Source organism: Sphingobacterium psychroaquaticum (assembly GCF_900177625.1).
Taxonomy (GTDB): Bacteria; Bacteroidota; Bacteroidia; order Sphingobacteriales; family Sphingobacteriaceae; genus Sphingobacterium; species Sphingobacterium psychroaquaticum.
Genome location: NZ_FXAU01000001.1, coordinates 732315 through 847657, shown reverse-complemented (window position 1 = coordinate 847657; position 115343 = coordinate 732315). Strand labels below are relative to the sequence as shown.

General features: G+C 43.1%; 93 protein-coding genes (2 of these 93 cut by a window edge). 31 read left to right on the top strand and 62 right to left on the bottom strand.

Annotation, left to right across the window (positions count from 1 at the left end; all coding sequences use genetic code 11):
- The 5 genes from B9Y69_RS03310 to idi form a co-directional block, all read left to right on the top strand.
- A protein-coding gene (locus B9Y69_RS03310) for a phytoene/squalene synthase family protein (RefSeq protein WP_085471569.1) crosses the window boundary here: on the top strand, positions 1–186 show its 3' end. 651 nt of this gene lie to the left of the window's left edge; only the last 186 of its 837 coding nucleotides appear in the window; the start codon falls outside the window, past its left edge; it ends in the stop codon at positions 184–186.
- Positions 183–641, top strand: coding sequence for a hypothetical protein (locus B9Y69_RS03305; RefSeq protein ID WP_085471568.1), 459 nt, complete (start codon positions 183–185; stop codon positions 639–641). Before B9Y69_RS03310 ends, B9Y69_RS03305 begins: the two co-directional genes overlap by 4 nt.
- Positions 642–644: 3 nt before the next feature.
- Positions 645–1112, top strand: a complete 468-nt coding sequence (locus B9Y69_RS03300; protein WP_085471567.1) for an SRPBCC family protein — start codon at positions 645–647, stop codon at positions 1110–1112.
- 456 nt (positions 1113–1568) lie between these two features.
- Positions 1569–2300: a lycopene cyclase domain-containing protein gene (locus B9Y69_RS03290; RefSeq protein ID WP_085471565.1), complete on the top strand. Its 732-nt coding sequence runs from the start codon at positions 1569–1571 to the stop codon at positions 2298–2300.
- 44 nt (positions 2301–2344) lie between these two features.
- On the top strand, positions 2345–2863 hold the full coding sequence (gene idi, locus B9Y69_RS03285; protein WP_085471564.1) for an isopentenyl-diphosphate Delta-isomerase: 519 nt from the start codon (positions 2345–2347) through the stop codon (positions 2861–2863).
- Positions 2864–2909: 46 nt separating this feature from the next.
- On the opposite strand, the gene B9Y69_RS03280 is transcribed toward idi, so the two are convergent.
- Positions 2910–3593 carry an MBL fold metallo-hydrolase gene (locus B9Y69_RS03280; protein WP_085471563.1) on the bottom strand — a complete coding sequence of 228 codons (684 nt, stop codon included), beginning with the start codon at positions 3591–3593 and terminating at the stop codon, positions 2910–2912.
- Between the two features lie 55 nt (positions 3594–3648).
- Positions 3649–4236 carry a Crp/Fnr family transcriptional regulator gene (locus B9Y69_RS03275; protein ID WP_085471562.1) on the bottom strand — a complete coding sequence of 196 codons (588 nt, stop codon included), beginning with the start codon at positions 4234–4236 and terminating at the stop codon, positions 3649–3651.
- A gap of 236 nt (positions 4237–4472) precedes the next feature.
- On the opposite strand from B9Y69_RS03275, the gene B9Y69_RS03265 reads away from it, so the two are divergent.
- The gene (locus B9Y69_RS03265) at positions 4473–4877 is read left to right on the top strand and encodes a DUF5367 family protein (protein WP_085471560.1); all 405 of its coding nucleotides are present in this window, start codon (positions 4473–4475) and stop codon (positions 4875–4877) included.
- A gap of 69 nt (positions 4878–4946) precedes the next feature.
- Here the strand turns inward: B9Y69_RS03265 and B9Y69_RS03260 are convergent, their stop codons facing one another.
- Entirely contained in the window at positions 4947–5279 is a 333-nt protein-coding gene (locus tag B9Y69_RS03260) for a HopJ type III effector protein (protein ID WP_085471559.1), read from the bottom strand.
- A 124-nt stretch (positions 5280–5403) separates the two neighbouring features.
- Between B9Y69_RS03260 and B9Y69_RS03255 the strand changes: the two genes are divergently transcribed.
- Together B9Y69_RS03255 and B9Y69_RS03250 are read left to right on the top strand one after the other, a co-directional pair.
- Entirely contained in the window at positions 5404–6888 is a 1485-nt protein-coding gene (locus B9Y69_RS03255) for a hypothetical protein (protein WP_085471558.1), read from the top strand.
- Positions 6889–6966: 78 nt separating this feature from the next.
- Positions 6967–7539, top strand: coding sequence for a hypothetical protein (locus B9Y69_RS03250; protein WP_144036491.1), 573 nt, complete (start codon positions 6967–6969; stop codon positions 7537–7539).
- A 49-nt stretch (positions 7540–7588) separates the two neighbouring features.
- On the opposite strand, the gene B9Y69_RS03245 is transcribed toward B9Y69_RS03250, so the two are convergent.
- The 7 genes from B9Y69_RS03245 to B9Y69_RS03220 all read right to left on the bottom strand — a co-directional run bounded on the left by B9Y69_RS03245 (position 7589) and on the right by B9Y69_RS03220 (position 11907).
- A complete protein-coding gene (locus tag B9Y69_RS03245; RefSeq protein WP_085471557.1) occupies positions 7589–8599 on the bottom strand; it encodes an NAD-dependent epimerase/dehydratase family protein in 1011 nt (336 codons plus the stop codon).
- 63 nt (positions 8600–8662) lie between these two features.
- On the bottom strand, positions 8663–9238 hold the full coding sequence (locus B9Y69_RS03240; RefSeq protein WP_085471556.1) for a Crp/Fnr family transcriptional regulator: 576 nt from the start codon (positions 9236–9238) through the stop codon (positions 8663–8665).
- Positions 9223–9369, bottom strand: coding sequence for a hypothetical protein (locus B9Y69_RS19260; RefSeq protein WP_200811738.1), 147 nt, complete (start codon positions 9367–9369; stop codon positions 9223–9225). The genes B9Y69_RS03240 and B9Y69_RS19260 overlap by 16 nt, the downstream gene beginning before the upstream one ends.
- A 41-nt stretch (positions 9370–9410) precedes the next feature.
- Entirely contained in the window at positions 9411–9788 is a 378-nt protein-coding gene (locus B9Y69_RS03235) for a DinB family protein (RefSeq protein WP_200811737.1), read from the bottom strand.
- 55 nt (positions 9789–9843) lie between these two features.
- Entirely contained in the window at positions 9844–10350 is a 507-nt protein-coding gene (locus B9Y69_RS03230) for a Crp/Fnr family transcriptional regulator (protein WP_085471555.1), read from the bottom strand.
- 19 nt (positions 10351–10369) lie between these two features.
- Positions 10370–11575 (bottom strand): NAD(P)/FAD-dependent oxidoreductase, encoded by a 1206-nt coding sequence (locus B9Y69_RS03225; RefSeq protein WP_085471554.1) that lies wholly within the window; start codon positions 11573–11575, stop codon positions 10370–10372.
- Between the two features lie 77 nt (positions 11576–11652).
- Entirely contained in the window at positions 11653–11907 is a 255-nt protein-coding gene (locus B9Y69_RS03220) for a hypothetical protein (protein WP_144036490.1), read from the bottom strand.
- Positions 11908–11914: 7 nt separating this feature from the next.
- Here B9Y69_RS03220 and B9Y69_RS19175 point away from each other — a divergent pair, with 7 nt between their 5' ends.
- From B9Y69_RS19175 to B9Y69_RS03185, 8 genes are all read left to right on the top strand, one after another.
- A complete protein-coding gene (locus tag B9Y69_RS19175) occupies positions 11915–12076 on the top strand; it encodes a hypothetical protein (RefSeq protein ID WP_159451800.1) in 162 nt (53 codons plus the stop codon).
- Between the two features lie 230 nt (positions 12077–12306).
- Positions 12307–12918: a TetR/AcrR family transcriptional regulator gene (locus B9Y69_RS03215; RefSeq protein WP_085471552.1), complete on the top strand. Its 612-nt coding sequence runs from the start codon at positions 12307–12309 to the stop codon at positions 12916–12918.
- On the top strand, positions 12905–14200 hold the full coding sequence (locus B9Y69_RS03210) for a TolC family protein (protein WP_085471551.1): 1296 nt from the start codon (positions 12905–12907) through the stop codon (positions 14198–14200). The genes B9Y69_RS03215 and B9Y69_RS03210 overlap by 14 nt, the downstream gene beginning before the upstream one ends.
- Before the next feature lie 10 nt (positions 14201–14210).
- Positions 14211–15305, top strand: a complete 1095-nt coding sequence (locus B9Y69_RS03205) for an HlyD family secretion protein (protein ID WP_085471550.1) — start codon at positions 14211–14213, stop codon at positions 15303–15305.
- Positions 15306–15310: 5 nt separating this feature from the next.
- On the top strand, positions 15311–16894 hold the full coding sequence (locus tag B9Y69_RS03200; RefSeq protein WP_085471549.1) for a DHA2 family efflux MFS transporter permease subunit: 1584 nt from the start codon (positions 15311–15313) through the stop codon (positions 16892–16894).
- 800 nt (positions 16895–17694) lie between these two features.
- Positions 17695–19635, top strand: coding sequence for an oleate hydratase (locus tag B9Y69_RS03195; RefSeq protein ID WP_085471548.1), 1941 nt, complete (start codon positions 17695–17697; stop codon positions 19633–19635).
- Between the two features lie 116 nt (positions 19636–19751).
- On the top strand, positions 19752–20324 hold the full coding sequence (locus B9Y69_RS03190) for a lipocalin family protein (protein WP_085471547.1): 573 nt from the start codon (positions 19752–19754) through the stop codon (positions 20322–20324).
- A gap of 9 nt (positions 20325–20333) precedes the next feature.
- Positions 20334–21263 carry a TIGR01777 family oxidoreductase gene (locus tag B9Y69_RS03185; RefSeq protein ID WP_085471546.1) on the top strand — a complete coding sequence of 310 codons (930 nt, stop codon included), beginning with the start codon at positions 20334–20336 and terminating at the stop codon, positions 21261–21263.
- On the opposite strand, the gene B9Y69_RS03180 is transcribed toward B9Y69_RS03185, so the two are convergent.
- From B9Y69_RS03180 to B9Y69_RS03100, 17 genes are all read right to left on the bottom strand, one after another.
- Entirely contained in the window at positions 21225–21743 is a 519-nt protein-coding gene (locus B9Y69_RS03180; RefSeq protein WP_085471545.1) for an N-acetyltransferase, read from the bottom strand. The genes B9Y69_RS03185 and B9Y69_RS03180 overlap by 39 nt on opposite strands.
- Positions 21744–21826: 83 nt before the next feature.
- On the bottom strand, positions 21827–23233 hold the full coding sequence (locus B9Y69_RS03175; RefSeq protein ID WP_085471544.1) for an aminotransferase-like domain-containing protein: 1407 nt from the start codon (positions 23231–23233) through the stop codon (positions 21827–21829).
- A gap of 165 nt (positions 23234–23398) precedes the next feature.
- The gene (locus B9Y69_RS03170; protein ID WP_085471543.1) at positions 23399–25288 is read right to left on the bottom strand and encodes a RagB/SusD family nutrient uptake outer membrane protein; all 1890 of its coding nucleotides are present in this window, start codon (positions 25286–25288) and stop codon (positions 23399–23401) included.
- A 12-nt stretch (positions 25289–25300) separates the two neighbouring features.
- Positions 25301–28636 (bottom strand): TonB-dependent receptor, encoded by a 3336-nt coding sequence (locus B9Y69_RS03165; RefSeq protein WP_085471542.1) that lies wholly within the window; start codon positions 28634–28636, stop codon positions 25301–25303.
- A gap of 178 nt (positions 28637–28814) precedes the next feature.
- Positions 28815–29990, bottom strand: a complete 1176-nt coding sequence (locus B9Y69_RS03160) for a FecR family protein (RefSeq protein ID WP_085471541.1) — start codon at positions 29988–29990, stop codon at positions 28815–28817.
- 71 nt (positions 29991–30061) lie between these two features.
- On the bottom strand, positions 30062–30634 hold the full coding sequence (locus tag B9Y69_RS03155) for an RNA polymerase sigma factor (RefSeq protein ID WP_085471540.1): 573 nt from the start codon (positions 30632–30634) through the stop codon (positions 30062–30064).
- Between the two features lie 238 nt (positions 30635–30872).
- Positions 30873–31997 carry a TlpA disulfide reductase family protein gene (locus tag B9Y69_RS03150; protein WP_085471539.1) on the bottom strand — a complete coding sequence of 375 codons (1125 nt, stop codon included), beginning with the start codon at positions 31995–31997 and terminating at the stop codon, positions 30873–30875.
- Positions 31990–33327, bottom strand: coding sequence for a RagB/SusD family nutrient uptake outer membrane protein (locus B9Y69_RS03145; protein WP_085471538.1), 1338 nt, complete (start codon positions 33325–33327; stop codon positions 31990–31992). Before B9Y69_RS03145 ends, B9Y69_RS03150 begins: the two co-directional genes overlap by 8 nt.
- An 8-nt stretch (positions 33328–33335) precedes the next feature.
- Positions 33336–36629: a SusC/RagA family TonB-linked outer membrane protein gene (locus tag B9Y69_RS03140; protein ID WP_085471537.1), complete on the bottom strand. Its 3294-nt coding sequence runs from the start codon at positions 36627–36629 to the stop codon at positions 33336–33338.
- A 66-nt stretch (positions 36630–36695) separates the two neighbouring features.
- The gene (locus tag B9Y69_RS03135) at positions 36696–37913 is read right to left on the bottom strand and encodes a FecR family protein (RefSeq protein WP_085471536.1); all 1218 of its coding nucleotides are present in this window, start codon (positions 37911–37913) and stop codon (positions 36696–36698) included.
- A gap of 110 nt (positions 37914–38023) precedes the next feature.
- Positions 38024–38608, bottom strand: a complete 585-nt coding sequence (locus tag B9Y69_RS03130) for an RNA polymerase sigma factor (protein ID WP_085471535.1) — start codon at positions 38606–38608, stop codon at positions 38024–38026.
- Positions 38609–38762: 154 nt separating this feature from the next.
- Positions 38763–40244 carry a hypothetical protein gene (locus B9Y69_RS03125; protein ID WP_085471534.1) on the bottom strand — a complete coding sequence of 494 codons (1482 nt, stop codon included), beginning with the start codon at positions 40242–40244 and terminating at the stop codon, positions 38763–38765.
- Between the two features lie 228 nt (positions 40245–40472).
- Entirely contained in the window at positions 40473–42116 is a 1644-nt protein-coding gene (locus tag B9Y69_RS03120; RefSeq protein ID WP_085471533.1) for a RagB/SusD family nutrient uptake outer membrane protein, read from the bottom strand.
- Positions 42117–42133: 17 nt separating this feature from the next.
- The gene (locus B9Y69_RS03115) at positions 42134–45469 is read right to left on the bottom strand and encodes a SusC/RagA family TonB-linked outer membrane protein (RefSeq protein ID WP_085471532.1); all 3336 of its coding nucleotides are present in this window, start codon (positions 45467–45469) and stop codon (positions 42134–42136) included.
- A 139-nt stretch (positions 45470–45608) separates the two neighbouring features.
- Positions 45609–46664, bottom strand: a complete 1056-nt coding sequence (locus B9Y69_RS03110) for a FecR family protein (RefSeq protein WP_085471531.1) — start codon at positions 46662–46664, stop codon at positions 45609–45611.
- Positions 46665–46724: 60 nt separating this feature from the next.
- Positions 46725–47273 (bottom strand): sigma-70 family RNA polymerase sigma factor, encoded by a 549-nt coding sequence (locus B9Y69_RS03105; RefSeq protein ID WP_085471530.1) that lies wholly within the window; start codon positions 47271–47273, stop codon positions 46725–46727.
- Between the two features lie 87 nt (positions 47274–47360).
- Complete coding sequence (locus B9Y69_RS03100; RefSeq protein WP_085471529.1) at positions 47361–48164, bottom strand: DNA alkylation repair protein; 804 nt, start codon at positions 48162–48164, stop codon at positions 47361–47363.
- Between the two features lie 109 nt (positions 48165–48273).
- Between B9Y69_RS03100 and B9Y69_RS03095 the strand changes: the two genes are divergently transcribed.
- Positions 48274–48609, top strand: coding sequence for a winged helix-turn-helix transcriptional regulator (locus tag B9Y69_RS03095; RefSeq protein WP_085471528.1), 336 nt, complete (start codon positions 48274–48276; stop codon positions 48607–48609).
- A gap of 60 nt (positions 48610–48669) precedes the next feature.
- Here B9Y69_RS03095 and B9Y69_RS03090 read toward each other — a convergent pair whose 3' ends face one another.
- From B9Y69_RS03090 to B9Y69_RS03050, 9 genes are read right to left on the bottom strand one after another with little or no spacing between them, the layout of a single operon-like run.
- The gene (locus tag B9Y69_RS03090; RefSeq protein ID WP_085471527.1) at positions 48670–49545 is read right to left on the bottom strand and encodes a glycerophosphodiester phosphodiesterase family protein; all 876 of its coding nucleotides are present in this window, start codon (positions 49543–49545) and stop codon (positions 48670–48672) included.
- A gap of 24 nt (positions 49546–49569) precedes the next feature.
- Positions 49570–50166 carry a histidine phosphatase family protein gene (locus B9Y69_RS03085; RefSeq protein ID WP_085471526.1) on the bottom strand — a complete coding sequence of 199 codons (597 nt, stop codon included), beginning with the start codon at positions 50164–50166 and terminating at the stop codon, positions 49570–49572.
- A complete protein-coding gene (locus B9Y69_RS03080; protein WP_085471525.1) occupies positions 50167–51603 on the bottom strand; it encodes an FGGY-family carbohydrate kinase in 1437 nt (478 codons plus the stop codon). It lies immediately after the preceding gene.
- Positions 51603–53054: an FGGY-family carbohydrate kinase gene (locus B9Y69_RS03075; RefSeq protein ID WP_085471524.1), complete on the bottom strand. Its 1452-nt coding sequence runs from the start codon at positions 53052–53054 to the stop codon at positions 51603–51605. Before B9Y69_RS03075 ends, B9Y69_RS03080 begins: the two co-directional genes overlap by 1 nt.
- Before the next feature lie 2 nt (positions 53055–53056).
- Complete coding sequence (locus tag B9Y69_RS03070; RefSeq protein ID WP_085471523.1) at positions 53057–54067, bottom strand: NAD(P)-dependent oxidoreductase; 1011 nt, start codon at positions 54065–54067, stop codon at positions 53057–53059.
- A 28-nt stretch (positions 54068–54095) separates the two neighbouring features.
- Entirely contained in the window at positions 54096–55352 is a 1257-nt protein-coding gene (locus B9Y69_RS03065; RefSeq protein ID WP_085471522.1) for an MFS transporter, read from the bottom strand.
- A gap of 51 nt (positions 55353–55403) precedes the next feature.
- Positions 55404–56336: an endonuclease/exonuclease/phosphatase family protein gene (locus B9Y69_RS03060; protein ID WP_085471521.1), complete on the bottom strand. Its 933-nt coding sequence runs from the start codon at positions 56334–56336 to the stop codon at positions 55404–55406.
- Positions 56337–56346: 10 nt separating this feature from the next.
- Complete coding sequence (locus tag B9Y69_RS03055; protein ID WP_085471520.1) at positions 56347–57741, bottom strand: FAD-dependent oxidoreductase; 1395 nt, start codon at positions 57739–57741, stop codon at positions 56347–56349.
- 27 nt (positions 57742–57768) lie between these two features.
- The gene (locus tag B9Y69_RS03050) at positions 57769–59037 is read right to left on the bottom strand and encodes an MFS transporter (RefSeq protein ID WP_085471981.1); all 1269 of its coding nucleotides are present in this window, start codon (positions 59035–59037) and stop codon (positions 57769–57771) included.
- Between the two features lie 148 nt (positions 59038–59185).
- Between B9Y69_RS03050 and B9Y69_RS03045 the strand changes: the two genes are divergently transcribed.
- The 4 genes from B9Y69_RS03045 to B9Y69_RS03030 all read left to right on the top strand — a co-directional run bounded on the left by B9Y69_RS03045 (position 59186) and on the right by B9Y69_RS03030 (position 66225).
- Complete coding sequence (locus tag B9Y69_RS03045; RefSeq protein ID WP_200811736.1) at positions 59186–59950, top strand: DeoR/GlpR family DNA-binding transcription regulator; 765 nt, start codon at positions 59186–59188, stop codon at positions 59948–59950.
- 288 nt (positions 59951–60238) lie between these two features.
- Complete coding sequence (locus B9Y69_RS03040; protein WP_085471519.1) at positions 60239–63283, top strand: SusC/RagA family TonB-linked outer membrane protein; 3045 nt, start codon at positions 60239–60241, stop codon at positions 63281–63283.
- 6 nt (positions 63284–63289) lie between these two features.
- Positions 63290–65050: a RagB/SusD family nutrient uptake outer membrane protein gene (locus B9Y69_RS03035; RefSeq protein WP_085471518.1), complete on the top strand. Its 1761-nt coding sequence runs from the start codon at positions 63290–63292 to the stop codon at positions 65048–65050.
- Positions 65051–65133: 83 nt separating this feature from the next.
- The gene (locus B9Y69_RS03030) at positions 65134–66225 is read left to right on the top strand and encodes a metallophosphoesterase (RefSeq protein WP_085471517.1); all 1092 of its coding nucleotides are present in this window, start codon (positions 65134–65136) and stop codon (positions 66223–66225) included.
- Positions 66226–66321: 96 nt separating this feature from the next.
- On the opposite strand, the gene B9Y69_RS03025 is transcribed toward B9Y69_RS03030, so the two are convergent.
- The 10 genes from B9Y69_RS03025 to pheT form a co-directional block, all read right to left on the bottom strand.
- Complete coding sequence (locus tag B9Y69_RS03025; protein ID WP_234991064.1) at positions 66322–67170, bottom strand: glycerophosphodiester phosphodiesterase family protein; 849 nt, start codon at positions 67168–67170, stop codon at positions 66322–66324.
- A 1-nt stretch (position 67171) separates the two neighbouring features.
- Positions 67172–68365, bottom strand: coding sequence for a purple acid phosphatase family protein (locus B9Y69_RS03020; protein WP_085471515.1), 1194 nt, complete (start codon positions 68363–68365; stop codon positions 67172–67174).
- A 25-nt stretch (positions 68366–68390) separates the two neighbouring features.
- Complete coding sequence (locus B9Y69_RS03015) at positions 68391–70043, bottom strand: SusD/RagB family nutrient-binding outer membrane lipoprotein (protein ID WP_085471979.1); 1653 nt, start codon at positions 70041–70043, stop codon at positions 68391–68393.
- 16 nt (positions 70044–70059) lie between these two features.
- The gene (locus B9Y69_RS03010) at positions 70060–73707 is read right to left on the bottom strand and encodes a SusC/RagA family TonB-linked outer membrane protein (RefSeq protein ID WP_085471514.1); all 3648 of its coding nucleotides are present in this window, start codon (positions 73705–73707) and stop codon (positions 70060–70062) included.
- 124 nt (positions 73708–73831) lie between these two features.
- Positions 73832–74812 carry a FecR family protein gene (locus tag B9Y69_RS03005; RefSeq protein WP_085471513.1) on the bottom strand — a complete coding sequence of 327 codons (981 nt, stop codon included), beginning with the start codon at positions 74810–74812 and terminating at the stop codon, positions 73832–73834.
- A gap of 67 nt (positions 74813–74879) precedes the next feature.
- Positions 74880–75500: an RNA polymerase sigma factor gene (locus B9Y69_RS03000; protein WP_085471512.1), complete on the bottom strand. Its 621-nt coding sequence runs from the start codon at positions 75498–75500 to the stop codon at positions 74880–74882.
- Between the two features lie 114 nt (positions 75501–75614).
- Entirely contained in the window at positions 75615–77174 is a 1560-nt protein-coding gene (rny, locus tag B9Y69_RS02995) for a ribonuclease Y (RefSeq protein WP_085471511.1), read from the bottom strand.
- A gap of 338 nt (positions 77175–77512) precedes the next feature.
- On the bottom strand, positions 77513–77803 hold the full coding sequence (locus B9Y69_RS02990; protein WP_085471510.1) for a cell division protein ZapA: 291 nt from the start codon (positions 77801–77803) through the stop codon (positions 77513–77515).
- A gap of 48 nt (positions 77804–77851) precedes the next feature.
- Positions 77852–78160, bottom strand: coding sequence for a hypothetical protein (locus tag B9Y69_RS02985; RefSeq protein ID WP_085471509.1), 309 nt, complete (start codon positions 78158–78160; stop codon positions 77852–77854).
- A gap of 37 nt (positions 78161–78197) precedes the next feature.
- On the bottom strand, positions 78198–80591 hold the full coding sequence (pheT, locus tag B9Y69_RS02980; RefSeq protein WP_085471508.1) for a phenylalanine--tRNA ligase subunit beta: 2394 nt from the start codon (positions 80589–80591) through the stop codon (positions 78198–78200).
- Between the two features lie 179 nt (positions 80592–80770).
- Here pheT and purL point away from each other — a divergent pair, with 179 nt between their 5' ends.
- Positions 80771–84436, top strand: coding sequence for a phosphoribosylformylglycinamidine synthase (purL, locus tag B9Y69_RS02975; protein WP_085471507.1), 3666 nt, complete (start codon positions 80771–80773; stop codon positions 84434–84436).
- 49 nt (positions 84437–84485) lie between these two features.
- On the opposite strand, the gene B9Y69_RS02970 is transcribed toward purL, so the two are convergent.
- Positions 84486–84980 carry a hypothetical protein gene (locus B9Y69_RS02970; RefSeq protein ID WP_085471506.1) on the bottom strand — a complete coding sequence of 165 codons (495 nt, stop codon included), beginning with the start codon at positions 84978–84980 and terminating at the stop codon, positions 84486–84488.
- A 671-nt stretch (positions 84981–85651) separates the two neighbouring features.
- Between B9Y69_RS02970 and B9Y69_RS02965 the strand changes: the two genes are divergently transcribed.
- On the top strand, positions 85652–86080 hold the full coding sequence (locus B9Y69_RS02965; RefSeq protein WP_085471505.1) for a nuclear transport factor 2 family protein: 429 nt from the start codon (positions 85652–85654) through the stop codon (positions 86078–86080).
- A 180-nt stretch (positions 86081–86260) separates the two neighbouring features.
- On the opposite strand, the gene rpsU is transcribed toward B9Y69_RS02965, so the two are convergent.
- From rpsU to B9Y69_RS02940, 5 genes are all read right to left on the bottom strand, one after another.
- Complete coding sequence (gene rpsU, locus B9Y69_RS02960) at positions 86261–86452, bottom strand: 30S ribosomal protein S21 (protein WP_085471504.1); 192 nt, start codon at positions 86450–86452, stop codon at positions 86261–86263.
- Positions 86453–86548: 96 nt separating this feature from the next.
- A complete protein-coding gene (locus tag B9Y69_RS02955; RefSeq protein WP_085471503.1) occupies positions 86549–87115 on the bottom strand; it encodes a Crp/Fnr family transcriptional regulator in 567 nt (188 codons plus the stop codon).
- 54 nt (positions 87116–87169) lie between these two features.
- A complete protein-coding gene (locus B9Y69_RS02950) occupies positions 87170–87934 on the bottom strand; it encodes a siderophore-interacting protein (protein WP_085471502.1) in 765 nt (254 codons plus the stop codon).
- Between the two features lie 16 nt (positions 87935–87950).
- Positions 87951–88628, bottom strand: coding sequence for a 3,4-dihydroxy-2-butanone-4-phosphate synthase (gene ribB / locus B9Y69_RS02945; protein WP_085471501.1), 678 nt, complete (start codon positions 88626–88628; stop codon positions 87951–87953).
- 7 nt (positions 88629–88635) lie between these two features.
- On the bottom strand, positions 88636–89811 hold the full coding sequence (locus B9Y69_RS02940) for an MFS transporter (protein WP_085471500.1): 1176 nt from the start codon (positions 89809–89811) through the stop codon (positions 88636–88638).
- A gap of 266 nt (positions 89812–90077) precedes the next feature.
- Here B9Y69_RS02940 and B9Y69_RS02930 point away from each other — a divergent pair, with 266 nt between their 5' ends.
- Positions 90078–90533: a DUF6265 family protein gene (locus tag B9Y69_RS02930; RefSeq protein ID WP_085471498.1), complete on the top strand. Its 456-nt coding sequence runs from the start codon at positions 90078–90080 to the stop codon at positions 90531–90533.
- A gap of 88 nt (positions 90534–90621) precedes the next feature.
- Here B9Y69_RS02930 and B9Y69_RS02925 read toward each other — a convergent pair whose 3' ends face one another.
- The 10 genes from B9Y69_RS02925 to B9Y69_RS02880 form a co-directional block, all read right to left on the bottom strand.
- Positions 90622–91770, bottom strand: coding sequence for a TlpA disulfide reductase family protein (locus B9Y69_RS02925; RefSeq protein ID WP_085471497.1), 1149 nt, complete (start codon positions 91768–91770; stop codon positions 90622–90624).
- A gap of 42 nt (positions 91771–91812) precedes the next feature.
- Positions 91813–93381, bottom strand: a complete 1569-nt coding sequence (locus tag B9Y69_RS02920; protein WP_085471496.1) for a PKD-like family lipoprotein — start codon at positions 93379–93381, stop codon at positions 91813–91815.
- Between the two features lie 32 nt (positions 93382–93413).
- Positions 93414–94169 (bottom strand): DUF4843 domain-containing protein, encoded by a 756-nt coding sequence (locus B9Y69_RS02915; RefSeq protein WP_085471495.1) that lies wholly within the window; start codon positions 94167–94169, stop codon positions 93414–93416.
- A gap of 11 nt (positions 94170–94180) precedes the next feature.
- Positions 94181–95593, bottom strand: a complete 1413-nt coding sequence (locus B9Y69_RS02910; protein WP_159451799.1) for a RagB/SusD family nutrient uptake outer membrane protein — start codon at positions 95591–95593, stop codon at positions 94181–94183.
- A gap of 15 nt (positions 95594–95608) precedes the next feature.
- On the bottom strand, positions 95609–98707 hold the full coding sequence (locus B9Y69_RS02905; RefSeq protein ID WP_085471493.1) for a SusC/RagA family TonB-linked outer membrane protein: 3099 nt from the start codon (positions 98705–98707) through the stop codon (positions 95609–95611).
- Positions 98708–98809: 102 nt separating this feature from the next.
- On the bottom strand, positions 98810–99595 hold the full coding sequence (locus B9Y69_RS02900) for a hypothetical protein (RefSeq protein WP_085471492.1): 786 nt from the start codon (positions 99593–99595) through the stop codon (positions 98810–98812).
- Between the two features lie 52 nt (positions 99596–99647).
- Positions 99648–100214, bottom strand: a complete 567-nt coding sequence (locus B9Y69_RS02895) for an RNA polymerase sigma factor (RefSeq protein ID WP_085471491.1) — start codon at positions 100212–100214, stop codon at positions 99648–99650.
- 158 nt (positions 100215–100372) lie between these two features.
- Positions 100373–102928, bottom strand: a complete 2556-nt coding sequence (locus B9Y69_RS02890) for a M14 family zinc carboxypeptidase (RefSeq protein ID WP_159451798.1) — start codon at positions 102926–102928, stop codon at positions 100373–100375.
- A gap of 22 nt (positions 102929–102950) precedes the next feature.
- Positions 102951–104321: a RagB/SusD family nutrient uptake outer membrane protein gene (locus tag B9Y69_RS02885; RefSeq protein WP_085471489.1), complete on the bottom strand. Its 1371-nt coding sequence runs from the start codon at positions 104319–104321 to the stop codon at positions 102951–102953.
- Between the two features lie 12 nt (positions 104322–104333).
- A complete protein-coding gene (locus tag B9Y69_RS02880) occupies positions 104334–107468 on the bottom strand; it encodes a SusC/RagA family TonB-linked outer membrane protein (RefSeq protein WP_159451797.1) in 3135 nt (1044 codons plus the stop codon).
- Positions 107469–107922: 454 nt separating this feature from the next.
- On the opposite strand from B9Y69_RS02880, the gene B9Y69_RS02875 reads away from it, so the two are divergent.
- The 7 genes from B9Y69_RS02875 to B9Y69_RS02845 form a co-directional block, all read left to right on the top strand.
- Positions 107923–108294, top strand: coding sequence for a DUF1801 domain-containing protein (locus tag B9Y69_RS02875; protein ID WP_085471487.1), 372 nt, complete (start codon positions 107923–107925; stop codon positions 108292–108294).
- A gap of 13 nt (positions 108295–108307) precedes the next feature.
- Complete coding sequence (locus B9Y69_RS02870) at positions 108308–108901, top strand: GrpB family protein (RefSeq protein WP_085471486.1); 594 nt, start codon at positions 108308–108310, stop codon at positions 108899–108901.
- An 18-nt stretch (positions 108902–108919) separates the two neighbouring features.
- On the top strand, positions 108920–109756 hold the full coding sequence (locus B9Y69_RS02865) for a GNAT family N-acetyltransferase (protein ID WP_085471485.1): 837 nt from the start codon (positions 108920–108922) through the stop codon (positions 109754–109756).
- A gap of 130 nt (positions 109757–109886) precedes the next feature.
- Complete coding sequence (locus tag B9Y69_RS02860; RefSeq protein WP_085471484.1) at positions 109887–110519, top strand: TetR/AcrR family transcriptional regulator; 633 nt, start codon at positions 109887–109889, stop codon at positions 110517–110519.
- Between the two features lie 365 nt (positions 110520–110884).
- Entirely contained in the window at positions 110885–112021 is a 1137-nt protein-coding gene (locus B9Y69_RS02855; protein ID WP_085471483.1) for an efflux RND transporter periplasmic adaptor subunit, read from the top strand.
- A gap of 16 nt (positions 112022–112037) precedes the next feature.
- Positions 112038–115208 carry an efflux RND transporter permease subunit gene (locus B9Y69_RS02850; RefSeq protein ID WP_085471482.1) on the top strand — a complete coding sequence of 1057 codons (3171 nt, stop codon included), beginning with the start codon at positions 112038–112040 and terminating at the stop codon, positions 115206–115208.
- Positions 115209–115218: 10 nt separating this feature from the next.
- Positions 115219–115343: the beginning of an efflux transporter outer membrane subunit gene (locus tag B9Y69_RS02845; RefSeq protein ID WP_085471481.1), read on the top strand. Its footprint extends 1315 nt past the window's final position; the window shows 125 of its 1440 coding nt (coding positions 1–125); its start codon is at positions 115219–115221; its stop codon lies off the right edge, out of view.

Here is a 115343-nt window from a genome sequence, read left to right as displayed (position 1 = left end):
AAAATGCTACCCAATTCCGCAATGTTTGGGGTTTATTTAGCTTACAAGTACTATTTATTGTTGTTCCGGAAAATAAAAAGAAGATCTTCCAAAGAGATACTGAATAACAGAATTCGGGTTCCTAATTCTGAGAAGGCATTGGTGGCATTCAAAAGTTATGTAAGATATAAAACTGCTTTTTTATGATCAAATTTACTGGCTTACTAATATCAACGACATTCTTTTTTATGAGTTTTAACTCAACCGACTTGGATGAAGTAAGGACTAATTACAACAAGCTCGTATCAAACAAGGCGTTGTGCGAAAAAATGATTGCGGAATTGATGGAAACAAAAAACAATTCAGCTACACATTTGGCTTATTTAGGTGGTTCACAAACCATTTGGGCAAATCACGTCTTTAGCCCGATAAGTAAACTCCATACATTTAAAGAAGGGAAGAAAAACATTGAGCACGCACTAGAAAAAGAACCATACAATATAGAATTAAGGTTTATTCGGCTTTCAGTTCAAAAAAATGCACCTTCATTTTTAGGATATAAATCAAACATAAATGAGGACACCGAATTTATTAAGGAAAACCGCCACCAAATTGGATCGGCGATTTTGCAAAAGAACATTGAACCGTTTTTAAAAGACTAAACTATGAAACATCAGTTATACAGGGAGCAACAATTGTATTGCGATATCGAAACAGCCTGGGACTTTTTCTCTACTCCCATGAACCTTTCGAAGATCACCCCCAAAGATATGGGCTTTACAGTTCTGTCTGACTATTACTGCAAACAGATTGTTGAAGGAATGGTTATCGATTATACCGTTTCGCCATTGCTGAAAGTTCCCTTGAAGTGGAGAACGAGAATTACCCATGTGGCCCCCAATAAAAGCTTTACTGATTTTCAGGAGAAAGGGCCGTATAAATATTGGAGTCATTTTCACGAATTTATTCCCAACAAAGACGGAGTATTAATGAAAGACACGGTAGATTATGAATTGCCTTTCGGCTTTTTGGGGAAGATGGCACATTTACTTTTTGTAAAAAAGAAATTGAAGGACATCTTTGATTTCCGCTATGATGTTTTAGAGAAACTTTTTACCCCGATAAAGAACTGATATGGCTTTTTTAATCACATTGGTGACCTTTATACTAATGGAAGGGGCAACCTGGATTATCCACAAATATGTTATGCATGGTTTTCTTTGGTTTTTGCACAGAGATCATCACGACCACAGCAATGAGGGCATTCTTGAAAAAAACGACTACTTCTTTGTCATATTTGCTATACCAACCATCGCTTTGATGTATTTCGGTTCACTTGAAAACTTCAATTATCTGTTTTATATCGGGTTAGGAATTATGCTGTACGGTATGGCCTATTTTTTTGTGCACGATATATTTATTCATCAACGGATTAAATTTCTGTCACAAACTCGAAGTCCCTATTTTTTGGCGCTACGTAGGGCACACAAACAACATCACAGGCATATCGGAAAAGAAAATGGCGAGTGTTTTGGTTTTCTATATGTGCCTTTAAAGTATTTCAAAATGTATTTTAATTCCGCAAAAAAATGACGGCATATACTTATTCCTCCATATTGTTTCTTACGGTCATTATTTGTTTCATTGCATCTTACGATAGAAGAATTCGCTTTAACCGTTATTTTGGAGCGTTTATAAAGGCTGCGATTTTAGTTGCTATTCCATTTATTTTATGGGATATATGGTTTACGGCAAAAGGTGTCTGGTGGTTCAATACAGATTACACCCTTGGATTAGTGATAGCGGGATTGCCTCTTGAAGAATGGCTTTTCTTTATTTTCATTCCGTTTTCATGCGTGTTTACCTATTTCTGTTTTGAAAAGTTTTTCAAATTAGGATGGCTATCCGTATTTAATAACCTGATCGTTTTCGTTAGTGTGATTGTCTGTTCGGTTATTGCTTTGTTGCACTATGACAAAATCTATACATTGGTCACAGCCGTCGCTACCATAATTACTTTAATCTATCTACATTTTATTGTCCGGGCAGATTGGATTGGCAAGGCATCTCTGGTGTTTACTATCTTGATGTTAGGCTTTTTTCCTGTAAATGGCATGCTGACGGGCACAGGATTAGAAACACCCATAGTGAATTACAATCCGGGAGATTTTCTGGGTATACGGATACTAACGATACCAATTGAGGATGCCGTCTATGGATATACACAATTTCTTTTGGTGCTTTACTTTTTTAAAATATTTCAACATACGCCCGATGAAAGCAAAAAGTTACGCAAGATACAGCGCATTGAAAGTATATAGAGAAGCGTTGCTAAAAAACAACCCATAACCTTTAAATCAAAGCAATGGAGAGAAATAATGTAGTACTGGTCGATGAAAACGACAATGCAATTGCCGAAATGGAAAAATTGATTGCGCACGAACAAGGGTGCCTTCACCGTGCATTTTCGGTATTTATATTTAATGATAACGGAGAGCTTCTTTTACAGCAACGGGCAGGTCAAAAGTATCACGGAGCAGGGTTATGGACGAACACTTGTTGTTCACATCCGCAATGGGGAGAAGATGTTGGCTTAAGTGCAGAAGAGCGGTTAAATTATGAAATGGGACTGGAATGTAAACTAAAATTGGTCTATTCATTTATCTACAATGAGCGGGTGGAAAATAATTTGACGGAACACGAGCTGGATTATGTTTTTGTTGGTTATTCTAAACAAAATCCTGTTTTAAACAAAGATGAAGTGAGCGATTATAAATGGATGTGTATAGATGAAATTTTAGCTGATATGAAAAATAATCCATCGCATTACACGGTCTGGTTCAAACAGGCTTTTCCGGAGTTACTTTCAAAAATCAATCGATAAAATAGATGTTAATCTGACGGCACATGCCAGTCTATTCCGTTTGTTCTTACATCTTGGCGCTGCATTGCGCTACAAAATGCTCAAACCTACGATCTGTATTGCGCATAACAGGTCCATGACCAAAACAAATAATAGCCGGATTCAGTTCTGCTAGCTTCTGGAGCGATCTTATATTGCGCTGCTGATCCGTGGTAAATATAGGTGGAGGGAGCCGAAGCCCTGTCACTGTAGTGAGTACATTCATATTGGTTACCACATCGCCTATGATAAGGACCCCATCTTGCTCACGGAATAAAGAAATATGACCTGGCGAATGTCCCGGTGTCTCTACTACCGTAAAGTTCCCCACCTTATCGTTTTCAACGATTGTCCGTTCTACTTTATGGCCCTGCCCTGCCCAAAACTTTTGTTGAAGCTTTGCCAACCAATGGTGTGGTGTCGGGTAATCATGCGTTACCAGCCCAGTCTCGGTCCTAAAAACTTCATTGGGATGACAGTACAAAGGCACTTCAAACTCCGCGCAGATCCGATCACTACAACCTTGATGGTCTGCATGCGCATGAGTAAGCACATGTGTATGAATAGGTATCTTTTGAACAGCTTTCTTTATCTGCGCGTAGGAACTCCGTATTCCGGAATCCACCAATACATTTTCAATAATATAACAGTTTATGCCGTTGCGTGGCAGCAGTGAAATCTGGAAAACTTCGGAAGCAATTTGATGTAGCATAGTTTTTTTTTTACAAAACTACAGCACAGATCATGCTTCCCTAAGGACATTTGTCCTATAATGCGTTAGGTCTATGTATCTGTCCTTTTGCCCGTGTCAGCGAGCGTTGCGTAATCCCTAGGTACGAGGCCAAGTCCTGCGTCGCTGTTCGATGTACAAGCATCGGTTCATACAAAAGGACATGGCGATATTTATCTACGGCAGACCTATTGTTGTAGTTCAGCATATAGCACTCTTTTTGGTTATACTCCTGTTCCATCACTGACTTTACAACCGCAGTCCAAGCCGTCACCCTATCAAGCAGCAGCTGATAGTCTGGAAAACTTATTCTATAAATCACGCTATCTTCCATAGCCCTGAAACTCCTTTTAGATTTTCCCTGTGCCACAAATTCCGCAAACGAGGTAATAAATTCCTTTTCAAACTTGAAGCAGGTTATGTTTTCTTTTCCTACGTTGTCATTGGCATATCCTTTTACAGCCCCCTTAGCGATAAAACCAATATAACGACAGGGCTCATCCTCGCGAACAAAAAAATCACCTTTCTTTAAGTGTATAGGCTTAAAAAAAGGCATAGAAAAGCTGATTTCTTCGATCGATAATTTGCCATCTGAGGCTAGATAATGTTCTAATACGTCGTTCATTTTGCCGTTTGTCTATTTTTTCATCTCGTTTTTCTATGAATTACATCCCGTATGCAGCAGTCAAATCTACCAATTATTGTACATTCAAAAAATCGACAAGTGTCTTGGAATCGTCCAATAAAAGCAAGGACTTATCCTCGACAATGTGTAATTTTGTAGGCTATAAAAATCGCTACTACGGTACTAAAAGTGTGGCAGCGATGTTTAAAACTTACTAAACTATTTATCGATAAAGAATGAAAACACAAAAAGAGAATTACCCGTTGGTGAGCTTTATTGTAGGCTTTTTGGTATGGCTATCCGCCACCGTATTATTTAGAGTTGCCGGTCAACATTTTTTTATTGTCGACAATGAATTTGTATTAATCACATTGTATATCATTCTAATTCCAGCTCTCGGTCTCCTCGCTACAACCGTGTTTAATAAGTTCCAGTTAAACAACCTTGAAAGTGTGAAATCGGCCGCGATCATGGTATTGCCCGGAATGCTTCTTGACACGGTATGTGTGCAATTTTTTGAAAAGATATTCACCAATATGCCTGAAATATATAGCAAAACCTTTGCTTCTTGGCTGATGTTTGCCTATGCGACGGTCTTAGTCTTTGGCTTGTTGCGAAAAAAACAAGGGACAGAAAAATAATAGAGAGATCGTAATTAAAAAGAAAAAGCAACGTGTGTACCGTTGCTTTTTCTTTTTGTATCTCTTGGCTTATTTCGCTTGTAGTGCCGCTCCTTCAAATTGGATACCTGCCCAACCGTGCGTTATAAAATTGCGTATATTCTGATGATCAGTTCCGGTAGGATTTTTTAGCACGTCCTCCCGGTAGAAAGCACCAAAAAGTGCTAATACCGCTTCCTTTTCGAGTTGTTGAAGCTTTGCAAAGCTAAAAACTTTGCAAGAACCATTGTTTTGATTCGCTTCATTTACCGTATCACCGTTCGTAAACTTTGTTGGTGTAAAATCATAATGCGCATCGATATATGCAATAACATCATTAAATTCAATAGTCTGTGGGTCGTTTTTTAGTTGTTCTAAAAGCATTTTATAAGTATTAGGATGATACGCTTCCCTGAAGCGCAAAGCTCAAATATAGCTGATAATCGGGATTTTTTCATACCACAATTCTCCCTAATATTGTTCCATACGATGAACTAAGCTTCACAGCATGAAAACAGTACTATTAAGTGTCCTTTGTATATTAACGGCAATGACCGCTTGCACCGAGGAAAAAACAGACGGTTTACCGTTGTTGCTTTCACAATGGAATACGACATCGATCATTCCCTTTTTAACAAAGCAAAACAAGTATATCTACGTCGATAAAAGCACGTTAAAGCCGCGATCCGACCAACAGTTTCGAAGTGCCTCCCCATATACCAGTACCGGCTTCGCTGTCGTCGAAAATGAAAAGAATGAATCGGCAATCATTGACGGAAATGGAAAAATAGTAGTGGATTTTTCTCAACACGAGATTCGCTTACATACGATAAATGGATTAACACTCTACAAGAAGCAAAGTGAGTATGAAAAGAAAATGCCTTTTTGGCAATGGGAATGGAATATCTTAGGTGGCGCCATAAAAAAAGAGCAGACTTATCGTAAAATTGAAATAGGCGTTTTGGAAACCAAGCAGGTTCTCCTCCAAAAAGATCTGCCCTATCTCGATGAAAGTTATTATCTCAATTTTACACCTGTTGATGAAAATCATGTCTTTTGGAACGGGACACTATACAAAATAAAAAAGAACCGATTCCATAAAATGGAAGGTAACATCGTAGAGTTCCTAGAAAACAAACGCATGCTCAAAACTTCCAATGGATCTTTTTCCATGTACGGCATACATCAAAACAAAGCTTTACTCCACGGGTTAAAAGGTAGTGAGACGCTCTCCATAACATATAGGGGCACCAACCTCGTTCTACATGAAATCAATAAAGAACGTTATGAACCACAAGTCCCTAAGCTGTTGGTGGATAGTAAAAACAATAACGTCTACCCTTTTCCGCAGTATGAAAAGGCATTTCCAAAGGAAATCACTAAAGCAACGAGCACACAAATCGATTTTATCAAAAAAACATCATTGGTGTATTCCATTACGAACTCCCCTTACTTCTTGCTTGGTGTCTTTAATTACGATTCTGATGTGTGGGCCTTCGACTGGCGCTACATCGATACCCTGGGGCAGGTTGAGGATCATATCGACGTGTATAATTTCAAGGTTTTGGATCAGGTGGGTAATTTGGTTTGGCCAGATCGAAAAATGATTTTTCCTGACCAGTACAACGTTGAGGGGTGGAAATTTGGAAAAATAGCCGGGTATGAAGGGATGAATGATAGATTCCTGATCCCGATTGAGAACAAAGAGCAGCAGCGCACCATGGGCTTATGGAATAGTAAAAATCATACCTGGGAGATAGCGCCGGCATACCATAACATACTGCTTCTGGATTCCGAAAAGGATATTTATGCCCTTCAAAAGGAGAATGACGGACTGTATACCCTTTACGACAATAAACATAAAAGAGACATCGGTTCCACAGGATATCAATCCATAAATTCGGATGGTTTGGTGAGCTGCAAACTGGATGCGCAACACACGATTCATTATTATATCGATATACCTTCTGGACTGGAGTATCGCGAGAAGTAAGGTTTACCCGCCAAATGTGTCCCTGTTTCCTCTAACATATACTTGCAAGGCTGGGTCTCGTTTGATTAAATTTACAACATGAAAAAAACTTATTTGGCCATTTGTATATCCTTGGTTATGATGGCCTCGTGCAATCAAAGAAAGGATAGTATCCAGCACACGCAGAACAAACCAAAACAGGATACAACCGCGTTGGTCCATGCAGAATCAAGTGCTTCAGCAGTGACTCCGCAGGAGACTGCTGAACAGTGGTTAAAAAGTATATTCAAAACCAAAGATTCAGAGAAATACTTTCCCGACTATAATGTGGAGGAAAAGCTTTGTACCAAGCGTTATCAAGACTTTATAGCTGAATCTGGTGAGCTATATGGCCCCTCCAATTTAGATGATTCACAATTTCTAGCAGCCGAAAAAAAATATAAAGCCAAATGGTCTGGCATATACCCGATATCGGAGCAAGAAATGTGGCTTTTTGGTCGAGGAAATGGAGATATCGGCGAGTTAAAGGCGTTAACGATCAGCAAGGTTAAAGACTTGGTTTTTCGGGTGGTTATTGATTACGGCGCAGGTATCAAAACAGAAAATGAAGTAACCCTCGTTGCGGAGGATGGGACCTACAAAATCGATTATTGCAAAACGGAGTTTTTGTAACCAAGAGGATCCTATACCTCTTTGGCTACAAAAAACTTCTTAGATACGTCTAAAGCAACTGTTTATGCGTCATAAGATAAGCAAGCGCATCTTTAACCGCAGACTCGCTATCTTTCGGGTTAAACCCCAACTCATTTCTCGCCTTGGAAATATCGAAGTCTTGCTGTAAGCCCGAGAACATCGCTATCTCTTTTGTTGTAATGATAGGAGGCTTCCCTTTTAGTTTTGCCGAAAACTGCATTAATGCAGCGATAGCAAACAACATGCACTTTGGAACGGCAGCAGGAATTCGCAGTTGGAGCTCCGGATAAAACTTTTGCGCAAGCTTAGTGGTATGGGTAATGGTCATACATTTTTCATTCGCAAGAATATAACGCTCACCTGCACGCCCGTTCTGTGCCGCAAGAAAACAACCTTCGGCTATATCCTTTACATCGACCCAATTAAGTGCAATGTTCGTATCTACAGGAATCTGTTTATTGAGAATCAGTGCCAATACACCGTAAGAGACATTAAGCGGTAAAAATGCCTCACCACCAATCATGGCGCCTGGCATTACCGAGACCAATGCTATCCCCAATTCCTCTGCCAATCTAAAAGCGAGTTTCTCTCCATCATTCTTCGAGTTATAGTAGGCATCCCTTCGGTCGGGGTTGTATCCATTACTCTCTCGGGTGGGTACATGCGTATAGTCTAACGCAGCGATAGAACTGACATAGACAATTTTCTTCACCCCCTCCTCCGCTGCAGCCTCAATCGTGTTGCGCGTTCCCTGCATATTCACCTCGTAAATTTCCTGCTGTGGATCTTTCGCCCACAATTTGAAGGCTGCACCAACAGCGTAAAAGGTATCGACACCTTGTAACGCCTTTCTAAAGGATTCTTTATCTGTAATATCCGCCTGAACAACTTCACAGTCTAGTCCATCCAGCGCCGTACGATTTTTAAGGTTACGCACAGAGGCCCGAACCGCAAAGCCCTTTTGTATTAATAACCTAACGAGATTGGTTCCCAAATGTCCGTTAGCACCAGACACTAAAACTAATTTTTTATCTACCATGTTCTTGATTTTAAATAGTAAGACAAAGTTCAGCCTTACTCCTTCAAAACCACTTCACAAATGTTACCTAATGATTTGCTTTCGGATACGACTCAAGCTTTTCGGATTCATTCCCAAAAAAGAAGCGATATATTGCATCGGAACATGATGTAACACTTCTGGATACTCGTCCATCAACCTTAAATACCGTTGTTCAGCAGTAAGCGTCGCCAACTCTCTTGCTCGCTTTTCATTATAAGACAAGGACTGCTGAAACACATGGATACTAAAATCTTTAAAGGCAGAGCTTTGCTCAATTAATAGATCAAGACTTGCTTTGGAAACACGCAAAAGTTCACAGGCCGTCACACACTCTACATTCTCTTCTGCTCGAGTCTGGTTAGCAAAGTGCGTGTAGGACGTTATAAAGCCCGGCGGGCAGTTGATATGGGTGGTAACTTCGTCGCCTTTATCATTATAATGGAATAAACGAACAAAGCCCGATACCACAAAATAGAGATACATCGGAACTTTTCCTTCTTCTTCAATCACGCTATTTTTTGGACAGCTTATAGGCTCTAAATAACGTGTGCAGAGCGCCTTCTCCTGATCGGAAAGCGTTACATATTGGGTAATAACTTCAATTAACTTGGTATGCATGGTCTGTTGTTATTCGCTGCTAATATACCATCAATCTGATTCATGTGCCGCATCATATGATTGATATAGAACTGAAAGACATCCCCCAGCCTCAGCTTCAGGAACTTGGTAATGGACAATTCAATTTTCACTTTATTTAAACTGACGGTTCTTGCGCTATCTAGGAGCATAATCAATTATCCTGCTGCTCCAGAAATCGATCCAGAACCGCCCCATCGAGCTTACTGTTTAACGGGTTCTTATCCTTAAACGTTTTCATCTTATTTAGCTTTCCCTTTGGCAGCATACTCTTCGCAAAATACCCACCCAACATCCCGCTCTTAAATTCTGCTTCGCTCGAGGAAGATGAATGACGGATATCGCGCTCCATCACGGGTAAGTAGAAATCTCCATATAAGTTCAAATGCTCCAAACACTCCAGCACATTCCAGGAAGCGTCGCTCTCCCGCCAGCGTAACTGCGCCAGATCATAAGATTTCAACTGGTTCACCTGGCTGATGATCATCTCCGTCTCGGATAAAAGCTTTTGTATAAATTGTTCTGTCTGCATAACCTTTGTTTTATGCAAAAATGAAAATTGCAACGTTCATAAATCTTGATTGATATCAAGACTTTTTAAGTCGCGACAATGTTTCCGGGGTCATACGTAAATAATTTGCGATATGCCGGCTCGGAATTTCTTGAAACAGTTGCGGGCTCCGCTTTAACACGCGTTCATAACGCTCTCGGGGCGAACTGGTTAAAACATCAATCTCGCGTTCCAACTGCAAAACAATCAACTCCTCCAAAATCTTGATCCACAGCGTACGGTTCGCCTCTTCTTGCAAAAAATTGTTGATCTGCGCCTTTGGAATAATACGAACAACCGTCTTTTTGATTGCCTGAATATACAGGTCCGAAGGCTTGCCTGTCAAGAATGAATCCAACGAAACAACTAAATCATGCTTGTACCCCAACCGAACAATCTGTTCATTTTGATCGTCCAAAACAAAGACACGCAGGCTACCCCGCTCCACATAATATAAATTAGTATCGATGGTACCACTTACTGTCAAAAACTCGTTTCTCCCTACAACGACTACCTTCTCTGATAGTGCAATAATCTCTTCCATTATCTAGTTTTCCCTAAAACTACCGATTAAATCCAAAGCACCCTTCCAAAGGGTGCTTCTTCCCTTTAAGCCATCGGGCTACCATCTCCATGCCGGCAACAGAAAATGTAATGCCATTCCCACCGAATCCCAATACAAAATAGCTCTTTTCGAAATCATCATGTGTTCCCACATACGGCAGTCCATCTTTCGTCTGTCCGAAAGTACCGGCCCACGAAAAATCGCAGATAAAAGGAACGTGCGGCAAGTATTTCCTCACCGATGTCTCGAGCCTTTCTGTCTTCTTATCCAGTAAGCGATCCCGCCTTTCTGGATCACGGAACGGTTCATCCTCCCCACCGATCAGCATCCGCCCATCATCTGTCGTCCGCAAATAGATATAGGGATCTGCCGTATTCCAAACCAACAGGTTGTCGTATTTCTTTAACGGCACAGGAGTCACCTCCGAAACTATAGCGTAGGTACTGATCAGATCAACAAACTTTTCCCGTATCAGGTTAACGCTTTCATACCCTACACAATAAATAATCTTCTTTGTACTTATCTGTACGCCTGTATCTAGGGACACCGCATGTGTCGTCCTCTGGTATGTCGCCTTGGTGAGCTCCGTTTTATCGAATACCCGTAACCCTCTTCGACTATTAAACTCAAGCAACTCATGCACCAATTTAAAGGCATCCACGCTTGCCCCTTGTGTCGATAAAATCCCCCCATAGGTACCTACAATATCAAACGCCTTTTCTATTGCCTCCGCCTCCATCCACTGCACATCAAAACCAACGGATCTCCGTGCTTCCAGCTCCTTCTTTAATCCAGCAACATCTTTTTTAAAGGCCGCGAAATACAAGGACTGCTTACGTTTAAAACCTGCTTTAGACTTTATTTCCTGACATATCTTCTCCAATCGGTCGATACCATCCGAACAGGCCTTATAACTTGCAATTGCATCTTGTTCCCCAATATCTTCTATTAGCTTATGCAATGACGTATCGATCTCATACTGTAACATCGCCGTCGTTGCAGATGAACTACCGAACCCGATCTCCCGCTTATCGATTAAAACCGTGTCGTACCCATCCTCCATACATTGGTGCGCGATTAAGCTTCCCGTGATTCCACCACCGACGACCAGTACTTCGCAAGAAAGATTTTCCCTTAACGAAGGATACGATTGTATGATACCATTCTTAACCAACCAAAAGGGTTCATTCGACTTTAAGTCCATAGCAATTCAATTGATTCCAGAATGAAGATAACAAAATTATATGTATATCGCCCCTGCGCCTACTTTTATATATTTCTTTAAACCTTATTGCGTAAAAAACTAAAACAGCCATCCACATGATGGGTCACACCGACTAAAAAAGTCAACGTATCGCCGATACACTTTGTAGCATCGGCGTCTGCAATGATGGCAAACCCGAACGACATTGCTGCATAGTTATAACGGCGAAGACTACCAGACAACGACAATGCGTCGTCATGCATGGACATGTAAGCATCGACAACAGACCTGCGAACAAAGAAGATAGGAATCAACACAAACCTGACGTACATTAGCACGATGACGGAAGCCTTTAATCCAATGCCCTCCGTCGATCACCTTTCGTCCATCGACATCCCCGCATCGCACTCCTTCCATGCGAGCAAAACGTCGTCGGGAGGCATGCAAGTGACTTCCTTTACTGTTTCGCGTGTCGACTATAGCACAAAGCGTATAGGCTAGATGGCAAAGCTGACAGGAATTGCCACAAAGGCCGTTCGCGTTACTACGGAGAGGTCAGTGTTTATCGTACAAAATAGCCCGTACAGCCTTTAAACCTAGTATTTGAACATACCTCCTCCCAACCAAATCAATTATTCACATCCGAATGTAACTTTTTTTTACAAGCAAAACTAAACACTTGTTTAAATTAAACATTTGTTTAAATTTGCACACTATTTTTCAAAAAAGGCATGAATCAAAAGCAACTGGAAATACTAGAAATCGCTGAATCCTTATTTGCCAAAAATGGATTTGAAGGCACTTCGGTGCGCGATATCGCACAGGCGGCAGGCATCAATGTCGCGATGATCAACTACTATTTTGAGTCAAAGACCAACCTCTTGGAGCTGATTGTTAAGCGCGCGGCCGAATCGTATAAAATGAGACCTGAAGAATACAACGAGGAAGTGGACTCTTTTAAACGATTGGATAAAATGATTGAACATTATGTCAATTCTAAAATCAACAATAAAGACGTCTACCAGCTTCTTTTTACAGAGGCAACGATAAAAAAACGTATTATCAATTCCACGGTTTTCAAGGAGCTTCGTAAGCATAATATCCAACTGATCAAGGAAGTGATAGACTACGGTCATGCACGTGGCGACTTCCGTTACTACGACCCATTGCTGATCAACAGTACGATGATCGGCACCTTGATGAACTTTCGGATGAACCGTTCTCTTTATGAGGAGCTGCTGATCTTGAAGCCCGATGAGGACTTTGATGATATGCAAAAAGAACTACTGCGCACACATTTAAAATTTACCATAAAAGCAATCTTAACACATGAGAATAAATAATTGGAGCATGGCCATGTGCATGCTATTCTTTTCTGCCGGTAGTTTTGCCCAAGAAAAGAAACAGCTGAGTTTGGAAGAGGTTATGCAGCTGGCATACCATAATTCAAACGATGCGAAGGTGTTAGACTCCAAAGTCAAAACACGACAATTGGAGTACGAGGCTTCGAAAGACAGCCAACTGCCCGAAGCGAAACTATCTGGAACTTATCTGATGATGAACAGTCCAACCGTGGACTTAAAAATTCCGGTCGGAGGCGGAAGTGAAGCGCCCGATATAGCGACAAACAGGTTGTTCTTAGGCCAACTTGCTGTGAATATGCCACTCTACACAGGCGGTAAAATAAAAAACAGCATCAAATCGGCCGAAGACAGCTGGAAATCAAGCGAGCTGCAAGCCATTGCAGAAAAACAAAATCTCGCCATACAGGGAATGCACCTCTACATCGCCCTCTACAAAGCGCAACAAACGACCCACCTCATTGCGGAGAACATCAAAAAATCAGAACAACAGGTACTCGACTTCAAAGCCATGGAAACCAATGGTGTAATTGCGAGAAACGATCTCTTGAAAGCACAATTACAATTATCCAACTACAAGGTTTCCTACCAAGAAGCGGTTAAAAATGTCAAAATATTGAGCTATCAGCTGAGCACCCTTTTGGGGCTGGAAGAAAACACCGATTTTGAAGCGATTACATTGGCTAAAAATCCAGATGCTATCCTGCTCCCGGGGAACCCAAATGATCGCTACGAAATAAAATCATTGACCGCCCAGAAGGATGTGGCCCAAGACCAGCTGAATATCACAAAATCAGCGTACTACCCGACTGTATTTGCAACGGGTGGTTATGCTGCACTGCAGGTGCACAACATCGTGACGGTTACCAATGCCGCCAACATTGGGTTGGGGGTATCCTATGATATTGGTGCGCTTTACAAGAATAAAAAGAAGGTAAATGTGGCGAGACAACATATCGAGGAGGTCGACCAAAGCTTAGCGCAGACACAGGACCGCATCAAAACACAAATCCAAGAATCACAACAAGAGGTGGTATTGGCTAAAGAAAAGCAAAAGCTTTTCCAAGAAGCCTATGAGCAAGCAAAGGAAAACTACCGAATTGTACAAGATAAATACAATAACGGCGTCGCAGATACCGATGATCTGCTCGAGGCCGATGTACAGCAATTACAAAGTCAAATCAACCAAGCTATTGGGGATGCTACAATCGTGGAGAAATACTACGATTTATTGTTCGCCAGTGGTCAACTTAATCTAAAATAGCATAGAAATCATGGAAAATAATATAGAAAACAAAAAGTCATCCAATCCCAAATTTATTATTGTATTGGTGGCAGTTGTCCTTTTGGGTGGCGGATTCGGCGTATATAAATACCTACACAGTCAGCAGCACGAAACGACCGATGATGCACAAGTAGAACGAAACCTCAACCCTATTATACCGCGCGTAGGCGGTTACATCGACAAGATCTACGTGAAGGATAACCAAATGGTCAAAGCAGGCGATACGTTGTTCACGATTCAGCGAGCAGACTATGATGTGCGTGTGGAAGAGGCACGTGCCGCGGTATCGGTCGCCGAGAAATCATTTGAAGTATCCAAGGCTGATGTTTCGGCAACACAAGCAAATGTAGCAATCTCGGATGCCACCATCTTATCCAATACGGGTACGATAGAAGGTGCAGAAATTAAACTGCAACAGGCAAACAATGATTTCGAGCGTTATGCGAATCTGTATAAGAACCACTCCATTACTAAACAGCAATACGAGCAAGCACTTACCGCCAAGTTAGAAGCCGAAAAACAAGTTGATGTTCTAAAGCAGCAGCGTAATGCGAGCAGCTCACAGAAACAGGCTGTTATCAGTAAAACAAGCGTTGCCAATAAGCAAACATCGGTGGCAGAAGCTAACATCCAAAAAGCAAAGGCTGTTCTTAAAGCGGCGGAGCTGAATGTTGCCTACACCGTGGTAACGGCCGCTGTAGATGGTCAGGTTTCCAACATTAAACTACAAGAAGGACAGATGGTTAATCCGGGTCAATCATTGTTTTACATTATCAATACACAGGAAACATGGGTGGTTGCCAACTTTAAGGAGACACAGCTGAACAAGATTCGTGCTGGCCAAAAGGTAGAAATCAAAGTGGATGCTTTCCCCGATAATACTTTTGAGGGTGAGGTGGAGTCATTCTCTCCGGCTACTGGTTCAAAATTCTCGTTGTTGCCTCCAGATAATGCGACAGGTAACTTTGTAAAAACTGTACAACGTCTACCGGTAAAAATCATATTGGCCGCATCCAACAAACAAGAACTCATTCAGATGTTACGTCCTGGAATGAACGTAGATGTCGACGTTCATATTAAATAAACGCTATGCAAACATTGACTGGAAATGACAGTTTGGTCGAATATGGAGTCAAACGTGCATTAATAACATTTACCTGTATCCTATGTGCCTTGTTGGAAATTGTCGACACGACCATTGTCAACGTCGCACTCAATGATATGAAAGGTACCCTGGGCGCTACCCTTACCGATGTAGCCTGGGTGATTACCGCTTACGCAATCGCCAACGTTATCGTTATCCCGATGACCAGCTGGCTATCGCAACAATTTGGTCGCCGCAACTACTTTGCAGCTTCCATTATCATTTTTACCCTTGCCTCATTCCTCTGTGGTAACGCCACAAATATTTGGGAACTCGTAGCCTTTCGGTTTATCCAAGGGATGGGTGGTGGTGCGCTGCTGGTAACCGCGCAAACCATTCTCACGGAGACTTATCCGCCCGAAAAAAGAAGTATGGCGCAAGCGATCTATGGGATGGGAATTATCGTAGGCCCGACGTTGGGACCTCCCCTGGGTGGATATATTGTCGATAACTACTCTTGGCCGTATATCTTTTACATCAATGTGCCGCTGGGTATCTTAGCGACAATGATGGCTATTTCCTTGGTAAAGAGTCCAAAATATGGCAATAAGCAATCGGCTCGGGAAGTGGATTGGTGGGGCATGATTTTCTTGATTATGTTTATCGGATCCCTACAGTTTGTGCTGGAACATGGTCAACAGGATGATTGGTTTGAGGACTCGACCATTTTGGTGCTGTCGATCTTATCATTCTTCGGTTTGTTTTTCTTTATCTGGCGTGAGCTTACCTACGCGAAGCCGATCGTAAACCTCCGGGTGTTGAAGGATAAGAACCTGCAGGTGGGGACCGTGATGAGTTTTATCCTCGGTTTTGGGCTATTTGGATCCACCTTTATCATTCCGCTTTACACCCAGTCTATTTTGGGGTGGACAGCGACTGATGCAGGACTGTTGCTTATACCGAGCTCCATTATGACGGGGATCATGATGCCTTTTATCGGTAAGATGATACAATCGGGCGTCCCACAGAAATATATGGTGGCCGTCGGACTTTGCATCTTTTTTGGCTTTTCTTTCTTCATGTTCGGCCTAATCACGAACGATACCGGTGCGGAGCACATGTTCTGGCCACTCATCATCCGTGGCGTTGGATTGGGCTTGCTATTTGTACCTGTTATGACGTTGTCTTTATCGACACTTTCAGGGAAAGCAATTGGTGAAGGAGCTGCTTTTACCGGTATGAGCCGACAGCTGGGTGGCTCTTTTGGGATTGCCTTAATTACCACGTTTATCTCCAGAGATACACAGCACCATCGGGTGGACCTCATCTCGCACTTGGACCCTTCGCGGTTCGAGGTGCAACAGCGGATTGCCGGGATGCAATCAAATTTTGTAAGCAAAGGATTTAGTCCGAATGAGGCACTCGCGAAAGCACACCAACTGATCGAAGGCACCGTCATGAAGCAGGCGACCGTATTGTCTTACATGGATGTTTTCCTATACCTCGGGGTTCTGTTTTTAATCTGCGTACCTTTTGTACTGCTGATCAAGCAAGGCAAAAATAAAGTGGATATGTCGAATATGCATTAATAGGGTTAAGAGTTAAGGAGTTAAGAAGTGAGGTGGTGAAGTGGTGAGATTGGAGTTTATGGACTGTAGCAAAGCCGTAGGTATAAAACCACCCCACATAAAACAAACACGAGCCGCAGGCTCGCGCTAGCGAAGCGACAAGACCACTGCTAGCGCGAGCTTTTAGCTCGTGTCCGTAGATCAATCCATAACCAAACAAGCCACGCGCTGTTGCTTGCCAAGTATCACAAGCTCGCGCAACGTCATTCCGAACGAGATATATGGAGGAATTTATGACCTGTAGTTCGTTTACCTACATGCTTCGTAGATCCCTCCACTCTCGGGATGACGATTTGCCTACTGGAACAAGACTTACACTATATAGAGCACAAGAAACTTTCATTTTATACCCCTTACAAAGCTTCTGGCTATCCTTAACCACTCCATGTCGCCTGAGGAATATTTGCTCCTCTACAAACTTGTCTATGCACAGCCCATCCCTGCAAATATTCCTAGCGACGAGTTTTGCTTACTTTTTCGGCAAAAGTAAGATGCCTGGCCGGCATAGAGGCCGTAGTTGGGCTAACAAGTTAGAGAGTTAAGAAGTGAAGTGGTGAGGTTGGAGTCTATGACCTGTAGTTCGTTTACCTACATGCTTCGTAGATCCCTCCACTCTCGGGAGGATGAAACAGGATAAAATCAGAAAAAAAATTCTATATCATTATTAAGGTAGTGTTATATTTTTTCTATTTTAACCACCAAACTTTCATGTAGAGAAAAAATAGATTAAATTTAAGTTGTTAATAATAAAATATTTAACAATGAAAAAATCTACATCGAAATTCGACAAAGTCTTGAACAGTTCGAGACAATTCGGAAAGGTAAACCACGAACCTGACTCGAGCAAAGAAATCCAGATCAATACCCCCGAAAAAACAATGCCCTTTTCGGATCAGATCGGAAACTATCAGCGCAACAAAGGAATTCCCTCCAAATCCTTTGACAACAGCAAAATCTACATCGTTGGAAGTGGTATTGCAGGCATGGCTGCCGCCTATTATTTTATACGTGATGGACACATTCCGGGAAAAAATATCATTTTCCTAGATCAACTCCATGTGGAAGGTGGTTCCTTAGACGGCGCGGGAAATGCAAAAGAAGGTTATATTATTCGTGGTGGACGCGAAATGGACATGACCTATGAAAATCTATGGGATCTCTTCCAAGATATTCCAGCCCTCGAGCTGCCTGCACCATATAGTGTGTTGGACGAATACCGCCTCGTGAACGATAACGACCCCAATTATTCCAAATCCCGCTTGATACACAAACAAGGTCAAGTGCAGGATTTTAGCAAATTTGGAATCGAGAAGAAGGATCAACTCGCCATCATCAAATTACTGCTCAAGAAAAAAGAAGAACTAGATGATCTAACTATTGAAGATTATTTCAATGATTCCTTTCTGAACAGTAACTTTTGGTACTTCTGGCGTTCTATGTTCGCCTTTGAGAACTGGCACAGCTTGTTGGAACTCAAACTATATATGCATCGCTTTCTCCATGCTATTGATGGGATGAAAGACTTTTCTTGCCTTGTATTCCCTAAATATAACCAGTTTGATAGCTTTGTCACACCCTTAAAAAATTTCTTGGTCGACAAAGGCGTACAGATCCAATTCAACACACTCGTAGAAGACCTGGATATTCAAATTTCAGGAACAACGAAAGTTGTCCAGCATATCCTAACCAAACAAGACGGTAAGACCGTTAAAATCGCTGTTGGGCCCGAAGACTTTGTGATTGCGACAACGAGCTCCATGACAGAAAGCACCTTTTATGGCACAAATGATACAGCTCCGAATATTACCATCGATAATAAAAGTGGTAGCGAGAGCGATGGCTGGAAGCTATGGAAAAACTTGGCTACCAAATCAGACGTTTTTGGTCGGCCACACAAATTTTATAGCGATATTAAAAAATCATCTTGGGAGTCCGCAACCTTAACATGTCGACCTTCTGCGTTTGTCGAAAAGCTAAAAGAACTCTGTGTCAATGACCCCTACTCGGGCAACACGGCAACGGGCGGGATTATTACCATTACCGATTCCAATTGGTTGATGAGCTTTACCTGTAACAGACAGCCTCACTTTCCAACCCAGCCAGATGATATCCTTGTGATTTGGGTATATTCTCTCTTTATGGATAAAAAAGGTAATCATGTTCAAAAAACAATGCCCGAATGTACCGGAAATGAAATCCTGTCTGAGCTATGTTACCATCTAGGTATTAGCGATCAACTGGACAATGTCATTGAAAATACCATCGTACGCTCCTCTTTCATGCCTTATATCACTTCCATGTTTATGCCACGTGCCCAAGGTGATCGCCCGCGTGTTGTGCCCGAAGGATGCACCAACCTCGGTTTAGTGGGACAGTTTGTAGAAACAAACAATGATGTGGTATTTACGATGGAGAGTTCTGTGCGTACGGCAAGGATTGCTGTATACGAGTTGCTTAATCTAAACAAACAGGTTCCAGATATTAATCCGTTACAATACGATATCCGTCATCTCTTAAAAGCCACCCAGGCATTGAATGACTATAAACCGTTCCTAGGCGAAGGTTTCTTACGGAAAATCCTCAAAGGAACTTACTTCGAACATATACTGGTAGAACGGAAAGAGGAAAAAGAAGAACATGAATCATTCCTCACCGAACAGCTTTCAAAACTGAAGGACTGGATAGGCACCTTTAGAAACTAGGTTTCCTGAATATCAAAAAAACTCATTACTTTTAGGGAGAATAACGCAAATCATCACGAGGCAGGTTATTCTCTCTTTTGCTTTACCGGATTTTTTTACACTAAAAACAATCAGTAATGAAAAACGCACATAGAATCACAACATACCTCTTCCTTATTAGCACTGTACTAGCAGTTTTTGCCTCCTGTTCTTCATCCAAGCCTGAAAAAGCCATCCCTGTTACAAATTTTGACATCAATCGTTATTTAGGTACCTGGTATGAAATCGCTCGATTTGACTTCCGTTTTGAAAAGGATCTCGATAATACATCGGCGCAGTACAAGCTGGATGATGCCGGAAATGTAATCGTCCTGAACAGTGGTTACAATTACAAAAAGAACACCTGGGAGAAAGCCGATGGTCTCGCTAAATTCAGAGGCGATAAAAACACGGCCGCACTAAAGGTTAGTTTTTTCGGTCCTTTTTATTCGGGATACAATGTCATTTCGATGGACGATAATTACCAGTATGCTTTGATCGCGGGTAAAAATTTGGACTACCTCTGGATTCTTGCACGGGAAAAAACTATCCCAGACGATGTTAAAGCAAATTTCCTTAAGGTTGCACAGGAAATCGGCTATGACACGAACCGATTGATCTGGGTGAAACAGGATCGAACGAACAACCCGTACCTTCAAGACAGAAAATAAGAGGTATTTATGGCTAAGACTATACTGCTCGTTGGTGGCACCGGCTTTATTGGGAAGCATCTTATTACGCATTTGACCGTTTTAGGCTATTCCCTCCATGTCTTAAGCCGGAGCGAGCGCAGTAGCGACAACCAATTGGTGCGTTATTACACTTGGAATATGGAGACCGGTTATATAGATGCCCAAGCTTTTGACGGGGTATCTACGATTATCAATATGACTGGCGCCAATATCGGCGAAAAGCGTTGGACCGCCAAACGCAAAAGCGAGATTATAGAAAGTCGCGTCCAGTCTTTGAACGTACTCTATCAATATATTGAGAAATACAAACTACCTATCGACACGTTGATTTCCTCTTCTGCCGTAGGTTTTTATGGCGCTATTACGCGGGAAGATATATTTACAGAAGAGTCGCCCAGTGGAACCGATTTTCTGGCGACCACTTGCCGGCAATGGGAGAACGCAGCAGAGCGATTTGCTGACTTAGGGGTTAAAACCATCATTCTCCGCAAAGGCGTCGTTATCGGTCCAGATGGTGGGATGTACCACAAACTAGCGCCTCTTGCGAAGCTAGGTATTAACACCACCTTAGGCAGCGGCAAGCAGTATCTACCATGGATCGATGTTCGCGACCTGGTGCAGATATACAGCTTTCTATTGGTCCAAAATCCACCCTCAGGTGCTTTCAACGCAACCGCCTCTACGCACATTACCCTAAACGATTTCTCTAAAGCACTGCTCCGTGCTGTCGGCAAAAGGAGTATTCTACCGCATGCCCCCGCCTTCCTTATCAAACTGTTGTTGGGAGAAATGTCCATCATGTTGCTCGAAGGTTCCCGCGTCAGTAATGAAAAAATCAAAAGCGTAGGTTTTCAATTCAGCTATGATACACTCGAGAAATCACTCGATAGCCCTGCGCACCAGAAAAACAGAAGCTAGCGGCAAATCGCCTAAAACAGAACTTCCCTCCTGTTGGACAAAACCATGCTCCTCCAGGAGCTCCAATACGGGGTGGTCCACATACTCCTGAACCCAAATATTTTCATACGAACGACAAACAGAAAGGCACTTATCCAGCAAAGCCATATATACAGCTGAGGTATTGTATTTAGCTAAGATGCCAAAATCGGCAATACGTATGGAACGTCCCCCCTGAAGCGATGCAGGCCTTTGTCCTTTGGATGTAATCCGTGCATAGCCTGCTGCACGCCCATCAACATACACCACCAGCCATTGATTGGACATACTGTTGAGCTCCATGACAAGTTTTTCCTTGGTAAGCTCGTGGCGTATATGATTGTCCAATACGTCTGGCGCTAACAAAGGTCCCAGCTTTTCTACGGTGAGTGCTTGCGTAAGCTCCATTAATACGTCTACCCCTTGCTCGGTAGCTACTGTAAATTTGGTAATAATTTCCATCGCTATATGTGATCTAATGCTCCAAATCTAGCAAGCATCACACAGAAAGAAGCATACAGTTTAAGCACATTACAACGATACAGTTAGGCGCCCATAGCCTGCCCGACAGCCCGTATCGCTTCGATCTTCTGTGCGGAGAGACGGTCTGCAAAGACAATCCTAAAACAAGAATCATACTGGGTTGAGAACGAGAAAGTATATCCCGGTGTAAACTGTACCCTCCACTTTTCACATTGCCTATAGAAGAGATCCATATCCGTATCCTTAGGCAGCTTCACCCAGCCATTAAATCCGCCCGAGGGCGTAACAAAAGATGTCCCTTTGGGAAAGCTATCGGCCAAGATATGAGTAACCTGATACGCATTTTTCGCCAGCTGCATCTTAAACGCCCGAAGATGGCGATCGTAACTTGTTCCCGACAAAAGACGCTTCATCACTTCTTGATAGATAGGCGAAACAGTACTGCCTAGCGTAAATTTAATTTGTTCGGCACGCTCCGTAAATCGACCTGCCGCCAACCAGCCCAAGCGAATACCTGGGGACACGGTCTTGGCGTATGAGGAATAAGAAAGTACCAAACCGCGCTTATCCAACGCCTTTAACGGCAGGGGGCGCTGCCCGTGGAAGCCTAAGTCTCCATATACATCGTTTTCAATAATAGCCATGTCATAGCGGTCAGCCACAGCCAGCAAAGCCTCCCTCTGGGCGTGAGAAAGTATCGTTCCCGTAGGATTATGATAATTAGGCGTAACGATAACCGCCTTTATGGCATTCTTGTCGCAGGCTCTTTGCAGCATATCCACATCAAAGCCCTCCTGTGCATCAACAGGGATCTCGATGACTTTTAACCGCAGCACCCGTATCACTTCGAGCATCGAAAAGACGCACGGACTTTCTATGGCCACAAGGTCTCCTGCCTCACACACGCTTGCTAAAGCGATATGCAAAGCCTGCAGAGCACCATCGGTAATGATCAACTCTTCCATACGGATGGGTGTACGATACAGTGCCGCACGCTCCATGATCTTCGCTTTTAGTTCAGGGTCTCCGTCAAACGGATAATAGCGCAATAATCCAGCACCTTCCTCACGAACCACCTGCTGCATCGTGCGCAACAATAGTTTCTGGGGCATAACCACATCGCCCGGAGCAGCCACATGAAAGGCCGATTGATGACGTTGGTCTCGGCGAACTGTAGTCGCCTCTAAGTGATTCCTAAATACGGGATCATGAACCACGATTAAAGGGGACACACGATCCGTAGAAATAAGTGCTGGTCGGGTGCTAACGAAATAGCCGGACTGCGGTATACTCTCTACTAAACCTAAAAGAACCAGATGTTCATAGCCCTTTTGGATCGTACTCATACTCATCTGGTACCTTTCCTTCAACATACGGACTGACGGAAGCTTCTGCCCTGCCTTAAGAACACCTTCCCTAATATCTCTCTCGATCTCTGCCGTAAATATTTCGAACTTGTACCCGCGCATATCTGTACCCCTTGTTTATAAAAAATTAGACCCCTGTACTGCAAATCTAACTAAAATTAGAGACGATAAAAGCACCCCACCCTTTTCCATAAAAAATGGCACCTAAAGGAAATCACTATTGTGACCTCCCTAGGCACCACCTTTACGACTACCAAATTACTATATCTAGTATCCTGGGTTCTGTACCAGGTTGTAGTTGGTATTCAGCTGATCTAGCGGAATAGCCAACCAATAGGTCTTTGGACTTTCAAATACACGCACACCACCCTCTTTCATCGGTTTAACTTGATAGAAATCATTCTGCGTTTTACCGGCCAAATTCCAGGACTTCTGCTCGCGGGTCATCTCAATATGAGCAATCTTCCAACGGCGGATATCATGAAAGCGTCTCCCTTCCATAAAAAACTCGATCGAACGCTCCTGCTGCAGTACTTTACGCAATGATTCACCGCTAGGGATGCCGCCTACAATTGCCCAAGAAGCCTCAAAATTAGGAAGCCCAGCTCTGCGACGCACCTTATTAAGGTAGGTAAGGCTCTGCGCACTTAAACTCCCATTGTACTCGAAGTCCGCCTCCGCATAGTTAAGGTATAGCTCCGCCAAACGCAACAATGGAATCTGGTACTTATTGGAAGTAATGACATCGCTTGTTGCATTATACGAATCCACCTTAGAGATCCATTTTTGGCAATAATAGCCATTATCCGATTGGTATTCATTTTTAGGATCTCCATCATTCTGTTGCATCTCGCCCCGACGACTACGAATGGTAATGGTTCCACCATTGATTTGATAACTGCCGCGATCAAAACCCACCGATGCGTAGAACCGAGGTTCTCTATTACGGTTCAATAGGGCCGTACTATCGCCCGGCGCCACCGTGTATAAGTTGAGGTTCTTTGTCAAAGGATCTACATCCATCGGAAGTCCGTTCTTGGAATAATAACTATGGATACAATCCCAAGTTGGGAATACATAGCCCCGGAACCCTTTACTTGAATACGTCTTAAACCCAATCCGAGGTGCTATGTTACGGATCGTATAGGCAACAGAAGCTTGGTTTCCGAAGCCAAATAAGATCTCATCGGTATTCCAAAATGAGCCCGACCCTTCGCCAACAAATGTGGAGTGGTAGTTTTGAATACCGCGTTCCATATCGGGCTTATTCGTTGCACTCGGACTTTCGTACAGCTTGTAACCATTCGACTCACAGTAATCGATCGCTTCTTTGGCCGTAAGCATCGCCAAGCGCCATTTCTCTTTATCAAACTGTTGCGGAATGAGGTTCTGTCCATCTTCGTTCTTAAAGCCCGCATAGAAATCGGAATTGCCATTCACTAAGGGCGATGCAGCATAAAGCAGCAACCGTGCCTTTAGTCCCATGGCAGAAGCTATCGTTGCGCGGCCCAACTCATCGTTCCCCCAACTGTTCGGTAAATATTGTACCGCTTCATTATATTTCCCCACAATAAAGTCTACACACTCGTTGTACGGTCTTCTTTTCAAGTATACGTCTTCGTCTCCCGCATTCAAGGGGATCTCCCCCTGTACGAGAACTGTAGGGCCATAGTATTCCAATAAGATCTGGTGGTAATAAGCAATCAAGAAATACGCTTCTCCCTTCCAATGCTTTAGATTCTCTGGCGTAATATCGGGTACTTTATCAATATTGGCAATGAGGTTGTAACAGTTACGGATGGATTCGAAGATGTTATAGCGCCACGCACCTGTTGGAAAGGTCGAAACGGTAGACCATAAACCATAATAGGTACTGCTGGATGATTCTAACCCGTAAATCAAGCTTTTATACGTGAAATACCGAACAGAACCATAATAGCCTGAAATAAAATCACCTCCAGCAAACATATCAGGCATTACTTGAAGGTTAAAGCGATCTGGCATGCTACCATATAGGGTGTATACGAAACGTTGTGTTTGTAGTTGTGTACGGTAGATATCCTGAATGGTTGCCTTTCCTTCGGGCACCACATCTAAGTATTTATTGCAGGAGGTCAATAGCAATAGACCTGTAATAATAAGTTTTAACTTTTTCATCTTACGTATTCGTTAAAATTGACACTGTATACCCATTTTCGCCGTGCGCTGCAACGGATACTTCAACCCATTGCCATCTCCCATTTCTGGATCCCAGTATTTAAAAGAATGCAGGGATAGTAAGTTTGCTCCGGAGACATACATCCGGATCGTTTTATTGAACCGGAATCCCATCTCGGCATACTTTAACCTGATGTAGCTCGCATCTTTAACCCAGAAATCAGAACTTTGGATGTTGTTGACATTCCACGTAGAGCTCAGCCGTGGGTAAGCCGCGTCAATATTTTGGTTTTCTTCCGACCAGTGATCATCGGCGATATATTGTGTGATATTAAACCCAAATCGGCCGGCGTCAACAAATGGATGCATATTGTTCATCCGCAAGGAAACTCTATTTGCCCCTTGAATTAAGAAAGAAAGGTCAAATTTCTTGTAGGATAATGCGCCATTGAAGCCGTAAATGATCTCTGGAATGGTGGGATAGCCCAATGCAGTAATATCATTCCCGTTGATACGATTATCGCCATTCAGATCTTTATATTTAATATCACCGGGTTTATAGGTGGAGAACTCTTGTGTTGAACTGTTATCGATATCTTGTTGATTGGCAAAAAGTTTATCTGATACCAACCCATAAATGGTATTGATCGGCCGCCCGATTACGGATGTATACGGATATAATAAACGAGGTTCATCTTTTGCTACGACTTCATTATGCGCATATGTAAAGTTACCTGTTGCCGAGAAACTGAACTGGTTGGCATAACTGCGCTTATAGGAAACCGTAAAATCAACGCCATTGTTCTTGACCTTTCCGATATTGGCATAAGGCGTTGTGCCGGCAAGACCTACCGATGTTGGAAGGGACAAGCGTTGCATGAATATACCAGAACGGTTTTCATTAAAATAATCAATGGTGAGGCTGAATGCTTTTGCTATTTCTACATCCAAACCAATATTTGCTTTCTTTGCCTGCTCCCAGGTAGCGTCTTCGTTTCCGACAATAGACACCTTCGGTCCGCTGGTGGATGAAAAGTTAATACCCTTGTAAAAGTTCAACGCATTACTCATCGTTACCGTTGTCAGGTACGGAAACCGAGAACTTAAAGCATCGTTTCCGGACAAACCATACGAAGCTCTAATTTTCAGTAGGTTAATTATATTTTTAAGTCCTTTAAAATAGGGTTCATTGGAGATTAGATACCCCACCGCTGCCGATGGAAAAAAGCCATACCGTTTTCCGGATATAAAGTTCTCCGAGCCATTGTAGCCGAAGTTAACCTCTGTAAAGTATCGTGTATCGTAGTTATAGGTTAAACGGCCAGCCAATCCCTGTTGGCGAAATGGGAGGATATCGTTTTCTTCCGCTTCCGGCGTGTTCTTTACCTGTTCTTTGGCGTGCATAACCACCATACCATTGACTTCATGGCGTCCAAAAGTGCGATCGTAATTCACAGATCCTTGGACCGAGTATTCGCGATGCCCCGCACGGCCCACAGAGGATGTCAGATATGTACTTCCCGGAGTGCCGATACTTTCGGTCGTAAAATTGTACGTACCATCCGGATTTACCGTATAATTATCGTTTACCTTAAAGTAGAACGGCGTGAAGGTTCGATATGTCCCCGAATAGGTGTAATTGTAAAAGGATGTTAGAAATTTAGCGCTCAAACCTTTCACCAACGATCCAAGGTCTTGATCGACGTTAAGTACCGTGGTGAGGTAGGAATAATACCGGTTTCCATATCCTTTACTGAGCAATGCATATGGGTTCAGGTCAATCGGACCAACATCCCACGATGTATTATTTCCATACCGCACAAAGGTATCTCCCTCTTCGGCGGGCAATGTTGCCGGGAAACGGACGGGATTGGCGCGCATGGTGTAGTAAAATAAATCGGTCACATCTTCTTGCGGACGATCGTTGTACCACAGCTGTGTATTCATCTTAAGGCCAATACGTGTACTCTTAGTCACATCTGAAGACACATTACTCTGGAACAAGAACTTTCTGTTGTTGATCCCTGTATCGTAGTTTCCTTCCTTCGGTTCCTTGATTATACCATTCTCGTTAAAGATCGACGTATTCAAGAAATAGTCCACTTTCTTCGTTCCCCCCGTAAGATTGAAGTTAAAGTTTTGGTTCATGCTAAAGTCCTTAAATAGCATATCATACCAGTTATTATCTGGAAAGATATAGGGATTCAGCTTATTCCGCGTCCCGTCTATTTTCTCTTGTGAATAGAACGGAACATAGGTCTGATTGGCAGGGGTACTGTTCTTCACCGCTTCATTATAGTTCTCCATGTAGGTCACCCCGTCTGCAATCTTTTGGACAAAAGTAGGCATAGAAACCGTGTTATCTAAACGCACATTAATCAACATCTTCTCTGTGTTGCGTCCAGATTTGGTATTGATGATAATGACCCCGTTTGCTCCACGACTACCATAGAGTGCGGTTGCCGTTGCGTCCTTTAGGATGGAAAAGGACTCGATCGACTCGGGTGGTATGTTGTTTAACATGGTCGAGTTTATCTCGACACCATCCAAGACAATCAATGCCGTGCGGTTAGATCCAAAAGTAGAAATACCGCGGATGTAGAAATTTGCTTGGTCATACCCCGGTTCGCCCGAAGGCTGGCTTGCAATAATACCGGGAATATTTCCCGCGAAAGCCGTACTCAGGTTACTCGATGTTGTTTTCAGGTCGTCCGGCTTTACGGACTGCACCGCACCGACCACACTAATCTTCTTTTGTGTACCAAAACCGACCACGACCACTTCCTCTAAATCACTAACAGTCGATTTAAGCGTAATGCTGTGCTCCTTATCGCTATCGATGGCAACCTCTTGGCTTTCGAAACCAATAGCGGTAATCACCAAGACAGCCGAAGGTTTATTGTGCTTCAAGCTAAAATATCCCTGTGAGTTGGTTGTTGTGGCATCCGTGGCCTGCTTAATCTTTATACTAGCGCCACCGATTGGCGTGCCTTTATCAGACATGACCTTACCTTTGAACAGGTAAGATTGCATTTTTTTCAACTCCTCGGTATTTTGTTTTTTCACCACGAGTACGGTGGTTCTATCAATCTCAAAATCGAGTGCTAAACTTCGAAATAAATCTGTTAACACCACATCTAAGCTGCTGTTCTTGGCTTGTACCGTTACTTTACGATTTTTGTCTAAGAGATTGCTATTATACAAAAAGTCGAAGCCCGTTTGATTTTGAATTTCCGAAAACACAGCTTTTATAGGTTGGTTTTGAAAATTCAGCGTAACACGTTGTCCATATAGCTCGGCTTTTACCTGTGTGGTAAAAATGAGCAGAAAAATGACTGCAATCTTCATAATCACGATGCATTTAATCCAGGTTCTAGGCGGAAAGCTCCGCTTTTTATCAGTTATTTTATACATTTGTTCATATTGTTTGGTTAGTAATAGTCTTTAGCGAGTACTATTAGGATTTGACTGAATAATTCTTTGCGGAAGTGTTGGTAGCACTTCCGTTTTTTTGTAGGTTATATTTCTATTTCATAACAATCACCCTCCTATTCTCAATTTTAAATTTATACGATGATATTTTTTCGAGCTGCCGAAGCACATCTGATAACTTCTCGGTTCGCTTGATGGACCCCGAAAATCGATCGTTGGATTGGTAGCGAACATCCGAACCATCGATTTGGTACCAATCGTTCAGCTTGTCCAGCACTTGATGTATATTATCTTCCGCAAAGCTAAATCGGCCGTTTTTCCACGCTAACACCTCACTGTTATTGCTTTTTTGAACGGTGAAATTATTCTTTGCATGATCGTAAAGAGCTTGTTCTCCAGGACGTAACGCCGCGTGCTGATCCTGGTAATCGATCTGCACTTTTCCGGTTATAAGGCTCGTAATCACATAGTTTGGGGCATAGCAATTAACATTAAACTCCGTACCCAGGACCTGAATCTGTTGCCCACCTCCTGCTACGGTAAACGGACGGCTCTTATCATGCTTCACACTAAAATAGGCTTCCCCCTGAATATGGACATGCCGTTTTTGGGCTGCAAAAGTACTTGGGTAACGAATCGTACTGTTGGAATTAAGGTATACGATACTGCTATCGGAAAGGACCAGTTTGGCGGTGGCCCCTTTTGGATTGGAAAATGTTATTTCTTCTTGCTCCCTGCCTGGAACAGGTTTGCTCCGAAAGACAACTTCATTGTTTTCATCAACGCGTACTTCGAGCCCCAAGTCGTGATAGGTACGCGATTTATCGCTATGGATCTCCTCTTTTTTTCCGCCTGAAGAGGAAACTATGATACCAATATTTTGCGGTAATATCACATCGTTCACCACCAACTGATCGGACTGTAATTCTTTTTTATCCAAGGTAAAAGGGAAAAAGTAGAAGATCAATGCTACTGCAGCAGCTGCGGTTGCCAATGCGATCACCACTTTGCGCGTAATACGACGGTCAATAGGACGTACTTTACGTTCCTCCTCGAGCGCTACTTTTACGCGCTGAAAAATAAGTTTTTCCTTAAAGGCATATAGATCCAATGCTACAGCAGTATCTTCGGGTTGCACCTCTTCCATCAACAATAGAAAATCTTCTTCGCTAAGCTTATCCATAGCTTGGATCAGCGTATTCAGTTGATCTTTGGTTAGGGTATGGTCAAAATATTGCCTAAAGAGGTCGTGTATATGGTGCTCGTTCATAAATGGTTTCTGTTTTGGTATAAACAGAACACCATAAAAAAATAAATGGTCTAGTCCTTTTTACTTTTTTTCTAAAAATTACAGAATAACAGGAGAACGAGCAGATCTGCTTTTCGTATTTTGGACTTAATAACCTTGGAAGCTACGACTAAATGGTTCCTAACGGTGCTGTTCGAAATTCCTAATTTGTTTGCTATTTCCTCATACGAGAGCCCTTCGATTTTATTTAACAAGAATACTTCCTGCTGCTTGGGAGGCAAAATTTGAATAATCCGCTGCAGGTGGTCCAGACCATCTCGACATATAATTACTTTCTCCGAATCATAATGTGGGGTCGTGAAATGTGTCCAAAGTCGTTCGAAAGCTTCTTGCGATCTTTTTATTCCCCGTAGTTTATTATAGGCTTCCCGCCTGGTCAGCACCAAGATAAAATTCCATAAGTTACTTTCATCCAGAAGTTGATCGCGGTATTTCCATAATTTAATAAATACCTCTTGGACAATATCGTCGCTCCACCCGGTGTCTTTCATTAAGATGAGTGCATTTTTATAGACTCGCGAAGCATATTTCTCGAAAACAACCTGAAAAGCATGTTCATCATTACTTTTCAATAATTGGATTAACTTCAGATCCTCTGAACCCATATCAATCAAAAATCTAGGTGGTATAATTAATCCGAATATACAAACTATTTTGATTCAGCGGCACGGTATCCCCCAGAGTAAAAGAATATTTTTTGATTTAACCTAGTAATTAATAAAAAAAATCAAAAAAAAAGAGCACGTAAAATTTTTCATTTTTTTTCGGGAGAATAAAAAGCCCCACAACCGTTTAGCGGTGTGGGGCGTATTTGTTAGTTAATAAATTGGTAATTGTAGTCTTTTAATTGCTTCCCAACAGCTCGGCAAGCTTCTTTTCAAGCTCTTCACCGTGCAACCTTGCAGCAACGATCCGTCCTTCGGGATCAATCAGGTAATTTTGCGGTACAGCGCGGATTGCATACCGTAAAGCTGCCTTATTTTTGAAATAGTTCAGATCGGACAAGTTGGTCCAGGTCAGACCATCATTCGCTATCGCTTGTATCCAAGCCTCTTTTTTATGATCTAAGGAGACCCCGACAATTGTGAAATTTTTGTCCTTGTATTTTGCATACGCCTTGACCAGGTTTGGATTGTCCTGTCGGCACGGCTTACACCACGATGCCCAAAAGTCCAACAACACATACCGGCCTCTAAAGTCCGACAACCGAACCGTCTTGCCCGTTGCGTCTGTCTGCTCAAAATCTGGTGCCATCGAGCCGACTTTAATCTCCTTAGCTGCCTCAATCTGGTTTTTAAACTCTACCCCCTCTTTGCTGGATTTAATCCGAGCGCTCAACCCTTCAAAAAGTGGTTCGATCTTCACGACATCGAGCTCACCCGAACTCAGGAAGTTTAATGCCAGCAAGCTAAAATAAGAATCTGGATAGGATTCGATATACGTTTCATACCGTGTACCAATCGTACTATACAATGCCTCTCTCTTTTCTTCTAGCGTTTTCTTCAAGTTCGGATCATCCGTGGCTCGTGCCGCACGTGCCAGCTTACTCATCTCGCCCAAAGCAATTGTTTCTTTGAAAATAAGATATTCTTTATTGAGATTTCCTTGTGTAATCACGGCATTGACCATCGAATCCTTGCTCTGCAAGAGCACCGTACCGGGCTCTAAATAGAAGTCCTTGGAATCATGAACCATACTTTTTTCACCTTCGTTATGCACCAAACGAAGGGTTGCCGGCATAACTTCACTAAACTGAACCTTAAATTGGAAGTTCCCTTTCTTGAGGTATGTCGAATCGCGGAAAACGGTACCGTTTACCACATAGCTCAGCATCAGTTTCTGTCCCGTTCCCTTCCCTACGGTTCCCTTGATTACAGCTTTATGTTGTGCCGAGATTAATCCCGGCAAACTTAACAGCGCTAGGAAAAACAAACGTTTTCCTAGGGCGCCCCAATTTTTATTAATCATAACCTTCGTTTTGTGTTAAGTTAAAATTCATTTGTCTTTCTCTACGTGGAATCGGATACAGGGCATCTGTATCTTGCCAGTATTCGGGTTTCAACGCGCCGATAACAGCACTGACTTTGTTTGTACGCTTCAGGTCGAACCAACGGTGGCTCCATTCGCCAAACAGTTCCCGGCGGCGTTCATCCGCAATAGAAGCTAAAGCTTGATCCTTAGATGCCATTGCGATATCATCTACTTTGGCACGTTTACGAATCTTATTTACATCGGCCTCTGCACCGCTCAAATTATTAAGGTAGACTCTTGCTTCGGCGCGAATAAAGTATTGCTCCGAGATACGCAACACTACGTCAAACTCATCTCCTACGCCCGTACGCACCTTATACTTGTGCATAAATGGGTATCCCGCGGAGGTACCGATCCAAGCCGCTTTACGGGCATCCTTTTCTTCATAAAGGCTCAATAAAGTCGGGTGTATAATAATACTTGGAACTGTTCCAGGCGTAGGAACACTGTTCAACCCCGGTGTAGTATACCCTGCATAAGAAACATCAAAAGCGAAAATGGCATCGACACTCGTGTTCTTCCCGAAAACCGTATTTAGATTCTCCGATAAAATATAGGTACTGGATTGGTCAATCACCTGTGAGGCTAAACGCTCCGCTTCGGGATAATCACCTAAATAAAGCTTAACCCGTGCTAACAAAGCTGTTGCCGCCCACTTATTGGCTCGATCGCGCTTTTTTGCAGGATATTCAACCGGTAGGAGCTCAACTGCTTTTTCCAGATCACTCACAATTTGCTTATAAACAGTCTCCTTGGCCGTCCGTGGTGCCAGCTCCGTTTCCTCAATGTGGGTCGATAACACCAGCGGCACATCCCCATAAAGGTTAACGAGATAAAAATAAGATAATGCACGAATGAAGAAAGCCTCTCCCATCGCCTGATTCTTCACTGTTTCTAAGAAAGGTGCTGCCGGAACTCCCTCAATAATTGCTGTAGAACGGTATACCCCGACATACAGATCCGACCAAGTTGTCCCTACACTTTCATCGTTGGAGACCAAACTATTGTTTTTATATGGATCATATCCTGCCACCGTCGCGCTCAAATCATCGGCTTGCATACCGTTGTTCAAGGAAAGCATACCAATGCTGTTGGCATTGCCAGCGTTGTACATCCCCGCAATAGCGGCTTGTAATCCGGACACATCTTGAAACACCACTTTGGTTTCTACGGCATCCTTCGGGTTTCCTACATCCAACCACTTTTCACAACTTGTGAACAAAGCGGAGGTTACTAGAAGAGTTATATATAGCGTTGATTTTTTCATAAGGTCAATTATAAAGTTGTTTGAAGTCCGACTGTAAACATGCGTAACGGAGGTACCGCTAAACCTTGTGTCTCCGGATCGAAACCGAGGTATTTACTAAAAGTTAGTAGGTTCTGCCCACGTAGGTAAACACTCAGGTTTTTCAGTCCCAATGGTTTTACTGCTTTCTCCTCAAACTGGTAGGTTAATGACACATTTTTTAAGCGGATAAAGGATGCATCTTCGAATACCGCATCTGAATATTTATAGCGATTGTATGCAATAGCGGCCGGTCCAGAACGCATCGTCGTATAACGGAAAGGTTTGTTCAATACATCGGCGACCAAATTGTTTCCGATGCCAGGAATCACCGAGCTACCCTCGTAATAGATATTGTATCCATCCTTCTTCACGAAAGAAAACAGAAAGTCCAAACTGAAGTTCTTATACTGAAAGCTGTTGTTAATACCGCCAAAGAATTTAGGATCTTGATTTCCTGAAACAATCTGATCCCCCTTTCCAGTCGTTACAAAAGACCCTGAAGTAATCGTGCCATCTCCATCGAAATCCTCGAACTGCGCAATTCCATCTTCAAAACCTAAGAAGTGGTAGTTTTGCGCAACAGATAAAGACTGTCCCACAACATAACTATTGGCCAGAGATGATTTATTCAATCCCGGATAGCTTAACAGTTTGTTCTGTGATGCTGTAAAGTTGATCGATGTGCTCCACGAAAAATCTCGTCGTGCGATATTCTTCGTCGTAAGGCTGAACTCCCATCCTTTATTTTGGACCAATGCCGGTAAATTAGCCAGATATGTCTCAAATCCTGTTTGTGTAGCTATAGGCACCTGAATCAATAAATTATCGGAACGATTGCGGTACCATGCTGCAGTAAATGCTAATCTATCCTTTAGAAAGTTAAGGTCTAATGCGAATTCCATTTTTTTGGTGACTTCCCAGCGGAAATCTTTATTGGCCAAGGTTAATGGCATTAGTGAAGATACCCCACTGTAGTTACTCGCAAAAGCACTGGATGCATAAGTCGCTAAGTAAGCATAATCTTGATACGGGTCATTTCCGATCGTACCGTAACTACCGCGGATCTTACCAAAGTTGAGCCACTCCAAGTTATCCTTGATAAATCGCTCTTCGCCAAAAATCCAAGCGGCACCGATACTTCCAAAATTTCCAAACTTATTACCGGGGCCAAAGCGTGAGGAACCATCACGTCTAGCATTGACATTCACGATATACTTGTTTGCCATCACATAGTTCAATCGTGTAAAACCGGATAGGTAGCGACTCTCGACATTACCGCTGGCGGTAAATTGCATCAATACGGAGGTTAAGCTCTTGTACAACGCATCATTGGTGAATGAACCAATAAAAAATAAAGGTTGTGTAGACTGTGTGTTCAAGTATGTACCGCCCAAAAGTGCTTCTAAGCGACCTGGCCCGAGTGTACGCTGGTAGGTAAACTGCGGTTCTACGGATAGGTTTTGGTTGTTGTTCAAATTGTATGACAACTGTCCGTTCACCGTCGTATTTGGATTCCGCGACTCGCGGGTGATCGCCCGATAGTTTTCATTGCTGATGCGATTAAAGCCAAGCTCTGTTTTAAATTCCAACCCTGGCATAATCACATATTTCACGCTCCCGTTCAACAACATGTTATGCGTTGTCGCTTCCATCGGTGCTTTCAGCGCTGCAGCCGGGTTTTGGTAACTGTTGTGCCAAAAGAATGTACCATCATCCTTATGCAAAGGCAGGTTTGGCGGCAACGCGTAATAATAGCTGATACTTGCCGAAGGGAGGTTGTTTAGATTTCTGGTATATGCGCCCGAAAGGTTCACAAAAAAGCGTGCATTCTGGGAATGTGTCTGCATATTAAAACGGATCGTACTCTTTTTATCGTTGAAATTGTACGGAAAAATAGAGTTCTGTGTGCGGTGGTTCGCACTGATCAGGTATTGTGCTTGAGATGATCCGCCCGAAACGCTCACTGTACCATCCACCATACTAGCGGTATTGCCATATAGGTAATCGATAAAGTTAGTATAACCTTCACCAAAGCTCAGTAAATCTGGGGCATTGGCCAGTGTTGGAGTGATTTTATCGTTAGCGAAAGCCTGTCTACGAATCGCTAAATAGTCTTCCGTTCCTAACATCTTTAAGCGGTTGACCAACTGGCTCACGCCAGAGTAGATGTTTGCGTTTACCTTCATCGCGCCTGCTTTACCCTTTTTGGTGGTAATAATAACCACGCCATTTGCCGCTCTTGAACCATAGATTGCCGTCGCATCGGCATCTTTTAAGATATCGATACTCTCGATATCGCTCGTCGGGATGTTATCCAACGGACTAAAACCACCTCCTACTACGCCATTTACGATTTGGTTTCCGGAAGTTTGCTCAATCGGTGTAGATGTAAAAGGCACCCCATCCACGATATACAACGGTCTTGTCGCTCCATTGATGGTGTTCACCCCGCGTATTTCAATATTGACCTGGCTACCAGCAATACCTGAACCTTCGGAAATATAGACTCCGGGAACGCGTCCCGAAAGTGCTAATAAAGGATTGGAGACTGGTTGCTTCTCCAACTCTTCTGTACGTACTGTGGATACAGCGCCTGTAGTCAACCTTTTGGATGTCTTACCGTATCCGATAATCTGTACCGCATCCAAGGGGTTATCTAAAATCTCTAAGACAACATTGCCCAGTGCTTCACGACAGCCGACTTCTTTCGTCTGATACCCTACAAAACTGATCACCAAGAAACATCCTTTAGTGACATTCTTTAGGGCAAAATTTCCTTTTACATCCGAAAGGGTCGACCGTCCCTCCTTTTTCATTACAATGCTCGCTCCGACCAACGGTTCACCATCTTGATCAACCACACGGCCTTCGACATTGATAACATCTTGAACAGGTGCTTCGATGGACTGCGCTGGTTTAGCTGCGCTCTTGGTAATAGAGATACCTTCCTTTGTGATATGGTACGTCAAAGGCAGATGCTGAAATACTTCATTCAATGCATCTTTTAATTCCGCATTCTTCAGGTTAACAGAAACTTTATAGTGATCTTGTAATATTTTATTATCGTAGAATACATCGACTCCACTTTGCTTCCGCATTTCTTTGAGGACTGTGACCAATGGTGCATTTTGCATCTTTAGTGTGATACGTTGTCCAAAGGTTTTTGCCTGTGTCTGCAAGAAGCAGAAAATCAGGAAGGTGCACACGAGTCGCGCACGAAGAGTTAACTGGCGAAAGCACATTCGGAGCCTTTGCCGTTCAAATTTGTTTGAGTAATTCATTAATTCAATGGGTAAGTTAATGGTTGGTTTATATATACTGTTTGTTTATTAAAATAAGGTAAGACACTAGTATGGCATAACATATATCTTGTTACCATCAGCTTTAAAGCGGACCATCTTGGCGGATTCAATAAATTCCAGCACCGACGAAAGGTTCTTCTTTCTGGAAATCCATCCCCCGGCCTGCAGATCTTTTGGTAGCGATTTATCGTAAATCATTTCTACATTGTACCAGCGTTCTATTTTTCGTAATGCGGTTTTAAAGTCGACATTCTTAAAGGCAAAATCGCCCTCTTTCCAATCGGTAATATTTTCGATATTCGCCTGTCTCACCTGCAACTGTCCTTGTTTATTGAGGGCTTGTTGACCAGGACTTAAAAGCCTTTGCTCGGTCGCTGTACGTAAACTAATCGAACCTTCTAACAACGTGGTCGATATAAAGGGTTCATTTTCGTAAGCGTTGACATTAAACTGTGTACCAAGAACTTCAACATCTTGCCCTTTGGTGTTCACTATGAAAGGATGGCTTTTGTCTTTAGAAATTTCAAAATAGGCCTCTCCCCGTAATTTGACTACGCGTTTTCCTTCTGTCACCAAATTAGCCATATACTCCAGCTCCGAGTCGGAGTTCATCCATACTTTTGAACCGTCGGGTAATACAATAGAGTACATCTGTCCGCGAGCTGTCGTCAATACGTTAATTTGATCGGTGGCGGATGTTTTTGTGTCCATACGGTATATGAGCTCGCCATCGCTCCCCTTTTCAATCTTGATTCCTGCTTCTTGCGCAATCTCCCCATTTCCTGCTTCCTCCAAATTTATTATACGCCCATCTGCGAGACGCAATGTAGCGCCATTTGTTCCTGCCGGAATTTCTTGCACAACGGTAGGTTGATTGCTTTCCCCTGAAGATTTTATGTTTATAAGTGCCAATCCGGCAATCGACAATACGGCCACAATACTGGCGGCAATCGACAGCTTACGCCATCCGATACGCTTTAGGCGACCAGGCAAAGTCTTTATTTCGTTATCTACTTCAATTTCTTCTTGCTCACGCAAGATATAGGTGAGGATTTGATGTTGCTTCTCCTCCCCAAGCGTATAGTGCGGCAATGGTTCATCGGTTGCATCCGGAATCAAACGCTTTACTTCTTGGCTAAACATGGGGTCATTGATATAGTCCCACAATTCTTGCTTATCGCCATCATGGATATTTTGCGCAAAATAAAGGCTCATCAATTCCTTTAGTCTGGCATTCGACTTGTTCGTTTCACTAGCACGCATATGTAAGCTTTGTAAGACCCATTTATAAGTATGACACAGAAGTCAAACTAAATGGGGAGATAAAAAATGATTTTTTTGAAAAAAAATTGAAAGGTATAAACAGGTGGTCACTAAGAGAATAATAGGGCAAAGAGAATACTATACGCCAGTCCGCTATTCCGAAAGTGTGTACGAATCTTTTTGATTGCTTCTTTCATATGGGAATGAACGGTTTCATAAGATACATTCATCTGATCTGCAGCATCTTTATACTTTAACCCTTGGATATGACACAGCTCGTAGGCGGCCCGCTGTTGCGGGGTTAGGATCTCAAGTGCTTGTTCGAGAATAACGGAAGCTTCTTTGAGATCAAGCACATTATCGGTGGTGTGCTCCATCTCCTTGTGCTCCATACTGTTCACCGATTTAGCATCTTGAGCCAACTGGCGAAGGATATTGTAGGACTGATTGCGCACTACCCGATTGAGATAGGCTCCAAAATTAGCCACCTCCGTTAGTTTTTCTCGGTGTCTCCAGATTTTGAAAAAAATATCCTGAACAAGTTCTTCGGCCCAATAATCGGAATGTGTTAACCTTTTGCCGGAGCTGTAGACAAAATGGCTGTATTGCTTAAAAAGTACAGCAAAGGCATGACGATCGCCGTCCGCTATGCGTACTAACAATTTCTTTTCCTCTTCAGATGCGCTACTGGTCATAAAATTTCGTTCCAAAACTACAAAAAAGCTTTTTAAATTATCAAGCTTGATCAGCAGGCACTGTTAATTTTGAGGAGCGCCTCATTTGGAGGCAATAAAGCAAGGCTGCCACGTCGTTGCGCTTCTCGCTTGACGTGACAACACCTTGTATCTACTAAAGAGAAGTTTTCACCGTACGGGTGTCGGTTTTCATCATAGTAAGATCGACGTATGATATGACTTGTCCAAAATTTTTGGAGGACTTACTTTTCACCTTCTTTCCATCTACCCACAAGTAGGGATGTTTTCCAACAAAGGAAGCGCGCCAAATGACGGAAGGAGTTCCTTCCTTATACTGCATCGTTGTTGCGCTCTGCCCCATCTGGGTAACAGCAAACAACTGCCCTCCAATTTTAACATTATCCACCTTAATTTGTCCCACTTCCGCAGGTAGCTGAGAGCAGGTTTTTATACCATTCAGGTCCATTGATGGCGATATCCCCACCATATCGTGTACGATATTTCTAATTAAAACAAAGGATACCTCCGGATAGTCCCCATTGTTTCCCGTCAGTTCCGATTGTTCATGTACATAGTCTATTTTAGAGATAATATATTTCAACCATTTCCATCCAAGTTCATGCTGACCATACTTAAAGAATATTTCCGGAATATACGTAATGGCCTCAATATTTTTTGGCAATCCAGCATCAGAAGACAACTGCTTATCAATAAATTCCAGGTACTTAAAATGCCGTAAGCTAACTGGATCCGTAATTTCTTTGAGCGGTAGAAACCATGAATTTTCTTTGCCCCAACCACTTACAGGCTCTCCTTTCAAATTATACCCTCTATTGTAAAGGCTATCGTTGTTCAGCACGCCCCATTGGTTGTTAAAGTATCTTTTTAGTTCAATCGATTTATCTTTATACAACTTTGCCAGATTTTTATCTCCTCTATGCAAAGCCATTCCACTAAAAGCCTCCAATGCTTTATATTGAGAACCGATTCCATCCCCCGCTTCAATTAATGTCTGATCGCGATGTTCATTGTACGTTGCCGTGCCAACAAATATATTTCCTGTACCGGTGCTTTCCGCTACGCCATTCCTTTTTTCTGTATCATGCAACCGAATAAAATCATTCACGGCCTTTGTACAATAGGTCCAGATAAAATCGTCATCGATATATCGGCGATCACCGGTCCACTGATAAAGCTCCAAATTTTTCTCTACCAGCTCGAATACGGCGGGTATTTCACGAACAAAGTTGCTATCACTCCTATAATCTAACTTATAGGGAGAGCCATCGAAATTGATCGCCCAAAGCGGAAACCACTTTTTCGCAGAATCTGCCGAGGAAGCAAAAGCACGCATCATCGTGAAGTTTTCTTCTTCCAGGCCCAAAAGATGTGCGCCAATTATTTGATGACAAAAATCGCGCGAGTAAAAAGCGGTCCGCAAGGGATATCCAGCCCAATAGGATGGTATGTAATCAACCAGAGCAGCCGTTTGTCCTTTCTTATAAATATCAATGGGGCCACGCTTCCCCGTTACGACAAAAGACCGAGCCTTATCTTTCGCCCAATCGAAAATTTCCACCAATTCTTTGTTATCGGATTGAAGGGTAATTTCATGCTGAGCGCTGACTTTGGGCATCAAAAAACAAGATAATATAGGAACAAGGCAATATTTAAAAACATGCATAAATGAGATACTAAGAATTAAAAAAAAGAAAGCGTCTAAAAAGACGATGTTTCGTCACTGCGAGAAGCTTAGCAATGTGGCAGTCTTTGATTATTTTCAGAAGATTACCACACCTTCGTTCCTCAGGTTCGCAATGACGTTTAACGTCTTTTTAGACACCTCCAAAGGATATACTACCCGTTATTTGTAATCTGGGTTCTGTTCTAAGAGCGGATTTCGCTGTCTCTCATCTCTAGGAATAGGCAACAAATAGTGCTGCGGAAAAAATTTCCGTTCCTGGAGAACATCAATCTTATAGGTTTTAACCTTCGTTTGGTCATTCCTGATGATGGAGATTCTACGGGCTGGTTTATTCTCCGTTATTTCGGCAATTTTCCATCGGCGCACATCGAAGAAACGATGGTCTTCAAATGCCAGTTCTATACGTCTTTCGTGTTGTATCTTTGAAAACAACTGGGTGCCTGTCGCGGTAATATCAGGCAAAACATTGGTGCTTGCACCTCGCGCTCGCTGACGAATTTTATTGATATATAAACGTGCTGTCGATTCATCTCCTAATTCAAACATTGCTTCCGCATAGTTCAAATAAATCTCACCCAATCTCATGTAAATCCACGGTTGGTTCCCTTTGTCATTCCACGGATTGCGGAGACTTTCGTTCATGAATTTACGAATGGTGTAGTGCGTCTTTGAAGCATTCCAATCATCAATACCAAATTCACTATCCTTCCCACTTTGCGCTCTGTTTCCAGTTGAAGAGATAAAAAATTCAATCTCTCTCCCACGAAACTGTTGTCCATCACATACGATAGAAGCATAAAATCGAGGCTCTCTATTCAACCAAGGTTTTCCATCTATATACTCCTGCTCCGTCGGTGCACTCCCGTCCGCCATTTCATAGGCATCGACCATATCCTGTAACACACAGGTTCTAGACCATCCCGTAAAACCATTAGGCGAATCGGTCCAATCAAAGGAATGTCCAAACTCCGTATTAAATTGGCGCATAAAAATAATCTCGGGACTAGTGTTCCGCAGAAACAACTCCTTGTAGTTTGGATCTAAACTATAGACCTGCCCTCCATTCTCCTGCAGCGTGATTACTGCTTTTGCAGCATCCGCGGCAGCCTGCCATTTACTTTTTTCCTTTGATGGGTTCCAGTATGCACTGGCAGCATAAAGTAAAACGCGGGACTTTAGTGCCAAGGCAGCCCCTTTGGTGGCACGACCAAAGTTCACATTGTCATACTTAGCGGGCAATAGCTGCGCAGCTTTATCCAGTTCAGCAACAATAAATGCAACACACTCTTGGTAGGTATTGCGTGGAATTTTCATTTCACTATCGAGATCAAAACTCTTTACGACTAAGGGAACACCGCCAAAACGAGCAATAAGATCCGCATAGAGAAAAGCTCTTAAAAAGGTTACTTCGCCAGTCAGGCGATCCACTTTTGCCTTATCGGCTTTTAGCAACCCAATATTATCAAAGAAAATATTACAGTTTTTGATGGACTCATAGTACGCATTCCATGTGGTATAGTCGCCCAGTTGATCCGGCGTTACTTCTCCTCTATTATAGAGGTACGGATTACCAGAGTTAAAATTATGGTACGCTTCATCCGATATATAGCGTAAACCAAAATTACCGAATCCATCACGCAGTTCGGTGTAGCGTTTATTTACATACGTCTCTGTTAATTGCAGGTCTGAAAAGATTGCTTCTCCTGTAAAGGAGTCCAAGGGTTTTACATCCAGAAAATTGGAGCAAGACAGGGTACTGGACAGCAAAATAACGCCTATATATTTTATTATTCTATTGTTCATCGTTCAAGTTGTTTAAATTAGAAACTAACATTAAGTCCTACACTATAGATCCTTTGCTGTGGGTAATACATCCCTCCGGCATTTGTCCCTTCAGGATCTTGAACTTTAATGTGATCTATTGAAAACAGATTGAAACCGCCCACAAAAATCCGTAGGTTATCCATTTTTATACGTTCTAACACTTTTGGCGACAAATTATACGCTAGTTCTATGTTTTTCAATCGAATGAAAGAAGCATCTTTTAACCAAAAGGTTGAATTTCGGGTATTAAAGGTATCATCGCGATCAAAAGCTCTTGGATACAATGCATTGGGCGTTTCGGTCGCGGAAATCCAGCGATTATCAAAGTATGTTACATCACGGTTGTAGCTTCCCGGACGGATCATCTGTTTTGCTCGCCCTTGACCTTGCCACAGCACATTCAATTCAAAATTTTTCCACTTTCCCCCCATCGATACCCCATAAATAATTTCGGGTATCGCGCTTTCATAAATGCGAACCATATCGTTGCTGGTAATATTACCATCGCCATCCACATCGACATACTTGATATCACCAGGTGCTGTATTCAACAGGTGTGGTCCACTATTTACTTCCTCTTTGGTCTGGTATATACCATCGGTCTTGTAAACGAGCCAGGAATCGATGCTATGTCCCGTTCTGCGTTGCCAATCAGGCACACTAACGGCTTCATCAAAGAAGTGGATTTTATTTCGCACGAAGGTGAAGTTACCGCCTATAAAGTAGTTGAAATCACGCACCTTACTGCGATACATAACACTCGCTTCAATGCCTCGATTTGAAATCTCGCCAATGTTTTGATCCGGCAATGTTAACCCCGTATAACGAGGTACAGAAGCTTGCTTTTGCGTTAAGATATCTGTACGCATGGAGTAGAAGTACTGTAGGTCAAAGCTGAGTGACTGATTAAACAACACCGACTCGAAACCAATATTTTTTGTATCCACTTTCTCCCATGTAATTCCTGGATTCGCTAATCTCCCCGGTGTAAAACCTTTGCCTCTTTTGGGGTCCACACCAAAAAGGGCACCATCGCCCAAATTGAACGTACTTAAGTACTGGAAAGGATCCACGCGATCATTTCCTAGTTTACCCCACGAAGCTTTTATTTTCAGCTCATTAATAGCCGGCAGGTTCTCTTTAAAAAAATCTTCTTGTGAGATACGCCAAGCAGCTGCTATTCCTGGGAACCAGCCCCAACGCGCATCGCTTGTAAAATTCTGCGAACCATCGCGGCGTAGGGTGAAGTCCATTAAGTAACGATCTTTAAAACCGTAGCTTAAGCGACCAAAGTAATTCTGACGTGCCGAGATGGTGGCTTTTCCATCATTATTTTTTTGGTTATCACTCCCCGCAAACATATAGTCTACTGCATTGCTCAAAAAGTCACGACGGTAAGCAGAAAACCAGTCTCCGCGCGATTTACTCTGTTCATAAGCCGCAAAGACATTGATATTATGCGGTCCAAATATTTTCTCGTAGCCTACTTTGAAATGCCATGTATCCGTTCCATTATCATCGTTCCGTTGACTTAAGTTTATATTCGCTTCACCTGTCGTTTCGCGGATATTATTGTATTCTTTGGTCGCCGGATTATAGCGATAGGCATCCCACATATCGTTGAGTCTCTTCTCATTTCGTACCTGTGAGTCAAATGCACCATACCCTGAAAAATATAGTCCATCAACAATCCAAGGCGCTTTTAGGTTGAAGCCTACTTTAGTGTTCAAGAAATTATCCTTTATTTTTTGGTACCCCGTTGCTCCCGCGGCCAAGAGCGCTAGGTTATTTCCCCAAGAAATACCTGGCCCTGGAAGGCCGTTTGGATAATAGTCGTGCAAAAACGGATACGCATGAAAAGCTTCCCAGAAGAAAGTGCCCATGTTATAATTCGAATTGTGCCTATTTTCCTGACGCGTTCCTACCTCAACCAATAGCGAAAGGTCACGGTTAATTTTAGCATCTAGATTCGCACGGAATTGAACGGTCTTAAAATCTAAATTGGTATTTCGAAAACCTGGTTTCTGGTACAACAATCCGCCCGACACATAATACCGTATACGCTCGTCTCCACCACGCAGTGAAAGGGAGTGCTGGGTTTGGGGAGACCGTGTAAAGAAAACATTCATCCAATCGGTGTTCGCATACAGCAAGGGGTCTATTGTTCCGTCTTTGTAGCCATTTTTAATATCCTTATACTTCTCATTTCGACCAAAGTGTGCATTAATTTCATCGTCGTATACCATGTACTGGTAGGAATCCATTAGTTTTGGTGTTCGTGTATTTTCTGATAACCCAAAATTTCCTTCATAGGTAATGATCGGTTTTGTGCCATTACCTCGTTTTGTCGTAACTAAAATAACACCGTTGGCCGCTTGCGCACCATAAATAGCGGCCGAAGCATCCTTTAACACCGTTATACTTTCGATATCACTGGGATTCAGACGCTCTATGCCCCCTCTATTAGCGACCCCATCAATCACATATAAAGGACTGTTATTACCCAAGGATCCTTTACCCCGGATATAAATTTCGGAAAAATCATTCCCCGGTTCACCGGAACGGTTGTTGGCAATCACACCTGGCATCCGCCCGACTAGGGAGTTCGATAAATTGGGAGCCACCGATTTTTTCAATTCGTCTCCCGAAACCTGACTGATCGATCCCGTCAAAGTTGCTTTCTTTTGCGTACCGTAGCCGACAACCACCACTTTTTCTAGTTGTGCCAAATCCTCGACCAACACGACATCCATCATCGTTGCCCGATAAGGTACCTCCTGCGTCAAGTATCCCACATACGAGAACTGTAAAACAGGATCAACGCCTTCGACGGCCAGGGAAAACTGACCGTCACTGTTGGACTGCGTCACCTTATCGGAATTTTTTAGCTTAATAGACACACCGACCAAAGGTTTCCCATCCTGATCCCGTACAGTACCTGATGCGACCTTCTCTTGGTTTTGAGGTTTTCGTTTGATGAGCACACTATTTTTGCCTACAAAATCTGCTTGAAAGGCATGCTCTTCCAAAATAGGGAGTAGAATGTCCACCCATTTCTTGTTACGGACGTCAATTTCTTCAATGCGGATTCTTTCAATGGCGTTGTCGTTATAAATAAAGGAAACATTAGTCTGCTCTTCTATAGTTAGTAAGAGGTTCTTTAGTTTCACATCCCGAAAACGCAAGGAAACGGTTGCCTGCGCCTTCGATTCATTTGCCGTTACTGTTACGGTAAAAGCAATAACAAAAAAAATAATTAATTTGACCATTAACAGCCACTTAAAGCAATACGGAAATAACACATGTCTTCCTGCATGTGATTTTTTTTTCATAATTTTATGGTATTAAAGTTAATCATTAGAGCATCTAACTTTCCTAGGGTGCGATGCTCATTGGTTAAAAATGCTTAGGTATGTCTTAATCTATTAAGATGTACCTTTTTTTTAGGTTCCTTTTTTAATTCATAATCAGCTATTTTATATATATGGTATCTTTCTCAATTCTATAATCTAACTTCCCGCCCGTCTGCTTTAGCAAATCCAACACTTGGACATAAGTTTCTCCTTCAAACTTACCGGTAAACACCTGATTACTTTTTCCCTGATCCTCTACAATCACTGTTTTATCGTACCATCGTCCAAGCTTTTTCGCCATCTCGTCCAAGGAATCACCATCAAAGACAAGCTTATTTTTGACCCACATAATTTCTGCAATATCCTGTTGTATCGGGCTCACTGTCTGCTCTATCCTTTCCTCCCGGGTTACTGGGGATACCTCGGACGTTGTCTTTATCATCTTGAAATTTTCGGTTGACACAGCGACCCGGTCGCCTGGTTGCATGATACACTCTTCATTGTCTCCCTTTCCAGGAACACGCAGTCGCACCACACCTTCAATAAGTGAAGTTACTGTCGCTTTATCATCCGCATAGGCACGCACGTTAAACATGGTTCCTAAAACTTGGATCTCACTCTCTTTAGCTTTGATATAAAGGGGTAAACTCTTATTTTTCGCAACAGAAAAAAATGCTTCGCCGACCAGCTCCATCTTCCGACTTTCCTTACCATATCCCTTCCCTATCTTCAGTTGGCTGTCATTATTCAGCCACACCGTAGTGCCATCAATAAGTTTAAAGAATTTTCGCTGACCTTTTGTGGTCTGAACATACTCCCATTGATGATCGGTAGATCTTGTCTTTTGAATGAATAAAAACATCCATACCCCCGCCAAGAGACAAATGACACAGACCACAATGCGTAAAACACGCTTATCACGAAACATCCGGAATGGGCTTTGGGGAAGGTGCTTAACGGCAGTATGATCCAGATCGTGTGGCCGGAACTTCTTGTAAATTTCTTCGGCTTCTTCTAAACTTTCCGCTTGATTTTCACGAATATATCGGAGCAACACCATCCTCTCGGGGTCTTCATTCACACAACGCTCCAAAAGGTGCTCCTCCTCCGTTGTGAGGCTTTTGTCCAGGAACTTGCCGAGTAGCGCTACAAATTGTTGATCGTTGATATACATGGTTTATATGTGGTGTCTATATCAAAGACACCGGTAAACCATAAAATCACCATAAGAATTTTACTTTTTTTTGCGTAATGCTTTTAAGAGCCTCTGAAGGGCATTTTGAATATGTTTATCTATCGTATTTACAGATATGTTCATGATTTCGGCGGCCTGCCGATACGAGTATTGCTCCTCTTTGACAAGTTTAAAAGCTTCTCTTGTTTTTTCGGGTAAGTTTAGAATGGCTTGATGGATGATCTTGAGGTCTTCGTTCGTAATAAAAATTTGTTCGGGACTACTGTCATTGATTAACTCATCTTTTAGTTCATCTTGATCGGTATACACCAATTGTCTAACCCTAAATTGATTTAAACATTTATTTTTTATGGCGCGCAAAATATACTGTTCAACAGATTTGATTCGCATGAGATCGCCTTCTAAGCGCCAGATCTGCCACATAACTTCCGAGACAATATCTTGCGCCATATGCGCATCCCCAAGGTAAGATGCGGCGTAGTTTTCCAGCGCCCTGTAATTTGCCATAAAATAAGCCTTAAAAGCCTCCTCCTCCCGATAGTGAGCAATTCGTACTTTATCCTCTTCTAATAATGGTTTAAAAAGCATTCTTCAACTTGGTTAGCGCAAGCCAAGGTAGCAAATTGTACAATTATTACGAACATTAATGTTACAATTCAGGAATCACCCCATACCTTAGGTCGTTCCAATGGTTCGCAACGCCTTCTTAATAATATAGTTGGTTTCCTTGGTGTCGCTTTCCCGTTTCCATCTTGCGCAGAGCGATTGCACAAAATCGGGCCGGCTTTTGCTGGCATCATTGAGCCAGTTCCCGACGCTATCCTGTACATACTTAGATGCATCGGACCGCAGCGGTTCCAACAGCGGCAAGGCCAATTCCGGCTCCTGTTTTAAAACTTCAATATGGGCGCACCAAACTCCTCTCGGACGTGTCGCTTCGGTGACAAACCTCCGGACATTTGCATCCGTACTGGTTGTCCAGTCGACCAGCACGTTGATACTCTCCTGTAAATGAAAGGTTATATGTTTTCGAACCGCCATCCAACAGATCTCTCGTACTCCAAAGTGCGTATCAGCTGCAAAAGGTCGAATCTGCGCCAACATTTCTGGGAGGCTTATCGCAGCATTTCCTATCATATAAGTAGCCCAGCAACGCACCAGATCAGCCGGATGCTGCGCTAATATTTCCACGAATTGATCATCATTGTTACGCAGGCTCTCATGAAACAAGGTGAGGCCAATAGTTTCATTTATTGTATTGACCGTTTGTTTTTTAAGTGCATCAATTGCCTGTAATATAGGTTCCTCATAGGTCGATCGGTTATGTGCTACCAATACATGGTGCAACAATAACCGTTGATCTACGGCGAGCCATTCTACCAAGTTAGCTGTTTCTATCTCGCCTCTGTTCAGTTGATCCATCACATCCACAGGGATATCGTTTTTACTTCGTGCACCTTTACGCTTCACTTGGTCCATGACTATGCTTTCCGTTTTACATTGTTTATTTTTACAAAGTTTTGAAAGTAAATTCAAAATAGCAATACCGCATAATTTTATCCCTATGGGTTAAAAAAGTCAATTTTATATGGAAACAAAAGAACGTACAGTAGAAGAAAAAATATGTCCATTGGAATTTGCTGTGAATGCCATCAGTGGGAAATGGAAAGTACCAATCGTGTGGCGTATTAATCAAGGTGAAAAACGACCAAGCGAAATGTTGCGTGGCATTGCAAAAGTAGATAGACGTGTATTAAACCAACAACTGAAAGAACTTGAGCAGGATGGTATCTTATCCAAACAATCCTTCAATGAGCTTCCACCTCGGGTGGAGTATACACTAACCCCACTCGGTGAACAGTTAGTGAAAGTATTATGGGAGCTCAACCAATGGGGTTCGCTCTTGTTGGAACATAAAAAATAAGTGGCCCTACATGCTTCGTTAAACAGATAGGACCACTTACTAAATGAGTTTTTTGTCGAATTAGCGAATAGCCTTGCTCACCTCAATAGGGAGATCAGACTCTAAAACTGTTGCGCCATCTGCAAAAACAGCGCGATATTTAGCTGCACGCTCCGCTGGGCTGCTTAATTTATCATATGTGGGTGCAGCCGAAATCATGCACAGGACGCCTTTCGCTTTAAAGAAATCGTACATCGCTTGGTTGGCTTCTTTGATTTCAGGCCCGATGTATACAATCATCCGGTCGTATGGAAGTCCAGAGGCCTTAAAAGCTTCGAGATCCTTAGCCGTTTTGATATGCATAGAAAGGTATTGCTTGGGATTTTTATCTAAATAAAAGCGAGCCTGCTCTACATTATGCACCGTTACCCATACCCAGGCATATGCATTATGTTTCCGGATAATTTCTGCTGTCGTTTCTAAGGGAAGATCTTTCTTATCCAGGTTGAGAATGGTTTTTCCTTTGGCCCACACGATCATCTCGTCCAGGGTATTAATCTTGTATTTGGTTGGATTCCCTTCATGATCCTTGAGTTGGAGCGCTTGAAGTTCTTTCCAGGTATAGTCCGCTACTTTACCGGTTCCTGTCGTGGTACGCTCCAAAGTCGCATCGTGCACCATAACCGGCACACCGTCTTTGGTTAATCGGGGATCGATTTCAAAGATGGCAGTCGTGTGTTTCAGAACGGCTTCCATTGCTGGGATTGAGTTTTCCGGCATATGTCCTTCGATAGTTCCCCGGTGCCCAGCAATAATCTTTTTACCCGGTGCATACCTAAAATAAGCATACATCTCGTCCACATTCTTGAATGTTAGTTTATGCAACTTCTGTGCAAAGGATGCTTCTCCCTGCGTAAGCAAAAGCAGCAAAGAAAGTCCCGCATATAGTTTTTTCATTAGGTCTTGATTAAAGGTGGAAAATTAAGCATTTAGCTTTAACAAATTAAAGCCTTTATGTGTATCTAATGTTATCAACGTGAGGGCCGAGTTCTCTTGCACCAGCATACGATAATTCTTTAAAGGCATCCCCAATTGATGCGCCAAAAACAACCTGTTTACCCCATTATGTGCAACCACAAGAATAGTTTGCCCATCGTGTTTCGCTACTAATTCTGTATAAAAACTATCCAACCGATCGAGCACCTGCTGCCCCCGTTCGCCGGTACGTCCAGCGGGAAAGTTCGTAGGATCAGCCAACCAATTGGCCCAGGCTTCCGGATCATCATGGATAAAATCGTGTGCACGCTGTCCTTCCCACAGCCCAAAATCAACCTCGATTAAACGCGCGTCCGAGGTCACTTCTTGCGGCCTCCCCGATGCTATTTCCGCTGTGCGTACAGCACGTTGCAAAGGCGAGGAATAGACGTGATCAAAGTGATAGTCCTGCAAAACCTTATTCATCCGACCAGCCTGTAGTAGACCGCTATCATTTAAGGGAATATCTGTTCTCCCGCAGTATTTATTTCCATCAGCATTGTATGCCGTCTCCCCATGTCGAAGCAAACAAATTGTCACCATTTATATATAATTTAAGTCCTTTAGTTTATTCTTGAAACATTGATATTGCTGGGCATACATAGGCTGTAAACGTGGATTAGGAAGCACTTCTTTTTCTATCGTAGTCATGGCTGCTGCTGCGGCAATCAACGAATCGTAATACGTATGAGATGCCGCCATTATGGCCGCTCCAAAAGCGCCACTCGCCTCTTTACATTTATAAACTGGGACATTCAAAATCGATGCACGCATCGCCAGCCAAACGTCACTATTGCTTCCTCCACCGGCCGAATATACGGCTCGCACGTGTTCCCCAGATAGCGCTTCAATCATTTCGTATGCGAGCCTTTCTATAAAAGCTACTCCCTCGAGGTTCGCCGCAAAAAGCAGCTCACGGCTGATACCTTCGGGCATAAACCCTCTTGCTTGTGGCGCCATAATGGGATATCGTTCCCCTTCTTGACGCAACGGCCAAGCCAGTTCTCCAGTAGGAATCAGCGCTTCGGCAGCGATAGTAAGAGACTCTAAATCGTCTGAAAAATCAATTGTAATCCAATCAGCACCTGTATTACTCGCCCCCCCAGGCATCCAATATCCTTCAGGATGTCGGTGACTGTATACCGTGCCCGATGGATCAATCACATTTTTTTTGGTCACGCCTTTAATCACGAGGGTCGTACCGATGGTGGTATTCCAATCGCCTGGCTTTACCGCTCCCGATGCCATCTGCGTTGCACAGCCATCGGTCATGCCAACCACAACGGCAATTTCACCGAGCCCCAAAGCTGTCGCCAAGTGCGGTAATAGCGTACCGACAACGGTACCTGAAGGCACAACATCCTGCAGCCAACTTCGTTTTAACCCCAGTTCCTCACACACAAATGAAGGCCATTCAAGGGTTTCCAAATCATACCCCGATTTCAAGACATTGGTATAATCCGTCGTATGGTAGTTTCCAGAAAGTTGACCTACTATATAATCCGACGCATGTATCCAAAGGGCTATATCATCGACACGTTCCGGGAAAGTATCCACGAACCAACACATCTTACTGATACCACTTGAAGCATTAAAACCAGTATAGCCGTGCTTTACATAGCGTTTCGCAATTTCCTGACACCGTTCCCCTTGTGCAGCAGATCGTGGATCGCTATACATCAACGCATCGTGAATAGGACGATTCTGTTTATCCAAGGGGATGATGGTTCCCGAAGTAGAGGTCACCGAAATAGCACAAATATCGCTCTTATCGACCCATGTCGGTAACTCCGCGGTTAATGAGCTGAGCATTTCCATAGTTTTGGTCCACCATATCAGGGGAGATTGCTCTTGACGAAATGTATCCAACAGCTCAAATTTTTGCGCTTCTGACGCAACCAACTCGCCTAATTGATCAACTAAAACAATCCGTGCGCCTTGTGTACCAACGTCAACACCAAAAAAGTAACGCTTCTCCATTAGGTTCCCACTTGTTTAAAGGTTTTTCGTGCACTTTTCCATTCCTGGTATAGTTTCTCAAAGGCTTCATGATTTTCTGGGTGCACCTCCTCCAACAGTTGCGGCTGTGCTTGCTTCACCCCCAAGGCGCTATTACATACAAAAACGCCACCGAGTACGGAAGCTTGCCGGAAGGTATCCCGAATCTTGATACTCTTCCCGAACAAATTGGCCATAAATTGACGCAGCTTTCTGCTTTCAACGCCGCCGCCACATGCCCATATATAGGATTCGTGATGCGGAGATACGGCGCACAAAAACTTATAATTTTCATAGATACTACAGGCGATATCCCAAAGGATAGCAAAGACGAAACTGCCACGCGTTAACTGATGGGAAACTGGCGCATTAAATATAAAACCTCCTTTGGTCAGCGGCTCTTCCTCATCGGCAATAAGCGATCCCAATGACGCCACACACTGCGAGTAGGTGGCAAGCTCCAGTTCTTTTTCGATCACATCATATCCTTCATTCGGGTAGAATATTTCCTTCAAACGTTGATAGTTCAGACCCGTTACGCCCGCATTAGCCTCCAAAATAAAGCTCCCCTCATCGATATGACGACTCGTCCAGGTACGTTGTTCATCATCCTTTTCATAAGAATCAACAATTTTGATAATCGGTGTTGTTGTTCCTGATACGATAACAACATCATTGGCCGAAGGAACCATACTGCAAATCGCGAGCTGTGTGTCCCCTCCTCCTACCACAACGACAGCTTCGGGATTGATCGATAAAGTGGAAGCCACAACGGGTGTAATGGTCCCTAGGATCGAGGATGCATCTTTCAACGGGGGTAAAATAGGAGCAGAAAGACCGAACTGTGCTAACAAGACATCGGACCAAACCTTTTTTTCTACGTCATACAAAAGCGTCTCCGAAGCTTGCGAATGTTCATATCCCACCACGCCCGAAAACTGGAACTGAACCCAGTCACTGATACTCATAAAGGAGTCGATCTTTTCGAATATTTCGGGATAAACCTCGCGCACGCCAACAAGTTTAAAAGCAGAGAACAAGGATGTCGGATAACGACCCGATAAATTATATACCAAATCTTTATCCTGTAAATCCTTTTCCCATTTACGACCGCGATGATCGATATTCGGCATGCCTAATAATGAATTACCGGCCTTATCGATAATCACAATTCCTTCTCTTTGGCTCGTTGCTGTAACCGCTTTTATCTGCACATCGCCCGCCTCCACTAACGCTTGTTGTGCCAATCGTAGAATCTGGTTCCACAATGTATTGGGATCAAAATAAATAGAATCTTCGTATCGGTGATCGGATTCATACTGTACATTCTCCCGTTTTATTCCAAGAATCTCACCATCTACTGTGCAAACAGCCACACGTGCGTTTCCGGTACCAATATCAACAATTAAATAGGCTTCTCTTTTTGTTGTCATAGTTAGTTTATTGGGGTTTTATCCAATACGGTTTTGTTAACCAATTGCTTGATGGACCTATTGCCGTTGTGAAAAAACTCACGTAAGTTGTTGTTCATAATAAAAGCATGATGGTCTTCCACCTCATGGGTTGCTCCCGCAATATGCGGTGTGGCCAGCACATTTTTATTCAAAATCATTTTATAATCGACTTCATCCGGTGGTTCGTTATAAAAAACATCCAGCACAGCACCCCGAATTTTTCCCTGTTCAATGCTTGCGAGCAAGTCATTTCTATTGACCACCGAGGCACGTGCCGTATTGACAAATATAGCATCTTGATGCAACAGTGAAAGATAGCGATGATCGATCATGCCTTGTGTTTCTGGCGTTACCGGGAGGTGGATCCCCACGACATCACAGGTAGCAAAGAGTTCTTCCAGTTCGACCTTTTTAAAGTCTTGCTCAGGAGCCGTATAGTAAGGGTCAAAGTAATAGATCTCGCAAGGAAAACTAACGAGCATCCGCGCTATATGTTGGCCCACCGCTCCAAAGCCTACCATACCGACCTTTTTGCCGGCCAATTCATTTCCCTTGAACTGCAAATAAGACGTGTGTGCACCCACCCCCCAGTTTTTACCGGCTAACCAGTTTACCGCCGGTATCGTGTTGCGAAGTAAGGTTACGACATTGGCTATAAACATTTCGGCTACAGCCTGTGCGTTTCTTGCTGGTGTATTGAATACCGGTATTCCCAATTCTGTTGCAACTGCCAGGTCAATGTTCGATGGCGTACCGCGGCAAATGCCTACAAATTTTAAATGTGGATTTGCATATAGAACATCGGCTGTAATCTCATCGTGCTCAGAAATCAAGGCGTCAGCCCCCGTTTCTTTCAATAGTGTCGTTAATTCATCTGGGTTATAGGCTCGCCCTTGTGGCTTCCATGAACGATAGATGACTTCATCAAAGAGACCCTTTAACTCATTTAGCGCTTTTTCATTTTCATATGGCGCTGTTAACAATACTTTCATAAGGTTATTCTAATTCTAATATTAATCTTTAATCTACTGTTTCTACACGCGGTTGTGCTTCCAGCACAGGTGCCGGAAGCGTAATAAATTTGGTTAGGATGGCGGAGAGCAGGTATAGGCCTGCCAAAACCCAGACAACGCCCTCACTTCCTATGGTTCCAATGAGTAAACCGACTAAGGCTGGCCCCACGAAAACCGGTAGCCCGGCACCCAGGTTTAAAATGGCCATGGCCGCACCTTTATGCTCTTTGACCAAGGAAGGCACCAATGCGGATAATGGGACGTACCCTGCCAAAAGGGCTCCCCAAGCGACACCAGCAATCATGACGGCCCAATAAGAACCTTCAAACCAAATGGGTGCATAGTAGAACCCGACCGTTGTTATCGCACAACCGACGCCACCGAACCACATAATGGTACGTTGCCACCCCAAGCGATCGCCTACAAATCCAAAAATCAGGTTAAACACGATATTACTTGTAAAGATCGTTCCCCATATCTGTAACCATTCTTTGGTGCTAAAACCATGCTCAGCCATATATATGGGCAGGAATACAGGAAAGGCGAATTGCGCTGTCGTGTTGATCACCCGAACAATACCTCCAAGAAGAACTTTCGGTTCCTGTCGCACAATAGTTAAACCGTGCAGCAGCTCCTTACGTTTATCTTCCTTGCTTGAAATTTTTGTTTGGAACTTATCTTTATTGAGTACTAAAGCAAAAAAAGCCCCGATCAAAACCCATAAAATAGAAGACCATAATGTATTCTCATAGCCCATACGCTCGAGTGCCCAACTGGAGTAATACGCCCCCAGAACATTCAACCCTCCCGTGAATACAAACCAAAACCAACCTACGGCCCTGCCTAACATATCCTGTGATGTTCGGTAATTGATCCAAACCATAAACGAATACGCAAACAGCGGATAGCCAAACCCACGGATCGCATAAAACAGCAACATGTTGTTAAAATTTAGCTTGGCCATCCCCAACGACACAAAACCAACTGTACCAATAAGATAAAGCAGCAACCCCATGGCCATAGCTTTTCGTGGTCCGTAATTCTCAGCCAGAACGCCCGAAAACCAAGACGAAATAGCAATGGTTATACCGTATACTGTAAAAAGGGTCGCCGACTGCCCCATATGCATACCGTGCTCAATCAAGTAAGGACTTAACCAGCCCTGCTCCACACCATCCCCCATCATAAAGAAGAGAATACCGAGATACCCCCATTTGAGATGGCCAGGAATACCCAGCCTATCCATTGTGTTATTCTGTGTCATTTACATTATTTAAGTTTAGATTGATTTATTTCTTGGTTCTTTTATATCATATTAAGTCGTATATCGAAGTTGCGTACGCACAAAATAGTGATCGCTAGGCCATACACCCTTATAGGCATCTTTGACAATGGTCGCATCCTCCCCGTTGATAGGACCACGAACAAAAATGAAGTCTATTTTCTTTGACCGCTTCTGCACGGCCGGATCGTTGGGCTTAAAGCCATGTGTTGTTCCTTCCGGTTTTTCATTTCCTTTAGCCTGCACATACGAGTCTAACCATCCCGCTTGCAACACGTCCTGATATACTTTATTGTTCATGTCAACATTAAAGTCACCTGTCATAATCTGAATGAAATCAGCCTGATATGGAGCAGACTCATCCAAGACCACCTTTATTTGTTGTTCTTTAGCCTCTTGACTCACATGATCCAGGTGCAGGTTCACCAGCCGGATTTCACGCTGCGCCACCCGATCCCAAAGTCGTACCCAACAAGCATTGCGGGCACGGGCTGATCCCCAGGATAAACTACCAGCCTTTAACGGTGTATCCGAAAGCCAGTACCCACCGGCCGTCAGCAGTTCAAATCTCTTTTTAGAGAAGAAGATTGGATTTTTAGCGATACCGTGATACCCTTCCTTAAATGCATCCATCTCTGGTCCATCAAACCCAAAGGCGAAATAATCGGGCAGCTGCTCCTTCAAGTCGAGGAACTGCCCCCGCAATACTTCTTGAAAGCCAATCAAATCGGCTCCTTGTTTTTTGATAACAGCGACACAAGCCTCGCGACGATGTTTCCATCCTAAACCTTTCGCGGCATCTTCTTCCAAGTCGACACGGATATTACAAGTCATAACGTTCAGTACACTTGATTTCGCTCCACTAGAGAAGGCTTGCACTTCCAGTCCCCCCAAGAAAGGTAGGGCTCCAAGTATTCCTACTTTCTTTAGAAATGTACGACGGTTTGAGGTAACGTTTTTTTTCATGGCAACTTGATTAAACAGTTTCTATTAGGTCTTCGCCTAGATACGCCCCAGATTTCAGTAACACGGTCCGCAGTGTGGCGACATCTACCTCAGCTGGCGTCACCCCGTTACGGACGGCTAATCGCGCAGCATGTCCTGCTGCTTCTCCCATAGCCATACAAGGTGCCATGACCCGAATAGCCGACATGGCTTCGTGTGTCGTAGAAATCGAACGACCAGCAACCAGAAGATTCTTTATTTTCTGTGGGACTAAGGAGCGGTATGGAATATCATAACTATCGCCGCACCAGGTAAGTGTACAGCCCCCGCCCTCCGGGTGGTGAATATCTAGCGGATAACTCGCAACCGCCACCGCATCATCAAATCGACGGCAACTTAAAATATCATCGGCCGTCATCACATAGTTCCCAACAATACGACGCGTTTCTCGAATTCCCAAGAAAGGAGCCATCTTGGTGAAATGGGAGTTTTCGAATCCCGGCACAAACGCTTGAAGATAGCGTTGAATTTCTTCGACTTGCTTACGCCCTTCAATCTCACCAAATGTTAAACTTTCTGGATCCGTACCATCGACTCCATTTATCCGGGACATATTGACCCACACTTCCCCTTCACGAAGGCCTGTAATTAAAATCGTTCGCTCCACCGGTAAATGGTATCCCGCGGCACGTGCCTTCTCCATTACACTGCGGAGACCGACCACGATAAATTGATGGTTCTGTCCAAAATATTCTGCCGGGATAAAATCTGTCAGATAGGTACGCGGCTCTTCCGCAATAGACATCCGCAGCTTATCGGTATCCACTCCGGCCATACAGAACATTAACGTTGGCGGTTGTGCGCCCCCCACTTCATTCCCTTGTTCACAAGCCACACCGGCGCGAAATGCAACATCAGCATCTCCCGTACAGTCAATAATGGTTTTTGCCAAAATGACCTCACGTCCCGATTTGCTCTCTATGATAACACCTTTCAAGGTATCCCCTTCCATAACGACGCCTGCGGAAAAGACATATAGCAACACCTTTACCCCCGCTTCCTCGAGTACTTGAAGGCCCACATTTTTTACCGCTTCAGGCTCGACCAGTGTTAAACTCATATGTAAGGGGCACAGTCTATGTTCCGAAGCGGCATCGACCGCTTTCAATCGATCAATAAATTTTTGGGGCAACCCTTTGATGATCTGATTCCCCTTTTGACCAAGAAAGCCTAAGATTGGAAGACCAATAGTCATGTTTCCGCCAACAAAACTGCGATTATCAATTAAGGCAACTTGTAGTCCGTCAGCAGCGGCAGCCTGTGCGGCAATGATACCCGCCGGCCCTCCACCAACAACTAAAACATCTACCTCTAAACGAACTGGAGTCTCTTTTGCGGGCTCCAAGATAGTTTTAACTTCTCCCATAACAATATAACTTTACAATATTTTACTTTAATTATCTGTATTTACGACTTCCAGAGACGGCTTTTCCTTTTTCACCATTGTCCACAGGATGAATACCGCAATGGGGTGCATAAAAGCCATCACGATAAATATCGTTCCCGCGCCCAGCGACCCCATCATCTGTCCCACAAAATAGTTGAACAAAATAGCCCCCAACGCCCCAAAACCACCTGCAATTCCCAAGACAGAAGCTACATTCTTCACGGGAAAAGCTTCGGCTATCACCACCGAAACAGTAAACAACCAACTTAAGCAAGCCACAGCAACCAGAGCGAAAATTACAATGGTTAAATACGGGTCAGACACATAAGCCGTCAAGCAGCATAAGGGAGCCAACACCGCCACACAACTCAACATAATCTTACGCGCCAATAGTGGTTCTTTTCCCTTCCTTACCATTTTATCGGACCAGGCGGAAGTTCCAATTGCTCCGATATCGGCGACCAAGAAAGGAATCCAGCCAAACATACCGATCTGTGCTAGTGTCAACCCGCTCTCTTCTTGTAAATAACCGGGCAACCAAAACAGACAGAAGTACCATACCGGATCACTCACAAAGCGAATTAATAATATCCCCCATAATGTTTTAGTCTTCCATAATTGCCCCCATGTAAAACCCTGCTCCACAGTCCCCTTATTGGCATCCCCTGCCACCTCTTCACGAATCTCTGCAGGTGGTTCAACATAGATCAAAAACCACAGCAGTGCGATGATTAGCCCAACGACACCAGCCACAATAAATACGGTATGGAAATTATAGCGCATAGCGAGCCACGCGACCAGTGGAGGTGCTATAATCGCACCGATCGAACTACCTGCAATACAAAGGCTGTTTGCCGTCGCTCTCAATTTTCCAGAAAACCATACGGTAACCACTTTTAGCTGGGCTGGAAAATTAGTCGGTTCTGCAGCACCAAGCATCCCGCGAAAAAACAGAAAGGAACCAAAAGTGCGCGACATTCCACCACCCAGACAAGCCACCGACCACCCCAAAATACCGACCAGCATTACCTTACGTTCTCCAAACTTATCCACCAACCAACCAGAAACCGGATACATCAACGCGTAAAAAACAGTAAATACATTTAACACCAGCGCATAACCATCATCACCCAAATTAAACTCGGCTTTCAACATCGGTTTTAGGATGGAAACAATCTGGCGATCGTAGTAATTGAAAACAATGGCCAGAAAAATAACGAATATGATGTACCATCTTCTTTTATGGGCAGGAATCGACAAGGTAAACTTCGACATAAGGTAGATTTGGTTATTGTTTTTTAAGTAACATGTCAAATGTAAAAATAAAAGAATACAAAAAGAAACATTTTTAAATAAAAAAAAATAATAGTCGAAAAGAAAAAAGCTAAGTATATTTGTACTGCATTAACTTATTTGTTGAATTATGATGAATATCACGGACAGACACGAATTCATTCTAAAACACTTAAAGGAAAAAGGAAAGGTAACCATCGACTGGCTCTGCGAAACCATGAAAGTATCGAGTGTAACCATCCGAAAAGACCTTAAAGTATTAGAGGAAAAAAACTTACTCTTCAGAATTAAAGGAGGTGCATCAACTTCCAATCCTTACGCTATTGATCGCCCAATCTTGGTCAAAGAATCCATCAATAGCGATGAGAAGCAACGGATAGCGCAAGCAGCGTTAAGCCTAATCAAAGACAACGACTCCATTATGATTGGATCAGGCACGACTGTCTTTACCTTAGCCAAAAACATAGAAGCTTCGCATGTAATGACCGTAATCACACCGGCCCTAAAAGTAAGCCTAGAACTGAGCGGGAAGCCTAATATCGATGTTTTACAGCTGGGCGGCTTAATCCGATCTAACTCCTCTTCTGTTGCAGGACAATATAGCATGCGGATTCTCGACGAGATAAGCTGCGGGATCTTATTTCTCGGTGCAGACGGCATAGACCTGGAGTTCGGCATCTCGATCAGCAACTTACCCGAAGCTGCCCTCAATCAAAAAATGATCGAAACATCCCAAAAGGTTGCGATCCTGGCCGATAGCAGTAAATTTGGCAAAAGAGGTCTCGGCAAAATCTGCGAACTTATCGACGTAGATTATATCATCACAGACAATAAGGTATCCCCAAGTATCGTCAAAAATATCGAAGACCTAGGCATTAAAATCATCATTGCCTAACTCCCCTTTCCTACATTTTTTTTGAAAAAAGATTTTTAAATTTCTGGTTTAAAAATCTTTTTTTTATTTTCGAAATGTTTTAAAACCAAAGAGACCATTGTTGTTTTTGAATAAAAAATAATATAATTAAGCCAAAATAGCCGATTATAACAATTTCAAAACACAACATTAATATTAGTTTAACATTATACACCTACTTTCGAAACAGTTTTAAAGATATTGTAAGAGCATTAAATAAGTTTTTAATACATCTACAGAAAAACCTATTAATTATTAATACACATAAGAATGAAAAAACAATTACATCTCATTTTTTTGTTGTGCTTGCTTCCCATGGGCATCTTATGGGCACAACAAAAGACTATTAGCGGGAAAGTAACCGATCAAGATGGAAAGCCTATTGAAGGTGTAACCATCAGTATCAAGGGACAACTAAATGCCTTGACCCAAACGAGCTCTAGCGGGGAATATCGAGTTCAAGCTCTTCCGGGCAATGTCCTGACTTTCGTCAATGTAGGATTTACAGCTACAGAACGAACGATTGACAACCAACAAATCATCAATGTTACCTTAATGGCCGATCTGACAAACTTGGATGAAGTGGTGGTGGTCGGATATGGTACACAGAAAAAGGTGAACCTAACTGGCGCTGTATCCACTATTAATAAGGAGCAACTGGAAAGAAGACCTGTCATCTCTACCTCGGCTGCACTACAAGGGCTTGCACCAGGTGTAACCGTCACCTCACAATCTGGCGCACCAGGTGGAGACCAAGGGCAGATTCGTATTCGGGGCGTCAACTCTTTTGGAGGATCTGATTCGGAGCCTTTGGTTATGATTGATGGTGTTGCGGGTTCTCTAGATAATGTAGATGCCAATTTGATTGAGAATATTTCCATCCTTAAAGATGCGGCCTCCGCCGCGATTTACGGATCCCGCGCTGCTAATGGTGTAATTTTGGTGACAACAAAACGGGGTAAAGATCAGTTTGGCTTAAATTATCGCGGCTATACAGGTTGGCAAGATGCGACGTTCATCCCGAAGGTGACGGATGGCGCAACCTTTATGAAGGTATTCAATGACGCCAATATGAACGATAATGGATCGGTTATATATAGTGAGAAAGATTTCGAGGAATTTCAGAAGCTTTATTCCGAAGATCCTGACAATTTCGATTGGCAAAAGGCCATTCTGAGCGGCTCTGGATTTACGCATAACCACTTTGTTTCCTTAAACGCTGGCGCCGGTAAAATTCGTGTTGCCCCATCTTTAGGCTATGTTTCGCAGGATGGACTGATTGACAATACGGGATTTAAGCGCTATACCTTTAGAAACAACATGGATATAAACCCGAACGAAAAGCTGAATATCCGCTTTGATCTTTCGGCCGTGAACGGCAATCGATCTCAGATAGCAAACGAAGGAACGATCTGGAATTACTTAGGACGCATGCCTACAAACATCCCGATTCGCGTTGCAAATGGTCTTTGGTCTGAGGGCTGGGTTAAGAACAATCCCGTTGCTTTTATCGAAGACGGAGGGAATCGAACGGTCAACAACTTAGAGTTACTTGGAAATCTTTCCATTAACTATAAGCCTGCAGACTGGTTAAGTTTAACCGGAATGGCGGCCCCGCGGTACCGGACGCGCAATATCCACGACTTTGCAAAAGCTGTGATGACGTATTACGAAGATGGTAACGAGGCCGGAACAGCACTTCCTTCTACGGAACTAACGGAATCCGCATACCGTTATTTCAACGGAAGTTATTCCTTTCAGGCGACTGCACAGAAATCAATTAAGGATCACAATTTCAGTGCTATGGTGGGTACATCACGCGAGTCATATGACGAGAAGTACTTGATGGGGTACCGTCGTGATTTTACGTATGATACCTACGAAGTCTTAAATGCCGGCGCTGACACAGAAACAAAGAATAACGGCGGAAACCAATACCAGTGGTTACTGGTCTCAACTTTTGGCCGTTTTAACTACGACTATAAAGGACGCTATTTATTTGAAGCGAACTTGCGTTACGATGGAAGTTCACGCTTTGCCAAATCAAATCGGTGGGCTTCATTTCCGTCATTCTCGGCCGGTTGGCGCCTATCAGAAGAACCATTTATGGCCGCTGTAAAAAACCAGATCAATCAGTTGAAGTTACGTGGTTCCTGGGGAAAGTTAGGAAATCAAAACATTGGTACCACCTATCAGCCATATATCGAAACCCTGAACCTGGGAAGTATATCGTCGGGGGGCAGTGTCTTGCAAATGATTGCATTGAACACGATGGCGAATCCGGGATTACTCTGGGAGGAAACAACGATGTCTGGCTTGGGGTTAGATGCGACCTTGTTTAACCACTTTAGTTTTACATTCGATTGGTATAAAAAGCAAACAGACGGCATTTTGATGAAGCTTTATGTTTCGGAGCTCTACGGAAAAAATGCACCATTCCAGAATGCCGCCAAAGTGCAAAACCAAGGTTGGGAAGCAGCCGTTCGCTACGACAATCAATTTGGCGACTTCAAAGTCGGTATTGGTGCCAATATATCCGATGTGCGTAATAAAATCGTAGACATGAAAGGTCAGGTTTCAGGCACCTTGCTGAGACAACAAGAAGGATACGCTATAAATTCCATTTTTGGATATGTCTCTGATGGTCTATACCAATCGCAGGAGGAAATAAAAAATGGACCTACACAATTTGGAACCTTAAAACCTGGAGACATTCGATACAAGGATATCGCTGGAGCATTTGACAATAATGGAAATCCTATCCCGGACGGTAAGATTACAGATGCGGATAAGATTATAATCGGCAGCACTATCCCGCGCTATACTTATGGTATAAATTTAGATCTAGGCTACAAAGGCATCCGTTTTAATGCTTTTTTACAGGGCGTTGCGAAAGCGAATGGATACCTGGACTCGCATTATGTTATCCCGGCAGTCAACTCCTCTGCCATTAAGCCTTGGCAATTGGACTATTGGTCTGAAGACAACAAGGATGCTAGTCTTCCTCGTGTCTCGATTACTTCTACAAACAATACACAAAACTCTGATTTTTGGATGCGTAGTGCTTCTTATCTGCGTTTGAAAAACGTACAGCTGGGCTACGAAATTCCAAAAAGCTGGTTAGCCAACACGAAGATCGGGGGCATCTTTATCTACGCCAACGGTCAAAATCTTTTTACCAAAACAAACTTCTACGAGGGGTATGATCCAGAAATCAACTACAACTCGGGCGCCCAAGATGGCGTAACCCTAGGTTCTGGAAACTTCTATCCACAAGTTAAGGTATACACGTTCGGTTTGGACTTTAAATTTTAAGAAACAATGATCAAGAAAACAAAATCAATCATAGGAATCAGCTTAGTATGTACGGCTTTATTAGCGTCTTGCGATTTAGACCGACTACCGTTGGATGGCCCTTCGTCAGAAACCTTTCCTTCCAACAAAAAAGAGGCTGAAATGGGGCTGTTGGGAGCCTATAAAGGCTTAAGCCTATTGGATGCATCGAGCACACCGATCTGGCACGTGATGGATAACATCACCGATATCGGTTACGCTAGACCGGGGAACAACTATACATCGCCCATTACCAGTTCGATTACCACGGACAATGCGCTGGCCACAAAGCCTTGGGCGGCACACTATAAAACGATCGCACGGGTGCATGACGTATTGGACCGGTTAACAGAAATCCAGCACACCATGGCTGAAGGGGATTATAAAAAAATAGATGCAGAACTTCGGTTTATCCGGGCTTACTGTTACTCGCAGCTCATTGAACTGTATGGGGATGTGCCTCTCCTCAAGAATGCGCTCAAACTGGGGGATGCCCTTCCCCATCGAACGGCTAAAAAAGAGGTCGAAAACTTTATTATTGATGAAATGACGGCCATTGCAGATAACTTACCAACATCACAGGCAGGCGTCCGATTTTCTCGTGCTTCAAGCATTGCAGCTTATATGTTAAAAGCGCGTGTAGCGCTGTACGGAAAACAGTATAAAGTAGCGGCGACCGCAGCGGAAAAAGCAATCACACTATCCAATGGCATCCATAGCCTCACTCCATTTGACAACAGTATTGCATTCGCCAACCAAACACATGATAAAGGAGAACCAGAGGTTGCTAACATTTTCGGGCATAAAGGATTTGAAAGTAGTAAAGAGTGGATATGGGTGGTTGAATACAATCGCAACATCAGCGACAATGTCCACAACCAGCTTTATTATATTTCTTCCCGACTGGGCAAAGGGGTTTGCTACTGGGGGCCAACACAAAATTTCATTGACTCCTTCCAAGATCTTCAAGGCGCTTACATCACGGAGTCATCCATCTACAATGCGGCTAAACCTTTTGAAAACCGAGATCCCCGCTTAGACCTGTACACGGTTCGTCCCCATGCGCGCTTTATGGGATTTCAATTTGAACCACACACCTCTTTTTCTCGCGTCAATAATTACTGGCCGGTAATCAACGGTACCGCTCCATCTCCAACACTACAAGCGAATGCAGACGCAACCAATGCGTACCGTTCCTTTAGTGGATATTTATGGCGTAAGCACACGGATCTGACAGACTTTGCAACTACTTCGGTCAGTGGCTTTTCGGACCTAAATGTCGGCGTATTCCGATATGCAGAGCTCTTATTAATCTACGCGGAAGCTAAAATTGAGGACAACAGCATTGACAATACCGTATATGATGCTATAAACCAAATCCGTAAACGTGCGAAGATGCCGGATCTACCGGCTAGTTTATCACAAAACCAGCTTCGCACCGCTTTGCGTTACGAACGCAAAGTAGAGCTCGCGAATGATGGTCTAAGATGGTACGATTTACGCCGTTGGGGAATTGCCAAAGAGGTTATGAACGGTTACATCTACCTGAATCGTGCTGCCAATAGCTGGGATAAGAATGTGTTGACACGCATCGATGAGCATGCAAATCCCGTATACAACCATGCTAACGCCACAAAATCGTTCGGAACACAAGAAGTGGTATACAAAGAAAATAAAGATGAGTATTGGCCAATTTCAGCGCAAGAATTGGACGCCAACAAGAATCTTAAACAAAACCCAGGCTACTAAAGCCTTCGATATTCCTTTTTTCCTTTCAAGCGTGACCCATGGAGGTCACGCTTACTTTATTACGGAACCAAACACCCTGCACCATGAAAACAAAATCCAAATTAAATGTACTGTTGCTTTCGTTTCTCACATCCATCCTTACGGTGAATGCACAGAACAAACCAACGTTCCAACCCCCTGCATTATCTCATCCCGAATCATGGACTATGGTCCTGCTTCCTGACATCCAGAACTACGTTAAGTTCCAACGAAATCAACCAATTTTAGATGTAATGATGAACTGGATCGTTGAAAACGAAGATAAGCTGCGTATAAAATTAGTGCTGTGTACCGGAGATTTAGTGGAACATGATGATATTGTAAACCCCGACTTTCGAAAGATGGATCAGACCGGCAAACAACAATGGGAAGCGGCCGCTAAAGCCTTCACCAAACTTGATGGCAAGCTACCTTACATTACCGCAACAGGAAATCATGACTACAATATTTTCAGTTACACACATAAACCTAAAACGACTCATTTTCCCACCTATTTTTACGCCGATAAGAACCGTGAAAATCAGAAAATACTACGTGAAGTAGCACCGAATGTATATGGAAATCCAAGTCTCGAAAATGCGGCCTATCAATGGGTATCTCCCCATGGTAAACCCTTTTTATTCTTGTCTTTAGAATTTGCACCCCGTGACACTATCCTGACCTGGGCCAAACAATTGATCCACGAGCCCAAGTATCAAGATCATCAGGTTGTCCTGCTCACACATGCATACCTTAATTATCAAAATGAGCATATCAAAACGGCGAAATATGACCTCCAGGACGCAAATTACGGAACCGCTGTTTTTGAAAAGCTGGTGCAGTCATCAAAAAATATTGAAATGGTCTTTTCAGGTCATATCGGGGCACCTGATGATCCAAGAAAACACGTAGGTTTCCGTATCGATAAGAATAGCGCAGGCAAAGACGTTAGTCAAATGACATTCAATGCACAAGCCCTGGGGGGTGGCACGTATGGCAGTGGTGGCGACGGCTGGATTCGGATTTTAGAGTTTCTTCCCGATGGAAAAACTGTTCGTGTAAAAACGTTTTCTCCCTTATTTGCATTATCGAGCAGCACCCAGGATAAAGCCTGGCGCACTGCAGATTACGATGAGTTTACCATCAACTTAAACTAATCTTTAGGTTGAAGATTAGATATAAAAAATCCATTGAAATTGCCCCAACGTCCACTACACGTAGGTCGTTGGGGCAATTTTAATGTTTGTAAGCCCCTATCGCTTTAAGAGTGTCTTCCAGATTTCGGGATTATCAGTCTGGATAACCTGTACAAAGGGGTATTGCTCCAAAAAAGAACGATAAGCCGCAGCGCCTTGGGTACGCGCTTGCTCATCAACCTCCCCCAAGGTATTGATCCACAAATAAAAATCCTTTTTGTGCAGCGCCATCAACTTGTCATTCTTCTGAAAGGATTCATCAATATGGGCAATAAAGGTCATCTTCGATCGCATAATCTTCTTCAGCTCTTTCACACTCCGGGCGCGTGGGAACAAGGTGATTTTAGGATTTAGCGCATAAGCCTCTCCCATATCTTTATAATCGTACATAAAAAACAGGACACCGTCTTCCATTCCTTCTTGAGCGATTAAATCATAAGTTTGCTTCACGAACTCCCGTCTTTCTTCCTTAAAATCAAGGTCCATAATAATTCGTCCCTTACTTCGTACAAAAGCCTCTTCCAATGTTGGAATTTTATGATCCGATGCAGCACCATTCGCTGTTTGACGCAAACGTAATTTTTGAAGTTCAGCAAACGTGAGATCGGAAACCTTTCCTTTTCCGGTGGTTGTACGGTCGACGGTCTTATCGTGCATCAAAACCAAGACCCCATCTTTGGTCGCTCGGACATCCACCTCTACAACCGTTGCACCAAGTGCGATGGCTTCCTCAATTGCGGCCAGTGAGTTTTCTGGATACTGCCGATGTGCACCCCGATGTGCGGCATAGTGTAGTTTACTGCTCGCCAGCGTAGCGCGTAAATTTGTGGATTGCGCCTTTGTGGTCGTCATGCCGGTCCCCAGTAAGGTGAGAGACAAGCATATAAAGTATGATAATCTACGCATATTATTTAACCTTTGACAGCTCGAATGAATCAAACAACTTCCCATTTAATTGATAGCTTGAATAATAGAGCTTCTTATCCGTTATACGGATAACCTGATAAAGCTGTACATTGGAGCCTGATTTCTCCATCCAACGATCTGAATCTGAGGTATACATCTTGGGACCTGCTACGGATAATAAATAAACCGGCTTTTTCTTTCCTGCGGTTCCGCGGGCATAAGTATGATCGTGCCCCTGCAAAACAAGATCAACACCATATTTCTCGAAAATGGGTCTAAATCGCTCGCGCAAGATAGTATTATCCCTATTCTTAGCGGTGGAGTAAACAGGATGGTGCATCACCACGATATTCCATTTCTTTGTCGAGGAAGCAAGGGTTTCATCGAGCCATCTTTCTTGGGTCGCCGCAGCGACCGAATCCAACATAATCATCTGTGAGTTCAACGAGATAATACGTAGATCTTGGTAGTCCATATAATAAACCGCTTCTTGCAACCCTTCCGGACCATTTTTAGGAAGATTAAACTGAACCTTCCAGTGTGGATCCAAAACAAGCTGCTCCAAAGAATCTCTCCGATATTCGTGGTTTCCAGGTGTAGGAACAGCGGATATCATCTGATGGATAAATCCCGCACCTTCGTACCATTCCTCCCATTCGCTATCGGTATTAGAGCGGTTTATAAGATCTCCCGCATGCACAATAAACCGAGCATTAGGCTCTTGCTGAAAGGATCGACGGATCGTCCTCGACCAACGCGAGCGTAGATCGTTTTGTGCATCGCCTAAATAGATAAAGGAAAAATCGCCCGTAAGGTCAGCCGTTCGGAACTGGTTCCATGCGCTCCATTGCGCCCCATCTCCAACACGGTAAGTATATACGGTACCGGGCTTTAAGTCGGAAAAGGTTACCTGACCGTAATAGTCGTCGATCCCATTTTCACGCCGCCACGGTAATGCCACCCCTGAAATTGTTTTGGCTGCTTTTTCCAACTCTGGACTGCTCTCCTCTTCCACAATCTGTGCAACGATTTTTGTCCCCGCCCCTGTGGTACGCCAAGAAACGGACTGTGTTGTTGCTGGATTCGCAGACCAAGTCAACATCATACGATCTGGCTGTACACGGGTATTGTTTTGAGCCGTTCCAGCGAGGACCATGCTGCAACACACAACAGATAACAATAATTTGATTTTCATTTTATATATACTATGCTTGTAAAAATTACCACGGTTTGTTTGTTCCCTGCAATAACCAAGATTTGGACCACGCACTGTTTTCATTATCAGCCTGTGAATACGCTGTTTTCTCAATTCGTTTGAGCGCTTCTTCCGCATTTTTCTGATTTACACTCATCTCATTCTGCATATACGGAATACGGACGGGTAAAACGGTGCGCGTTGCGGCTGGCCCCACAACGAACATCGGATAGCCCGTTCTCCGGTAATCAAACCATGCCTGTGCACCGGTAGACCAATTAGAAATCCATTTTTGTTCCATAATTTGTTGTAACGTATTGTCGAACGCAACACCGGGACGCTGTATGTAAGCACTGTAATCATTTGCTTTACCCCAGCTCTGGAGGGAGGAACGAATCCCCGATTCATAATAGGTTTTGGCAGACTCCGGAACACTCCACCCCTTCTTGGCGGCTTCGGCTAGGATAAAATTCACTTCGGATGCAGCTAGTAGACGCGCTTTCAACAGGTCTCCTTTGGCGGCTTTATAGATATCACTCAAATAAGAAACATGGGGATTCATGGAGGTTTGCCCCGGTGTAGGATTCAGATTATAAGCTGATGGATTTTTGGATCCACTAGCAGGTAGCCCAACATATTCTGCATCGGTGTCGACCGGAATACCGCGGACAATATCAGGCGAAACGATACGAATACCATTTACAATCTTATCCGTCCCCGCAGGTTCTGTAGATCGTATCTCAATCGGAATCTCTACTTTTTTGGCCCAAACCTGAAGACGTGGATCTTGAAGCTGTTGCAATCGATCCACTAAGGTTGCACACATCTTCATCCGTCTGAAATTACTCCCTGTCGCATCGTACACGGTGTTGGATGGCCATGAATCGCCTGCATTGTTTCCCACAAAATCCATCACGACCTCATCCTTTGCATCGGTAATAATAGGAAACTCATTTGCGTTGGCCATAATCTGCTCAATCCCTTGCTTGGCAAACTGTGGTTCTTTTTCTGCGAGACGCATGTAGTAGCGGAGTGCCAACGAGTTCGCAAAGCGGCGCCATTTGGAGGCTTTGCCACCAAAATATACATCCGCACTTGCCAATACCTCATAGCTTGCATCAGCCCGAGACAAGAGTTGGTTCGCTTGCTTCAATTCTTCTAAAATCCCCTTGTAAATAACATCTTGTTGATCGAATTTCGGGAAGCTATATTGCGCGCCACCGAGCTCCGCTTTCAGGGCATCCGTATAAGGCGCATCCCCCCATAAATCGGTAATGAAGCCAAAGATGTAAGCCCGCATAACCAACGAAACACCGTGATGGAAATCGAGTCCTAATTTTTGCGCCCGACTGCGCATCAATTCGTTATCGCGCAGGTAGCCATAGAAAGCATCCCAACTGAGGATCCCGCCGGTCCATTTGTAATCGTTGTGCCCTTCGAACCAGGCGTCAAATTGCGTGTACTGTACCACGCCGCCTAAATCCCAAAAGCTTAACTCGCTATACCGACTTGCGGCACCGGTCAATACGGTAGGCAGCAGCAAATTTGGATTGGCCTCCTCTTCACTGACACCGTTCGGATTAATATTAATTTCTGTCAGGTCTTTGCAGGCTGACACGCTAAGTGTCATACCCAACACCAACGCACAATATAGTATCGTAATAAAATGACGTTTCATTTTCATGGTTTAATGATTAAAATGTTATGTTGACTTTAAATCCTAGCGGTATCGCCCATGGCGTTACATTATAGCGCTCTATACCTTGTTTAAAGCTTCCATCAGCTTCCGGTTGAAATGCCATCTCCGGATCGATACCTACTTTTGCTTTTGTCCATAAAATAAGATTACGGGTATAGACGCCTACATTTCCATTGGCAATCCCTAAACGGGTCAACCATTTTGCGGTTAAGTCATAGCTTACAGAAAGCTCCCGGAGTTTAATGAATGAAGCATCAAAGGTAGAAGCGTTCATAAAATCCCACGGGTAGTTATCGCTATAGGAGATATACTTCGTCCCGGAGCCTCCAAGATTTTCCGTGTATCCAGTAATATTTCCACTGCCATCATATTGGGCAATCACTCCAGGATTGAAAACGCCGAAGTTTCCTATCGTCCCCCCTACATTAATCGGATATCCACCATACTCCTCACTTGGCCCACCAACAATAGGGTATCGATTTCCTTGAACGCGCACCAGGTCATTATCAATTAAGTAGTTCCGCAACGCATCACCGGTCAAACCTTTTGGATTAACCAGTTGATCTAAGAAACGTTGTGTCGTGAGATTCGATTCAAAATAGCGGTAGGTCTGCGACATGAATTTACCACCAAAGCGCATATCGGCGGCCAAATGCATCGTCCATTTTTTATAACGCAAGCTCGACTGTATGCCCATACTGAAATCGGGGTTGAAGTTGCCTATCTTATTGCGACTGTTATTGATACGGATGGCTTGCCAGCTACCGTTCTTATCGAGGATCGGATAACCAAAATATGGAGACGAAGGATCTTCGACCGTCACCAGCTTTGAATCGTACAGGTCACCAATCTCTTCTCCGACATATGTACGTGCTCCGCCGCGGCCATCGGTCCAGAAGGTATAAAATTCTGCGCCTTCCGAAAGCTCATCAATTCGCGTACGGTTACGATGCCAATTGACCCCTAAATCCCAGGTCCAGTTTTCCTTCTCAATCGGCCGCCCACTTAATGCAAGCTCTATCCCTCGGCTACTCAACAGTCCGGCATTGATTTTTTTACCGTTGAAACCACTAGATCCAGGTAAGGTGGTTGAAAAGATCTGATTTCTATTTTTCAGTAAATAATAGGTTCCCTCAAATTTCAGACGATTGCGCCATAATCCGATATCTGCACCTAACTCGTATGAGGTGGCAATCTCAGGCTTCAGATCTGGAACAAAGAGTGAACTCGACCGCGTGAGGCGAAGCACGCTCCCCCAACTACCCGGGTTAGAGAGTACGTTAGATAATGAATATGGACTTGTATCATTTCCGGCACGAGCGATACCGCCACGTAATTTCAAGATGCTGATCGCTTGTGGTAAGCCAAAAATTTGGTTCGCTAACACGCTCAGGGATGCCGAAGGGTAAAAGTAGGATCGATTATCGACAGGCAATGTACTGGACCAATCGTTACGCCCTGTTACATCCAAATAAACCATATCGCGGTAGCTTAGGTTCAATAAACCGTAAACGCTATTTACGACCCGTTCAGACATACTGCTAGCGAAATCAAGGTTAGCCGGACTGATGTTGGAAAGGGTGTAAAGCTCCGGCGTAATCAAGCCCGTACCGTTCTTCGATGCGTTGCGCACGTATTTGTTTTTGGAATAACGAATATTACCTCCAACGGAACCACCGATATCAAAATGTCCCAAGTTCTTCTTGTAAGAGGTTAAGAAATCGATATTCTGCTCCATGCCCATTAGGTTAACAATTCCGTACGCACCGCGGGGCTCATTCGTATAACTAAAGGGGATTTTTGTCTCTCTGTTTTCCCAGAAAATATCGTTGGCATAACGCACCATTGCCGTCCAATCCTTCTTGATCGTCCAATCGAGACGGAGGTTTCCAAAAGCACGATCCCGCACAAATGCATTGCTCACACCGTAGGCGAGAAAATACGGGTTATTGTAATTACCCTTGGATTGGGACTTTTGTTGGATTCCTTCCTGCGATGGCAACCAATAATCCTTTAGGTCTAAGATATCAATATGAGAAGAAACCTCATAGGCAGCCTGCATCGGGTTTGCACCGCGGTTTCCTGCAGGACGATTATTGGAATTATTACGACTCATATCTAACGATACGCCTAACGATAGGTTATCGCGCAGGTGCATCGTGGAATTTACATTAATGGTATTCCGAAAGAGATCCGAATTTGGAATAATTCCTTTGTTGCTCAAGTTTGAATACGAGAAACGATAATCCAGCTTTTCACTACGGTTTGCCAAGGAGATACCATTGGTGCTGGTAATCCCCGTTTGCACGAAATTTTTGATATTATTTGGATGAGACTTAAGCTCTGTTGGAATAGGGTTTCCATTTTCATCCAACGGGCTGTTCCATTGAATAGCTTTGTAGCCTTTGTCTAATGCTGGACCAACACGGTAGCTCGATCCTTCCTCAATCTTTAGGTTTCCAGAAATATCCCCTGGTTTCCAAGGCATCGTGCCACTCGCAAATTTATTGTGCGTATCGATAAACTTATAAGGAATATCGAAAACGGTGTTGCTATTGACCGAAATTGTCATCTTCTCGGCGTTCTTTCCACTTTTGGTGGTGATTAAGACAACGCCATTTCCGGCGCGGGAACCGTATAGGGCAGCAGCACTCGGTCCTTTCAAGACTGAAATGCTTTCAATATCATCGGGATTGATGCTTGAAATGGCATTTCCATAATCGACTTTATTATCTCCTCCTATCTGACCAACATTATTCAATTGGTTCATAATGGGCACGCCGTCAACAACAAAGAGCGGTTGGTTATCTGTACTTAAGGAGGAGGCTCCTCGAATGACCATACTGACCGTGGATCCTGTTGGTCCAGTGGTACTGATGCTAACACCCGGTACTTTTCCAGCCATACCCGTAAGGAAATTATCGTTGTTCATCCGACTTACATCGGCACCTTTCACCGTACCCACGGCATATCCCAAGGATCGATCTTGTCGTTTGATGCCTAAGGCTGTAACGACAACTTCATCGAGCTGGCTATTCTTCGGTGCGAGTGTAATGGTCCGTAAATTGTTGTTGTTTGCCTGTACCGACAATCCATTTACCTGCTGACTTTCAAAGGAAAGATGATTCACAAGGATATTATAATCGCCTGCAGGAAGCTTGGTTTCGGCCATACCTTCCGCATTGGTCGACAATACACGTCCTAGCGGCAAAATCTTCACCGAAGCGGCTGCAATAGGTTGCGACGCTTGATCGGTAATACGTATTTTCAACGTATAAGTTTCCTGTTGGTTCTTCCGATGTAAAACTACACCTCCTGCCACGCGATTAAACTGGACGCCTGTGTTCTGAAGGATGTAATTCAATACTTGCTCGAATCCAGCATTTTCAAAGGCGCGTGCCCGCACGGATACAAGCTCGAGTTGAAGTAGTTTTTTATCGTACCCAATGCTCTCTCCTGTTTGTTGAGAAAGACGTAACAGCGCTTGGGCGGCGTTCCCTTCAGGAACATTAAAATTAATCCGGTCGGCAGGAACCTGTCGACTTTCAGTAGCCGTGCTCGCAAAGGCAATCTGGGATGGCCCAACGAGGGAAAGTACAGCAAGTGAAGCGGCTAGCTTCGTAAGCTTAATAATTTTATACATATATTTGCACAAATGTTTTTAACATGAAATTGGATGGTGCCCACTGGTCGATTTAGCGGTTTGCCAGTGGCGCTCCTTCTGAGGTTTAACAGCTTGCGTCGCGACCTCTTTTTCTTAATTTGCTCTACGGGTATAGTGTTACTTCATTTTGGGTCCTCCTGAACTTTAACTGGTGAATATTACAGATCATCTGTAGCAACTGATCTACGGACTGAACTTGTGGTATAAGCAGTGAATAACTAAATGCTTTGGTATCCTGTGTGTCGTATTTTAAAACTACGCCATACCGGTTATAGAGCAATTCGCTCAACTCCTCAAAGGTAGCTCCATTGAGAAAAATCCCCCCTTCGATCCAAACATTACTGTACTGTGGATTACTGTCAAAATGTTGGAATGTGGCATTGGTCTCGTTATAATGTAACCCCTTGCCTGCCGTCAACAGGTAAGTATGATCGGGTTTACCGCCATCGACGCGTACCCGCCCTGTCTTGACATCAATCGTAATCTGTTTCGCTGAAATCGAATGGTTTATATTGAAAGAGGTACCCAATACTTCTACCCCTAGCTTTCCAACTTTAATCGAAAATGGATGTAGACTATCTCGTTTAACTGCGAAAAAAGCTTCTCCCTGATCCAAATAGATTTGACGTTTGTTCTTAAAATTCTTCGAATCAAAACGTACTTTCGCATTTCCATTGAGAAAAATAGTAGAACTATCTGGTAGTTGTAATTTCTGTAGCTTACCAATGGGCGTTGAAAACTCCGTCAACAAAGGGGGCTGATTTTCTTGTAGATGGAACAAGTTTCGTAGTTCGGTCCGAAAAAATAAACTTCCAGATAGACCGAGAACGACTATAGCCGCCGCAGCGCTGACCCAGCGTCGCATCTTAATAAGACGTGTGTTTTTATGCTGCTGCTGGAATTCCACTGGCATTTTTGCCCAGATTTCAGCCTGCATGCGAAGTCGTTCTTCGTTGCTCTTAAATGGAGGGATTTCATCTTCTGAAATATGATCGAACCAACGATCCACATTTTTCTTTTGTATATCAGGCAGGATACCTGTTTGATATTGCCGTATGATCTCTTTGAACTTTTCTAATTTCACCAGTATGCTGTTATTTTGATACTATTACAGGTGAAACGACCGAAAGTACTTTAAGAAACCATTTTGTTTATGTTAAGAAATGATGAAGCGTGACGGTGGTAATAAACATAACGGTCATGGTATCTTGCTCATTAAACCGTTGGGTAAGTTCTTTCTTTAGGATTTTCTTAGCGTCGGATAAGTAATTTTTAACCGTTTGTTCTGCCAGGTTCAGGTCTTTTGCAATCTGTTGGATCGAGTGGTTATCACTCCGCATCAGGTATACGGCTTGCATTAATTTGGGTAATCTAGCAACCGCTTTGTCTACCACTACTTCTAAGGCTTGGTAATGCGCGAGGGACCCTGTATCTAATAGCTGGAGCACATCCATGCGTGCGAACATATTGTCCAGGACTTCTTTACGTACACGCTCCGTTGCATAATAATTGAGTACTTTATTTTTAACGGCTTTATGTAGGTATGGGCGTAAGGTAGTATAATCGTCCTTGAGCAAATGACGTTTTTCCCAGATATGTATATAGACTTCCTGAACAATATCTTTGGATTGGTCAGTATCCCGTAAATGTCGATAAGCGACCGTATACAGCTCCTCCCAATAGGTATAAAAAAAATAAGTGAATGCCGCTGGATCTCCGTCTTTAAAACGAACCAGATAGTGAGGTTCAAGGTTGGTATGGCTGCGATTCACACCACAAAGATAAAGCTACAAGGTTATGTTAATATTAAGTTTTCAATGAAGTAAAAAACAAAAAAACTCAAGCCATAGGCTTGAGTTTTTGTACATATAAAATATGCTTATTGTTTATTTTGCGTAAGAAACAGATCTTGTTTCGCGGATAACCGTTACTTTAATCTGTCCCGGATAAGTCATCTCTGTCTGGATACGGTTAGAGATATCTGCTGCCAGAATCTCTGCCTGTGCATCCGACACTTTCTCTGATTCAACCACGACGCGAAGTTCACGTCCTGCTTGAATAGCAAATGTTTTCTCTACTCCTGGGTAAGATAGCGCTAGCTCTTCCAGCTCTTTCAAGCGTTTGATATAGCTTTCTACCACCTCGCGACGCGCTCCAGGACGTGCTCCAGAAATCGCATCACAGGCTTGTACAACAGGTGAAATCAACGAAGTCATCTCGATTTCATCGTGGTGGGCACCAATTGCATTACATACCTCAGGGTGTTCTTTATATTTCTCTGCTAGCTGCATACCTAAGATTGCGTGTGGCAATTCCGGGTTATCATCAGGCACTTTACCAATATCGTGTAGTAATCCGGCACGTTTCGCTAGCTTCACGTTTAAGCCTAACTCTGCCGCCATCGTTGCTGCAAAATTTGCTACCTCACGCGAGTGTTGCAATAAGTTCTGACCGTAAGATGAACGGTAGCGCATACGACCTACCATACGGATCAACTCTGGGTGTAAACCATGAATACCTAAATCAATAGCTGTACGTTCACCGATTTCAACAATTTCGTCTTCAATCTGTGTACGTGTTTTTGCTACGACCTCTTCAATACGTGCTGGGTGAATACGTCCGTCCGTCACCAAACGGTGTAACGATAAACGAGCGATCTCGCGACGTACCGGATCAAATCCAGAAAGGATAATTGCTTCCGGTGTATCATCTACAATGATCTCTACACCCGTAGCAGCTTCCAACGCACGAATATTACGTCCTTCACGACCAATGATACGACCTTTGATCTCATCATTCTCTATATTAAAAATAGAAACTGTATTTTCAATAGCCGACTCGGTAGCGGTACGTTGAATGGTTTGAATAACTACTTTCTTCGCTTCTTTAGAGGCTGTAAGCTTCGCTTCGTCTACGATATCTTTAATCTGAATTACCGCTTGAGAGCGCGCTTCTTCACGTAATGAACTAACCAATTGTTCTTTTGCTTCATCAGCAGACAAACCAGCAATGCTTTCTAATTGCTTGATGTGCTGATTTTTCAGTTGCTCAACTTCTTCCTTTTTCTTCTCGTTGACCTCTACTAACTGATCGAGCTTTTTATTCTTCGCGTCCAGATCTTGCTTTTCGCGATTCAGGTTTTCCATTTTCTGGTTCACCGATTGCTCTTTCTGGCGAATAGAATTCTCTTTCTGAACAATACTGTTATTCCGTTGATTAACCTCTTTTTCGTGTTCTCCTTTCAGCTGCAAGAATTTCTCTTTTGCTTCTAAGGCACGTTGTTTTTTATAGTGCTCTCCTTGTTGCTCTGCGTCTTTAATTATACTATCTGCTTTCTCTCGGGCGGACTGTTCCTGCTTTTTGAATAACATTTGTAGCAAGTAACGTCCAATAATCACTCCGACAATAAGCGAAATTATGATCGAAATTATTGTTGTTAACTCCATTTTTATCTATTTGTTTATAATATTTTACACCTTTTAATCAAACCCTCGGGGCGGCATTTGCATCTTCAATTATAGTGTGTAAGCTATAGAATGTTAGTATAGCTTTATTGAAGAATTGCCGTAAAAAAAAACCGCAATTAAATATACAGGTCCCATGTATTATTAAACTTCGATTACACATGATTTGAGCAATTGATCGTGACCTAGATGGCTTAAGCAAAATGGCCTACATCTTTGTTCGCTCGTGATATTGAAGCGTTAAGTTTAAAATAGTGACAACCCGAATTTAATTGCGGCAAATTCGTCGTTATAAAGCTCTAATAATAAAGAACGATATGTTATTTTCTAAAGAAATCGTTTAGCAAGTTATCCAGTTCATGAACGCGATCTTCTAAGCCTTCTTCGCTTTGTTGCGCATTGCGTTCCGCTTTAATCATGCCCGTTGCATACTGCAACACACACATCGAAAGCAGATCCTGCTTATCGCGAACTGCATAATTGTCCTGCAATTCCTTTATTTTTTCATTTATCAATTTCGCAGCATGTCGAATTACTTCTTCCTCTTCCGTTGTTACCCGTAACGGGTAAACACGGTCTGCGATATTTATTTTTATGGAAATCTCTCCCATTTTTTTCGAGCTTAAATAACCTTTATAGACTTTTCCCTAATCCTATACCTACCTCAACAAGCCTATACATTTGTCTATTTCTCGCACAAAATCGTTAATTTTTTGTTTTGTGTCAAGTATTTTTTCATTTATTGCGTCTCTATCTACGTCCGACTCATCCAAAGTTTTCGCAACTGCCATAGCCTTAAGCTTTTCCTCCAACTGATGACTTTTATCAGTGCTTGTCTGAAAGGCTACCTGAAGGGATTGAACTTCCAACTTCAGCAGATCATTCTCTTCTTGAAGAGCCTCGCACAATTGAATAAGATTTTTCGTTTTCTCAACGATAACATTCATTTGTGAAGATAGTGTCGCCATATAATCTCTCGCAATTAATTTATTTCTTACTTAAAAACTAGCGCACCGAAGCACCAGTCTCCTTCTCAAAGTTAAGAATTAATTTTTTAATAATCGTTTCAATTTGTTTGTCATTCAACGTTTTTTCCTCGTCCTGAAGCACAAAGTTCAACGCATAGGATTTTTTACCTTCCGGCAGCTTATCTCCCTTGTACACATCGAAGATATTAACGTCTTTCAAAAGCTTGCGATCCGTCTTTATCGCAATAGTTTTCAACTGCTCAAAGGTAATAGCATCGTCAACCAAAAGCGCTAAATCTCGGCTTACCGCAGGGAATTTAGAAACTTCCTGAAACTTGATCACATTCTTACGGATCGTCTTGATAACAAGATCCCAATCAAACTCCGCAAAGAAAACAGCACCGTCAACATCTGCTTTTTTCAAATTAGATGCCGATACCGCACCAAATGTAACCAAGGCCTTCTGCCCTTTCATATACGTCAACCCGTAATCGAAATAACGATTATCAGCTTCTACCGTTTGTAAACCTTGAATATTCAAGCGTCTTACAATCGTATCAACAGCAGCTTTAATATGGTAGAAATTTGTTTTCTTATCCGCCACGTTCCATTGACCTTCCACTTGATGTCCGGCAATACAAAGCGCCATATTTTGCTTTTCTTGATACCCTTCTGCTGTTCTGAAATACGTTTTACCATATTCAAAATACTTCGCATCTGGGCTTTTACGCTTCTGGTTGTAAGAAACAGAAGTCAATGCAGAGAACAACAGGTTTTGACGCATGGTATCTAAATCCGAACTCAACGGATTAACCAAACGTACAGCCGTCTCTTCATCGTCAACAAAAGATAGCTTTGTTAACGAGTTGTTCAAGATTTCACGGTAACCATTAGCGATCAGTAAATCAGCAACCTGATTCAGAACAACCTCTTTATCTGGCTTCTCACTTGTATTTAATGAAGCTTTGATCTGCGATTTAAGTTCAATATTATTGTACCCATAGATACGAAGAACTTCTTCAATAACATCCACCTCACGTGTTACATCCACTTTGTATGGCGGTACATTAACGACCAGCTCCTGCGCATCTTCTTTTACGACTTCAATACCAAGCGAAACGATGATCGCACGGATTTCTTCTGCTGGAATATCCTTTCCGATAAGTTTTTGTACACGACCGTAGTTTACCGTAAATGTAAATGGCGCAACCGGGCTTTCATATATATCCGTTACCACAGAAGAAACAACACCTCCAGCAACCTCTTGAATCAAGAGCGCCGCTTTCTGCAAGGCATACACCGTTATATTTGGATCGGTACCACGCTCATAACGGAAGGAAGAGTCTGTTTTCAACCCTAAGCGCTTCGATGTTTTACGTACCGAAACGGCATTAAAGTATGCCGACTCCAGGAAAATATCTGTCGTTGTTTCGCTTACGCCAGAATGCTGACCACCAAAAACACCAGCAATACACATCGGTTTTTCCGCATCCGCAATCACTAAATCTTCTGCTGTAAGTTTACGCTCTACGCCATCCAAGGTAACGAATAATTCGCCTTCTTTTGCTAAACGTACAACAACCTTATTATCAGCGATCTTACTTAAATCAAACGCATGTAACGGTTGACCTAAATCGTGTAAGATATAGTTCGTGATATCAACAATATTATTGATCGGACGAATGCCGATTACGTTTAATTTTTCTTTCAGCCAATCCGGAGATTCGCCCACGGTAACACCCGAAATATTAACGCCAGAATATCGTGGTGCTGCTGCCGTGTTGTCGACTTGCACAGCCGTATGTTGCTTATCGCCTGCTTTAAAAGCGGATACATCCGTCAACGTGTATGGTTTTCGGAAATAAGCCGCCATATCGCGTGCAACGCCAAGGTGAGAAGCCGCATCGGCACGGTTTGGTGTAAGTCCGATTTCATAGCGGTAATCGTCCTTTATGTTATAATAATCCTTTACGAGGGAGCCAACGACTGCATCTTCACGCAATTCAACGATTCCAGCGTGCGAAGAACCAAGACCGATTTCATCCTCACCACAAAGCATCCCTTCGGAGACTTCGCCACGAATCTTAGATTTGGTAATCTTAAACGGCTCACCGCTTGTCGGGTGACAGGTTGTGCCTACCGTCGCCACGATAACCTTTAATCCTTCACGCACATTGGGTGCGCCACATACAATATGTAAAAGCTCAGGTTGCCCAACATCGACCGTCGTAACTTTCAACTTATCTGCATTGGGATGCTGTGCGCAGGTTTTTACCTCACCCACAACTAGGCCATCTAAACCACCAGGAATGCTTTGCACTGTTTCCAATACCTCTACCTCCAAACCAACATTCGTCAATATCAAGGAAAGCTCTTCTGGGGTTTTATCCGTCTCTATATAATTCTTAAGCCAATTGTAGGAAATATTCATCTCAAAATTGTTTTAATGCACAAAGATAGAATTTTGTCACGAAATGAATAGGCCAAAAGTCAGCTATTTGTTAATAAATTAAAATATACATAATAACATATTATTAGCTCGTTGAATAGTAAAATATTGCGTATTTTTGTGCTTTGATTAGAAGAACGTTTAAAACACAATAGTATCTAATGATTCATTTCTTTGTGAACCCCAGCAACATCGTTTACGGTGTGCAAACGCAACAAGACCTATCTCCTGAAGATATTTCGAAATTAAACTGGCTCTTTGGCAACGCTAAAAAGCTAAATGAACAAACCCTTACAGAATATTATGTAGGCCCACGTGCTGCCATGGTTACACCTTGGAGTACCAATGCAGTTGAAATAACGCAAAACATGGGTATACAAGGTATTATCCGTATCGAAGAGTTCGAAAAAGTAGCAGCTGACTACAGCGACTTTGACCCTATGATTTCGCAGAAGTTTGATGCATTAACACAAGATTTGTACACCATCAATATCGCACCTGAGGCCATTCAGGATGTATTGGATATTGCGGCGTACAATACGCAAGAAGGTTTGGCGCTGAACGCGGAGGAGGTAGAATACCTAAACAACCTATCCGTTAAAATTGGGCGTCCATTGACAGATTCTGAAGTTTTTGCTTTTTCACAGGCCAATTCTGAGCACTGCCGTCACAAAATTTTCAACGGTACATTCGTTATCGATGGTGAAGAGCAACCTACATCACTTTTCAAGCTAATTAAGAAAACATCGGAAACGAATCCTAATGAGATCGTTTCTGCATATAAAGATAATGTAGCCTTTATTAAAGGCCCTCGTGTGACACAATTTGCACCGAAAACAGGTGATAAGCCTGATTTCTATGTAGAGAAGGAGTTTGACTCCGTTATCTCCGTAAAGGCTGAAACACACAACTTTCCAACGACTGTTGAACCTTTTTCGGGTGCGGCTACAGGTTCGGGGGGTGAGATCCGCGACCGTCTGGCTGGCGGACAGGGATCGCTTCCTTTAGCAGGAACAGCGATCTACATGACGGCTTATTCACGCCTGAACGAGGAACGTCCTTGGGAAAAAGCAATGGATGAGCGTGCATGGCTTTACCAAACACCGATGGACATTTTGATCAAAGCGTCGAACGGAGCTTCCGATTTTGGAAATAAGTTTGGACAGCCGTTGATTACGGGTTCTGTATTAACATTTGAGCACGAAGAGAATGGCCGCAAGCTAGGTTACGATAAAGTGATCATGCAAGCTGGCGGTATTGGTTACGGTAAATTAGACCAAGCGAAAAAACATACGCCTAAAACGGGTGATAAAATAGTTATCCTGGGTGGTGAGAACTACCGTATCGGGATGGGCGGTGCTGCTGTTTCTTCGGCAGATACGGGTGCTTTTGGCTCGGGCATTGAGCTAAATGCGATCCAACGTTCAAATCCAGAGATGCAGAAACGTGCTGCAAATGCTATCCGTGCATTTGTAGAGTCCGATAATAATCCGATCGTTTCCATCCATGACCACGGTGCAGGTGGCCACCTTAACTGTTTATCTGAACTAGTTGAAGAAACTGGTGGTCTGATTGATATGGATAAACTACCCGTGGGTGACCCTACCCTTTCTGCGAAAGAAATCATTGGTAATGAATCCCAAGAACGTATGGGCTTGGTGATTGCAGAACGTAATATCGAGCAGCTACAGGTTGTTGCCGATCGTGAACGCGCGCCAATGTATACAGTGGGTGATGTAACAGGTGACCACAGATTTACGTTCCAATCGAAGTCATCCGGAGTAAAACCGATGGATTACGATTTAGCGGACTTCTTTGGGTCTTCGCCGAAGACGATTATGAACGACAAGAAGGTTGCTTATAATTATGCAGGTCTTTCTTATGATGTTAAAAATGTGCCAACATATGTTGCGCAGGTTCTAAAACTAGAAGCTGTTGCCGCGAAGGATTGGTTAACAAATAAAGTTGACCGTTGTGTGGGTGGTCGTGTAGCGAAGCAACAATGTGCTGGTCCGTTACAATTACCATTGAACAACGTTGGGGTCATGGCACTAGATTATAAATCGACTGAAGGTATTGCGACCTCGGTTGGACACTCACCATTGACGGCATTGGTTGACCCGACTGCGGGATCACGCAATGCTATCGCGGAAGCGTTATCAAATATTGTTTTTGCTCCTATCAAAAACGGATTGGCAGGCGTCTCTTTGTCGGCTAACTGGATGTGGGCTTGTAATAACGAAGGTGAAGATGCACGTTTGTATGAAGCCGTTAAAGGATGTTCTGATTTTGCGATCGCTTTAGGTATCAATATTCCGACAGGAAAGGATTCGTTGTCGATGAAACAGAAGTATCCTAATGGCGAAAATGTAATCGCACCGGGAACATTGATTATTTCTGCTGGAGGTAACTGTACAGATATCAATAAAGTAGTTGAACCTGTATTATCGAAAGAGGCTGGTTCAATCTATTACATCAACCTGTCTAAAGATACCTTTAAGCTCGGTGGTTCTTCTTTCGCACAGATCAATAATAAGATCGGAAACGAAGTACCGACTATCCAGGATGCAGCATATTTCAAAACGGCTTTCAACACGATTCAACAGTTGATCCTAGACGGCCAAGTGGCTGCAGGACATGATGTGGGTTCTGGTGGTTTAGTTACTTCTCTTTTGGAGATGACGTTTGCTGATGTAAATTTAGCGGCACAATATGATCTTTCAGGCTTAAATGAAAGTGATTCCGTAAAAGCTTTATTTAACGAGAATATTGCGGTTGTACTACAAGCGAAAGAGGACCGCACTTTTGAAGCGGCTTTTGCGCAAGCGGGTATCGAAGCCGTAAAAATTGGTCAAGCGACGACAGGAGCTGATGTTACGATCGTCAACAACGAAGATTCGTTTGTATTTAATGTAAACGAGACGCGTGATGTATGGTTTGAAACCTCTTACTTATTGGATACCAAACAATCCAAAAATGGTATGGCGAAAGCGCGTTTTGAGAATTATAAAAACCAACCATTGAATTATGTTTTCCCAACATCTTTTGATGGTAAGCTTCCAAAACATACAGGTGCACGCCCTAAAGCAGCGATCATCCGTGAAAAAGGATCTAACTCGGAGCGCGAGATGGCGAATGCTATGTACTTAGCTGGATTTGATGTGAAGGATGTACACATGACCGATCTTATCTCAGGCCGCGAAACGTTGGAAGATATTCAGTTTATTGGTGCTGTAGGGGGGTTCTCGAACTCGGATGTTCTTGGCTCGGCAAAAGGTTGGGCTGGTGCTTTCCTGTATAATGGACAGGCTAAAAAGGCATTGGATAATTTCTTTGCTCGTCCAGACACATTATCGGTAGGTATCTGTAATGGTTGTCAGCTGTTTATGGAATTGGAGTTAATTAATCCGGATCATGCGGTACACGGAAAAATGCTACATAACACGTCGCAAAAACACGAATCGAACTTTGTTTCTGTAAAGGTACAGGAGAACAATTCGGTGATGTTGAAAACGTTGGCAGGTAGCACGCTTGGTGTTTGGATCTCGCATGGTGAAGGAAAATTCAACTTACCGCAATCAGAAGATCAATACGATATTGTAGCGAAGTATGCTTATGCAGAATACCCGCATAACCCGAATGGTTCAGACTTTAATACAGCGATGATGTGTGATAAAACGGGACGTCACTTGGTTACGATGCCGCATATTGAGCGTTCTACGTTCCAGTGGAACTGGGCTAATTACCCGGCAGGTCGTCAGGATGAGGTTACGCCATGGTTAGCGGCTTTTGTAAATGCTAGAGTTTGGTGCGAATCGCACAAATAGAATATATAAGTCATAAAAAAAGCGAGCCTCGGCTCGCTTTTTTTATAGATTAAAAGTCTTTATCATATGTTCTGTTCCAATGCTTATTGCTATCCAACGGCGTTGCTTTTACCTTGTACTCCAAACGGACACCGTTAAGACGTCTCTTTTTTATACGTTGATTAACCTCATTGATAAAGGCTATCTTGACCACACGGTACGTTCCAAAGCTTGTACCCGCAAAGGCTTTGTCGTCTAAAAATTCTTCGACCAATTCAAAGTCGTAAAAACAACCGAGGTAATCTTTCCAAAAAAGAACAGGGTTATCTTCTTTGTGGTTATATGCGCTCGCTTCATAACATTGCTCTTCGGCGGGGTCAACCTCAAAAAATGCCGCTAATACTGTATTGGTTTGATCGACCATCTCCTGTCCTACCGCTGCGTCTGTGATGGGAACAAAAGAAATAAGATCATCTTCCTCTAACACATCAAACAGCGTATGATTGGTAAAGCTCGAAATCAAATCGGGCAAAAGATCAACCAAATCGTTATACATCTTCTTCATGCCGCAAAATTAGGCATTTTTTTTAAGAGTATGGAGGTTCGTGAACGGACTGTATTAATCGTTATATCGACTTAGAAGATAACTGTCAAGTCAACAAGGAGATGGAATCCCCCTATACGTCATATCGACGACAGGAGATATCTATCAACTGTACAGAATAGGAAGTGTAAAACAGCCGACAAGACTACAAAAAGGCTACTACCTTAAACGTCATATCAACGACAGGAGATATCTATCAATTATACAGGTGAACTAACTACACTGTAAAAACAATCTTTAAAACATTGTCGTAGACCCCTCCTCGTATGCTCGTTCGGGATGACGATTACGTTTAAAATAATAAGATTTACAGTGGTGGCAAAAGAGGCAACAAGAATACTATAATATCCAAACAGCAAGACTTTTTTCATACCACCAACGCAACCATCCACACCCTTTCATCGTCTACTTTTCAGATATACACCTATAAGAAAGAAAATAACTTTACTTATCTCGAAAATATGACACACTCATTCACCGAAAAAAAATTGGTTTTCACCGAAAAAAGTCCTGCATTGGTCTATTTACCGTTTCGCAGCCACGACAACCACATTACCTTTGAGTCATCAATAAAGCAGTAACGAAGATATTATCAGTATAAAACACTAAAAACATTTAAAAACTTAGAAACCATGAAAAGAACAGTAACAACCCTTATCGCAGCAATGATTATGACCATGTCATTTAGTTCATTTGCATCTAGCGCAGCTAATCCGCTAAAAAATCTTAATTCAGCCCGTATCCTATCGACCTATGTCGAAGCGATTACACTCGGCAATACAGATTTCAACAAGCACCTTTTTGCAGACGATTTTGAGTACCGCAACTCCAGCAACAACGACAAGTTCAACAAAAAGCAATACACCGATTTCTTAAAAGCAAATAAAGGTTTACAATACAATTGCGAAACAACACATGAAATCATGGATGAAAGTGGAACTGCTTGTGTTGCTAAAGCTATCATGAAATTTGAAAAATTCACCCGAATCGATTACATAACACTTAACCACTGTGAGGACGGCTGGAAAGTAAGCAAGGTCGTAACAACATACAGCAAGTAGTTAGGTGGGTAGATAGTCGTTGGTCGTTTAGAAGAGGCTCCATTCCGGTAGCCTGCGAAAAAAAGAGAGACAAGGTTTTGTATCTCTTTTTTTTATGCCTATTATGCAATACAAAAAAAGAGAGATGTTATAAACACCTCTCTTTTATATTTTATACAAAGTACAATGTACTTCTATAAATTAAACCGTTTCTTGGTTCAATCCTTGTTTGTAAATCGCTTTTTTCACTTGGGTACGACGAGTTACGGATTTCTTCTCGTATGCTTGACGTGAACGTAGTTCGCGCAACACACCAGTTTTCTCGAATTTCTTTTTGAAACGTTTCAACGCTCTGTCTAAAGATTCTCCTTCTTTTACATTTACGATAATCATGCTATTATATACCTCCTTTCGTGCCCTTTAAATTTGTGAATGCAAACATACGGAGAACGATTGATATAACAAAATATATTATCAAGTAATTATGACCTACCGTTTTGACTTTAACCGACTCAGTGTTTCCTGCGAAATCCCGAGGTAAGACGCTACAATCCTATTGGAAAGACGTTGCACAATAATGGGATCGTCAGCGAGCAATTGGCGATATTTCGACAGGGCATCCTGCACATACATCGACATGAGTCGTTTCGTGTTCGTCACATAAGCACGCTCCAGGTACTTCCGGTAAAAAGCTTCCCAAGCAGGCACAAGAGCTAAAAGTTCATAAAAATTATGATGTGATATATATAATATCTCACTCTCTTCGACCGCCTGTACACATTCTTCCGCAGGCTGCCCGGTGATAAAACTCATTAAAGCCGTAGCAAATTGATTTTCAAACGCAAAGTATCGCGTAGAATCCTGCCCATCATCTCCAACAAAAAATATTCGCAAACACCCCTTTAAGACAAAGAAAGTTCGTTGACTGGTATCTCCATTAGACAACAATAGCTCGTTCTTTTTCACCTTTAAAGGTTTAAAGTACGACAAGATAGTTGTTAGCTCTGCATCGGTTACCGCTATTTGATTTCTGATATATGCTGCTAATTCTTCCATTTACCTAAACTCCTGTTCGTGGCAAATGTAGTAATAAAAAAGAATGTGAAGCTTTTACTTATCCTCCTTACGCCTTGCACTTGACTCATCCTCGGCTTCTCCTGCCTTCCAGTACGATGTGATATACATACTCGAAGCTTCCCTGTTCGCTATTCCTCGAAAATATTCACGCAATACCTTAGCCGTATTATACTCCGCTGCAACGTATACAAACCGGCTCGGGTCGGTATTCAGAATATCGTAGCGTTCGACCACTTCCGCTAGCTTACTCCCTTGCTCTGGTTCCGGATTATGCAGCCAATGGATTCGTGTATCATTCATATCCGCCAAATATGCTTCATCGGCCGTACCATGTACTTCCATAATTACTTCAACCTCCGTCGCTGCCGGTAATTGTTCTAAAATAGCACGAATTACAGGCAATGCCGTTGCATCCCCAACGAGCAAGTACGATTTTGCTTCAGGCACAAGCGGTCTTACACTTTCTTTCATACCGACCTCCAGCATATCCCCAGGTACAGCGTGCATCGCCCAAGTCCCAGCCGGTCCATTCTCCCCATGCGCTACGAAGTCAATCCATAGCTCGCGGTTCACGAAATCAATGACACGGTTTGTATAAGTTCGCATGACCATGTCTCCCATTTCCTTGTCATTCTTTTTCTGCGGCACAAATAGTTTATTGTTAGACCCCGCACGTACCCCAGCGAGTAATTCGACGTGCTCATCCGACAGATGAAAAATCACTCGAATCATATGGGGAGTCAGCTGTATTTTATCTTTAACGGTAAATAAAGACCGTATCTTTTTTGTTTCATTCATCCTTTAAACTCCTTAATTATACAACGTCCATCACTTGAGGTTTATTTTCTATACCTGCTATGGAGCTTCGATATGCGACAATATCTGCAATCGATAGAACAGGCATATTATGCGCCGTAGCAAAAGCAATGACCTCGGGCAAACGTGCCATTGTTCCATCATCATTCATCAGTTCACACAACACCGATGTCGGCTGCAAACCAGCAAGCTTCATTAGATCTACGCTTCCTTCCGTATGACCATTCCGTGCCAAAACGCCATCTGGATGTGCTCTCAGTGGAAAGATATGGCCAGGACGTACCAAATCCGTTGGTTTGGCTGTATCCGCTATTGCGGCTTGAATCGTCGCAATCCGGTCTGCTGCCGATAGCCCTGTCGTTGCCCCTAGGCGTGCATCAATAGATATGGTAAACGGTGTTTGAAACAGACTCGAATTATCCCTCACCATATAAGGCAATTCCAATGCATCGGCCTTCTCTTGCGTCAAACATAGACATACAATACCGCTACAATAGCGAATCATCAACGCCATATCATCGTGTCTCATCTTCTCTGCCGAAAAAATAAGATCACCTTCATTTTCACGGTCGGCATCGTCAACCAACAAAATTCCATGCCCCTTTTTTAACGCATCTATTGCTGCTGCTATCCGTTGCTCCGGTGTTTCCCCGAACGGCCTTAAATTATCCTCCATATCGTTCTTACTTTTTATTAAACATCAATACCACAACAGATAGCGCACAGCTGATCGCGCCGAACAGGTACACGGTTTGATAATCAAACCAACCCGCAATCAACCCTGCAATCGGTCCTGCCAGACCTAAAGATAAATCCACAAAAGCAGCATATGCCCCCAATGCGGTACCCCGCATTTGTGGTTTCACCTTCTGAATCGCTAATACACCAAGTGCTGGAAATACCAATGAAAATCCAATTCCCGTAAGCCCACATCCAATAATCGCCAGTTCTTTACTGGAGGATGTCCAGATGAGGAGCTGACCTACAATCTCGATTAGCAACGAAATAAAGGCAATCCGATATCCGCCAAAGCGATCCGGGAAGGACGCAAAAAAGATACGGGTCAATACATAACAGATACCAAAGGCAATAAATGCCATCGAGGCATCCCCCCAGTTTTTCTGTGTAAAGAAAAGTGCAATAAAAGAAGCCATACAGCCGAAAGCCATCGAAGATAAGGCCAAGCTCATCCCCTGTCCCGAAATGGCACCAATCACTTTGTAAAACGGCGTGCGCACAAAGTCTTTCTCTACAGCAATTGCCGGCAGCTTAATCGAAGAAAACCAGCTCACGAATGGCAATAACAAAATGAGCACGAAGGCCGTCAACGCGCCATAGGCGCCGGTCAACCAGATACTTAATGGCGCGCCAATAGCAATACCAGCATACATGGCAATACCATTCCAGGTCATTACTTTACCGGAGTTGGAAGGCCCGACCAAACCAATTCCCCAGGTTAAAGCTCCCGTAACCAAAAAGCTTTCACCCACACCATGTATGATACGGGCTAACAGCAGTAATACTAAAGCCAATATGCTATTTCCCTGAAAGAGAACAGCTGCTACATAGGCGATTCCGGCAACAACAGCCAAGACAACACCTGTCATCTTACTTTGTTTCGCTCCTTTAGTATCCGTTACCTTGCCCGAGTAGGCACGCGTTAACAAAGTCGATAGCGATTGTAATCCGATGACCAACCCCACGACAATGGAATCAAATCCGAGGTTCTGCTGCACAAATTTAGGCAACACGCCTAGTGCAATTCCAATAGTGAGATACACGCCAAACACCGATATAATAATTGGTGTGAGGGCTTGATAAAAATTTATAGTTTTTCCTTTTTCTAATGTTACACGCATGATATTTACTTTGAATTTTATTTCACCAGCAAATGTCCGCGAGTTTAATAGGAAAAACTTTGACTTATGTCAAAAAAACAGGTTCATGGATTTCCTCCTTTCAAGAGAAATCCAATGGAATAACGATGGCTGCGCGGTAATCGAGCATAAAATATATCGGCTTTTTCGTAGTTTAGGATTAAATACGATGGACTGACGTTAAGAAAAACAGAAAAATGGTCTAGAGCTTAATGTTCAATTGTCTGTACCAACTTTTAATTTACAACATGAAAACAACTTTAAAACTCACTGTTATCCTACTAACTGTCTTCGCTTTCGCCATGTGTAACACAAAAAAATCTGCCCCCTTTGATTGGCTACTAGGTAAATGGCAGCGGATAAATGATAAACCAGGCAGAACTACTTTTGAGAATTGGGAAAAAACCAGCGATTCAACATATTATGGTGTTGGCTTTACTATGCAAAATGGTGATACAATAAGCCAAGAGATAATGAAGATTATTGAAACGAATGGAAAATGGAATTTCTTAGTCAAAACACCTAAAGAAGAAGAGTTTATATCCTTCAAAATACCGACCATAGAAGACGATAAATTTGAATGTAAAAATGACACGTTAGATTTTCCAAAATTGATCAAGTACTGGAAAAATGGAGACCAAATAAGAGCTTTAGTCTCAGGAGATAGTCTACAGTTATCTTTTGAATTTAAGCGAATCGAATAAGAAAGCGCCCCCCTCTCTTCGGTAAAAAAGAATAAGACAAAAAGAGCTCCCGAAGGAGCTCTTTTCATCATTTACCGCATGGCAAAAACTACTTACTGAGTATTTTTTCCAATGTTTTATGCAATTCCTCCCCACGCAAATTCTTTCCAATAATTTTACCATCAGGATCAATTAGATAATTTTGAGGGATCCCGGTGACGCCATACTTCAAAGCGGCTTCATTACTCCAAAACTTGAGATCAGACACATTGGTCCATTGCCCTAAACCATCGTCAGCAATCGCTTTAATCCAATTATCTTTTCCACTTTCACGATCCAATGAAACCCCAAAGACAGTAAATCCTTTATCCTTAAACTCATTAAAAGCACGAACAACATGTGGATTTTCTTTACGGCATGGACCACACCAACTAGCCCAAAAATCAAGAAGTACATACTTACCACGGGTCGAAGAAAGTGCGACCAGCTCTCCTGTCGGTGTATGTTGTGCAAAATCTGGAGCTATGCTACCAATCATAATCTCCAACTGTCCCTGCAAGCGTTTCGCAAAAGCAATTCCTTCAGGCGAGTCACGTTGATCTGCAGGAAGCTTCTTGTACATATCGAGCACCTTCATCATCTCCTCACGCGAGCCACCAGCATAACGTTGCAGTGCATAAAAAAGCATCGGCGAGGTTGGATTTTCGGCAATGTATTTACCAAAAACCTCCTCTTTAAGATCCGTTTGTAACTTCCGTATTTCGGCTTGATTGCTCTGCTTTTCGGCATCTGATAAAGATTTATCTTGTCCTTTGCGCATCAAGTCCATCACTTTAGATTGATATACGCTAGCCAGGCTATTCAATTTATCGTATTCAAAATGGCTTTTAGAACCTGATACTTCTACATTCGAGAATTTACCTTTACTGACCAACTTCATGGTGCCCGGTTCGATGTAAATAGATAAGGTATTATCTGGATTGCTGATACCTGCACCCGGACGACCTGGGATAGCTTTAAAAACGATAATGCGCACCAGTACCGGTTGCTCCAAATCAAACTCAAAACTATACTTCCCATTTACCAATTTGGAACTGTCCAAAAACTGGCTGCCATCATATTTATAAAATAGATACAGTTTATCGAAGTCGCCTTCAATATTTTTAAAATCACCTGTTATTTTGACTTTCTTTGTCTGTCCAAGACATAGCAGCGGAAAAAATAGCAGGAGTACTGCCCATAACTTCATTGTTTTCATTTTCTCTCTTTTTATGTATAATAATTCTTTTAATATTCTCTTTTAGAGGTTCCACTTGTAGGCCATCTCCTTTATTTTACCAAACCCACTGTATTTTCTTTCGCTGGACTTATCCATGGTACCATTTGTCGGGTCGATCAAATAAGCATATACTTTTCCAACTGCGGCACTCGGATCCCAAGTAGCGACGTATACCACAGTGTTTGGTTTTGGTAAGAAAAGTAAAGCAACCTGTGGGTTATAGAAAAACTTCTGTAAGCGGACGCAGGTAATCTCTTCACCAGCAGGTGCCGTCCACTCGACCGTTGCGTCGCCATTTTGCATGTAACGATGTAAATACAGAGATTTCGCTGTACTAAGTAGTGCATAATTACCACCGAAAGCTGATGCTAAGGAGGTCACCGGGGTATTCAATGCAATACCATTGACTGGGTACTTCCCTATCCCCAGCTGATTGGCCGTGGCATTTGTGAAATTAGTTACCAGCAAGTACCGCTGTGAAGCATTCTTCATGACACTATACTCATATGCCACATTGGGCGTTCCATTTCCGCGTCCCCAATCGAATGCTTCAGGATCTAGGCCTACACTGTTTACATCAAAAGCCCCTGTGGTTGCCTGTGCAACAAAAGGCTGCACACTGGTTCCTGATACAGGCACATTCTTAAAGTTCTTTGCTGTCTTATCATATACCACGGCCTCAAAGCTCGCACCAAAGGCTGTCGCTGACCAAGCTGATAAATCGCCGTAAGTTCCATTATAGCCTGCACCAAAATAGTTTGCTCTACTCGTTCCGGCACTCGCAAAGTTTGCGGTGTGTACTTTATTGTCATAAATGACCACCTCTTTACGTAGGTTGCTGGCCGACGCGTATTTGAGCTCTCCTCCCCGTTGGATATTCCAGAAAAGTTTATCGAAAGGATAAAAAACCTGGAAAGAAGACTTCTCCACCGCAACAATTTCTTGTGAGGAAGCTATCAACACTTCAGCTGAAGCCAAGGGGGCAGCAGAATGCAATAGTGCACGTGGCTCTCCAGCTAAAGAGAAACCATTAGACTGCAGAAACATGTCGGTAAACATTCTGCTTTGGGTTACACCTTTCTTGGACCAATCGTCTACAATAAGTCCCACGTCCGTATTTCCATTTTTCTCGTACAACAACATCCAGCCATCAGATAGCTGCTCATCCACCTGAACGGCAAACTTCATGTACTCTTCCACCTGCGTTTCCATATTCTTTACCGTTAAAAGGACAATCCACTTTCCAGCAGGTTTCTCAATCTTCTTTTGGAGCGTAATATCCGTCGATAGCGTATCCCTAGAATAAACTTTCCCTCCCGCTGTAGCCTGATATATGGCCCAGGTAAAGGATAATTTACCAGCTACCTCTTCCTTGGATTTCAGGGTGGCTCCTTGATAAATAATCTTAGGCGATATATGTAGTTCATCGTAGCGATAAATAGCATATGCGTCAAGGATGTTAAGGTTTGCAGTATCGATTACTGCGCGATCCAGATCCAGGTAATCGTAATTACCTTTATCCTTATAGCAAGAAATGTACAGAACGCAGCCGCTTACGATCAAGAGCATGGTTTTTAGAATTCTATTCATATCTATAATTTTAATAGTTCGTATTTTAAGTATTATGGAAAGACCACTGGATTTAAGTTTTCATCCAAAAGAGGCGTTCCATGTTCTGCATTGTACCGTTCCAGGGCGATCTTACATTGGTTTTTCAGTGCTTGGGCATGCAGCTCCGTAATCGTATTTGCCGGTAATTCTGGATTAACGACTACGGTTCGATACACACTAAAATTGCTCCTTCCTGTAGTCTGAATCACAAAACGGTATTTGACATCGCTATAAGCTCCAAAGAAGTTGACCAAAGGGAGATACGGTAATACGGCTTTATCCCAATTGTCCGGTTTGGTAACGGCGTTCTTAAATGTGATTTTCAACTTACTATAGTCCTTTGGAGAAGGTTGAAAAAGTGTCGATTCCTTCACCGTAAAAGAAACTTTGAGATCTTTATTCTTAAAGAGATTTTCATCTTTAGGTTTATCGACATGAAAAACAAAATCGCCCTCCTGCTTACCCGCCGGAACCTTATACGTTCCAAAGGTGAAATTCAATAGCTTGGCGTCTTCATCCGTCGTTGTAAGCTCAAAAGTACGGTCATAGTCTGTCGGAAAACCGACAATACGGTAATTAAAGGTGATTGCATCTTGATCTGTTGGGCTGTAGGCAAAATTATGGGTGATGCTATCTTGCACAATCGTATTGGTTCCTAACCACACACTCAACAAGGGTATTTCTTCTTCAAAATATCGTAGATCGTTTTGCTTGCAGCCGGTCCATAGTAGCCCTGCTGATAGGGCAAAAAATATTATTTTCTTCATACCTTCTAATATTAACGGTTCGGGTTACGGTTAGCCGCTTCATATTCAGCAACCGGTATTGGAAAGATATATGCCTTTAGCGCTACCAGGTCTTTATCTGTTCCTGTAATAGCACTTCTATTCATCCGTTTATATAAATGAAACAACTGGCCTTCGCCAAAGAACTCCTTTCTAAACTCACTGATGTATAAGGCGGTAGGATCTGTAGGTGCGACCGTGATGGCCGATACACCGCGAGCCTGTCTTACTTTATTCAAAGGCTCTACGACACTTTTATTTTCCAAGAGATTACTTCCCGCAAGGATAAAATACATCTCCGAAAGCTTGAGAAGCGCGCTTTTGTTTCGATAGTAAAGCAATTGCGTATTGGGCTCACTGTATTTACGCAGGTACTTGTTACTCGCATTTACGCCCGTTCCACTGGCAAAAAGATATACATAACGGTAATCACTGGTATTGCTTTCATAATACGTATTCAAGGTGGTTAAATTCAAGGAAAATATCCCCGTCCCCTCCTGAGAGAGATATGTATTAGCATATTGATGTAGGTTGTTTATTTGCAAGCCAAAAATATGCTCCGGCGCTCCCGTAAAATCTATTCCAGCCAACATGTTAGCCTGCGTTGCAAAGCTGAATTTTGCTGAATTAACGACATTATTAGCTGCTATACGTGCCTTTTCGTAGCTTCCTGTATTAAAATACAAACGTGCCAAAAGGGCTTCAACAGCATAATAATTGAGATGCAGTTGTCTATTTAATAAATAGCCATTATCGTCCATTTCCGTTACTTCCTTGCCCGTAAAAATGGGATCGACCTGCAGGAGGTCTTTCGCTACTTGCAAGTCTTTTAAAATGAGACTATAAACCTCATTCACCGAAGACTGCGCTGTTTGCTTTGCCGAATATTCCGTCACATAAGGTATAGCAGGTTTATTCGCATCCACCGTCGGGGCAGCACCAAATAAACGAACCAGCTCAAAATGCAAAAATGCACGAAGAGCGAACGCCTCTCCTTTGATGATTTTAAAATTATCGCCTTTAAAGATCCGTTCCTTGGCGTCGATCGCTTTAATCAGGTTATTCGTATTACTGATTGCCTGATACAAACCGTTCCAGATATTGGTTATACGACCTTCCGCTGTAGCGCTTCCATACTCAAATGCAGCATCCTCGTTATAGTTAGCCGAAAACGAAGACCACTCATGTGACAAGACACCCAGCATACCATATTGCATATCCTTGCCATAGAGTTTCTCTGCCGTCATCAACGTATAGATACCTGCTAAAGCTTCTTTAAATCCGGCTTCCGTTTCAAAAAGCTCTGATGACTTTATTTGGGAGTTGGGTTCTACATCCAACCATTTATCGCAAGAAGTCAATGCACCAGCGATAAAAAACAGAGGGATTAAATACAAATATTTCATATTCATGTCGTTATATTAAAAAGTGGTTTGTACAGCGAATGAAAAGCTTCGGGCAAATGGATAGTCCGTACCCCGTTCGACTTTTACCGTAGATAGCACAAAAGCTTCATTCATGAAAAACGAGCACTTTAGATTCTGTAATCCATATCGTTTAAGATTTTTCCATTTAAAATCATAGTACGCACTCAAAGAGGATAATGTGAGGTCACTTTTCTGCTGTACAAAACGCGTACTTGCCCGTGTTTGGCTCGGATTTACAGTAATACGTTTAAACGGTGTCCTGTCTCCCGGCTCCAACCATGTATTCTCAAATACACGAGAATCAACGTTGTAAGCGATGTTAACGTTCTCCACACGATTTACTAATGTGGAATTATAGTAATCCTGTCCGAGTGTATATCTGAAGGTCGTACTAAAGCCCCATCCCCTGTACTCGAGGTTTAAACCAAAAGTACCGCGTAGTTTAGGGTCTGTTACCCCAGCTACAACCTGATCGTCCGGATTCCAGATATACGTTGTGCTCCCATCCTTAGCACGGAAAAGTTCACGTCCTGTAGCCGGATCAATCCCTAAAGAAGGTACCGCCCATATCGAAGAAATCGATTGACCTTCTTCATAACGAATTACAGGTGCCGTGAGGTTATCTGTCCTTTCATCCTTCTCCCGATTAAGTTGCTTCAAGCCATCGGATATTTTAGTAATCTTATTGTGATTATGCGCTAAGGATCCAAAGAAAGAAATGTAAGATTGCGTCTTTGCATTGCGGTAAGCCTGGTAGCTTATCGTTCCTTCATATCCAATATTTTGAAGGGAACCAAGGTTCTCTTTATAGGTTGAAAATCCTGTTGATGTCGGCAACGTCATATCCGTTAAAAGATTATTGGTATTACTAACGTAATAGTCAAATCGCATATTTAATCGTTTTAAGACATTGACATCCAAACCAATGTTATGGTCGACCTTTTCCTGCCAGCGGAGATCTTCATTGGCAAGAGCCGACAAGTAGGCCCCTGAAATATTATCATAGGTACTGCTCGTAAAAAAATTGTAGGTGGCCATGGCCTGGTAAGGATTAAAGTTTTGGCTTCCCGTTGTACCGATCGAGCCTCTCACTTTAAGCATATCAAAAATATGGAGCTTTTTGATAAACGCCTCGTGATGTAAATTCCATCCCAAACCCACCGACCAAAATGTTCCCCATCTGTTATTGGCACCGAAAACGGAGGATGCGTTTCTACGCACGCTCACATCCACCAAGTATCTGTTATCGTAAGCATAACTACCGGAGCCCAAGATTCCGACTTCGCGTTGTACATTCTCGCTCCCCATCGGGACACCATTCAAGGCATATTGTCGCGCAAAAGAAATAAAGTCCACGCGGTTATTTAGAAACCCTTCTGCAGCCATACCATGCGTCTCAGACTGCAATGCAGACATATTTCCTCCCCCATTTACGAGCACGATATTCTTCCCCCATTGTTTGGTCCAGTTGGCAAAAATATCGGAACTGACTGCTGTACTTTTCCCATCCGTCATCGTATAAGATCCGCGTCGGTAAAAATTATCCCCTGTCCATTCTGTAAAGCGCGTGTGATCGCCCGGATAAAAAAGCTCGGCGGCATTTTGATTTTGAGTAAAACCAACCCGTCCCGTTACACGTAAATCTTTTGTAGGTTGCCATTCCGCATAGAAGTTCTCTGTAATTTCGGTGTAGTTTGAAAAGTCTTTAGTATTTAAGCTTGCGTTATACAGGGGGTTGTAATAATACGTTGGGTTTCCCGAAGGCGTTGAGCGAAATTCCCCCAATACCTTTTTAGTTTGGCCAAACTCATCCGTTGGCGACCAATAAGGATTAAGGCGTGTATATTCACTAAAAGTGCCATACGGTGAATTAACTGATTTATTAAAGTTTAAGTTCAGGATGTTTCTAAAGATAATCTTGCCACTACGGTAGGAAAGATTGACGGAACCACCTATATTATCACGCTTCGAACCTTTCATGACACCAACCAGGTTGTTGTAATTCAGATCCACTCCATAGCGCATATCGGCACTTCCTCCTTCGAGATACAAGCCATGCTTAGCTCCCAACCCTACGCGTAATGGTTGCGAGAGCCAATAGGTATCGACACCGCGAGCAATATCGCCCAAGATTGCATTGTATTGTTCACTGAGAAACTGCTGTATCATGGGTTGTGTGGATGTATATCGGCCTGCTTGGCGCTCTACCTCCAACTTCTCACGTGCATTGGTCAAATTATAGGATGTCAAATCCGGCGCCTCCACATTGAGGTTACCGTTATAGCTGATCCGTAATTTACCTTCCTTAGGCACCAAAGTTTCAATCACTAAGACACCGTTTGCGGCTTTCGAACCATAAATCGCTTTGGCCGAAGCATCCCGTAGTATCGTTATAGAAGCAACACGATTCATATCGAGATCGTATATCTTTTGCAAGTTTGCTTCAAATCCATCCAAAATAAAAAGTGGCAGATTGGGGTTCCCAGAAAAATCGCCACGTACGTCATCGAGGCCTGTCTGTCCACGTAACTGAATATCGGGCAACATATTAGGATTAGATCCGAGGGATAGGTTTTCCGTTAACACAAAAGAAGGATCTAGATTTTGGAGACTCTGCAACACGTTTCTATTTCCGACACGTCGGATATCCTCGCCCGTAAAGGAGGAGGCACTTCCGGTGTAACTCTCTTTGGACCGTTTGGTATAGCCTGTCACAATTACTTCATCGATCTGATCCGTCGTTGATGTAAGCATAATAATCAACGGAAGTTTAATATCATGAGACAGCTTGATTTCCTGCGTTTGAAACCCCATGTTCCGAATAAGGAGCACTTCATTTTCTTTATCCGGAGAAAGGATAAACTCTCCTGAATTATTCGTGGCTGTCGCTATTTTGGTGTTACTCTTGACCGAAACAACAGCCCCTACAATAGGTTTTTTGTTTTCGTCAACCACGCGGCCTACAATCTTTGGTATAGCACGTACGGGCGTCATCTGAACTTGACTATAAGCCGTCCGAGACGCTACTAATGCGCCTGTAAAAGTCAAGACAAAGGCACACCGCTTAGCTATGAACTTGAGCTGGTTATTCATCTTTGGTAGATTAGGTTAATACTGTTTTAGATTTGCCATGGCACAGCCCTGACTATAGCCTATGCTAAAATCTAAAGGTTCGTATGAATGAATTTGATTTTGTTAGTTAAAACAGACCTTTACGACACTGTCTTTAATAGAATACGTAAAAAGCATCTTTTCGGACATATCGTTCAGCAAATCAGGGATGGATATTTTTTCAAATCGCGCGGTGTAGGTCTTATCTTGTCCGCCTTTCCCACAAGGTTCCAAAATAATACCGTAGCGTTGTTTCAGCATGGTTGCAAAACGCTGGAAAGGAACATCATGGACGTCAATATTTAAGATCAATAGGTTCGAATCGATCTTGCCCCGAAGTTGCGTTAGTAAAACTTCGTTGACCATAAAATTCCCAAGCTTAGCCGCTTTTACGGTTTTAACAGTATCTTTCTGATTTACTTTTGCGGCCGTTTTTAGGGCGATAGTTTTGGGTTTGTTCGGGTTTGTTTTTCTTTCATAATGTTCTGTGATTTTAGGGTTAATACGGGATGAAGACATTGCTGTCGCAGTTAAACTCGGTTCACGGGAAAGACTGTCTGTCGCAGATACCACTATAGCCTCGGGAGTAGGTTTTGATATGGGGGTTGATGTTCCCTTATCATATAAATAAACAGCTATCCCTAAAACTGCTGCTGCAGCAACAGCTTGCCACCAGTATGATCTGCCTGCATTCGAACTTTTTACGTTCACAGCGGAAGAATAATCTTCGACATACTGATCCCACCGAGTTTCTAAAAACGCCTCAAACGCAGCTTTATTTTCCGAATTCAACAGCCACTCCTCGACTGCTTTACGCTCAGCCGGAGAACATTGTTGTTCGAAATACTTGTTTAAAAGGTTTTTGTCCACTTTTTCGATCCTTATCGTATACTATACAGTTGAAAGAACTTTTGCACCTAAGCTAAAATAAAAAAAATAATGCAGCGATACCAAACCCAAGTCCTTTGAGTAGTTTTTTAACAACCGATGAAGAGTTATTGATATGATTTTCTACTGTACTCTTGGTGATACCTAACTCCTCCGCGATCTCCTTATTGGAATATCCCTGAATGCGACTCATCTCAAAAACTTGCTTTCTCTTTTCTGGGAGGTTCGCTAAAATCGTGGAAAGAATATCGGTTAATTCTGTTGTCGTTATTTCAACACTTTGATCCGAATGCAATACACTATGATCCAAGTATTTTTGTGCCGAAATACTCTTTTTTACTTTATTATAGATATCATTTTTAGCGATGGTAATAACATAATTTTTAAAAGAAGCATCCACATCAATCCGATTTCTATTTTCCCATACTTTAAGAAAAGTCTGTTGAATCGTATCGCTGACATCCTCCGCGTCAAATTTAAGCCCGGCGAGAAAAGATGTTAAGATGGGGGAATAGTACTCAAACAGCCAAACAAAAGCCTCCTCCTCGCCCGCTTTCAAGCGAGCGACAATTTGCTTTTCTTTTAGAAGGCTATGAGACATGCTCTTGGTATTAAGGTTAAGTAATCGTGGCAATATACTAAATGCGTCCGAATAATTACACTACAAAACGGGTAGATATGGGGGCAAAAGTGTCCAACATCATGCACCTTGCCCCCGCTAGATAACATCTAGGTTAATAAAAGCAGTTATCTATAGCTTTAAAATCTACGTGGGGAAGCTCCGACCCCGAAAAAAATAGCATTTGTCAACAATCGTCCTGTAGACAACCAATACCCGCGGAAGGTTGGCGATTCCGCAAAGTAAACGACTGTCCCGCGTCCTTTGCTTATCGTCCCCACGATGATATTACCTTTTACTTTTTGCAATATTGTGGTATCTGCGTAGCCATTGACCAATACATCTGTAGACTTCACGACACTATTATCGATGGTATTTGGGGCAATACTGCCAAAGCTAGTCCGTAACAGGTACACGTCTTTATTGGTAAGACCGTACGTCAAAGGGCTTCTTAGATCCAATTCACCCTTCACGATTATCCCACTCAAACGAGAATCTCCTCCACGCCCTCCCGCAGGCAGTGGCGTGACCTCTGCTAAAGCATTTCCGCGTCGATCTGCTCCTCGGTTACCCGCATTATTTTCATTGGAGACCGCCGGGAACACCGCCGTATTGACCCATGAATTTGCGGCTCCGAGATTAATCAATGTTCCTCCGGCATTAACCCATGCCGCTAGTCGCTGTGCAAAATCGGCACTATGCTGCCCACCGGTAAGAATAATCGAGGTATAGCTCTGGAGATCTATACGGTCCAAGTTTTGCGCATTCAGTTTTACTACAGGTATAGCATAGGTTTCGGACAGCAAAGACCAGACCTCACCGAACGTAGTCCAATTTCCACCACTAACAAGACCCACTTTAGGCTTTTTTAAGACACGAATGTTGTTGCTTCCCAAATCAATCCCCCGTACGCTGAACCCATCATTAATTGAATGAATACTAATTCCTGTTCTCGTTGCTGCCTCTTGGATCACTTGGTAAAGATGGGTTTCTTCCAAAGTTTGATAAGCAACGGGAATCACGATAGTACCGGCAAAAAAGTTATGGTCGCCTTGTGTCGTTTTACTGGTAAATGGTAAGCTCGCTACCCGTGCAATCACCCCTTTATCCTGTAAGAAATAAAGTGCTTTCGCGGCTAAATAATCATTGTATTCAAATGCATACGCAATGAGGGATTGATCAACTGAAAATGGCACAACATCTGGTACATTTTGTATCAGTGCACCGGGTGTTATTGGGTTTTTAGTCTTTACAAAGGGAATACCATAACCATGTGCGGTACTCCACGCAGATATATCATAAAATGTTGTTTCTTTATCAAAAGCATTGGTTTCATTCTCTTCAAAAATAGATTGTAAAATCCTGAACTGGCCTTGCTTTAGTGGAACGACATAAGCGGTCCCTACCTCAAAGGTCTTTCCCCCCTCTGTCGTCGTTTTGGAAAGAGCGTACACTTCAATATGGTGCCGTAGCAGATGCTCCAAGAACAGGCGGTTTAAGCTGGGATCTTCCTTACTACCAAATATAATATACTTATCGGTTAAGCGATCAGCTTGCTGCAAAGCACTTTCAAAGAACGATTTTTGTTCTTTTAAGAATACTTCTTTCTCATCGGTGGCTGCAATTAAACCTGCAATACTAATCTCAAAATTATCTTTTAGATTTCGAGCAAACGTTCGTACTCCCGCATCCGTTTCAATGGCAACACCGGAAGTTGCCCCCACCTCTAACGTAACCCCTACTCCTCCTTGATAATCCGGATATGTAGAACCATAAATGGGCGATAGGTTGGTAAAGCTCTCTTTGGTGAAGTAGAGTGACCCTATTTTATTCAATGCTTTTGAGAACTGCTTTGCTAAGATAGCAGTCAGTACATTGTAGTTACTTTGGGGCAAGATCTTATTCCATGTAGACAACGGTGACGGCTCAAAATAATAAGAGCTACTGCTGCCCATTTCATGAAAATCCAAGTATACATTGGGATACCATCTATGGTAATATGCTACCCTATTTTGACTTTCGACCTGCGATAACGCAAGCCAATCCCTATTTAGATCATTCCAAAAATGGTTACCGCGATGGGGGGTCCATCCGCCACCATGCCCTATATCAGCGGGGTCAGCCACTGGAGGATTACTATGGAAGCCGTTAATATATGTAACAGCTCTCTCTCTACCATCTGGATTTTGCGACGGTTCGATCAGGACAACAGCTTCGTTTAGTCTACGTAAGATGTCGGGATCTTCGACCGCTACAAGATAGTAGGCTGCCAACACGGCCGCATCTGTCCCAGCGATCTCTCCACCATGTACATTATAGGCTAATTCTACCACAATTTTTTGTTCGCTATACGCTACTTTCGTCCCTGGCTTAACAAGCTGCAGGTGTTTTTGTCGGATATCTTCTAATCGCGGTTGGTTTGTTGGTGAGGTGATGAGCAATTTTATCTGTTCGCGCCTTTCCCAAGAGTATCCTATTGTTTCAATCGCCGCACGATCGGATTTCTGCGCCAGCAGCTTGAAATATTCCACAACCTTATCGTATCGTACCAAGGCGGTACCGATCGGAAACCCAAAAAAATCTTCAGGAGTTGGTATATTGGGGTTAAACTTTGCGTGGTCACCATAATAATAGCGATCTTGTCCCTGTACAGAGCAAGCGACAAAAATAAGTAAGAATATGAGTAGTTTTTTCATGATACTGCTGTTTTGAAAATAATTAATAACCGGGATTGTTAGCTCCATGGAGATCAGGGTCAGAGAGAACATCGGCCTGCGGTATTGGAAAAAGCCAAAAGTTCGGACTTATACCGAGGACCTTTTCCGCCTGTTCGGTTCGTACGAGATCATACCAGCGATCAGCCTCAAAGGCAAATTCCAACCTTCTTTCCTCCCAGATGGCCTGCAATACTTCTGCCACAACCGGCAAGCTTGTGGGATAGAGCGCGGCCTCAGCTCGGGCACGAACCGCGTTTAAATCTGTAATTGCACCATTTATATTAGGTACGGTCTTGCGTAAGCGGGATTCCGCACGAATCAAATATAGATCCGAAAGTCGAATTACATATCCGGGATTCACATTGGGTGAAACCGTATGGTACAGATTAACATATACATCGGTTCCTCGAGTTGCCAGAAGAGCTTTCCTATTTCCTCCTTTTTGGGAGTCATTGAGCAGGTTTACAATTTCGTTGGAGGGCCTGAACTCATAAGATCCGCGTGGAGTTCCCGATGCGGGAAACCAAGTGCTACCACTTGTTCCTGCATTGTTGGCCGTCGCGGAAAGTTCAAATATAGATTCCGAAGAAAGAAATGGCAATTCAAAGAACCTGACATAAGGCTTCACAAGACTGTATTTTGAAAGTTGTAAAACAGCATCTGCTTCTATTTCTGCCTCGTCAAACCGTTTTGCATACAACAACACCTTGGCACGGAATGCCCGTACTATAGCGCGCTGCACTTTATTTCGGGTTGATCCATCATCCGGGGGCAAGAGACTACCGGCCTGCTTTAAATCTGCCAAGATTTGTGCGTAGGTCTCTTCCACCGTACTGCGCTTTATGGCACCTAAAGAAGATAGATCAGTGGTTGGTTGCAATTGAAGCTGCACCCCACCCCAGCTACGCACTAAGTTAAAATAGGCAAAAGCCCGAATAAAGTAGGCTTCTCCAATAAGCTTTTCCTGTTCGCCCGTCGCAAAAGTAGGATCCTCTACTTTAGGAATTTCTGCGAGCGCCCAATTAACAATATTTATGAGCGAATAGTTTGCACTATAAGCGCCAACAATAGCCGAGTTAGTTACCGTAAAGGCTCCATTATCCAGTTCAATATTTTGGCTCTGGCTTCCCGCAAAAAAGACATTGTCCCCCGGCAGCACCGCCAGGTTCAATGCCGCATTGATGCTATAGTTTTTTAAAGCTGAGTAGGCTGAGTTGACAATAGCCCGCGAAGTTTTGGCATCATAGATCGCGTTATCTGCCAACAAAGCGTTTGTCGGTTTGACCTCTAAGAAACTTTCGCATGCGGTAAAAGTCAGTAATGCAAATGCCCCAATGGCTATATGGTTTATGTAATATCGTATACGGTTCATCGTAAAAGAGAATTAAAGGGTAATATTCAATATGAATTCAAACGTTCGCGGCTGGGGCACCGTTGCCCAGTCGTATCCCGCAGTATTTTGATTGGTACTTTGCGCGCTCACCTCCGGGTCAAGCCCACCATAATTTGTCCAAGTCCACAGGTTTGTTGCTGACACAGTTGCTTTCAAGCGATAGAGTTTTAGTTTCGCAGCTAGGGCCTGCGGCAACGTATATCCAATAGAAACATTTCTCAATCGCAGAAAAGAACCATCTTCCAAGTACCGGCTGCTTAAATTTGCTACTTGACCCGTGTAGTTGTTTGCGGGTGCGTTATTCTGCTCTGGGTTCAAGGCATATCGGGTCATTTTGGGTATATCTGTTACATCGCCTGTTTTTTGCCAACGCTGCAACTGACGCGGATCAAAGCCTATTCCGTTTTGGATTCCCCCATGCACCAAAAAGAAATTATGCATATTCAAGAGATGATTCCCTTGCGTGAAATATAAAAAGGCACTCAATTCAACACCTTTGTAGTTAAAGGTGTTGGTCAAACCTCCAATAAAATTAGGCTCTGTATTCCCCAGAATCTGTCTATCTGCATAATTCACGACACCATTTCCATCGACATCTTCATAAACGGCATTTCCCGTTTGAGGATCTACATATAGCTGCTTATATAAGAAAAACGAATTAATTGGATATCCTTGGCGCAAGATTGAAGTACCTCGGTTGGTTGCTCCCAATGTTTGTTCTTGTGGAATCTTTTCGATACGATTTCGGTTTCTCGAAATATTAAAACTTGTTTGCCAGTTAAAGTGTGGCTTTCGAATATTTGTAGATTCGACAGTAAGCTCTAATCCACGGTTACTGATCTCTGTATAATTGCGAATGGCAGAAGTATACCCGCTACGTGATGGTACGACCACACTTTGTAAGCCGTTTGTCGTATATTTGTAATACCAATCAAATGTGATATTCAACCTGTTATTCAAAAGAACTGCATCCGTTCCGATGTTAGTCTGTCGGGTTGTTTCCCAAGTAAGATCAGGATTAGCCAAACGACCGGGCGATAAGCTTGGTTGATCAAGATAAGACTGTGCATTAGTAGACCAAACCGCTAGGGCATCATAATCTCCAATTCCATTCTGATTTCCAGACAAACCAAAGGTTGTACGTAGTTTTAAGCCATTGATGATCGTATTGTCGCGTAAAAAACGTTCCTGCCCAACATTCCAAATAAATCCACCGGCAGGAAAGTATCCCCACCGTACATTTTTCCCGAAACGTGACGAACCGTCAGCACGTAAACTGAACTCCAATGCGTAACGTTTATCAAAGGTGTAGCCTGCATTTCCGAAGAACGAGACCAATCGATTTTCATTTCGCGATGAAGTTCCTGATGTCGTTCCTCCAGAAGACACCTCACGCAGGACATCAAAAATATAATTCGTACCACTTGCTCCCACATTTTGCGACTGTTGCACATTGATGGTATTTCCCAGCAAGAAATTTACATCGTGTTTGTTGCCAAAAGACTTTACGTATGTCAATAGTTGCTCTGCTGTATATACTTGAATCAAGTTGTTGCCAGCACTGGCCGCACCTGTATTGCTAAGCGCAAAATCGGAGAAGCTACGCGTACCATTGCTGGTATAGTCAAAACTACCACTGGTCTTAAATTTAAGATGCGATAGAATACTATATTCGGCGAATAAATTTACAGTATTCCGCCAGGTAGTATAGTTGTTATCCAAATGCTCAATGAGGCGCAGATGATTATTAAAAGTAGCATGGTTTAGGTAGTTTCCTTGCGCATCGAAGACCGGTAGAAAGGATCGAGGAAAAATAGCCGAATTTATAATTCCCCCGGGGTCGTTATCGTTGTTTCGTACATTGGAACGTCCTACACGCGCGAGATTATAGCTAGTCCCTACCTTTAGCCGTTCGGTTACATTGTTATCATAATTTACGCGAAGCGAAAAGCGATTAAAGTCATTTGGCCGCACAATGGATTCCTGTCCTGAATACCTTAAACCGATGTAATGATTGCTATTTGATCCCCCTCCGTATAAGGCAACCTGATAGTCAACTTGGTATGCATTCTTAAATAGATCACTAATTCGATCGTAGGTGGGTAGATTAGAAATATTATCGCGCGAGAAATCGGTGGATCCGTCTCCATTTTTAAAGGGAAATACCAGGTCCCAATTCGTGGGCTTCTCGCGTGTCAAGTAGCTCGCCAAACTTTCTTGATTCTCTGTGGCCGTATTGAACCACGATTCATAGAGAAGTTGTCCGGTTTCAGGACCAGTAACAGCTTTAAACTTGTTTACGGCTTGGGAAAAGCCTTGTTTAGTAGAAAAGTTAATGCGAGATGCCGTATTTCGCTGTCCTCGTTTCGTCTTGATCAATACGACCCCATTTGCGCCTTGCGACCCATATATAGCCGTTGCATTCGCGTCCTTTAGGATGGTCACACTTTCAATATCTGCAGGGTTGATATCTGCTAAGGGATTGGAAAGGAGATTTCCTCCGCCCCCCGTAACAGGGAGTGTCGTGCTCAGAAAAACTCCGTCGACAACATATAGAGGTGCGACATTTCCATTAATAGAGTTGTTGCCACGCACCACAAAACTAACACCACCTCCAGGCACTCCTGAAGTGGCTGTTATCTGGGCACCCGCGACTTTCCCCTGGAGAAGCTTCACAAAATCTTGGTCTGCTTGGGCAAGATTGTCCTCTTTAAAGTTTACTGTGGCTATCGAACCACTGATTGCCTTTTTTTGCTGTACCGTGTAGCCTGTTATCACCACTTCATCCAAGGCTTCAACTTTAGGCTTTAGTTCGATAACCGTGGGAGAAGTTTGCACAACCAGGGTTTTCTTTTCATAACCTATATTGGACAATGTAATAGTGAAGGGTAATTTTTGTCCGGTCACAAACTGGAACTTACCAAAGCGGTCGGTCTTCACACTGTGCGTGACCGCTTCCAATTGCACCGTCACCCCTTCAATCGGTTCTTTGGTATAAAAATCTAAAACTGTGCCGCTTAGGGACGCGTTGATAATAGGGTTTGTTTCTTGCGCTGAACTTGTTTCGATAAACAAAAAAAAGAGCATACAAGGGTACAAATACTGGAATAATCCGTATTTTTTCATAGTTTTGAACTGTTTTAATAGTGAGTACTTACAAGTGCCAACGCCAAATTGAACTTGTTCCATTATTAAACAGCTTAGGGAAGCTTTGCTTCCCTAGCTATTTTTATAAAGAGGGAGAAAATTAACAGCACATTCGCATTCGACAAGAGGCTGTCAAATGATTCGGTTTAGGGAAAGTGTTTAGCCCTTCGGCTTCTTCAGTCAGTAGTTTTTTTTCCATTTCAAATTCTAGTTAATACTTTCGTCGCCAACGCCAATTGAGAAACGATTATGAAGCAAATATACGTTGCAATTTAAAAACTACCAAATTAGTAGACTATTTTTTTCATTTTTTTTATCGGCTCTTTTGTACCTTGAAAATGCCCATTAAATTCGGAAACCGAGAAGGTTAAAAAACATACCCTTTACGTCTTTCAAATTGTTGTATTTTTACAAGAGCCAAAAGATAAACACTATGTCAAAAGAACTCCATAATTACTATTTCAACAAAGAAGAACCGCAGCGGAGCTGCTTACTAAGCTTACGACATATTATTTTAGAACAAGCCCCCCAGATAACGGAAACTCAAAAATATGGAATGCCTTGCTTCTGCTACTACAAGAATATCCTCTGTTATCTATGGACCGATAAAAAAACAGATTATCCCTATGTCTTGCTGACTGAGGGGAAGCTATTGGACCACCCGAACTTAGAACAAGGAAATCGATCTCGGATGAAAATTTTCACGGTAGATCCGACGCAGGACATCCCCATTGTACTGTTAGAAGAAATCCTACAAAGTGGCCTCGATCTCTATCGAAAAGGCATTGTTAAAGTAAAAAAGTAACGTACTTTTGAGTATGAAATTACCTTTTGAGCCTTACACCCCCACATGGAAATCGAAATTTGAGACGTTGAAAAAAGATATCGAACAGCTTCTATCCGATATACAGCCGCAGGTAGATCATATCGGTAGCACCTCCGTAGAAGGCCTTTCAGCAAAACCCATCATCGATATCCAATTGGGTGTAAAAAACAAAGAAGAATTGGAGCAAGTGCCACTATTATTTAATCACCCGAATGTAGTGTATTATGAAAAGTATAACGAAGATATGCCCGAGAGACGCTTCTTTATCCTATTTCAGCACTCCGTCTCCGAAATGGGCGTTTCTTCAATTTTAAAGGCACATCAAGCAACGCCTGAGATCCTACAAAACCACGACTTACGGATTGCCCATATCCATGCATTTGTCCTCGGTTCAGCAGACTGGACGCGACATATCGCATTTCGTGATTATCTAAAGACACACCCTACGATTCGTGCGCAATACCAAGAATTGAAACAAAAATTAGTACAACAAGAATGGGTTGATGGTAACCACTACAACGATGCTAAAGATGCCTTTTTAAAGAAGTATGAAAAAATTGCAGTAGATTGGCACCAACATATTTAACGACATTCCCTGTATTTTATGCAAGTACGTACCTTAAGTAGCAATGATAAAGACCATCTCCTGCAAGCGCTCAACCATGCGTTTGCGGATTATATCGTTCCCTTTCAACTGACGGCCGAGCAGCTTCAATCCAAAATCAAGAATGAAGATATACACTTACCGTGGTCTGTTGGGGCATTTGACAACGATAAACTCATTGCCTTCATGCTGTATGGCGTACGTGAGAATGATGGTAATAAAACCGTCTATAATGGCGGAACGGGTGTGCTTCCGGCTTACCGCGGGAAAGGGCTTGTGGGACAAATGTCGGCTTTCATGAAACCATTCTTCCAAGAAAACAACGTCCAACAAGTCGTATTAGAAGTAATTGAAGGGAATGATGCTGCAATCCGAGCATACGAGAAAGATGGTTTTACTATAAACCGTAAACTCCTTTGCTTCAGTGGAGAAATCCAAGTAAAAAGCACGGACAATACCGCCACCATCCAAACGATAAACGAATTTTCATGGCCTACTCTTCAGTCTTTTTGGGATATTACACCTAGCTGGCAAAACATGCCCGCAAGTATAGAACATATGCATCTCCATATATTGGGTGCATTTGTTCAAGATCAATTAATAGGCTATGTATTTTTCAGTCCGTTAACGAGACGGATCCACCAATTTGCTGTAGCTCCACTCTTCCGCCGAAAAGGTATCGCTTCCCGGTTGTTTGCCGAAATAAATCGTCTTGTAGCAGGTGAGAAAGTACAAGTAAATAACGTTGACGAAGCTTCTTTCGAGAGTAAATTATTTCTTGAAAAACTAGGGCTCACCAATACCATAGACCAATTTGAGATGATAACAGGACTTTAAAGCGCCAATCGCATACTTCTTCGATGGAGATAAAACAAAAAAATGTCATAAATCTATCAACGGTCAAAAAAATCTAACAGCGTTAAATAAATTAATACTACTTTTGCTTAACGTTGTTAGATAATTTAATATGGCCAGTAAAGATCGCATACAAAGACAAAAAGAAGAAACTAGAAATAGTATTCTGGATGCCGCTTATGCGATCGTCAAGGAAGAAGGATGGGAAGGGCTGAACATGCGCAAGATTGCTGATCGCATTGAATATACCGCGCCCATCATTTATGAGTACTTTGCCAATAAGCAAGCTATTATTGAGGAGCTCACCTGTAAAGGACATAACAACCTCACCAAACTCGTGAAAGCCGCCAGCGAAACGGAAACACACCCGGATAAAAAGCTCCAAGCCATGTGGGTCGCGTTTTGGAATTTTGCTTTTGCGAATAAAGAATTGTACCAGGTTATGTTTGGCGTGGAGATGAAGTGTTGTGTGCAGTCCGATAATTTCGAACGCGAGACCACCTACCAACTCTTTGTGAAATGTATTGAAGAAATTATGCAGGATCAACAGCCTACAGGAGCTGAAGTAAAGATAAAGTACTTCACTTTCTTCTCCGTCATCCACGGCCTTATTTCCGTCAATATGATTGGTAATGGTCTCTCCGAGACTACCAATGAACAAATTTTCAAAGATGCGGTAGTGGCTATAACGCGCTCCCTCTACAAACAGGAAGAAATTCCAGTCAAAGAAACGACGAGTTCGTAAAATAACGCAAGAAATTCGTTTTTTTTGCGAACAATACTTAACACTGTTAAATAGTTTTACCACATTAAAAAAAGTAATCAAACGGATTACACGCTAAAATCAACATGAACTACTGCATCAAGATCTGCTTTCTTTTATACGGCCTTTTACCCTTTACTTAACGTTGTTAATTTATTTAATAGCATTAAAATAAAGATATCCGATTCACACTGTTTCTAGTTTCCGTCACTAAAAACAGGTTTTACAGCACTCCCCTCTGCGGAGCAGGATTTCGTTTGTCTTTTTTTCTCGACTTAACATCGTTAAACTATATAACTGAAATAGATTATCTCTAAAATAAACAACTCTTTATCCGCTTAACAACAATGAAAAAGTTATTTTTTTCCAGTATCATCCTCAGCTTGATTTTACAAGCCTGCTCCGAGCCCAAGGCGGCCACCGAAGCAACAACAGTTCCGTCCCTTCCCGTGTATACCGTGAACGAAGCAGATGCGCATACCATCAAAGAATATCCAGCTGCGATTCGTGGTATCACGGATATTGAAATCCGACCACAAGTGGGCGGCACGTTGGAACGTGTCTATGTCGATGAAGGCGCCTACGTCACCAAAGGACAGCTGCTCTTTAAGATTAACGAGCGTCCTTTCCGAGAGCAGTTAAACATTACCATCGCCAATGTAAATGCCGCAAAAGCGGCGCTGATCAACACGCAGCTTGAGATCGACAAGCTGACGCCCTTGGTTCAAAATAAGGTCGTTTCAGACTTTCAGTTAAAATCAGCACAGGCAGCCCATCAGGTCGCACTATCGAATTTGGAGCAAGCCAAAGCCATGGTCGAAAATGCCAAGATCGACTTAGGCTATAGCAATGTACATGCACCGGTCAGCGGTTATATCGGAAGGTTGCCCAAGCGACAAGGAAGCCTGCTTTCGCCCACCGATGTCGAAGCTTTGACCACGGTATCCAATGTATCTCAGGTATATGTTTACTTTTCGCTGGGCGAGATTGATTTCATCCAATTCAAAAACCAAAATTTGGGTACTACCCTATCCGATAAGGTTAAAAATTTAGCACCTGTTACGCTAGAACTTGCAGATAAGTCAGCCTACCAAGAGGTTGGCAAAATTGATGCTGTAAACGGGCAGTTTGATCCGAATACCGGTTCGATTATGCTGCGTGCTACCTTCCCCAACCCGCAAGGTATCCTGCGCTCTGGCAACACGGGAAAGATTCAACTAAAGATCAAGCATGACCACGCTATCCTGGTACCCCAGGAAGCTACCGTTGAAGTACAGGACAAGGTGTTTGTTTATGCCTTGGACGGCGCAAACAAAGTGACGAAAAAACAAATACAAATCGTAGGACGAAGCGGCAACAACTACCTGATCGGTGACGAGCTTCAAAGCGGAGATCGCATTGTGCACAAGGGATTTGACAGGTTACAGGACGGTATGCAGATAGCGCCGGAAACAAAAAAGGTGTTTGCGGCTAAAACAAACTAAAAAAGAACAAAAACCCATGTTTAAAAAATTTATAAACAGACCCGTCCTCGCGACGGTGATCTCTGTTATCCTCATTATATTAGGAATCTTAGGTCTCTACAAATTACCACTCCAGCAGTTTCCTGATATTGCGCCCCCTTCGGTACTGGTGACGGCGTTGTATCCGGGCGCCAATGCCGAGACGGTCTTGCGCGCGGTGGCCCCTTCTTTGGAGGAATCCATCAACGGGGTCGAGAATATGAGCTACATGACTTCTACGGCTAGCAACGATGGTTCACTCTCCATCATGGTGTACTTCAAGCTCGGTACTGACCCCGATCAAGCAGCCGTAAACGTGCAGAACCGCGTTGCGCAGGCTACCAACCAGCTGCCCGAGGAGGTCGTTAAAGCAGGGATCACGACCAACAAGCAACAAAACAGTTTGCTGATGGTCGTTTCCCTTTACGCCGAAGACGATAAATCATTTGACGAAACCTTCCTCGCCAACTATGCACAAATCAATATTATTCCTGAAATAAAACGTATCTCGGGTGTCGGACAGGCTATGGTGTTCGGTGGAAACAAGGACTACGCAATGCGTATCTGGTTAAACCCGACGCAAATGACCACCTATAATCTGACACCTGACGAAGTAACCGCAGCAATCCAAGACAAAAATCTGGAGGCTGCCCCCGGAAAGTTCGGCGAAAGCAGTACCGAGTCCTTTGAATATATTATTAAATACAAAGGAAAGCTCAACAAAGCGGCAGATTATGAAAATATCATTATCCGCTCCAATCCGGATGGCTCGGTACTGCGCCTCAAGGATGTCGCCAAGGTAGAACTGGGATCATATACCTACGGTAGCTCCACCAAGGTGAATGGCAAGCCGGGGATCAATATCGGCACCATGCAGCTCGCCGGATCGAACGCTAGTGAAATACAGGTGGCTATCGATCAGCTGATGCAAAAGGCGGCTAAAGATTTCCCTAAAGGAGTCGAGTACCTGATTCTCTACAACACCAAAGATGCTTTGGATCAATCCATCAATCAGGTAATCAAAACGCTGCTGGAGGCCTTTGTCTTGGTTTTCTTGGTTGTGTTTATCTTCCTGCAAGACTTCCGCTCGACCTTAATTCCGGCCATTGCCGTACCGGTGGCCATTTTGGGTACCTTTTTCTTTATGCTACTATTTGGTTTCTCCATCAACCTATTGACACTCTTTGCCTTAATACTGGCCATTGGAATTGTGGTGGATGACGCTATTGTGGTGGTGGAGGCTGTTCACTCCAAGATGGAACACAGCCACTTGCCACCGAAGGAGGCTACAACTTCAGCGATGGGAGAAATTACGGGGGCAATCATTTCTATTACACTGGTGATGGCCGCCGTTTTTTTACCGGTCGGTTTTATGGAAGGGTCCACGGGCGTCTTTTACCGCCAGTTTGCCCTCACCTTGGCCATTGCCATTATTATTTCCGCTGTCAATGCTTTAACGTTGAGTCCTGCGTTAGCCGCGCTCTTCCTCAAAGAACCAGTGCATCATGAAAATAACGGTCCGGCAGAAAAGAAAACATTCAAGCAAAAGTTCTTTATCGGCTTTAACCGTGGGTTCGACAACCTGACAAGCAAATACTTGGGGGGTATACAACTTTTAATCCGATATAAATGGGTAAGTATGGCTGGCTTGGTATTAATTACGTTGGCGACGGTAGTGTTGGTCAACCGCACCAAAACGGGGTTTATCCCATCGGAAGATCAAGGCTTTATGGCCATTTCGGTATCAATGCCTGGAGGGACCTCATTGGATCGTACGATCAAAACTATTGACGAGGCCGAGCGTATTTTGATGCAATTGCCCTCGGCCAAAACCGTGAATGCCATGTCAGGATTCAATGTGATGACACAGTCTACCAATCCTTCCAGTGGGGTTATCTTCCTGTTGCTGAAGCCGGCAAAAGAACGGGGGCCAATCAGCGATATCAATGCAATCATGGCGGAGGTGAATCAGAAACTTTCCGTCGTCAAAGGTGTCAACTTTTTTGTCTTTACCTTCCCTACCGTCCCGGGATTTAGCAATGTGGACGGGCTGGATATGGTTTTACAAGACAAGACTGGTGGTAGCCTCAATAAATTCAGCGATATTGGCAATCAGTTTATCTGTTCTTTGATGCAACGTCCCGAAATTGCCATGGCATTTACCACGTTCAAAGCCGATTACCCACAGTACAATCTGGAGGTTGATGAGCTGAAGGCCGCACAGCTGCAGGTCAATGTCAAAGATATCCTGCGCACCATGCAGGTATATTTTGGTTCTTCGCAGGCCACCGATTTCAATCGCTTTGGTAAGTACTACCGCGTGATGATGCAGGCGCAAAAAGACGATCGTGCCAACCTGACCACCATGGAGGGTGTATTTGTTAAAAACAGACTCGGACAAGCCGTGCCAATCAATACCTTAGTCACCTTACATCGGGTATACGGACCAGAAACGGCATCGCGGTACAACCTGTTTAACTCGATCAGCATCAACGCTATTGCTAAGCCAGGTTATAGCTCAGGCGACGCGATCAAGGCCGTCGAAGAAGTGGCAGCCCAGCAATTGCCTGCAGGCTATAACCATCAGTTTTCCGGCATGACCAAAGAAGAATTATCCTCCGGCGGGCAATCAGCCATCATCTTCGGTTTATCACTCTTGTTCATTTACCTCCTTTTAGCCGCACAATATGAGAGTTATATCCTACCATTGGCGGTTATACTCTCTATTCCGACAGGCGTGCTGGGCGTTTTTATCGCGATCGGACTGACGGGTCTGGAGAACAACATCTATGTGCAGGTCGCCTTAGTGATGTTGATTGGTTTGCTCGCAAAAAATGCGATCCTGATTGTGGAATTTGCCTTGCAGCGTCGACGTACGGGCGAAAGCTTGCTCTCCTCCGTTGTCGAAGCATCTAGGTTACGTTTGCGCCCCATCATCATGACTTCTGTTGCTTTCATTGCCGGGTTAATTCCGATGATGAACGTGAAAGGACCTTCCGCAATGGGGAATCATTCGATCAGTATTGGTGCCGCTGGCGGTATGCTGTCGGGTGTGATATTAGGCTTATTCATTATTCCTGTTTTGTTCGTCCTCTTTCAATATCTACAGGAAAAGATATCGGGTAAGCCGATACCGCAGGTAAAAGATCAGATTAACGATACTATTTAACGAAATATCTATGTACACAATTCATGTAAAACGCCTTGCCGCTAGTGCACTGTTGCTTGCCGTCGTCGCTTCTTGTAAGATATCGAAGGATATCACGTACTCCCAAGAGACGCTGCCACCGCAGTACCGATCGGC

What these genes read in the sequence shown, in the direction of transcription:
- B9Y69_RS03200 (WP_085471549.1), top strand. Translation starts at nt 15,311, where the DNA reads ATGCAAACATTGACTGGAAATGACAGTTTGGTCGAATATGGAGTCAAA.
- B9Y69_RS03215 (WP_085471552.1), top strand. Translation starts at nt 12,307, where the DNA reads ATGAATCAAAAGCAACTGGAAATACTAGAAATCGCTGAATCCTTATTT.
- B9Y69_RS03130 (WP_085471535.1), bottom strand. Translation starts at nt 38,608, where the DNA reads ATGACCAGTAGCGCATCTGAAGAGGAAAAGAAATTGTTAGTACGCATA.
- B9Y69_RS03155 (WP_085471540.1), bottom strand. Translation starts at nt 30,634, where the DNA reads ATGGGTTCAGAGGATCTGAAGTTAATCCAATTATTGAAAAGTAATGAT.
- B9Y69_RS02920 (WP_085471496.1), bottom strand. Translation starts at nt 93,381, where the DNA reads ATGAATAGAATTCTAAAAACCATGCTCTTGATCGTAAGCGGCTGCGTT.
- B9Y69_RS03255 (WP_085471558.1), top strand. Translation starts at nt 5,404, where the DNA reads ATGAAAACAGTACTATTAAGTGTCCTTTGTATATTAACGGCAATGACC.
- B9Y69_RS03020 (WP_085471515.1), bottom strand. Translation starts at nt 68,365, where the DNA reads ATGAAAATCAAATTATTGTTATCTGTTGTGTGTTGCAGCATGGTCCTC.
- B9Y69_RS03250 (WP_144036491.1), top strand. Translation starts at nt 6,967, where the DNA reads ATGAAAAAAACTTATTTGGCCATTTGTATATCCTTGGTTATGATGGCC.
- B9Y69_RS03280 (WP_085471563.1), bottom strand. Translation starts at nt 3,593, where the DNA reads ATGCTACATCAAATTGCTTCCGAAGTTTTCCAGATTTCACTGCTGCCA.
- B9Y69_RS03025 (WP_234991064.1), bottom strand. Translation starts at nt 67,170, where the DNA reads ATGCGTAGATTATCATACTTTATATGCTTGTCTCTCACCTTACTGGGG.
- B9Y69_RS03275 (WP_085471562.1), bottom strand. Translation starts at nt 4,236, where the DNA reads ATGAACGACGTATTAGAACATTATCTAGCCTCAGATGGCAAATTATCG.
- B9Y69_RS02885 (WP_085471489.1), bottom strand. Translation starts at nt 104,321, where the DNA reads ATGAACCGTATACGATATTACATAAACCATATAGCCATTGGGGCATTT.
- B9Y69_RS03235 (WP_200811737.1), bottom strand. Translation starts at nt 9,788, where the DNA reads ATGCAGACAGAACAATTTATACAAAAGCTTTTATCCGAGACGGAGATG.
- B9Y69_RS03015 (WP_085471979.1), bottom strand. Translation starts at nt 70,043, where the DNA reads ATGAAACGTCATTTTATTACGATACTATATTGTGCGTTGGTGTTGGGT.
- B9Y69_RS03300 (WP_085471567.1), top strand. Translation starts at nt 645, where the DNA reads ATGAAACATCAGTTATACAGGGAGCAACAATTGTATTGCGATATCGAA.
- B9Y69_RS02850 (WP_085471482.1), top strand. Translation starts at nt 112,038, where the DNA reads ATGTTTAAAAAATTTATAAACAGACCCGTCCTCGCGACGGTGATCTCT.
- B9Y69_RS03140 (WP_085471537.1), bottom strand. Translation starts at nt 36,629, where the DNA reads ATGAATTACTCAAACAAATTTGAACGGCAAAGGCTCCGAATGTGCTTT.
- B9Y69_RS03170 (WP_085471543.1), bottom strand. Translation starts at nt 25,288, where the DNA reads ATGAAAAAGTTAAAACTTATTATTACAGGTCTATTGCTATTGACCTCC.
- B9Y69_RS02970 (WP_085471506.1), bottom strand. Translation starts at nt 84,980, where the DNA reads ATGAAGAAGATGTATAACGATTTGGTTGATCTTTTGCCCGATTTGATT.
- rpsU (WP_085471504.1), bottom strand. Translation starts at nt 86,452, where the DNA reads ATGATTATCGTAAATGTAAAAGAAGGAGAATCTTTAGACAGAGCGTTG.
- B9Y69_RS03045 (WP_200811736.1), top strand. Translation starts at nt 59,186, where the DNA reads ATGATGAATATCACGGACAGACACGAATTCATTCTAAAACACTTAAAG.
- B9Y69_RS02910 (WP_159451799.1), bottom strand. Translation starts at nt 95,593, where the DNA reads ATGAAATATTTGTATTTAATCCCTCTGTTTTTTATCGCTGGTGCATTG.
- B9Y69_RS02905 (WP_085471493.1), bottom strand. Translation starts at nt 98,707, where the DNA reads ATGAATAACCAGCTCAAGTTCATAGCTAAGCGGTGTGCCTTTGTCTTG.
- B9Y69_RS03230 (WP_085471555.1), bottom strand. Translation starts at nt 10,350, where the DNA reads ATGGAAGAGATTATTGCACTATCAGAGAAGGTAGTCGTTGTAGGGAGA.
- B9Y69_RS03065 (WP_085471522.1), bottom strand. Translation starts at nt 55,352, where the DNA reads ATGACACAGAATAACACAATGGATAGGCTGGGTATTCCTGGCCATCTC.
- B9Y69_RS02855 (WP_085471483.1), top strand. Translation starts at nt 110,885, where the DNA reads ATGAAAAAGTTATTTTTTTCCAGTATCATCCTCAGCTTGATTTTACAA.
- B9Y69_RS19175 (WP_159451800.1), top strand. Translation starts at nt 11,915, where the DNA reads ATGACGGAAGCCTTTAATCCAATGCCCTCCGTCGATCACCTTTCGTCC.
- B9Y69_RS03305 (WP_085471568.1), top strand. Translation starts at nt 183, where the DNA reads ATGATCAAATTTACTGGCTTACTAATATCAACGACATTCTTTTTTATG.
- B9Y69_RS03145 (WP_085471538.1), bottom strand. Translation starts at nt 33,327, where the DNA reads ATGAAAAAATCAACGCTATATATAACTCTTCTAGTAACCTCCGCTTTG.
- B9Y69_RS02860 (WP_085471484.1), top strand. Translation starts at nt 109,887, where the DNA reads ATGGCCAGTAAAGATCGCATACAAAGACAAAAAGAAGAAACTAGAAAT.
- B9Y69_RS02915 (WP_085471495.1), bottom strand. Translation starts at nt 94,169, where the DNA reads ATGAAGAAAATAATATTTTTTGCCCTATCAGCAGGGCTACTATGGACC.
- ribB (WP_085471501.1), bottom strand. Translation starts at nt 88,628, where the DNA reads ATGGAGGATAATTTAAGGCCGTTCGGGGAAACACCGGAGCAACGGATA.
- B9Y69_RS03135 (WP_085471536.1), bottom strand. Translation starts at nt 37,913, where the DNA reads ATGCGTGCTAGTGAAACGAACAAGTCGAATGCCAGACTAAAGGAATTG.
- B9Y69_RS03175 (WP_085471544.1), bottom strand. Translation starts at nt 23,233, where the DNA reads ATGCGCGGGTACAAGTTCGAAATATTTACGGCAGAGATCGAGAGAGAT.
- B9Y69_RS03165 (WP_085471542.1), bottom strand. Translation starts at nt 28,636, where the DNA reads ATGAAGATTGCAGTCATTTTTCTGCTCATTTTTACCACACAGGTAAAA.
- B9Y69_RS03040 (WP_085471519.1), top strand. Translation starts at nt 60,239, where the DNA reads ATGAAAAAACAATTACATCTCATTTTTTTGTTGTGCTTGCTTCCCATG.
- B9Y69_RS03115 (WP_085471532.1), bottom strand. Translation starts at nt 45,469, where the DNA reads ATGAAAAAAAAATCACATGCAGGAAGACATGTGTTATTTCCGTATTGC.
- B9Y69_RS02940 (WP_085471500.1), bottom strand. Translation starts at nt 89,811, where the DNA reads ATGCGTGTAACATTAGAAAAAGGAAAAACTATAAATTTTTATCAAGCC.
- B9Y69_RS03195 (WP_085471548.1), top strand. Translation starts at nt 17,695, where the DNA reads ATGAAAAAATCTACATCGAAATTCGACAAAGTCTTGAACAGTTCGAGA.
- B9Y69_RS02895 (WP_085471491.1), bottom strand. Translation starts at nt 100,214, where the DNA reads ATGTCTCATAGCCTTCTAAAAGAAAAGCAAATTGTCGCTCGCTTGAAA.
- B9Y69_RS03050 (WP_085471981.1), bottom strand. Translation starts at nt 59,037, where the DNA reads ATGTCGAAGTTTACCTTGTCGATTCCTGCCCATAAAAGAAGATGGTAC.
- B9Y69_RS02870 (WP_085471486.1), top strand. Translation starts at nt 108,308, where the DNA reads ATGAAATTACCTTTTGAGCCTTACACCCCCACATGGAAATCGAAATTT.
- B9Y69_RS03150 (WP_085471539.1), bottom strand. Translation starts at nt 31,997, where the DNA reads ATGATTAATAAAAATTGGGGCGCCCTAGGAAAACGTTTGTTTTTCCTA.
- B9Y69_RS03080 (WP_085471525.1), bottom strand. Translation starts at nt 51,603, where the DNA reads ATGGAGAAGCGTTACTTTTTTGGTGTTGACGTTGGTACACAAGGCGCA.
- B9Y69_RS03180 (WP_085471545.1), bottom strand. Translation starts at nt 21,743, where the DNA reads ATGGAAATTATTACCAAATTTACAGTAGCTACCGAGCAAGGGGTAGAC.
- B9Y69_RS03090 (WP_085471527.1), bottom strand. Translation starts at nt 49,545, where the DNA reads ATGAAAAAACTATATGCGGGACTTTCTTTGCTGCTTTTGCTTACGCAG.
- B9Y69_RS03035 (WP_085471518.1), top strand. Translation starts at nt 63,290, where the DNA reads ATGATCAAGAAAACAAAATCAATCATAGGAATCAGCTTAGTATGTACG.
- B9Y69_RS03225 (WP_085471554.1), bottom strand. Translation starts at nt 11,575, where the DNA reads ATGGACTTAAAGTCGAATGAACCCTTTTGGTTGGTTAAGAATGGTATC.
- B9Y69_RS02955 (WP_085471503.1), bottom strand. Translation starts at nt 87,115, where the DNA reads ATGGAAGAATTAGCAGCATATATCAGAAATCAAATAGCGGTAACCGAT.
- B9Y69_RS03120 (WP_085471533.1), bottom strand. Translation starts at nt 42,116, where the DNA reads ATGAACAATAGAATAATAAAATATATAGGCGTTATTTTGCTGTCCAGT.
- B9Y69_RS03110 (WP_085471531.1), bottom strand. Translation starts at nt 46,664, where the DNA reads ATGTATATCAACGATCAACAATTTGTAGCGCTACTCGGCAAGTTCCTG.
- B9Y69_RS03245 (WP_085471557.1), bottom strand. Translation starts at nt 8,599, where the DNA reads ATGGTAGATAAAAAATTAGTTTTAGTGTCTGGTGCTAACGGACATTTG.
- B9Y69_RS02865 (WP_085471485.1), top strand. Translation starts at nt 108,920, where the DNA reads ATGCAAGTACGTACCTTAAGTAGCAATGATAAAGACCATCTCCTGCAA.
- B9Y69_RS03095 (WP_085471528.1), top strand. Translation starts at nt 48,274, where the DNA reads ATGGAAACAAAAGAACGTACAGTAGAAGAAAAAATATGTCCATTGGAA.
- B9Y69_RS02880 (WP_159451797.1), bottom strand. Translation starts at nt 107,468, where the DNA reads ATGAAAAAATACGGATTATTCCAGTATTTGTACCCTTGTATGCTCTTT.
- rny (WP_085471511.1), bottom strand. Translation starts at nt 77,174, where the DNA reads ATGGAGTTAACAACAATAATTTCGATCATAATTTCGCTTATTGTCGGA.
- B9Y69_RS02990 (WP_085471510.1), bottom strand. Translation starts at nt 77,803, where the DNA reads ATGGGAGAGATTTCCATAAAAATAAATATCGCAGACCGTGTTTACCCG.
- B9Y69_RS03205 (WP_085471550.1), top strand. Translation starts at nt 14,211, where the DNA reads ATGGAAAATAATATAGAAAACAAAAAGTCATCCAATCCCAAATTTATT.
- B9Y69_RS03075 (WP_085471524.1), bottom strand. Translation starts at nt 53,054, where the DNA reads ATGACAACAAAAAGAGAAGCCTATTTAATTGTTGATATTGGTACCGGA.
- B9Y69_RS03030 (WP_085471517.1), top strand. Translation starts at nt 65,134, where the DNA reads ATGAAAACAAAATCCAAATTAAATGTACTGTTGCTTTCGTTTCTCACA.
- B9Y69_RS03125 (WP_085471534.1), bottom strand. Translation starts at nt 40,244, where the DNA reads ATGCCCAAAGTCAGCGCTCAGCATGAAATTACCCTTCAATCCGATAAC.
- B9Y69_RS02930 (WP_085471498.1), top strand. Translation starts at nt 90,078, where the DNA reads ATGAAAACAACTTTAAAACTCACTGTTATCCTACTAACTGTCTTCGCT.
- B9Y69_RS03070 (WP_085471523.1), bottom strand. Translation starts at nt 54,067, where the DNA reads ATGAAAGTATTGTTAACAGCGCCATATGAAAATGAAAAAGCGCTAAAT.
- B9Y69_RS02875 (WP_085471487.1), top strand. Translation starts at nt 107,923, where the DNA reads ATGTCAAAAGAACTCCATAATTACTATTTCAACAAAGAAGAACCGCAG.
- B9Y69_RS02890 (WP_159451798.1), bottom strand. Translation starts at nt 102,928, where the DNA reads ATGAAAAAACTACTCATATTCTTACTTATTTTTGTCGCTTGCTCTGTA.
- B9Y69_RS03260 (WP_085471559.1), bottom strand. Translation starts at nt 5,279, where the DNA reads ATGCTTTTAGAACAACTAAAAAACGACCCACAGACTATTGAATTTAAT.
- B9Y69_RS03055 (WP_085471520.1), bottom strand. Translation starts at nt 57,741, where the DNA reads ATGGGAGAAGTTAAAACTATCTTGGAGCCCGCAAAAGAGACTCCAGTT.
- B9Y69_RS03105 (WP_085471530.1), bottom strand. Translation starts at nt 47,273, where the DNA reads ATGCTTTTTAAACCATTATTAGAAGAGGATAAAGTACGAATTGCTCAC.
- B9Y69_RS03100 (WP_085471529.1), bottom strand. Translation starts at nt 48,164, where the DNA reads ATGGACCAAGTGAAGCGTAAAGGTGCACGAAGTAAAAACGATATCCCT.
- B9Y69_RS02950 (WP_085471502.1), bottom strand. Translation starts at nt 87,934, where the DNA reads ATGAATGAAACAAAAAAGATACGGTCTTTATTTACCGTTAAAGATAAA.
- B9Y69_RS03290 (WP_085471565.1), top strand. Translation starts at nt 1,569, where the DNA reads ATGACGGCATATACTTATTCCTCCATATTGTTTCTTACGGTCATTATT.
- B9Y69_RS03240 (WP_085471556.1), bottom strand. Translation starts at nt 9,238, where the DNA reads ATGCATACCAAGTTAATTGAAGTTATTACCCAATATGTAACGCTTTCC.
- B9Y69_RS03085 (WP_085471526.1), bottom strand. Translation starts at nt 50,166, where the DNA reads ATGGTGACAATTTGTTTGCTTCGACATGGGGAGACGGCATACAATGCT.
- B9Y69_RS02925 (WP_085471497.1), bottom strand. Translation starts at nt 91,770, where the DNA reads ATGAAAACAATGAAGTTATGGGCAGTACTCCTGCTATTTTTTCCGCTG.
- B9Y69_RS03010 (WP_085471514.1), bottom strand. Translation starts at nt 73,707, where the DNA reads ATGTATAAAATTATTAAGCTTACGAAGCTAGCCGCTTCACTTGCTGTA.
- B9Y69_RS03185 (WP_085471546.1), top strand. Translation starts at nt 20,334, where the DNA reads ATGGCTAAGACTATACTGCTCGTTGGTGGCACCGGCTTTATTGGGAAG.
- purL (WP_085471507.1), top strand. Translation starts at nt 80,771, where the DNA reads ATGATTCATTTCTTTGTGAACCCCAGCAACATCGTTTACGGTGTGCAA.
- B9Y69_RS02965 (WP_085471505.1), top strand. Translation starts at nt 85,652, where the DNA reads ATGAAAAGAACAGTAACAACCCTTATCGCAGCAATGATTATGACCATG.
- B9Y69_RS03210 (WP_085471551.1), top strand. Translation starts at nt 12,905, where the DNA reads ATGAGAATAAATAATTGGAGCATGGCCATGTGCATGCTATTCTTTTCT.
- B9Y69_RS03265 (WP_085471560.1), top strand. Translation starts at nt 4,473, where the DNA reads ATGAAAACACAAAAAGAGAATTACCCGTTGGTGAGCTTTATTGTAGGC.
- pheT (WP_085471508.1), bottom strand. Translation starts at nt 80,591, where the DNA reads ATGAATATTTCCTACAATTGGCTTAAGAATTATATAGAGACGGATAAA.
- B9Y69_RS03060 (WP_085471521.1), bottom strand. Translation starts at nt 56,336, where the DNA reads ATGAAAAAAAACGTTACCTCAAACCGTCGTACATTTCTAAAGAAAGTA.
- idi (WP_085471564.1), top strand. Translation starts at nt 2,345, where the DNA reads ATGGAGAGAAATAATGTAGTACTGGTCGATGAAAACGACAATGCAATT.
- B9Y69_RS02985 (WP_085471509.1), bottom strand. Translation starts at nt 78,160, where the DNA reads ATGGCGACACTATCTTCACAAATGAATGTTATCGTTGAGAAAACGAAA.
- B9Y69_RS03220 (WP_144036490.1), bottom strand. Translation starts at nt 11,907, where the DNA reads ATGTACGTCAGGTTTGTGTTGATTCCTATCTTCTTTGTTCGCAGGTCT.
- B9Y69_RS03190 (WP_085471547.1), top strand. Translation starts at nt 19,752, where the DNA reads ATGAAAAACGCACATAGAATCACAACATACCTCTTCCTTATTAGCACT.
- B9Y69_RS03160 (WP_085471541.1), bottom strand. Translation starts at nt 29,990, where the DNA reads ATGAACGAGCACCATATACACGACCTCTTTAGGCAATATTTTGACCAT.